The sequence below is a fragment of the Nocardia sp. NPDC060255 genome (genome assembly GCF_042727395.1).
GTDB lineage: Bacteria > Actinomycetota > Actinomycetes > Mycobacteriales > Mycobacteriaceae > Nocardia.
The window spans coordinates 1-114977 of sequence record NZ_JBHXAU010000022.1 but is presented as its reverse complement, the minus strand read 5'-3'; the positions used below and the strand labels follow the sequence as shown (position 1 = coordinate 114977).

At 67.0% G+C, this 114977-nt stretch carries 107 protein-coding genes, 1 tRNA gene, 1 other RNA gene and 1 pseudogene (1 of these 110 running past the window's edge); 66 read left to right on the top strand and 44 right to left on the bottom strand.

From position 1 onward, the window contains the following. Positions 1-73: the end of a hypothetical protein gene (locus ACFWF1_RS32550; protein WP_379322246.1), read on the top strand. It extends 86 nt beyond the left edge of the window; only the last 73 of its 159 coding nucleotides appear in the window; its start codon lies beyond the left edge, outside the window; it ends in the stop codon at positions 71-73. Between the two features lie 97 nt (positions 74-170). Here ACFWF1_RS32550 and ACFWF1_RS32545 read toward each other — a convergent pair whose 3' ends face one another. The 8 genes from ACFWF1_RS32545 to recQ form a co-directional block, all read right to left on the bottom strand. After that, complete coding sequence (locus ACFWF1_RS32545; protein ID WP_379285328.1) at positions 171-797, bottom strand: Fic family protein; 627 nt, start codon at positions 795-797, stop codon at positions 171-173. Positions 798-1232: 435 nt separating this feature from the next. Then, positions 1233-1604, bottom strand: a transfer-messenger RNA (tmRNA) gene (gene ssrA, locus ACFWF1_RS32540). Positions 1605-1683: 79 nt separating this feature from the next. Further along, a complete protein-coding gene (locus ACFWF1_RS32535; RefSeq protein WP_379285729.1) occupies positions 1684-2547 on the bottom strand; it encodes an EamA family transporter in 864 nt (287 codons plus the stop codon). Continuing rightward, entirely contained in the window at positions 2544-3017 is a 474-nt protein-coding gene (smpB, locus tag ACFWF1_RS32530) for an SsrA-binding protein SmpB (protein WP_379285330.1), read from the bottom strand. The genes ACFWF1_RS32535 and smpB overlap by 4 nt, the downstream gene beginning before the upstream one ends. Positions 3018-3082: 65 nt before the next feature. Beyond that, positions 3083-3319, bottom strand: coding sequence for a hypothetical protein (locus tag ACFWF1_RS32525; protein WP_379285331.1), 237 nt, complete (start codon positions 3317-3319; stop codon positions 3083-3085). Between the two features lie 68 nt (positions 3320-3387). After that, entirely contained in the window at positions 3388-4455 is a 1068-nt protein-coding gene (locus tag ACFWF1_RS32520; protein ID WP_379285333.1) for a metallophosphoesterase, read from the bottom strand. A 98-nt stretch (positions 4456-4553) separates the two neighbouring features. Further along, complete coding sequence (gene phoA, locus ACFWF1_RS32515) at positions 4554-6041, bottom strand: alkaline phosphatase (RefSeq protein WP_379285335.1); 1488 nt, start codon at positions 6039-6041, stop codon at positions 4554-4556. Between the two features lie 232 nt (positions 6042-6273). Continuing rightward, positions 6274-8160 (bottom strand): DNA helicase RecQ, encoded by a 1887-nt coding sequence (recQ, locus tag ACFWF1_RS32510; RefSeq protein WP_379322245.1) that lies wholly within the window; start codon positions 8158-8160, stop codon positions 6274-6276. A 253-nt stretch (positions 8161-8413) separates the two neighbouring features. Here recQ and ACFWF1_RS32505 point away from each other — a divergent pair, with 253 nt between their 5' ends. From ACFWF1_RS32505 to ACFWF1_RS32495, 3 genes are all read left to right on the top strand, one after another. Next, positions 8414-9346, top strand: a complete 933-nt coding sequence (locus tag ACFWF1_RS32505) for an SMP-30/gluconolactonase/LRE family protein (protein ID WP_379285339.1) — start codon at positions 8414-8416, stop codon at positions 9344-9346. A 64-nt stretch (positions 9347-9410) separates the two neighbouring features. Continuing rightward, positions 9411-9923, top strand: a complete 513-nt coding sequence (locus tag ACFWF1_RS32500; RefSeq protein ID WP_379285341.1) for a GNAT family N-acetyltransferase — start codon at positions 9411-9413, stop codon at positions 9921-9923. Beyond that, positions 9923-10546 carry a histidine phosphatase family protein gene (locus ACFWF1_RS32495; RefSeq protein WP_379285343.1) on the top strand — a complete coding sequence of 208 codons (624 nt, stop codon included), beginning with the start codon at positions 9923-9925 and terminating at the stop codon, positions 10544-10546. Before ACFWF1_RS32500 ends, ACFWF1_RS32495 begins: the two co-directional genes overlap by 1 nt. 136 nt (positions 10547-10682) lie before the next feature. Here the strand turns inward: ACFWF1_RS32495 and hisN are convergent, their stop codons facing one another. Further along, positions 10683-11468 carry a histidinol-phosphatase gene (hisN, locus tag ACFWF1_RS32490; protein WP_379285345.1) on the bottom strand — a complete coding sequence of 262 codons (786 nt, stop codon included), beginning with the start codon at positions 11466-11468 and terminating at the stop codon, positions 10683-10685. Between the two features lie 175 nt (positions 11469-11643). After that, the gene (locus ACFWF1_RS32485) at positions 11644-12234 is read right to left on the bottom strand and encodes an NADPH-dependent FMN reductase (RefSeq protein WP_379285347.1); all 591 of its coding nucleotides are present in this window, start codon (positions 12232-12234) and stop codon (positions 11644-11646) included. A gap of 141 nt (positions 12235-12375) precedes the next feature. Between ACFWF1_RS32485 and ACFWF1_RS32480 the strand changes: the two genes are divergently transcribed. The 6 genes from ACFWF1_RS32480 to ftsX all read left to right on the top strand — a co-directional run bounded on the left by ACFWF1_RS32480 (position 12376) and on the right by ftsX (position 17283). Then, complete coding sequence (locus ACFWF1_RS32480; RefSeq protein WP_379285349.1) at positions 12376-13224, top strand: helix-turn-helix domain-containing protein; 849 nt, start codon at positions 12376-12378, stop codon at positions 13222-13224. Positions 13225-13308: 84 nt separating this feature from the next. Next, positions 13309-14421 carry a peptide chain release factor 2 gene (gene prfB, locus ACFWF1_RS32475; RefSeq protein ID WP_379285351.1) on the top strand — a complete coding sequence of 371 codons (1113 nt, stop codon included), beginning with the start codon at positions 13309-13311 and terminating at the stop codon, positions 14419-14421. 116 nt (positions 14422-14537) lie between these two features. Next, complete coding sequence (locus tag ACFWF1_RS32470; RefSeq protein WP_379285353.1) at positions 14538-15383, top strand: mechanosensitive ion channel family protein; 846 nt, start codon at positions 14538-14540, stop codon at positions 15381-15383. Positions 15384-15396: 13 nt separating this feature from the next. Then, complete coding sequence (locus ACFWF1_RS32465; RefSeq protein ID WP_379285354.1) at positions 15397-15594, top strand: hypothetical protein; 198 nt, start codon at positions 15397-15399, stop codon at positions 15592-15594. Between the two features lie 94 nt (positions 15595-15688). Continuing rightward, on the top strand, positions 15689-16378 hold the full coding sequence (ftsE, locus tag ACFWF1_RS32460) for a cell division ATP-binding protein FtsE (protein WP_150402602.1): 690 nt from the start codon (positions 15689-15691) through the stop codon (positions 16376-16378). Beyond that, positions 16378-17283 (top strand): permease-like cell division protein FtsX, encoded by a 906-nt coding sequence (gene ftsX, locus ACFWF1_RS32455; protein ID WP_379285357.1) that lies wholly within the window; start codon positions 16378-16380, stop codon positions 17281-17283. Before ftsE ends, ftsX begins: the two co-directional genes overlap by 1 nt. A 172-nt stretch (positions 17284-17455) precedes the next feature. Here the strand turns inward: ftsX and ACFWF1_RS32450 are convergent, their stop codons facing one another. Further along, complete coding sequence (locus ACFWF1_RS32450; RefSeq protein ID WP_379285359.1) at positions 17456-17785, bottom strand: MerR family transcriptional regulator; 330 nt, start codon at positions 17783-17785, stop codon at positions 17456-17458. A gap of 59 nt (positions 17786-17844) precedes the next feature. Here ACFWF1_RS32450 and ACFWF1_RS32445 point away from each other — a divergent pair, with 59 nt between their 5' ends. Further along, complete coding sequence (locus ACFWF1_RS32445; protein ID WP_379285361.1) at positions 17845-18606, top strand: alpha/beta fold hydrolase; 762 nt, start codon at positions 17845-17847, stop codon at positions 18604-18606. A gap of 66 nt (positions 18607-18672) precedes the next feature. On the opposite strand, the gene ACFWF1_RS32440 is transcribed toward ACFWF1_RS32445, so the two are convergent. Beyond that, positions 18673-20166 carry a hypothetical protein gene (locus ACFWF1_RS32440; RefSeq protein ID WP_379285362.1) on the bottom strand — a complete coding sequence of 498 codons (1494 nt, stop codon included), beginning with the start codon at positions 20164-20166 and terminating at the stop codon, positions 18673-18675. A gap of 130 nt (positions 20167-20296) precedes the next feature. On the opposite strand from ACFWF1_RS32440, the gene ACFWF1_RS32435 reads away from it, so the two are divergent. Both ACFWF1_RS32435 and ACFWF1_RS32430 read left to right on the top strand, forming a co-directional pair. Next, the gene (locus ACFWF1_RS32435; protein ID WP_379285364.1) at positions 20297-21691 is read left to right on the top strand and encodes an acyl-CoA dehydrogenase family protein; all 1395 of its coding nucleotides are present in this window, start codon (positions 20297-20299) and stop codon (positions 21689-21691) included. A gap of 34 nt (positions 21692-21725) precedes the next feature. Next, entirely contained in the window at positions 21726-22955 is a 1230-nt protein-coding gene (locus ACFWF1_RS32430; RefSeq protein WP_379285365.1) for an acyl-CoA dehydrogenase family protein, read from the top strand. A 58-nt stretch (positions 22956-23013) separates the two neighbouring features. On the opposite strand, the gene ACFWF1_RS32425 is transcribed toward ACFWF1_RS32430, so the two are convergent. Genes ACFWF1_RS32425 through ACFWF1_RS32415 form a run of 3 tightly spaced genes read right to left on the bottom strand, consistent with a single transcriptional unit; the run spans position 23014 to position 24394 of the window. Further along, complete coding sequence (locus ACFWF1_RS32425; RefSeq protein WP_379285367.1) at positions 23014-23859, bottom strand: class I SAM-dependent methyltransferase; 846 nt, start codon at positions 23857-23859, stop codon at positions 23014-23016. Between the two features lie 17 nt (positions 23860-23876). Continuing rightward, positions 23877-24215, bottom strand: a complete 339-nt coding sequence (locus tag ACFWF1_RS32420) for a VOC family protein (RefSeq protein ID WP_379285369.1) — start codon at positions 24213-24215, stop codon at positions 23877-23879. 26 nt (positions 24216-24241) lie between these two features. Further along, complete coding sequence (locus tag ACFWF1_RS32415; RefSeq protein ID WP_379285371.1) at positions 24242-24394, bottom strand: CopG family transcriptional regulator; 153 nt, start codon at positions 24392-24394, stop codon at positions 24242-24244. A gap of 1155 nt (positions 24395-25549) precedes the next feature. Between ACFWF1_RS32415 and ACFWF1_RS32410 the strand changes: the two genes are divergently transcribed. The 6 genes from ACFWF1_RS32410 to ACFWF1_RS32385 all read left to right on the top strand — a co-directional run bounded on the left by ACFWF1_RS32410 (position 25550) and on the right by ACFWF1_RS32385 (position 33224). Then, positions 25550-26182, top strand: a complete 633-nt coding sequence (locus ACFWF1_RS32410; RefSeq protein WP_379285372.1) for a hypothetical protein — start codon at positions 25550-25552, stop codon at positions 26180-26182. Between the two features lie 110 nt (positions 26183-26292). Further along, positions 26293-26796 carry an ArsR/SmtB family transcription factor gene (locus tag ACFWF1_RS32405; protein WP_379285373.1) on the top strand — a complete coding sequence of 168 codons (504 nt, stop codon included), beginning with the start codon at positions 26293-26295 and terminating at the stop codon, positions 26794-26796. A gap of 358 nt (positions 26797-27154) precedes the next feature. After that, entirely contained in the window at positions 27155-28780 is a 1626-nt protein-coding gene (locus tag ACFWF1_RS32400; protein ID WP_379285375.1) for an acyl-CoA synthetase, read from the top strand. A 170-nt stretch (positions 28781-28950) separates the two neighbouring features. After that, entirely contained in the window at positions 28951-30609 is a 1659-nt protein-coding gene (locus ACFWF1_RS32395; protein ID WP_379285377.1) for an acyl-CoA synthetase, read from the top strand. Between the two features lie 163 nt (positions 30610-30772). Then, positions 30773-31336 carry a hypothetical protein gene (locus ACFWF1_RS32390; RefSeq protein WP_379285378.1) on the top strand — a complete coding sequence of 188 codons (564 nt, stop codon included), beginning with the start codon at positions 30773-30775 and terminating at the stop codon, positions 31334-31336. A gap of 403 nt (positions 31337-31739) precedes the next feature. Beyond that, entirely contained in the window at positions 31740-33224 is a 1485-nt protein-coding gene (locus tag ACFWF1_RS32385; protein WP_379285379.1) for a PepSY-associated TM helix domain-containing protein, read from the top strand. Positions 33225-33424: 200 nt separating this feature from the next. Here the strand turns inward: ACFWF1_RS32385 and ACFWF1_RS32380 are convergent, their stop codons facing one another. After that, positions 33425-33916: an FBP domain-containing protein gene (locus tag ACFWF1_RS32380; RefSeq protein ID WP_379285381.1), complete on the bottom strand. Its 492-nt coding sequence runs from the start codon at positions 33914-33916 to the stop codon at positions 33425-33427. Here ACFWF1_RS32380 and ACFWF1_RS32375 point away from each other — a divergent pair. Next, entirely contained in the window at positions 33876-34034 is a 159-nt protein-coding gene (locus tag ACFWF1_RS32375) for a hypothetical protein (RefSeq protein ID WP_379285763.1), read from the top strand. The two genes, ACFWF1_RS32380 and ACFWF1_RS32375, sit on opposite strands and share 41 nt — an antisense overlap. Before the next feature lie 96 nt (positions 34035-34130). Here ACFWF1_RS32375 and ACFWF1_RS32370 read toward each other — a convergent pair whose 3' ends face one another. The 3 genes from ACFWF1_RS32370 to galK all read right to left on the bottom strand — a co-directional run bounded on the left by ACFWF1_RS32370 (position 34131) and on the right by galK (position 37474). Next, positions 34131-34385, bottom strand: coding sequence for a hypothetical protein (locus ACFWF1_RS32370; RefSeq protein WP_379285382.1), 255 nt, complete (start codon positions 34383-34385; stop codon positions 34131-34133). Positions 34386-34394: 9 nt separating this feature from the next. After that, a complete protein-coding gene (locus ACFWF1_RS32365; RefSeq protein ID WP_379285730.1) occupies positions 34395-36119 on the bottom strand; it encodes a sodium:solute symporter family protein in 1725 nt (574 codons plus the stop codon). A gap of 221 nt (positions 36120-36340) precedes the next feature. After that, the gene (gene galK / locus ACFWF1_RS32360; RefSeq protein WP_379285383.1) at positions 36341-37474 is read right to left on the bottom strand and encodes a galactokinase; all 1134 of its coding nucleotides are present in this window, start codon (positions 37472-37474) and stop codon (positions 36341-36343) included. 483 nt (positions 37475-37957) lie between these two features. Between galK and ACFWF1_RS32355 the strand changes: the two genes are divergently transcribed. After that, positions 37958-39448: a diguanylate cyclase domain-containing protein gene (locus ACFWF1_RS32355; protein WP_379285384.1), complete on the top strand. Its 1491-nt coding sequence runs from the start codon at positions 37958-37960 to the stop codon at positions 39446-39448. Between the two features lie 4 nt (positions 39449-39452). Here ACFWF1_RS32355 and ACFWF1_RS32350 read toward each other — a convergent pair whose 3' ends face one another. After that, complete coding sequence (locus ACFWF1_RS32350) at positions 39453-40232, bottom strand: DUF6319 family protein (RefSeq protein ID WP_357380535.1); 780 nt, start codon at positions 40230-40232, stop codon at positions 39453-39455. Between the two features lie 150 nt (positions 40233-40382). Further along, complete coding sequence (locus tag ACFWF1_RS32345) at positions 40383-41012, bottom strand: TetR/AcrR family transcriptional regulator (RefSeq protein WP_379285386.1); 630 nt, start codon at positions 41010-41012, stop codon at positions 40383-40385. A gap of 239 nt (positions 41013-41251) precedes the next feature. Between ACFWF1_RS32345 and ACFWF1_RS32340 the strand changes: the two genes are divergently transcribed. The 5 genes from ACFWF1_RS32340 to ACFWF1_RS32320 all read left to right on the top strand — a co-directional run bounded on the left by ACFWF1_RS32340 (position 41252) and on the right by ACFWF1_RS32320 (position 47444). After that, the gene (locus tag ACFWF1_RS32340) at positions 41252-42619 is read left to right on the top strand and encodes a flavin-containing monooxygenase (RefSeq protein ID WP_379285388.1); all 1368 of its coding nucleotides are present in this window, start codon (positions 41252-41254) and stop codon (positions 42617-42619) included. Positions 42620-42623: 4 nt separating this feature from the next. Next, the gene (locus tag ACFWF1_RS32335; RefSeq protein WP_379285390.1) at positions 42624-43769 is read left to right on the top strand and encodes a serine hydrolase domain-containing protein; all 1146 of its coding nucleotides are present in this window, start codon (positions 42624-42626) and stop codon (positions 43767-43769) included. Next, the gene (locus ACFWF1_RS32330; protein WP_379285731.1) at positions 43769-44809 is read left to right on the top strand and encodes an NAD(P)-dependent alcohol dehydrogenase; all 1041 of its coding nucleotides are present in this window, start codon (positions 43769-43771) and stop codon (positions 44807-44809) included. Before ACFWF1_RS32335 ends, ACFWF1_RS32330 begins: the two co-directional genes overlap by 1 nt. A 17-nt stretch (positions 44810-44826) precedes the next feature. Beyond that, positions 44827-46476, top strand: a complete 1650-nt coding sequence (locus ACFWF1_RS32325; protein ID WP_379285392.1) for a class I adenylate-forming enzyme family protein — start codon at positions 44827-44829, stop codon at positions 46474-46476. 110 nt (positions 46477-46586) lie between these two features. Continuing rightward, a complete protein-coding gene (locus ACFWF1_RS32320) occupies positions 46587-47444 on the top strand; it encodes an alpha/beta fold hydrolase (protein ID WP_379285393.1) in 858 nt (285 codons plus the stop codon). A 10-nt stretch (positions 47445-47454) separates the two neighbouring features. Here the strand turns inward: ACFWF1_RS32320 and ACFWF1_RS32315 are convergent, their stop codons facing one another. Beyond that, positions 47455-47739, bottom strand: a complete 285-nt coding sequence (locus ACFWF1_RS32315; RefSeq protein ID WP_379285394.1) for a hypothetical protein — start codon at positions 47737-47739, stop codon at positions 47455-47457. 204 nt (positions 47740-47943) lie between these two features. Here ACFWF1_RS32315 and ACFWF1_RS32310 point away from each other — a divergent pair, with 204 nt between their 5' ends. After that, entirely contained in the window at positions 47944-48975 is a 1032-nt protein-coding gene (locus tag ACFWF1_RS32310; RefSeq protein ID WP_379285396.1) for a DoxX family protein, read from the top strand. A 9-nt stretch (positions 48976-48984) separates the two neighbouring features. Here ACFWF1_RS32310 and ACFWF1_RS32305 read toward each other — a convergent pair whose 3' ends face one another. Together ACFWF1_RS32305 and ACFWF1_RS32300 are read right to left on the bottom strand one after the other, a co-directional pair. Beyond that, on the bottom strand, positions 48985-49416 hold the full coding sequence (locus ACFWF1_RS32305; protein WP_379285398.1) for an STAS domain-containing protein: 432 nt from the start codon (positions 49414-49416) through the stop codon (positions 48985-48987). A gap of 90 nt (positions 49417-49506) precedes the next feature. Beyond that, positions 49507-50184, bottom strand: coding sequence for a hypothetical protein (locus tag ACFWF1_RS32300; protein ID WP_379285399.1), 678 nt, complete (start codon positions 50182-50184; stop codon positions 49507-49509). Positions 50185-50482: 298 nt separating this feature from the next. Here ACFWF1_RS32300 and ACFWF1_RS32295 point away from each other — a divergent pair, with 298 nt between their 5' ends. Genes ACFWF1_RS32295 through ACFWF1_RS32260 form a run of 8 tightly spaced genes read left to right on the top strand, consistent with a single transcriptional unit; the run spans position 50483 to position 61029 of the window. Then, positions 50483-51358 carry a TauD/TfdA dioxygenase family protein gene (locus ACFWF1_RS32295; RefSeq protein ID WP_379285400.1) on the top strand — a complete coding sequence of 292 codons (876 nt, stop codon included), beginning with the start codon at positions 50483-50485 and terminating at the stop codon, positions 51356-51358. Beyond that, complete coding sequence (locus ACFWF1_RS32290) at positions 51355-51894, top strand: FcoT family thioesterase (protein WP_379285401.1); 540 nt, start codon at positions 51355-51357, stop codon at positions 51892-51894. Before ACFWF1_RS32295 ends, ACFWF1_RS32290 begins: the two co-directional genes overlap by 4 nt. Next, complete coding sequence (locus ACFWF1_RS32285) at positions 51891-53429, top strand: long-chain-fatty-acid--CoA ligase (protein ID WP_379285403.1); 1539 nt, start codon at positions 51891-51893, stop codon at positions 53427-53429. The genes ACFWF1_RS32290 and ACFWF1_RS32285 overlap by 4 nt, the downstream gene beginning before the upstream one ends. A gap of 5 nt (positions 53430-53434) precedes the next feature. Beyond that, positions 53435-53671, top strand: a complete 237-nt coding sequence (locus tag ACFWF1_RS32280) for a phosphopantetheine-binding protein (protein WP_379285404.1) — start codon at positions 53435-53437, stop codon at positions 53669-53671. Positions 53672-53694: 23 nt separating this feature from the next. Continuing rightward, a complete protein-coding gene (locus tag ACFWF1_RS32275; RefSeq protein WP_379285406.1) occupies positions 53695-58158 on the top strand; it encodes an amino acid adenylation domain-containing protein in 4464 nt (1487 codons plus the stop codon). After that, the gene (locus ACFWF1_RS32270) at positions 58152-59201 is read left to right on the top strand and encodes an ABC transporter substrate-binding protein (protein WP_379285408.1); all 1050 of its coding nucleotides are present in this window, start codon (positions 58152-58154) and stop codon (positions 59199-59201) included. Before ACFWF1_RS32275 ends, ACFWF1_RS32270 begins: the two co-directional genes overlap by 7 nt. Beyond that, positions 59198-60244, top strand: a complete 1047-nt coding sequence (locus ACFWF1_RS32265) for a FecCD family ABC transporter permease (protein WP_379285410.1) — start codon at positions 59198-59200, stop codon at positions 60242-60244. Before ACFWF1_RS32270 ends, ACFWF1_RS32265 begins: the two co-directional genes overlap by 4 nt. Continuing rightward, positions 60241-61029: an ABC transporter ATP-binding protein gene (locus tag ACFWF1_RS32260; RefSeq protein ID WP_379285412.1), complete on the top strand. Its 789-nt coding sequence runs from the start codon at positions 60241-60243 to the stop codon at positions 61027-61029. The genes ACFWF1_RS32265 and ACFWF1_RS32260 overlap by 4 nt, the downstream gene beginning before the upstream one ends. Before the next feature lie 2 nt (positions 61030-61031). Here the strand turns inward: ACFWF1_RS32260 and ACFWF1_RS32255 are convergent, their stop codons facing one another. Further along, positions 61032-61814 carry an SDR family NAD(P)-dependent oxidoreductase gene (locus ACFWF1_RS32255; protein WP_379285413.1) on the bottom strand — a complete coding sequence of 261 codons (783 nt, stop codon included), beginning with the start codon at positions 61812-61814 and terminating at the stop codon, positions 61032-61034. An 87-nt stretch (positions 61815-61901) separates the two neighbouring features. Between ACFWF1_RS32255 and ACFWF1_RS32250 the strand changes: the two genes are divergently transcribed. Next, complete coding sequence (locus ACFWF1_RS32250) at positions 61902-62753, top strand: helix-turn-helix transcriptional regulator (protein WP_379285414.1); 852 nt, start codon at positions 61902-61904, stop codon at positions 62751-62753. A gap of 8 nt (positions 62754-62761) precedes the next feature. On the opposite strand, the gene sigC is transcribed toward ACFWF1_RS32250, so the two are convergent. Beyond that, positions 62762-63328 (bottom strand): RNA polymerase sigma factor SigC, encoded by a 567-nt coding sequence (gene sigC / locus ACFWF1_RS32245; RefSeq protein WP_379285416.1) that lies wholly within the window; start codon positions 63326-63328, stop codon positions 62762-62764. 142 nt (positions 63329-63470) lie between these two features. Between sigC and ACFWF1_RS32240 the strand changes: the two genes are divergently transcribed. Next, positions 63471-64214, top strand: coding sequence for a zf-HC2 domain-containing protein (locus ACFWF1_RS32240; RefSeq protein WP_379285417.1), 744 nt, complete (start codon positions 63471-63473; stop codon positions 64212-64214). Between the two features lie 10 nt (positions 64215-64224). Then, positions 64225-66486, top strand: a complete 2262-nt coding sequence (locus ACFWF1_RS32235; protein WP_379285418.1) for a heavy metal translocating P-type ATPase — start codon at positions 64225-64227, stop codon at positions 66484-66486. Positions 66487-66491: 5 nt separating this feature from the next. On the opposite strand, the gene ACFWF1_RS32230 is transcribed toward ACFWF1_RS32235, so the two are convergent. Together ACFWF1_RS32230 and ACFWF1_RS32225 are read right to left on the bottom strand one after the other, a co-directional pair. Continuing rightward, on the bottom strand, positions 66492-68465 hold the full coding sequence (locus ACFWF1_RS32230; RefSeq protein ID WP_379285419.1) for a cytochrome c oxidase assembly protein: 1974 nt from the start codon (positions 68463-68465) through the stop codon (positions 66492-66494). Positions 68466-68582: 117 nt separating this feature from the next. Beyond that, positions 68583-69413, bottom strand: a complete 831-nt coding sequence (locus tag ACFWF1_RS32225) for a mycofactocin-coupled SDR family oxidoreductase (RefSeq protein ID WP_379285421.1) — start codon at positions 69411-69413, stop codon at positions 68583-68585. Positions 69414-69643: 230 nt separating this feature from the next. Here ACFWF1_RS32225 and ACFWF1_RS32220 point away from each other — a divergent pair, with 230 nt between their 5' ends. Next, a complete protein-coding gene (locus tag ACFWF1_RS32220) occupies positions 69644-69880 on the top strand; it encodes a hypothetical protein (protein ID WP_379285423.1) in 237 nt (78 codons plus the stop codon). A 6-nt stretch (positions 69881-69886) separates the two neighbouring features. On the opposite strand, the gene ACFWF1_RS32215 is transcribed toward ACFWF1_RS32220, so the two are convergent. Then, on the bottom strand, positions 69887-71179 hold the full coding sequence (locus tag ACFWF1_RS32215; RefSeq protein ID WP_379285733.1) for a cytochrome P450: 1293 nt from the start codon (positions 71177-71179) through the stop codon (positions 69887-69889). 375 nt (positions 71180-71554) lie between these two features. On the opposite strand from ACFWF1_RS32215, the gene ctaD reads away from it, so the two are divergent. Then, complete coding sequence (gene ctaD / locus ACFWF1_RS32210; RefSeq protein WP_379285424.1) at positions 71555-73258, top strand: cytochrome c oxidase subunit I; 1704 nt, start codon at positions 71555-71557, stop codon at positions 73256-73258. 61 nt (positions 73259-73319) lie between these two features. Further along, complete coding sequence (locus tag ACFWF1_RS32205; RefSeq protein ID WP_379285426.1) at positions 73320-73967, top strand: class I SAM-dependent methyltransferase; 648 nt, start codon at positions 73320-73322, stop codon at positions 73965-73967. A gap of 64 nt (positions 73968-74031) precedes the next feature. On the opposite strand, the gene ACFWF1_RS32200 is transcribed toward ACFWF1_RS32205, so the two are convergent. Continuing rightward, on the bottom strand, positions 74032-74550 hold the full coding sequence (locus ACFWF1_RS32200) for an AAA family ATPase (protein WP_379285427.1): 519 nt from the start codon (positions 74548-74550) through the stop codon (positions 74032-74034). Positions 74551-74663: 113 nt separating this feature from the next. Beyond that, positions 74664-75209 carry a PadR family transcriptional regulator gene (locus tag ACFWF1_RS32195; RefSeq protein ID WP_379285428.1) on the bottom strand — a complete coding sequence of 182 codons (546 nt, stop codon included), beginning with the start codon at positions 75207-75209 and terminating at the stop codon, positions 74664-74666. Between the two features lie 45 nt (positions 75210-75254). Here ACFWF1_RS32195 and ACFWF1_RS32190 point away from each other — a divergent pair, with 45 nt between their 5' ends. Beyond that, the gene (locus ACFWF1_RS32190; RefSeq protein ID WP_379285430.1) at positions 75255-75827 is read left to right on the top strand and encodes a peptide deformylase; all 573 of its coding nucleotides are present in this window, start codon (positions 75255-75257) and stop codon (positions 75825-75827) included. Between the two features lie 228 nt (positions 75828-76055). Further along, positions 76056-76457: a hypothetical protein gene (locus tag ACFWF1_RS32185; protein ID WP_379285431.1), complete on the top strand. Its 402-nt coding sequence runs from the start codon at positions 76056-76058 to the stop codon at positions 76455-76457. Here the strand turns inward: ACFWF1_RS32185 and ACFWF1_RS32180 are convergent, their stop codons facing one another. Beyond that, positions 76458-77276, bottom strand: a complete 819-nt coding sequence (locus ACFWF1_RS32180) for an amidohydrolase family protein (protein ID WP_379285735.1) — start codon at positions 77274-77276, stop codon at positions 76458-76460. It abuts the gene before it with no gap. A 371-nt stretch (positions 77277-77647) separates the two neighbouring features. Between ACFWF1_RS32180 and ACFWF1_RS32175 the strand changes: the two genes are divergently transcribed. Further along, positions 77648-79174 (top strand): sensor histidine kinase, encoded by a 1527-nt coding sequence (locus ACFWF1_RS32175; protein WP_379285433.1) that lies wholly within the window; start codon positions 77648-77650, stop codon positions 79172-79174. A gap of 5 nt (positions 79175-79179) precedes the next feature. Here the strand turns inward: ACFWF1_RS32175 and ACFWF1_RS32170 are convergent, their stop codons facing one another. The 3 genes and pseudogenes from ACFWF1_RS32170 to ACFWF1_RS32160 form a co-directional block, all read right to left on the bottom strand. Then, positions 79180-79965: a PIG-L deacetylase family protein gene (locus tag ACFWF1_RS32170; RefSeq protein WP_379285434.1), complete on the bottom strand. Its 786-nt coding sequence runs from the start codon at positions 79963-79965 to the stop codon at positions 79180-79182. A 316-nt stretch (positions 79966-80281) separates the two neighbouring features. Beyond that, positions 80282-81606: pseudogene (locus ACFWF1_RS32165) on the bottom strand (cryptochrome/photolyase family protein). Positions 81607-81725: 119 nt separating this feature from the next. Beyond that, positions 81726-82337 (bottom strand): lipocalin family protein, encoded by a 612-nt coding sequence (locus ACFWF1_RS32160; protein WP_379285436.1) that lies wholly within the window; start codon positions 82335-82337, stop codon positions 81726-81728. 86 nt (positions 82338-82423) lie between these two features. Here ACFWF1_RS32160 and ACFWF1_RS32155 point away from each other — a divergent pair, with 86 nt between their 5' ends. The 5 genes from ACFWF1_RS32155 to ACFWF1_RS32135 all read left to right on the top strand — a co-directional run bounded on the left by ACFWF1_RS32155 (position 82424) and on the right by ACFWF1_RS32135 (position 87301). After that, positions 82424-82783, top strand: a complete 360-nt coding sequence (locus ACFWF1_RS32155; protein WP_379285437.1) for a hypothetical protein — start codon at positions 82424-82426, stop codon at positions 82781-82783. 90 nt (positions 82784-82873) lie between these two features. Further along, on the top strand, positions 82874-83719 hold the full coding sequence (locus tag ACFWF1_RS32150; protein WP_379285439.1) for a MerR family transcriptional regulator: 846 nt from the start codon (positions 82874-82876) through the stop codon (positions 83717-83719). Positions 83720-84021: 302 nt separating this feature from the next. Beyond that, complete coding sequence (locus tag ACFWF1_RS32145) at positions 84022-85329, top strand: NAD(P)/FAD-dependent oxidoreductase (protein WP_379285441.1); 1308 nt, start codon at positions 84022-84024, stop codon at positions 85327-85329. Then, a complete protein-coding gene (locus ACFWF1_RS32140; RefSeq protein ID WP_379285443.1) occupies positions 85326-86048 on the top strand; it encodes a DUF1365 domain-containing protein in 723 nt (240 codons plus the stop codon). Before ACFWF1_RS32145 ends, ACFWF1_RS32140 begins: the two co-directional genes overlap by 4 nt. Then, the gene (locus ACFWF1_RS32135; RefSeq protein WP_379285444.1) at positions 86045-87301 is read left to right on the top strand and encodes a class I SAM-dependent methyltransferase; all 1257 of its coding nucleotides are present in this window, start codon (positions 86045-86047) and stop codon (positions 87299-87301) included. The genes ACFWF1_RS32140 and ACFWF1_RS32135 overlap by 4 nt, the downstream gene beginning before the upstream one ends. A 9-nt stretch (positions 87302-87310) precedes the next feature. Here ACFWF1_RS32135 and ACFWF1_RS32130 read toward each other — a convergent pair whose 3' ends face one another. After that, positions 87311-88654 (bottom strand): TIGR01777 family oxidoreductase, encoded by a 1344-nt coding sequence (locus ACFWF1_RS32130; protein ID WP_379285446.1) that lies wholly within the window; start codon positions 88652-88654, stop codon positions 87311-87313. 86 nt (positions 88655-88740) lie between these two features. On the opposite strand from ACFWF1_RS32130, the gene ACFWF1_RS32125 reads away from it, so the two are divergent. Both ACFWF1_RS32125 and ACFWF1_RS32120 read left to right on the top strand, forming a co-directional pair. After that, entirely contained in the window at positions 88741-89718 is a 978-nt protein-coding gene (locus tag ACFWF1_RS32125) for an SDR family NAD(P)-dependent oxidoreductase (RefSeq protein ID WP_379285447.1), read from the top strand. An 87-nt stretch (positions 89719-89805) separates the two neighbouring features. Further along, entirely contained in the window at positions 89806-90612 is an 807-nt protein-coding gene (locus tag ACFWF1_RS32120) for a nuclear transport factor 2 family protein (RefSeq protein WP_379285448.1), read from the top strand. Positions 90613-90654: 42 nt separating this feature from the next. On the opposite strand, the gene ACFWF1_RS32115 is transcribed toward ACFWF1_RS32120, so the two are convergent. Beyond that, positions 90655-91542 (bottom strand): sterol desaturase family protein, encoded by an 888-nt coding sequence (locus ACFWF1_RS32115; protein ID WP_379285737.1) that lies wholly within the window; start codon positions 91540-91542, stop codon positions 90655-90657. A 148-nt stretch (positions 91543-91690) separates the two neighbouring features. Here ACFWF1_RS32115 and ACFWF1_RS32110 point away from each other — a divergent pair, with 148 nt between their 5' ends. The 3 genes from ACFWF1_RS32110 to ACFWF1_RS32100 all read left to right on the top strand — a co-directional run bounded on the left by ACFWF1_RS32110 (position 91691) and on the right by ACFWF1_RS32100 (position 94275). Then, complete coding sequence (locus ACFWF1_RS32110; RefSeq protein WP_379285449.1) at positions 91691-92923, top strand: sensor histidine kinase; 1233 nt, start codon at positions 91691-91693, stop codon at positions 92921-92923. After that, positions 92920-93591, top strand: coding sequence for a response regulator (locus ACFWF1_RS32105; protein ID WP_379285451.1), 672 nt, complete (start codon positions 92920-92922; stop codon positions 93589-93591). Before ACFWF1_RS32110 ends, ACFWF1_RS32105 begins: the two co-directional genes overlap by 4 nt. Before the next feature lie 120 nt (positions 93592-93711). Then, the gene (locus tag ACFWF1_RS32100; RefSeq protein WP_379285453.1) at positions 93712-94275 is read left to right on the top strand and encodes a hypothetical protein; all 564 of its coding nucleotides are present in this window, start codon (positions 93712-93714) and stop codon (positions 94273-94275) included. Positions 94276-94339: 64 nt separating this feature from the next. On the opposite strand, the gene ACFWF1_RS32095 is transcribed toward ACFWF1_RS32100, so the two are convergent. Continuing rightward, positions 94340-95143, bottom strand: coding sequence for a VOC family protein (locus ACFWF1_RS32095; RefSeq protein WP_379285455.1), 804 nt, complete (start codon positions 95141-95143; stop codon positions 94340-94342). Between the two features lie 203 nt (positions 95144-95346). Here ACFWF1_RS32095 and ACFWF1_RS32090 point away from each other — a divergent pair, with 203 nt between their 5' ends. Next, on the top strand, positions 95347-96609 hold the full coding sequence (locus tag ACFWF1_RS32090; protein ID WP_379285457.1) for an MFS transporter: 1263 nt from the start codon (positions 95347-95349) through the stop codon (positions 96607-96609). A gap of 2 nt (positions 96610-96611) precedes the next feature. Here the strand turns inward: ACFWF1_RS32090 and ACFWF1_RS32085 are convergent, their stop codons facing one another. Further along, positions 96612-97238 (bottom strand): NAD(P)-dependent oxidoreductase, encoded by a 627-nt coding sequence (locus ACFWF1_RS32085; RefSeq protein WP_379285459.1) that lies wholly within the window; start codon positions 97236-97238, stop codon positions 96612-96614. A gap of 97 nt (positions 97239-97335) precedes the next feature. On the opposite strand from ACFWF1_RS32085, the gene ACFWF1_RS32080 reads away from it, so the two are divergent. From ACFWF1_RS32080 to ACFWF1_RS32065, 4 genes are all read left to right on the top strand, one after another. After that, a complete protein-coding gene (locus tag ACFWF1_RS32080; protein ID WP_379285461.1) occupies positions 97336-98025 on the top strand; it encodes a TetR/AcrR family transcriptional regulator in 690 nt (229 codons plus the stop codon). Positions 98026-98138: 113 nt separating this feature from the next. Then, positions 98139-99272, top strand: a complete 1134-nt coding sequence (locus tag ACFWF1_RS32075) for a phosphotransferase family protein (protein ID WP_379285463.1) — start codon at positions 98139-98141, stop codon at positions 99270-99272. Positions 99273-99283: 11 nt separating this feature from the next. Continuing rightward, positions 99284-100399 carry a hypothetical protein gene (locus ACFWF1_RS32070; protein ID WP_379285465.1) on the top strand — a complete coding sequence of 372 codons (1116 nt, stop codon included), beginning with the start codon at positions 99284-99286 and terminating at the stop codon, positions 100397-100399. Between the two features lie 102 nt (positions 100400-100501). After that, complete coding sequence (locus ACFWF1_RS32065) at positions 100502-100942, top strand: GNAT family N-acetyltransferase (RefSeq protein WP_379285467.1); 441 nt, start codon at positions 100502-100504, stop codon at positions 100940-100942. Positions 100943-101034: 92 nt separating this feature from the next. On the opposite strand, the gene ACFWF1_RS32060 is transcribed toward ACFWF1_RS32065, so the two are convergent. Beyond that, a tRNA-Met gene (locus ACFWF1_RS32060) sits at positions 101035-101108 on the bottom strand. Positions 101109-101659: 551 nt separating this feature from the next. Between ACFWF1_RS32060 and ACFWF1_RS32055 the strand changes: the two genes are divergently transcribed. Next, positions 101660-102220, top strand: a complete 561-nt coding sequence (locus tag ACFWF1_RS32055; protein WP_379285469.1) for a transglycosylase family protein — start codon at positions 101660-101662, stop codon at positions 102218-102220. A gap of 237 nt (positions 102221-102457) precedes the next feature. Here ACFWF1_RS32055 and ACFWF1_RS32050 read toward each other — a convergent pair whose 3' ends face one another. Then, a complete protein-coding gene (locus tag ACFWF1_RS32050) occupies positions 102458-105454 on the bottom strand; it encodes a UPF0182 family protein (RefSeq protein ID WP_379285471.1) in 2997 nt (998 codons plus the stop codon). 225 nt (positions 105455-105679) lie between these two features. Here ACFWF1_RS32050 and ACFWF1_RS32045 point away from each other — a divergent pair, with 225 nt between their 5' ends. Then, positions 105680-106288 (top strand): PPA1309 family protein, encoded by a 609-nt coding sequence (locus ACFWF1_RS32045; protein WP_379285473.1) that lies wholly within the window; start codon positions 105680-105682, stop codon positions 106286-106288. 2 nt (positions 106289-106290) lie between these two features. Here the strand turns inward: ACFWF1_RS32045 and ACFWF1_RS32040 are convergent, their stop codons facing one another. Further along, a complete protein-coding gene (locus ACFWF1_RS32040) occupies positions 106291-107316 on the bottom strand; it encodes a PDZ domain-containing protein (RefSeq protein ID WP_379285474.1) in 1026 nt (341 codons plus the stop codon). 126 nt (positions 107317-107442) lie between these two features. Here ACFWF1_RS32040 and ACFWF1_RS32035 point away from each other — a divergent pair, with 126 nt between their 5' ends. The 4 genes from ACFWF1_RS32035 to ACFWF1_RS32020 all read left to right on the top strand — a co-directional run bounded on the left by ACFWF1_RS32035 (position 107443) and on the right by ACFWF1_RS32020 (position 111849). Continuing rightward, a complete protein-coding gene (locus ACFWF1_RS32035) occupies positions 107443-108873 on the top strand; it encodes a zinc-dependent metalloprotease (RefSeq protein WP_379285476.1) in 1431 nt (476 codons plus the stop codon). Positions 108874-108959: 86 nt separating this feature from the next. Then, complete coding sequence (locus ACFWF1_RS32030) at positions 108960-109865, top strand: hypothetical protein (RefSeq protein WP_379285478.1); 906 nt, start codon at positions 108960-108962, stop codon at positions 109863-109865. Between the two features lie 77 nt (positions 109866-109942). Next, positions 109943-111286 (top strand): ABC1 kinase family protein, encoded by a 1344-nt coding sequence (locus ACFWF1_RS32025; RefSeq protein WP_379285480.1) that lies wholly within the window; start codon positions 109943-109945, stop codon positions 111284-111286. 146 nt (positions 111287-111432) lie between these two features. After that, the gene (locus ACFWF1_RS32020; RefSeq protein WP_379285482.1) at positions 111433-111849 is read left to right on the top strand and encodes an SSI family serine proteinase inhibitor; all 417 of its coding nucleotides are present in this window, start codon (positions 111433-111435) and stop codon (positions 111847-111849) included. Here the strand turns inward: ACFWF1_RS32020 and ACFWF1_RS32015 are convergent. Together ACFWF1_RS32015 and ACFWF1_RS32010 are read right to left on the bottom strand one after the other, a co-directional pair. Continuing rightward, entirely contained in the window at positions 111786-113180 is a 1395-nt protein-coding gene (locus ACFWF1_RS32015) for a uracil-xanthine permease family protein (protein WP_379285484.1), read from the bottom strand. The genes ACFWF1_RS32020 and ACFWF1_RS32015 overlap by 64 nt on opposite strands. Further along, positions 113162-114265 carry an aryl-sulfate sulfotransferase gene (locus ACFWF1_RS32010; RefSeq protein WP_379285486.1) on the bottom strand — a complete coding sequence of 368 codons (1104 nt, stop codon included), beginning with the start codon at positions 114263-114265 and terminating at the stop codon, positions 113162-113164. Before ACFWF1_RS32010 ends, ACFWF1_RS32015 begins: the two co-directional genes overlap by 19 nt. A 142-nt stretch (positions 114266-114407) precedes the next feature. Here ACFWF1_RS32010 and ACFWF1_RS32005 point away from each other — a divergent pair. After that, positions 114408-114977, top strand: a 570-nt coding sequence (locus ACFWF1_RS32005) for a helix-turn-helix domain-containing protein (protein WP_379322244.1), incomplete at its 3' end; no start/stop codon positions are given.

Here is a 114977-nt window from a genome sequence, read left to right as displayed (position 1 = left end):
CCGTGGGTACGCCTTCGTGGAGGAAGACGGCAGCGTAGACCAGGACGTCGATGTGGTCACGCCGCTGTCGTGAACAGGTTGACGAATGTCGATGCCGGGGAGGCTGAGGTGACGACTAGGCGGAGGGGCGGGGAACGTAAATCGCATCAGCTGGCACACCAGCCCTGCGGTCATTCACTGAGCGAGCGGACCGGAATGAAGGCTGCGAGTTCACAAGGGTCCCGGTGCATGTCGTACTCGCGCAGCAGGGCAATATACCGAGGCTTATCGAGCTCCCAATCGTACTGTTCCAACACCTCACCGTCCTGAGCGGCGAAAAACACGAGGTCAGCGAGAAGGCGAGTCGTCCGGCCGTTACCGTCCGTGAATGGGTGAATCCTGACCGTCTCAGCGTGCGCCGCGATGCCAAGCTGGTGTGCGGTCCAATCGTTCGTATGCTGCCAACGGTAACGGATGGTTTCCAGCGAGCCGTGGAGCTCAACAGCGATCTGCTCTGGCGCAACACCAATGTTTAACTCACGCATGCGGAACTTCCCTGCCCAAGCCCAAATGTCGCCATAGAGCCGACCATGAAGGTCGCGCAGAAAATAGTCGCTCAACATCTCGTCCAAAGTCAGCGTTTCATCGAGCACTGCGGTCAGCAGGATCTCACTGGCTTGTACCTGTATGGCCTGCTCGAGGTCGTAAACAGCGGCCTTGATGACCGGCTCTCCGAGCAATTCCCGGATGTTTGGGAGCAGCGCATCTGCCTCGTCGGCGGAGACCGGTGTCTCGCCATAGCCCGACGTCAGGGACATCAGACCTGCGATCGCCGCTTCACCAAGAAGCTCTCGACCCGTGCTGACCGCGTGTAACCAGCGGGCACAACTCGGTTCTCAAGCTGCGCGGAGGCCTTGGTCGATCGGACAACGACCCGCTTGACGGCCTCTTTGGACACCACACGACGCTCCACGACTCACACCTCTTATCCATTTCGTGTTCTGCACTCTGATGCTACCGATCGAACGCCGACAGGAGGATCCTGCGGTATCAGTCTGACATCGAGTTAGCAGACCTGCGATCATTCCACCGCCAAGCCCACCAGCGACATCACATTCAGCTGCGCGAGCGACTCGATGAGAATCGACCCGAGATCCATCCAAGCCCGCAGGTCAAACGCCCATTCCACAGGCTAGATCCGCCTCGCCCGGAATCAGGAAAACCCGCAGGTCGTTGACCTGCGGGTTCTCATGCAGTGGAGCTGCCGGGAATCGAACCCGGGTCCTCTGCCGTGTTTCCAGGGCTTCTCCGTGTGCAGTTCGCTGTGTCTCTACTTGGATCTCTGGGTCTCGCGAACAAGCTCAGATGACGATCCCAGTCGCTGTTTGATGTTCCAATCTGGTCCGCGACCGGCCAGAACGGTAAGTCCCGCTAGCTGATGCCAGGACCCGGGTCGAGGGACGAACCCGGACTGACAGACTTGCTCTGCTACTTAGGCAGCGAGAGCGAAGTCGCGCTGATTGGAATCGGCGCTTAATTGGTTGCGATGACGCTTACGGTGGTCTCTCGCCTGCACCGACACGCTTCCCCTGAATCTACGTACAAAGTCGAAACCGTTCAGCCCCGTACGTCCCGGCACCTTGCCGGGCTGTTCATGTTAACACCGGCCACAGACCGGTTCTTCCCATTATTCGGCGGGTGTCCTCACGCCGCGGCGATGAGCCCGACGGCGACGAGGGCGAGCACCATGCCGACCTGCTGCTGCCTGCCGACGCGTTCGCCGAGCAGCACCATGGCGAGCAGGACGGTGGCGGCGGGGTAGAGCGAGCCGATCACGCTGACCAGGGAGAGCAGCGAGCCGTGGAACGCGTGCAGCAGCGCGATGTTGGCGATCACGTCGAGCACGCCGATGTAGCAGGCCAGGCGCAACGGCTCACCGCGCAACCGCTTGAACTGCCTGGCCGACAACGCGGTCACCCACACCACGCCCGTGGCGGCGGACCGCTGCGCGAGCAGTGGCCACAGCCCGGATGACGCGGCGGTCTGATGCAGGAAGACGAACATGAAGCCGAATGCGAGTCCGGATCCGACGGTCAGCAGGGCGACCTTCTTGGTGAACCGCAACTCGCGCCCGCCGGTGATCTCCTCGGTGACGGCGTCCGGCGATTCCCGGCTGACCAGCAGGACGGCGACCAACGCGAACGCGATACCGATGAAGGCGAGCAGCCCGGGTCGCTCCCCGATCACCAGCCCGACCAACACCGGAACACCCGCCACCAGCACTGCGGTCAGTGGCGAGACGACCGCCATGGGCCCGCTGGCGAGCGCGGCATAGAACCACCAGACCGCGACACCGCTGGCAACGCCCGCCGCCAGACCCCACCCGATCGATGCGGCATCGGGCGTCCCGTCGACGAACGGCAGAAGCAGCAGCACCAGCAGGACCGAGAACGGATACGAGTAGATGACGACCCGCAGCGCCGTCACCTTCCGGGCCGCGACACCGCCGTAGAAGTCGCTCACGCCGTAGCCGAGGGCGGCCAGCAGAGCGAGCAGGACCGCGGTCAGCGCATGCCTTTGATCTTCCGCCCTAGCTCACGAGTGACCTCGCGCTCGGCGTCCCGCTTCGCCAGATCCTGCCGCTTGTCGTAGTCCTGCTTGCCCTTGGCGAGCGCCAGTTCGACCTTGACCTTGCCGTCGGAGAAGTACATGGACAGCGGGACCAGCGTCTGGTTGCCCTCGCGGGACTTGCCGACCAGGCGGTCGATCTCCCGCTTGTGCAACAACAGCTTCCGGATCCGGCGCGGCGAATGGTTGGTCCAGGTGCCGTGGCTGAACTCCGGGATGTGCAGCCCACGCAGCCACACCTCGCCGTTGTCGACCGTCGCGAACGCGTCGACCAACGAGGCCTTGCCCTCACGCAGGCTCTTGACCTCGGTGCCGACCAGCGCGATCCCGGCCTCGTAGACGTCCAGGATCGTGTAGTTGTGCCGCGCCCGGCGGTTGGTCGCGATGACCTTGCGCCCCTGTTCCTTCATAATGATCAACCTTAAGTGACGCGGCAACGGGATTATTCCCAGGTTGTGGCGCGGCACCTGCGGTACTAGCCACCTGGACGCAGGGTGACCCAGAGGGTGAGCAGGGCGATGAAGGCGGCGACGAGCAATACCGTGGAGAATCGGGGTCTGCCGGGGCGTGGGGGCGGGCGATGCCGCAGCCACACACTCTCGACGGTCGGGTCGATCCCCCTGCGGGTGTTCGGCGGCGCGTCCGGAACATCGGTGCTTGGGGAATTGCCCGACGAGTCGCCCCCGTCGTCCGGGCCATCACCGTGAGCCATAGCGAGCACGGTAGCTCGCGTGGTCGGCGACACGCCGCAATTCCCGCGTGCCGCAACATAGTTGGTACTCAGGCGAGACGTCGGGCGAAGGCCTGGGTCGCGGCGGCGGTCGCCACGTCGACGGTGAACACGCGCAGGTCGACGGTGGTCGGGGTGAGATCCAACACCATGAAACCGAGCTCGTGATAGTTCTCGAACAGCGCGGGGTGACCGCCGCGCGGAGTGAGCGCTGGTTCGGCGGAAACGGTCTTGGCGGCGGCACCGGACACGATCTGGCGGGTGCCCTTGGATTCGACGGTCGGCTCCAATACCTGCAGCGAATGGTCGTGCCCGGACAGCAGGAACTGGCAGGCGCCCGCGACGTGGTCCTCGATGAGGTGCTTCACGTGGATGCCGTTGATCGGATCGATGGGCAGGTTCTCGTAGTGTCCCGCGTCGCCGTGCGGACCATTGTTGAGGTACGGCTGGTGGGTGCAGGCGATCTTCCAGGTGGCGGTGGATCCGGCGATGGCCCGGTCGAGCCAGGCGCGCTGCTCGTTCATGAACTGCCCGTCGACCGACCAGTACGGCGAAAGGATCGGCGGGATATAGGCGGCGAGCGGGTTGACGTCGAGGACGAAGAACTCGACAACGGGGTTCTGCTCCGGCACCCGGACCGAGTAGTACCGGCTCGGCATCCACCAGCGCGGCGAGTTCGCGTGATATTCGACCTCGTGGTTGCCGCGCGCCAGCCAGGCACCGTCACCGGGGAAGACGGAACTGGTGTCGTGGTTGCCGAGCACCATCAACCACGGGAAATCCAGTCCGGCATTGGGGTTTTCGAACTTGTCGGCGAATTGGCGGTCGGTGCCGCTGTTCGGGCCGAGTTCGTAGATGTTGTCGCCGAGGCCGAGCGCGAGGTCGACGGGTTCGCGGCGATGAAACTCGCGCATGGCGTTGGCGACCGCCCACTGGGTGCGCGTCCCGGTGCCCGCGTCGCCGGTCACCAGCACCCGAAGCTTGCGCCCGGTCGGGAAGGGGAACTTGGTGACACCGGCCGCGACCGGCACCGCCTGTGCGGGCGAGAGGCCGACCAGCGACGCGACGCCCGCCGCGCCGGCCAGGAAGCCCCGGCGACCAAAACTGTTGTCAGGCATGCGATGTCCTCCGCAGTCCGGTGCCCCGCCCGGCGACCATCTTCGCCCATCGGGCGAGCAATGGCGATGCCGGGCGGGGTCGGATCAACTGGGGAGGACTACTTCGCGGCGACCGGCTTCTTGTTCCGATCCAGGCCGAGCGCGTCGGACATGGTGAAGAACAGGTCGGTCTGGTCGGTCAGGCCGACCACGTTGGCGGCACGCGGGCCGTAGGCGCCGACGCGCAGCTGGGTGCCGGTGTGCTCCTGCGAACCGCCCGCTTCGGCGTTGCCGTAGGAGACGCCCATCTCGGCACCGTCCTTGGTGACGACCTTGCTGGTCAGCGAGAGCGACTTGGTCTCCAGCGGCACGATCTGGCTGCTGTGCGCGTGGTCGGCGGTGACGATCACCAGGGTGTTGCCGTCGTTCTTGGCGAATTCGAGCGCGGCCTGCACGGCCTCGTCGAGGTCGACGGTCTCACCTACCTGACCACACGGGTTGGCGTTGTGGTCCTGCTTGTCGATCGAGGCGCCCTCGATCTGCAGGAAGAAGCCATCCTTGCGCGGCTTGAGCAGGTCGATCGCCTTGCGCGTCATGGTCGCCAGGTCGGGCAGGGTGGCGGCACGCTCGGGGTTGGGCTTGCAGGTCTGTGCGGGCAGGGCAAGGCCGTTCTGCACGGCGTTCTCACCGGTCCAGCGGACCGGCATGTTGCCGGGGCTGAACAGGCCGAGCACCGGCGCGTCCTGGTCCACCTTGGTGACGCCGTCGAGGCCGGCCTTGTCGGTGACGATGTTGTAGCCGCGCGTCTTGGCCTGATCGCGCAGGGCCTGACCCTGCCACTGGCCGCCGGCCGCCTTCTGGTCGAAGCTCTTCGAGCCGCCGCCGAGGGTGACATCGGCGCGCGTGTTGAGCAGCTGCTCGCTGATGGAGCCGAGGCCGCCCTTCTCCAGCGCGTTGGCCGGGCACTTCAGGGCCGTCTCCTCCGGGCCGTAACACTTACGTTCGGTGACGTGCGCGGCGAGCACGGCCGGGGTGGCATCCTGGATCTCGGCGGTGGTCACGTTGCCGGTGGCCTTGCCGTTGGCCTTCGCGATCTCCAGCAGGTTGGTCTGCGGGGCACCCTTGAGGTCGACGCCGATGGCGCCGTTGTAAGTCTTGGTTCCAGTCGCCCACGCGCTGCCGCTGGCCGCGGAATCGGTGACGTAGTCCGGCTTTCCGGTGTTCTTGTCCAGCGCGTAGTGGGTGTACTGGCCGGTGAGCGGCAGCGCGTCGATGCCCTTGAAGTAGCCGCCCGCGCCCTCAGCGACGTTGCGCGCCACGGTGATTTCGGAATCGCCCATGCCGTCACCGATCAGCAGGATGACGTTCTTGGCCTGGTTGCCGTTGAGCGAGGCGCGCAGGGCGTCGGTCCGGTCGGCGGTGGTGCGGCGGGCACCACCGTTCTCGGTCACCGTGCCTTTGGCGTTGGGGCTGAGGAGATCGCCGTTGCCCTGCTTCGTGGAATCGGACGAACCGCAGGCGGCCAGGGTCCCGACGAGAACGGCGGCGCCCAGGATGGCGCCCGCGCGGAACCGGCGGGGCATGGAACGCGACGAGACAGGGGGCATGAAAGAAAACTCCATTGTTCGTAGATACGTCGGTTGGTGGGAGCCTTGCGATCGCTTCTGAACAAAAAGGGCATAGCGGGCAACCAGGCGGTTACCGGACGATTTCCCATTAGCATGTCCGCATGGGTCAGCCAGCCGTGCGACACGCGAACACTACTGCCGCACAGCAACTTTCACCCAAAATCCGGCGCCAAACCTACCTTCTGGCCATTTGACCAGAAGGTGCAGAATGTCACTCTCCGGCTAGGACCTCCAGCACCTGCTCGCCGTACTTGGCCAGCTTGTTCTCGCCGACGCCGGTGACCGTGCCGAGCTCGGCCAGGCTGGTCGGCTTACGCGCCGCGATCTCGCGCAGCGTGGCGTCATGGAAGACGACGTAGGCGGGGACGCCCTGTTCCTTGGAGGTCGCGGCCCGCCATTCGCGCAGCCGCTCGAACACGGGCAGATCCGCCGGTGCCATGTCGGCGGCCGGGGTCTTGCCCGCCTTGGCCGCGCGCGCCGGCTTGGTCGGCCGTTCGCGTTCGCGGCGCAGCAGCACCTGGCGTCCGTCGAACAGCACCTCGTTACTCGCGTCGGTGAGCGTCAGCACGCCGTAGTCGCCGTGCACCGCCAGCAGCCCGCCGGCGAGCAATTGCCGCACCACGCCGCGCCATTCGATATCGCGCAGATCGGTGCCGATGCCGAAGACCTTCAGCTCGTGATGATCGTGCTGGAGCACCTTGGGGTTCTTCTTGCCGAGCAGGATGTCGACGATGTGGCCGGCCCCGAAGCTCTGGCCGCGTTCGCGTTTGAGCCGCAGCACGGTGGACAGCAGCTTCTGCGCGGGGACGGTGCCGTCCCAGGATTCGGCCGGGGTAAGGCAGGTATCGCAGTTGCCGCACGGCTGCTGGTCGTGCTGACCGAAGTAGTTGAGCAACTGCACGCGGCGGCAGGTCACCGTCTCGCACAGCGCGAGCATGGCGTCCAGGTGCAGCTGCAGTTGCCTGCGATGGGCGGCGTCGCCCTCCGAGGAGTCGATCATCTTGCGTTGCTGCACAACGTCGTTGAGGCCGTACACCATCCACGCCGTGGAGGGTTGGCCGTCGCGGCCCGCCCGGCCGGTCTCCTGGTAGTAACCCTCCACCGACTTCGGCAGATCGAGATGCGCGACGAAGCGCACGTCCGGCTTGTCGATGCCCATGCCGAAGGCGATGGTCGCGACCACCACCAGACCGTCCTCGCGCAGGAACCTGGTCTGGTTCTCCGCGCGGGTGCGATTGTCCAGGCCCGCGTGATACGGCACCGCACTGACGCCGTTCTCGGTGAGGAACGCCGCGGTCTTCTCCACCGAGTTGCGGGACAGGCAGTAGACGATGCCCGCGTCACCCGCGTGCTCGGTGCGGATGAATTCCAGCAGCTGGCGATCGGGCTTGTTCTTCGGCTCGATCCGGTACTGGATATTCGGCCGGTCGAAGCTCGCGACGAAGCGGCGGGCCGCGCCGAGGTCGAGGCGCTGCACGATCTCGTCGCTGGTTTTCGCGGTCGCGGTCGCCGTCAGCGCGATGCGCGGCACCTCCGGCCAGCGCTCGTGCAGCATGGACAGCGCCAGATAGTCGGGCCGGAAGTCGTGGCCCCACTGCGAGACACAGTGCGCCTCATCGATCGCGAACAGCCCCACCTTGCCGCGATCGAACAATTGGGCCGTCGTTTCCAGCCGCAGCCGCTCCGGCGCCAGGTACAGCAGGTCCAACTCCCCCGCCACGAACTGCGCCTCCACGGCGCGACGCTCGTCCGGGAACTGGGTCGAATTCAGGAAGCCCGCACGTACGCCGAGCGCGCTGAGCGCGTCCACCTGGTTCTGCATCAGTGCGATCAGCGGCGAGATCACCACCCCGACGCCGGGCCGCACCAGCGCGGGCACCTGATAACACAGCGACTTGCCACCGCCGGTCGGCATGAGCACCAGCGCGTCACCACCCGCGACCACGTGCTCCACGATCTCGCGCTGATCGCCGCGGAAGCTGTCGTAGCCGAAGACTCGGCGTAGAACCTCTTGCGCCGCACCGGATTCGGTGCCCACACCGGGATCGGTGTCGGTCGCCGTGGTCGCGAATGCATCGGTGGGAGTCACCCGGCCCATCCTACGAGCGCGCGCTCGCGGCGCTACCGCTACGTCGCCCGAATTTCCCAGCTCGGGTCTCGAGTGGTCCACATGTGGACAAAACCAGCACAGGCCGGGCGACCCGAGGCACTGACCTGCGGCGCCCGCCGGTTGGCCGAAAATCACCGTCCTGCTCGTGTCTCGAGCTGCTGTTAGGTTGGCGCACATGGCAATAGGGATGGGGAGTGATCGAACTATGGCAAGCAGAAGGGGGAATGCTCGAATTCGGGCAGTGCTCCTCACCGCTGCGGTCGCGGCCGGGATCGTCGCCGCGGCACCGACCGCGACCGCGGATCCCTTGCCGCCCATGTGTGCGGACGGGTGGCAGGCGACGACCCTGGTCGAGGGGGTGGGCAATCTGGAGAACCTCGACGCCGACGGCAACGGCGGGTTCTATGTCACCGGCATCCTCGACGGCTTCCTTGCCCATGTGGACAGCGCCGGTCGATTCGAGAAGGTGTTGACGGGGCTCGATCATCCGGCGGGCGTGCGGGTGGCCGGCCCGTACATCTACTTCGTCACCGGGGACGGGATGACGGAAGCTCCTGGCACCCTGCAGCGGTACGAGGTGGCAACCGGCGCGGTGACGGTCCTGCTCACCGGCCTGAACGGTCCGAACGGCCTGCTGCTGCTACCCGACGGTGATCTGCTTTTCACGACCATCGGCACCACCGGCCCGCCGGCCGGAATCTCGCGCTACCGGCCATCCACCGGCGAGTACACGCGCACCTGGTCCGACGTGCCGCTGTCCAACGGCATCGCGTTGGCGCCCGACGGCAAGTCCATCTATGCCGACAACCTGACCATGCGGATCTTCCGCATCCCGCTGGACGCCCCCGACAAACAGGTGGTCGTCGCCGGCATCCCGAACCTGATCTCGCTACCGGACGACATGGAGGCGACCCGCACGGACACCCTGTACGTGGCCGACCACGCGTTCGGCTCGATCAACAAGGTGAACACCGCGACCGGCGCGTCCTGCGCGATCATCACCGGCCTGATCAAGCCCGGGCCGATGCGCAATCCACCGGACGGAACCACCTCGGTCCGCATCGCCCGCGACGGCGACAGCTGGGCTTTGTACATCACCGGGATGGACGGAACCCTGCGCCGACTACGACCACCGGCGGGCATCGACCTCACGCCGGCCACACCCACCCGGTAGAAACGAAGGAGCCCGCGCGCATTCCCAACGCGGATCGGGCGGAGTTCGTGGAAAGGAACCAAGCATGCCGGAAGCGGCTCCCATGATCGTGGCCACGCCCGACGATGCCGAGGACATCGCCAAGCTGCGCGATCGGCTCGCGCAGTGGATGGTCGACAACAGCATCAACCAGTGGACGCCCGGCGAGTACCCGGCCTCGGTCGTCGCCGAGGAAGCGGCGCGCGGCGAATGGTTCGTCTGGCGCGACGAGACCCGCTCGCTGATCGCCGTGGTCCGCGTGGTCTGGCGCGACCCGGAGTTCTGGGGAGCCGACGATGCCGAGGCGGGCTACATCCACGGATTGATGGTCGCCCCGGAATGGCGCGGACACGACCTCGGCGGGCGGATCATCCAGTTCTGCACCGACTACACCCTCGCCAACGGCATCACCCGGCAACGCCTCGATACCGCCGCCAACAATCCGGTACTCCGGAAGTACTACGTCGCACAGGGTTTCACCGAGCTCCGCGAGGCACCGCTACCGCCCCAGTTCCGCGGCACAACCACTGTCGTACTGATGGAGAAGATGCTGGCCTGATGACCGGAACGGCCACCCGGTACCTCTATCTCGCCCGGCACGGCGAGGCGACACCGGACGAGAGCACCCTGAGCGAGCGAGGTCGCAGTCAGGCCTGGCTGCTCGGTGAGCGGCTGCGGCACAGCCCGCTGGCACAGGTCCACCACGGTCCGCTGCCCAGGGTGACGGAGACGGCCCAGCTGATCGTCGACCGCTTGGCCGGGGTGCCCCTGCGTGCTGCGGCGTCCGCGGGCGACTACCTGCCCTACCTACCGAGGAAGGACGAACTACCCGCGGAGTCAGCGGACGCCCTGCTCGGCTTCCTCGCCCAGTTCCCCGCCGAGCAGCGCGACCACGGACCGCGGCTGGCGCAGCAGGCCGTCGAGCAGTTCACCGGCCCGGTCGAGGGCGACGCACCGCGCCACGAGTTGGTCGTCACGCACGCCTTCCTCATCGGCTGGCTGGTGCGGGCCGCGCTCGACGCGCCGAAGTGGCGCTGGATGGCGTTCAGTCCCGCCAACGCCGCGCTCACCGTAATCCGTTATGCGCCAGGCAGACCCGACTCCGTGCTGCTCTTCAACGACACCGGCCACCTGCCGCCGGACCTGCGCTGGACCGGCTTTCCGCCGGAACTCCACCTCTGAGCAGGCCGTGCCTCGACCGCACCGAATGTCCTCGACCGCAGTGAATGCGTGACTCGACAGGCACAGTCTCGGCGCGTTACAACCCGAGCCGCCTTCGACCTCGGCCGGACAACCTCCGCACCGACGCTCGCTCGACTCAGGGCTGCAAACGACTCAACGTCGCGTCATGCAACAGACCGTTCGTCGCCACCGCGTCGCCACCGTGTGGCCCCGGCTGCCCGGCCAGGGAGGTGAAGCGCCCGCCCGCCTCACGGACCAGGATGTCGAGCGCGGCCAGATCCCACAGGGACACTTCGGGTTCGGTCGCGATATCGAGCGCACCCTCCGCGAGCAGGCAATAGGTGAAGAAGTCGCCGTAGCCGCGAACCCGCCACACCTCGTCGGTGAGCGCGAGGAAGTTCTCCCGCAGCCCGCGCTCCCGCCAGCCGGACAGACTGGCGAAACCGAGACTCGCCGAGCTGAGCTCACCCACGGCGGACACCGAAATCGCCTTCGGCGCGCCGCCATCGAAGCTGGCCCAGGCACCGGAACCCGCCGCCGCCCACCAGCGCCGGGACAACGCAGGCGCACTCACCACGCCCACCACCGGCACACCGTTGTCCAGCAGCGAGATCAACGTCGCCCAGATCGGCACCCCGCGCACGAAGTTCTTCGTGCCGTCGATCGGATCGATCACCCACTGCCGCCCGGTGAACTCGGCGTCCCCGCCGAACTCCTCCCCCAGCACCGAATCGTCCGGGCGCTGCTCGGAAAGCATCTGCCGGATCGCCTTTTCCACCGCGAGATCGGCATCCGACACCGGCGTCAGGTCCGGCTTCGCGTCCACCTTCAAATCGAGCGCCCCGAACCGGGCCTTGGTAATGCCGTCGGCCGCATCGGCCAACCGCAGCGCGAGTTCGAGGTCAGAAGAGTCCACAGCCACGCCCGCACCCTATCCGGTCACCGCACTACCCGATCCGAGCGGCACGACTCCGCGCACACAGCTGTGAGCAGGCGGAAGCTCTGGATTGCCGGATCGCGATGCCATCGGCCGTGATGTCGGACTCCGGCGACACCGGGCGGTCGGGCCGCTCGACCGTCTTTCCAGCGCCCGCCCGTCAGCCCACCGCAGCAACCGTGCGCGCCGCCGCCAAAGCATCGGCCCACCACTGCAACTGATCGAGCATCGCCAACGCCGCCTCAGCGGGCTCCGCCGGTTCCCGAAGCCGGCCTTCAGCATCGAAGAGCAGGTAGTACCGCGGAAACGACACGTAGTTACGCACCGTGTGCGCATTGAGCTCGTTGAATATCTGTCGCAGATGCTCGATCGCGAGCAGCCCACCGCTCGCCCCGCTGTACCCGACGAAACCTATTGCCTTGGCATCCCATTGCGTGAAATGCCAGTCGATCGCAGCCTTCAACGCGGCCGGAATGCTGCGGTTGTAATCGGGCGTGACGATCACGAACGCATCCGCCGCCGCGAGCCGCTCGGTCAGATCGAGCATGCCGTCCGGCCGCTCAGGATTCGGCTCCAACGCCGGTGACACGGCGGGCAACGCCAACGGCAAATGCGCCTCCGCCAGATCGATGACATCCACCACGAACGCACCATGCCCTCTGGCGTGCTCGGTGAACCATTCGGCCACCACCGGCCCGAAGCGTCCCTCCCGGACGCTGCCGATGATCACCGCGAGTTTCAATGCCGCCATCTGACTTCCTCCCACAGATTCCACGACCGTGCTCGGCCGCAACTCCCAATCTGCTGGCCACCACCACACCTAGGAAGACCGCCGTAAGAGTGGTAGTGACAGGGACACCCTCCGGCCGCCGCCACTTGTTACGTTCGAAGGGTGAGCGACAACGAGCTGGGCCTGTTCCTACGCACCCGGCGCGAGGCGGTCACCCCCGCCCAGGTCGGCCTGGCCGCCGGAGCACGCCGCCGCACCCCCGGCCTGCGCCGCTCCGAACTCGCCACCCTGGCCGGCGTAAGCGTCGAATACATCACCCGGCTCGAGCAAGGCCGCGATCGCCGCCCCTCACCGCAGGTGCTTTCCGCGCTCGCCGACGCACTTCGTCTCAGCACGAGCGAACGAGTGCACCTGCACGTCCTCACCAAATCCGCCGACGCGGGCTTCAACTGCCTCGGCGGCGCCCAGCCGCCGCGCGAGGTGCGCCCTGCGGTCCGCGCCATCCTCGACCGTCTCGAACCCGCGCCCGCGGTGGTCGTGAACAGACTCACCGAGGTCCTCGCCCACACCGACGGCTACCACCGCCTGATGGCACCGTTCGGCCTGTTCGACACCACGCCGGCGAACCTGGCCCGCTTCGTCTTCACCGACGCCCGCGCCCGCACCGCCTACCCGGACTGGCACCACCTCGCCGACCAGACCGTCGCCACCCTCAAACACGGCCCCTTCCGCAAGGATTCGCACATCGCCACGCTCGCCGACGAACTCACCGTCACCGTCGGCCCGGAATTCACCGACCGCGTCGAGACCGTCCCCAGCCTCCCCGCCGCCACCGGCATCACCCGATTCGCCCACCCCGAGGCGGGTCAGCTGCGCCTGGCCTACGAAACGCTCGACCTCTCCGCCGACGCCGACCAGCGCCTGATCGTCCATCTCCCGGCCGACGAATCGACCGCCGCCGCCCTCGACCAGCTCGCGGGCCGCCGCCCCGGAGCCCTGCGCGCGGTCTAACTCCGCGCACAGGCAACCGAACGCAACCCATTCGAGCCGCACTGCTGATTTAGTAGCTGCGCCATACCAGTAGGCTTGACCATCGTGCATCCTGACGTTTCTGCTGATCTCGCCGAACTCGACGCCACGCTCAAGACGGTCGAATCGGTCCTCGACATCGAGGAGCTGCGCCGACGCATCGATGAGCTCGAGCACCAAGCCGCAGATCCCGATCTGTGGAACGACCAGGATCACGCTCAGCAGGTGACCAGCGAGCTCTCGCACGCGCAGGGCGAACTGCGCCGCGTCGAGGAATTGCGGCAGCGACTCGACGACCTGCCGGTGCTGTACGAATTGGCCGAAGGCGAAGAGGGTGAGTCGCAGGTGACCGCGCTCGCCGACGCCGACGCCGAACGCGCCGCACTGCACGGTGACGTGGAGGCCCTCGAGGTCCGCACCCTGCTCTCGGGTGAGTACGACAAGCGTGACGCGCTGGTCAACATCCGCTCCGGCGCCGGTGGCGTGGACGCCGCCGACTGGGCCGAGATGTTGATGCGCATGTACATCCGCTGGGCCGACCGGCACAAGTACTCCGTCGAGGTCTACGACACGTCTTACGCCGAAGAGGCGGGCATCAAGAGCGCCACCTTCGCGGTGAAGTCGCCCTACGCGTACGGCACACTGTCGGTGGAGATGGGCACGCACCGGCTGGTGCGGATCAGCCCGTTCGACAACCAGGGCCGCCGCCAGACCTCGTTCGCCGAGGTCGAGGTGCTGCCGGTGGTCGAGACCACCGATCACATCGAGATCCCCGAGGGCGATATCCGCGTCGACGTCTACCGCTCCTCCGGCCCCGGTGGCCAGAGCGTCAACACCACCGACTCGGCGGTGCGCCTGACGCACATCCCGACCGGCATCGTTGTCACCTGTCAGAACGAGAAGTCCCAGCTGCAGAACAAGATTTCGGCCATGCGCGTGCTGCAGGCCAAGCTGCTGGAACGCAAGCGGCAGGAAGAACGCGCCGAGATGGACGCACTCAAGACCAACGAGGGCGCGTCCTGGGGCAACCAGATGCGCTCCTACGTGCTGCACCCGTACCAGATGGTCAAGGACCTGCGGACGAACTACGAGGTCAACAACCCGTCGGCGGTGCTCGACGGCGATATCGACGGCTTTATCGAGTCGGGCATCCGCTGGCGCATGCGCGAGCCAAGCTAGTTCATTGCGGGTAGCGCAATCGCCGCCGGACGCGGCCGCTTGCGCGGAATGGTAGGACGAACGGCGGTAACCTGTCTGGCGTGCGTCCAGTTGGGAGTTCAGTCGAGGTGTTGACCATGTCACTCGCAACGACCTCGGAAACCACGAACTGGCTACGTTCCAACGGGCTCGAGATCGTGCTGTTGATCCTCGGCGCCATCCTGTTCAGCCGGTTCGCCACGTTCCTCCGGGATCGGATCACCCGCAAGATCGACGCCGAATTCCGCGGCGGCGACGCGCTGGTGCGCACCGAGGCGGCCAAACACCGGCACGCGCTGGCGCAGGTGGTCACCTGGGTGGTGCTGACCATCGCCTACGTGCTGATCGGCATGGAGGTGCTGCAGCGGCTCGGCTTCGCGGTCACCGGCCTGGTCGCCCCCGCCGCGGTGCTCGGCGCCGCGCTCGGTTTCGGGGCGCAGCGCATCGTGCAGGACATCCTGGCCGGGTTCTTCCTGATCACCGAACGGCAATACGGCTTTGGTGACGTAGTTCGCATCGCGGTGACTGGAGCCTCGGAGATGGCAGAGGGTACGGTCGAGGACGTCACGTTGCGGATCACCACACTGCGCAATTCCGACGGTGAAGTGATCACCGTGCCCAACGGCCAGATCGTGAAAGTGACGAATCTGTCGAAGGATTGGGCACGCGCCGCAATCGACGTTCCGGTGTCCGCGAGCGCGGACATCACCAGGGTCAACGAGATCCTGCACGAGGTCGGTACAAAGGCGTACGAAGATCCTCGACTCAAACCACTGCTACTCGACGAGCCCACGGTGATGGGTGTCGAGGACTTGACCGTTGACCAGATGAACATCCGAATGGTTGCCCGCACCTTGCCGGGCAAACAGTTCGAAGTCGGACGCGAACTGCGGGTGCGAGTAGCCGCGGCGTTGCGCCGGGAGGGAATCAGTGAGACCACGTAGAACCATCTCGCTCTTGAAGGAAGCGGTGCGCCCCACCGCGCTGCTGAAGGAATCGAGACCACGTCGCTCCACCGCGATCCTGATGGCCGCTTGGGTCGCCACGTTGGTGCTTTACCTGTTCGTCAAGCCCGATCAACCTTTCGCGTCCGGCTCCGAGCCGACCCTGAACACCGTTCCCGCAGCGGTGAATCCAGCGGTCGCACCGCGCTGAACCGGACAAACGCCACACTGAGCCCGGCGGACTCGCCGGGCATCGGTGATCGGCAACACGGCGGACACAGATTTGCTGGTTACACTGGCTCCCCGTGATCACGATGCGGAACGTCACCAAGTCGTACAAGACCTCGACGCGACCCGCGCTGGACAACATCACCGTCGATGTCGACAAGGGCGAGTTCGTCTTCATCATCGGACCGTCCGGCTCGGGCAAGTCCACGTTCATGCGGCTGCTGTTGAAAGAGGAGAGCCCCACCGCCGGGCAGATCCAGGTCGCCGACTTCCGAGTGGACAAGCTGCCCGGCCGCAAGGTGCCGAAGCTGCGCCAGCGGATGGGGTGCGTGTTTCAGGATTTCCGGTTGTTGCAGCAGAAGTCGGTGCACGACAACGTCGCGTTCGCGCTGGAGGTGATCGGCAAGCGACGCCAGTTCATCGACCGCACCGTCCCCGAGGTGCTCGACATGGTCGGTCTCGGCGGCAAATCCGATCGACTACCGTCCGAGCTTTCCGGTGGCGAACAGCAGCGGGTCGCGATCGCCCGCGCCTTCGTGAACCGGCCGCTGGTGCTGCTGGCCGACGAGCCGACCGGCAATCTGGATCCGGATACCAGCGGCGACATCATGATGCTGCTGGAGCGGATCAACCGGATCGGCACCACGGTGCTGATGGCCACCCATGACAACCACATCGTCGACGCCATGCGCAGGCGAGTGATCGAACTCGATCGCGGCCGCCTGGTGCGCGACGAGGCGACGGGTGTCTACGGGGTGGATCGCTGATGCGCGCGAGTTTCCTGTTCAGCGAGGTCTTCGCCGGTCTGCGGCGCAATGTCACGATGACGATCGCGATGATCCTGACCGTCGCGGTCTCGCTCACCATGCTCGGCGGCGGCCTGCTCGCGGTGCGGATCGCGGACAAGACCGAGCAGTACTTCCTGGATCGGCTGGAGGTGCGGCTGTATCTCACCGAGGACGTCTCCGCCAACGATCCGGACTGCTCGCGCGACCCGTGTAAGACGCTGATGGCGGACCTGAAGGCGACCAAGGACGTCGAATCGGTCCAGTACCTGAGCCGCGACGACGCCGTTCGCGAGGCCAAGGAGAAGACGTTCAAGGACCAGCCGGAGCTGGCCAAGTACGTCAGCGAGACACCGCTGCCCGCGTCGCTGCGGGTGAAGATGAAGAACGCGGAGCTGTATCCGCAGATCTACGAGAAGTTCTATCAGCGGCCAGGCGTCGGCATGGTGCGCAATGACAAGGACATCGTGGACCGCTTGGTCAGCTTGTTCGACGGGCTCCGCAATGCCGCATTCGGTCTAGCCGTGCTGCAAGCGTTGGCCGCGCTGCTGTTGATCGCGAATATGGTGCAGATCGCCGCGTTCACGCGGCGGACCGAGGTCGGCATCATGCGGTTGGTGGGTGCGACGCGTTGGTATACGCAGTTGCCGTTCCTGTTGGAGGCGGTGGTCGCCGCGCTGGCCGGTTCGCTCGTCGCGGTGGTCGGGCTGTTGCTCGCGCGACCGTTGGTGATCGATCGGGCGCTCGGAGATCTGTTCGCCAGCAAGGTTTTTCCGCGGATCACCGGCGACGATATCGCGATGGTCGCGTTGGTGATCGCGCCCGTCGGCATCGTGTTCGCCGCGTTGACCGCGTATGGCACGCTGCGGTACTACGTGCGCGAATAGCGTTGAGTCACTAGCGAGAGCCGGTCCAGAGTTTTGGGCCGGCTCTCGTTGGTTATCGGCCTGAGTGGACACTTCCTTGTCGCAGAGCGAGATTCAGGCGCGTGGCACCGAAGAATGTCCGCTCAGACCGATCAGCGCGCAGCAGGCATCGCCGCTTTGAGTGAGGCGCGCTTCAGAGCGAGCAGTTCCCGCTGCCGCTCGAGGGCGGCGATCTTGTGTCCAGATCGCTGTGGCGGCTCTCGACCACGTCGATGGACTCGTCACATGCCCGAATCCACTTGTTGACCTGGTCACTCGCGCACGGCAGCAAGCTGCGAATGTCCTCGGTCGACAGACCCGCGGCCAGCATGTCCCTGATGAGGTGTACCTGCCCCGGGGCGCTCTCGGCGTACGAGCGGTAGCCGAGCGAATCGCGCTGCGGCAGCAACAGCCCCTGTTCCTCGTAGTACCGGAGCAGGCGAGTGCTCACGGCGGTGCGACGTGCCAGTTCTCCGATCAGCATATGACCTCGCTCACTTTCGTTTTGCCTTCACACTCATGTGAATTTCTAACTTGGCTGACATGACAGCAATTCCCCTGCAGACCACCGTGACCGGCACCGGACCCGGCCTCGTCCTCGCACACGGCGCGAGCGGCACCATCGAGACCAACTTCGGCGCCCTGATCCCCGTACTGGCCGCGACGCATACAGTGGTCGCCCCCGACTATCCGGACGGCACTATCCCGCTCACCCTCGACGGTCTCGCCGACGCGCTCGTCGCGGCCGCGGTCGATTCCGGCGTCGAGACGTTCACCATCGTGGCGTTTTCCCTCGGCACCACGGTCGCCGTACGCGCCGCGGTGCGACATCCGGACCGGGTGCGCGGCTTGATCCTGGCCGCGGGTTTCGCCAAGGCCGACAACCGTGCGCGCCTCGCCGTCCGGGTCTGGCAGGACCTGCTCGACCGCGGCGATACCGCGACGTTCTCCAGGCTCGCCGTCTCGCAGGCCTTCAGTGCCGCCTTCGTCAACGGCTTGCCCGCCGATCAGGTCGATGAGCTCGTGCGAGCCGGCACGACAACCATTCCGGATGGCACGCGCCAGCAGGCGCGCCTGGTCGAAATCGTGGACACCACCGGCGATTTGGGGCACATCACCGTGCCGACGCTGGTCGTCAACGCCACCGAGGACCTCATGGTCGACCCGGCGAACTCCCGGTTCCTCGCCGAGGCCATTTCCGGCGCGGAGTACATCGAGATCGCGGCAGGCCACGTCCTGATGGCCGAACAGCCCGAGCAGTGGCGCGAGGCCGTCGAAGACTTCCTCACCCGGCACGACCGCTGACTCGATCGTCGAACGGGACATAGCTGAGTGGACCTACCGCTATGTCTCGTTCGGCGTCGTGGGTGGTCAGCCCAGGTGTTTAGCGTGTGGCCATAGCTCGGACCAGGGGGCGCGGAGATTTCGGCAGATGAACAGGGGTGCGCCCTGTTCGTCGTTGTCGATGCCGCGGGTGTTGTCGATGCGGCCCGCGGGTTCGACGTCGGTGAAGGCGCGCGCCAACTCGTCACGATCGATGCCCACCGTGAGCACCTCGGTGGCGGTGTCGCTCGGTGGCCCCCACCACCAGTAGGAGTTATGGCCGGAGTGGGGTTTCGGCAGGTTGTAAGGTGCGCCGAAACGTTCGATGGCACCGGCCTCGCCGTAGTTGCCGGTGAGGATGGCAACGTCGCTGCCGAGTCGCGCACGCACCTCCCCTATTCGGCGGGTGAACTCGGGCCAGCCGATCGTTTCGCCTGCGTCGTAGTTGATCGCAAGGACCGGTGAGCCCTTCAGCATCGAAATGGGCAGCACCGGCAGGAACAACACCGCCGAGGCGATCGCGTTCAGCGCGACCACGAAACTCACTGCCGCCCAATGAATTCGCCGCTGACCCAACCATTCGGCGAAGGGGACCGCGCCGGCCGCGAGCAGCATCGGATACATCCCGCCCAGGTAGTACGCCTTCCCGCCGGTCGCCACGAACAACACGAAGAGCAGACCGTAAGCGACTGCGAAGGCGCGATATCGGGTGTCCCGGGCCAGCCGCCACAAGCCGAACACCCACAATGGCACCAGCAGCGGTCCGATCAGCCCGAACTGCAAGAGCACGAACATGATCGGCGAATCCGACGTCCCGGAGGAACCGCCCGCGATCGCTCTGCTCATCTCCCACTGCGGCCACCCGTTGCGCGCCTGCCACACCAGGTAGGGCAGCCAGATCAACACTGCGAGGCCGATCGACATCGGAAAGAACTTGGTGGCGAACAGTTTTCGTGGGCCGAATACAAGCAGCGACACCAGCAACCCGAGCACCGGGAAGATCAGCAACAACTTGTTCTGCAATCCGAGACCGACCACCAGGCCGATCACCAGCCACCACCGCGGACCATTGAGCCACAACACATTACGGCGGAGAGGCCGCGCCGGCGGATCGACCTCGCCGGGTCCATCGATCTCCCGGATCAGTATCAGCACCACCAGCGCTACCACCGACCACGCGGCCAGATCGAACACCGCGGTGCTCAACAAGTGCCCGGTACCCATGACCACCGCCGCACTCGCCACCGTGGCGGCCGCCAGCGCCTGCGCACCTCGCCCGCCCCCGAACTCCCGGGCCATCAGCCCGGCGCACACCACCACCAGGGTGGCCGCGAGCACCGCGGGCAGCCGCAACAGCAGTAGCGAATCGGGATCGATCGCCGCCATCGCCTTGGCAATGAGCGGAGTTAGCGGCGGTTGATCCGGGTACCCCCACGACGGGTGGCGACCAGCCGCCAGAAAGTACAACTCGTCCCGGTGATATCCATAGCGTGGGGCACATGCGATCAGGACAACGGCGAACAGCGCCGCGACAATAGGCACCCGGCCAGCCTGGCATAGATATGGGGCGTATGCTGCACCTCGACGCGGTTCTTACTCTGGAGTAAGATAGTCTTACTCAGGAGTAAGATAGCCGGGGCCAAGACCTCACCCCACCCACCCGAGAAAACAGGTGATGATGAGCACTCGAGACAGCGCAACGAAGCGAAGTCCAGACACGTCCGCAGTCGGCCTCAGCCACCCCAAACGGGACTGGATGGGCGCGGCCATGCGGGTGATGACGACCATTACCGGGTCGGAGCTCGCCGAGAAGTACAACCTGCGCAAGCCGATCGAGCGAGTCACCTACGAAGGCACCAAGACCGGTTTCCGCACGCTCGGCGCCGCCACCCGTGCCTTCGCCAAGGTCACCGGCAACGGCGCGCCGAAGCGGCTCGCGCCCAACGAGGCGAAGACCAAGGACTTCTTCGACCTCACCCCGAGCGACGAGCAGCAGATGATCGTCGAGACGGTGCGGGAATTCTCCGAGGAGATCCTGCGCCCGGCCGCCTACGACGCCGATGCCGCCGCGAAGGCCCCGCGCGACCTGCTCGAGCGTGCCGCCCAGCTGGGCATCACGCTGATCAACGTCCCCGAGGAGCTGGAGGGCGCGGCGTCCGAGCGCGGTGCGGTCACCAATTCCCTTGTGGCCGAAGCGCTTGCGCACGGCGACATGGGCTTGGCGCTGCCGATCCTCGCGCCCAGCGGCGTCGCGGTCGCGCTGTCCCAGTGGGGCACCGACGCGCAGCAGAAGACCTACCTGCCCGCCTTCACCGGCGAGAACGTACCGCAGGCCTCCGTGGTGATCAGCGAGCCGCGCGCGCTGTTCGACCCATTCGCGTTGCAGACCAAGGCCGTTCGCTCGCCGAGCGGCTACCGGATCTCCGGCGTCAAGAGCCTGGTGCCCGCCGCCGCGGATGCCGAGCTGTTCCTGATCGCCGCCGAACTCGACGGTCGCCCTTCGCTTTTCATCGTTCCGTCGGACACCCCCGGCCTGGTGGTCGAGGCCGACCCGAGCATGGGCCTGCGCGCCGCCGGTCTGGGTCGCCTGCTGCTCGACAATGTCGCGGTCGGCACCGAAGCCATCCTCGGCGACGGTGACACCAAGCAGCGTGCCGAGGACTACGCCGACGCCGTCCGGCTGGCCCGCCTCGGCTGGGCCTCGCTCGCGGTCGGCACCGGACAGGCCGTGCTGGACTACGTGATTCCGTACGTGAACGAGCGCGAAGCGTTCGGCGAGCCGATTTCGCACCGGCAGGCGGTCGCCTTCATGGTCGCCAACATCGCGATCGAGCTCGACGGCCTGCGGCTGGTCACCCTGCGCGGCGCCTCCCGCGCGGAGCAGGGGCTGTCGTTCGCCCGCGAGGCCGCGCTGGCCCGAAAGCTGGCCACGGACAAGGGAATGCAGATCGGCCTGGACGGCGTGCAGCTGCTCGGCGGCCACGGCTTCACCAAGGAACACCCGGTCGAGCGCTGGTACCGCGACCTGCGGAGCATCGGCGTCGCCGAAGGTGTCGTGCTCATCTAACCGGCCCGTTCCTTACCCTTCCAGGAGACCTCCCATGATCAATCTCGAACTCCCCAAGAAGCTGCGGGCCAGCGCCAACCAGGCCCACCAGGTCGCGACCGAGATCTTCCGGCCGATCTCACGCAAGTACGACCTCGCCGAGCACGAGTACCCGGTCGAGCTGGACACCATGGCCGCCATGGTGGAAGGCCTCGCCGACTCCGGCACCCAGAAGATCGGCGGCGCGGCCGGCGGCCGCGAGGACGACAGCGAGTCGGACGGGCACGCCACCGAGCTGCTCGGAAACAGCAACGGCGGCAACATGTCCGCGCTGCTGAACGCCCTGGAAACTTCCTGGGGTGACGTCGGCCTGATGCTCTCGATCCCCTACCAGGGTCTGGGCAACGCGGCCATCGCGGCCGTCGCCACCGACGAGCAGCTGAAGCGTTTCGGCAAGGTGTGGGCCTCGATGGCGATCACCGAGCCGTCGTTCGGTTCCGACTCCGCCGCCGTCACCACCACCGCCGTACTCGACGGCGACGAGTGGGTGCTCAACGGCGAGAAGATCTTCGTGACCGCTGGCCAGCGGTCCACCCACATCGTGGTGTGGGCGTCGGTCGACAAGAGCCTCGGCCGCGCGGCGATCAAGTCGTTCGTCGTGCCGCGCGACGCTCCCGGTCTTTCGGTGGCCCGGCTCGAGCACAAGCTCGGCATCAAGGCCTCCGACACCGCCGTACTGCTGTTGCAGGACTGCCGGATTCCCAAGGACAACATCCTCGGTAGCCCGGAGGTCAACGTGGAGAAGGGCTTTGCCGGGGTCATGCAGACCTTCGACAACACCCGCCCCATGGTCGCCGCGATGGCGGTCGGCGTGGCCCGCGCCGCGCTCGAGGAACTGCGTGCCATCCTGACCGACGCCGGTGTCGAGATCTCCTACGACACCCCGCCGAACAACCAGCACGCCGCGGCCGCCGAATTCCTGCGCATGGAAGCCGATTACGAGTCCGCCTACCTGCTGTCGCTGCGCGCCGCCTGGATGGCCGACAACAAGAAGCCGAACTCGCTCGAGGCCTCCATGTCCAAGGCCAAGGCAGGCCGCACCGGCACCGACGTCTCCCTCAAGGCCGTCGAACTGGCCGGCGCCATCGGCTACTCCCAGCGCACCCTGCTGGAGAAGTGGGGCCGCGACTCCAAGATCCTCGACATCTTCGAAGGCACCCAGCAGATCCAGCAGCTCATCGTGGCTCGCCGGGTACTCGGCAAGACCAGTGCGGAGCTGAAGTAGTTAGTCGCACAACGTAAACCGGCGTCGGTCCATAGGGACCGGCGCCGGTTTCGTTGGGTCAGGTGGTGGCGACCAGGAAGTCTTCGCCGGTCGTGGGGCGGAGACCGTCGGTGCGGTCCGCGAAGTAGCGGTCGGCTAGTGCGGTTCCCGAAACATGTTGGGTGGCTTTGAAACCGGATTTTTGGGCTAGGTCCTGTATTTCCTGCGGGGTGTAGAAGCTGATGAACGGGGTTCCGGCGGCGCGGGCGCCCTTTTCGGAGGCCTGGAGTCCGGCGCGGTCGGGGTCGGCGAGTAATTCGGTGGGCAGGAGGAAGGTCATCGCGACGGTTGAACCGGGCGCCAGCTCGGATAGCTGTCGCAGGGTGGCTGCGGTGGTTTCCTTGGTGAGGTACATGCTGACGCCGGTGGAGGCGACGACCGCGGGGCGCGTTGGATCGAAACCGGCGGTTATCAGTTGCTCCCACCAGGATTCGTTTGCCTCGAAATCGACCGGGACGAGCCGCAACCAGTTGGGGACACCGAGGCCGAGCTCGGTCAGGCGTTGCTGTTTCCAGGCTTGGGTGTCAGGCTGGTCTATCTCGAAAATCGTTAGACGAGAGGCTATCTCGGGATTGCGCTGAGCGAAGGTATCCAAACCGGCGCCAAGCAAGACGTACTGATCGACACCATGTTCGACCCCTTCGGCGACCAGGTCTTCGACGAACCGGGCGCGGGACACCATCGATGCCCGGAATCCGCTGGTGCCAACGGGATCCATGTCCGGACGATCGCGCCAGTCCGCGTCGGGGGCGACGAGCCGCAGGCCGATCTCGTCCTCTAGTACATGTGGCGGCGGGTCGACCCGGACGTGCATCGCCCGCCACAGGGCAGTTCGTACTGCCGTATTGTCCGGCACCTCTGCCATGAGGATTCTCCTCCAGGTTACTTCTCGGCCTGCAAGGTCCAGAGACGTCCGTCCGGGTCACGGACGGTCATTTCCTTTGTCCCATAGTGAGTTTCCTCGAGCGGACTGACAACCTCGATGGACGAATCGGCCGCGATCGCCTCCGTATCAGTCGCTTTCAGCACGAGTTGCATCCCAGGCGTCTTGTTCTTAGGAACTTCGGCGATGAATAAGTAAGGGCCGTCGCCGTTTCGGAGCTGACCCGAGTCATGATCGGTCGCGAACTCCAATTCATAACCCAGCGCCTGGAAGAACTTCGCCGCCTTGCCCCAGTTGTGCGTCTCCAGGAACACAGCCTCAATGCCATTGGTAGTCATCAGGATTCCTTTTCGATCGAGTTCCGTCATTGCCCGTCGGCGTCATCGAGGTATGCGCGCAGCGCCGCGGCAACCAACGCCGACAGCGAGAGCCCCGACTCGATGGAGTGGTGTTTGACCTGCTTGATCAGCCCGACCGGCAGGTACACGTTGAACTGCTTGATCTCCTCATCGCCCACACTAGAATGCTAGCATCTTAGAAAGCTAACAGCTACGGCTCGCTTTCATCGACGAAGACACCGCGGCAGGACACCTCGAACTACCTGCACACAGGCGGGAGGACTTGGTAAGATCGGGTCATCACGAGAGTGATGCCGAGCGGTGGGACCGCTGCGTGTACAGCGGCCCCACCTGATGGGCTGGGTTTACCTAGCCTGCCAAACTCGGCGGACCAGGATGAGCGCCCCGGCGATTACGACAGCAGCTGTCACGATGATGCCGTAATCGACCGGGGCCTTGCTCTTTGCCCGGCGATGTTTCGCCATTCCCCACCACCTCCTCCCTGGGCGCGATGTTTGGACCGTGTCCATCGCCCCTCGGGAGGAAGTGGCACCACAATACCCGGGCCTACCAACAACTTTCGGCCCGATTCGCAAATCCGTGCGAACGCGTCCCGTTTCACATTTCGCGACCGACGCGGCACCATCTTGTCCGCAAACCTTTTGGCGGCGAACGGGTTACGGCTTTTGCGGCTCAGCGGCACGTTCCAGGACAGACATCCTCCACCGACAGGCCGGATTTAGTAGTCGTCTGGCAGGCAGGCGCCCGTTCGAGGTAAAGTCAATGCGTCACCTGTGGGTGACGCCGAGTGGTGGGACCGCCGCTGTGAACGACGGCCCCACCGGTGGGTATTTACCTATGCGCCCGCACTCGGCGGACCGCAACGAGCGCCCCGGCGATCACGGCAGCAACTGTGAAGACGATGCCGTAATCGACCGGGGCCTTGCTCTTTTTCCGGCGATGTTTCGCCATACCCACCACCTCCTCCCTGGGCGCGATGTCTGGACCGTGTCCATCGCCCCTCGGGAGGAAGTGGCACCACAATACCTGTGCCCACCAACAACTTTCGGACGCATTCGCAAACCAGTGCGAACACTTCTGTTTCACATTTCAAACCGTTTGCGGACACGACGCCGTCCAACCGCTTCAACACAGCCGGCTTCCGAGACACGAACTCCCCCAAGGCGTCCCTAGCGAGAAAGCGACACATCCAGGCGGATAGTGGACCCCGACGGGGAATCGCTGGCAACGTAACGGCCTGCGTTTCTTGATCAACCGATTCAGCGGACGATTTTCTTTCGAGCTGTACCAGAGACCTCGAGGAGCAACTGGATATGGAACGACTGAGCGTGACGCGTCGACTCGCCACCGTTTTTGCCGCCACGGCGGTGGTAGCGAGTGTTTTTGCGGGCACTGCGAGTGCCGCACCGGCGAGCGTTGATTGGGCCGGTGCGATGCAGCAGCTACGAGCCGCGGCCGCGGGGAATCCGGCGGCCGAGCAGGCGGTGGATCGACTGGCGGCTTCCGGGCAGGTGAGCAAGGCGGGGCAGGTGGCATTGCCCGCGCAGCCGTTCCAGATTCCGGCGCAGTCGGATATCGGGCGTGGTGACGGGCCAGGGGTGTACGGGTCGGGCATTGCACTCGGGCTCGACGGGTTCCGGTTCGGATTCTTCGGCGGGCCGGGCACGATCGCGCCGAATCAGGGTGGCGCCAAGCTGGAAGTGCTGTGGATCAATGTGTCCACGGGGCAGAGCGGGACCGAGGTGCTTTACGAGCACCAGGACGTTCCCGTGGACACCACGATCCGGACGCGGCCCCTCAATCCCGGCGGCGGCATGATCGTGGCCGCGGTGTACGGCAGCCTGTGGCACCGCTGGTCGGTTCCGGTGAGCGATGCGAATCCGGACGGATTCCAGTACCAGCTGGGCACGATCTCGGTTCCGTCGTTCGGCGCCGTCTACAACTGATCGATTCGACGCTTCGGGCCCCGCAGCATGCGCCGCGGGGCCCGAACTGTCACCGGAGCTCCTCGATTCACCTCTTGTCTGGAATTACGTAATTCCGTAGCTTCGGTGGCGTGAGTCTGGAAGAGCGGGTTGCAGAACTGGAACGGCGGCTCGATGATTTGACCGACGAGCACGCGAACGGAAACGTGGCGGCGAATACCGATGACCGCTGGGCGGCGGTCCGGCTACATGAAGAATTCATCGCGGACGACGAGCCGAACGGCGGCGTCCTCTTCGCCGGTTCGGTCCGGCTACCGACCGACGAGCACTACGGGTGGCAGGCGACGTTCACCACCGGCGACCTCATCGAGGACGACTGGGCCGAGACTGCGGAATGCCTTGCCGCGCTGGGCAATCCGGTACGGCTACGCCTCCTGCGGGAGATCATGGGTGGCCGGCGGACCGCAGCGGAACTCGTCGGACTGGAGGGCGTGGGCACGTCCGGGCAGGTCTATCACCATCTGCGGCAGCTAGCGGCCGTCGGCTGGCTGCACACCGCAGGCCGCGGGCGCTTCGAGGTGCCCGCGGCCCGATTGGTGCCACTACTCATCGCGTTGGCCAGCGCACGACGCTGACCGCAGGCTCAGCAGTTATCGCTACCGCAACTGCACGAGCCGCCGGACTGGCACCCGCACTGGCAGGACGGACCGCACGAGCAGTCCGCCGGTATCGCAGTCGATCGAACAAGCTTGAAGATCATCGTTGACTCAGCTCCATTCTCTCTTCGACTACCCCCTACCGGTATCGAACGCGCTCCGCGCGGCGCTGTCAAATAGCGGGCGGCGCGGTCGGCGCGAAACACCGATGCCCGGTAACTCGAGACGTAGCCGTGTGACACCCGACACGCCGCTGCTACGGTTATGACCTCAGTTACGCCGTTCGTATATCGCTAGGTCGAGTACCGACGCGAGTTTGCTGGTGGAGGTGTTCGACATGAAGGTGGCGCACGCGCTTGAGAACCTCAAGGCGCTCGGGGTGCTCCGGTCCCGCGGTGTTTCCGATCCGCGCAAGCCGCTGGAAACCCTTCGGACACTGAAGGAATCGCAGATCTTCGGCCCGCAGGCCACCCTGATCCGGCACAACGCACGCATCGCCCCTGACTCCCCCGGCCTGGCCGATGAGCGCGGCGAACTGACCTACGGCCAGATCGACAAGCAGTCGACCGCGATCGCGCGAGGTTTGCAGGCGGCCGGGATCACCGAGGGCACCGTCGTCGGCGTGCTGGCCCGCGACCACCGGGGTCTCATCCTGGCGATGGTCGCCGCGAGCAAGCTCGGCGTGCGGGTCGCGCTGATGAACACCGGGTTCGCCAAGCCGCAGTTCGCCGAGGTGTGCCAGCGCGAGAAGGTCAAGGCGATGCTGCACGACAGCGAGTTCCTCGGCCTGCTCGATGCGCTACCCGCCGACCTCCCGCGCTTCCTCACCTGGGTCGACGAAGGCACCGAATTGCCCGAGGGCGCACAGACTCTCGACGATCTGATCACCGGCAACTCCAGCGCCGAGCTGCCGAACCCGAGCAAGCCGGGCGGCTTCATCATCCTCACCAGCGGCACCACCGGCCTGCCCAAGGGCGCGACGCGGGTCAAGGTGTCGCCGCTGGCCACCGCGCAGTTCCTGGACCGGGTCCCGTTCCCGTTCAAGGGCGCCCAGGTGATCGTGTCGCCTATTTTCCACAGCACCGGGTTCGGCAGCTGGCTCGTCGGCATGGCCATGAGCAACAAGGTGGTGATGCGCAGGCGATTCGACGCCGAGGCAACGCTGCGGCTGATCGCCGAGCACAAGGCGGAACTGCTGGTCGCGGTGCCGACCATGCTGCACCGGATGACCGAACTGGATCCGGCGATCCGCGCCAAGTACGACATCTCCTCGCTGAAGGTCATCCTGCTCGCGGGCTCGGCGCTGTCGCCGGAGCTCACCGTCAAGGCCACCCAGGTGTTCGGGCCCGTCCTGTACAACCTGTACGGCTCGACCGAATGCTCGGTCGCCAGCATCGCCAATCCGGAGGAGCTCGCGCTGGCCCCCGGCACCGTCGGGCGCGCGCCGGTCACCTGCGAGGTGCGGCTCTACGACGACAACGACAAGCAGGTCAGCGCGATCAACACGACCGCGCGCATCTTCATTCGCAGCGGCACGCCGTTCGAGGGCTACACCGACGGCCGCCACAAGCAGATCATCGACGGCTACATGTCCAGCGGTGATGTCGGTCACTTCGACGAGCACGGCCTCCTGATGGTCGACGGCCGCGACGACGACATGATCGTCTCCGGCGGCGAGAACGTCTTCCCGCAGGAGGTGGAGAACCTGTTGCTGGGGCGCACGGACATCTTCGACGCGGCGGTGGTCGGCGTGGACGACGCCGAATTCGGAAAGCGGTTGCGCGCCTTCGTCGTTCCCGAGCCGGGCCACACGCCCGACGGCGAGGAGATCAAGGCCTACGTCAAGAACAACCTGGCCCGCTACAAGGTGCCGCGCGAGGTGGTCTTCCTCGATGATCTGCCGCGCAACCCGACCGGCAAGCTGCTGCGCCGGGTGCTGGTGGAGTACGAGGTCGCCCCCTGATCTCGGCGCGGCGACCCCAACTGGTTACCCATCGGTAGCTGCTGTTGAGATACGTGACACACCGGGTTACAGATGCTTGCTACTGTTAGCGATAGCACTGGATCCCGAAGCTGCGGTCCGCACCACCCATCGGCTCATACCGGGTGGGGCCGCCGGAAGGTTGTTGTCGAATGGTTGTCTCCTTCCCCGCGTTGAGTGGCACTGCCCGCAAGGCGGGCGATCTCGCCCTCGGCGTGAACGTCATGGTCAAGCGGCGGCTGTTCAATCCGCTCCGGCTCGATCACGCCCTGCGGTCCGCGTTCAACGTGGTCAAGTTCGGCCCGTTCGCCGGCGTCGCCATGCACGCCGCGCAGACCAGACCGGACGCGGGCGCCATCGTCGACGAGCGCGGCGAGCTGACCTTCGGCGAGCTGAACGAGCAGTCGAACGCGTTTGCCCGCGGCCTCGCGGCGCACGGCATCAAGCCGGGTGATGTGGTGGCGGTGCTGGCCCGCGACCACCGCGGCATGGTGCTGAGCCTGCTCGCGGCGGGCAAGCTCGGCGTGCGCGCGGTGCTGATGAACACCGGGTTCGCCAAGCCGCAGTTCGCCGATGTCGCCGCGCGCGAGAAGGTGAAGGCGGTACTGCACGACAGCGAGTTCGTCGACCTGATGAGCGCCATCCCCGCCGAGATTCCCCGGGTGCTCACCTGGGTCGACGCGAAGGACAACGTCGATCCGTCGATCGCCACCATCGAGTCGCTGTCCGCGGGACAGTCCACCGCCGCGCTGCCCGCCCCCGCGAAGGCCGGCGGCATGATCATCCTGACCAGCGGCACCACCGGAACACCCAAGGGCGCGCCGCGCGACAAGGTGAGCCCGTTCGCCTCGGCGCAGTTCGTCGACCGGGTGCCGCTGCCGCACAACGGCACCATGGTGATGGCGGCGCCGATCTTCCACGGCACCGGCCTTTCCCAGTTCACCATCGGCGTCGCCCTCGGCAACCGGGTCGTCTTCCAGCAGCGCCGCTTCGACCCGGAGCAGACGCTGGCGAACATCGTGAAGTACCGGGCCGATTCGCTGGTGGTGGTGCCGACCATGCTGCAGCGCATCCTCGACCTGGACGACGAGGTGCTGGCCAAGTACGACCCGAGCACCATCAAGGTGATCTTCGCGGCGGGCTCGGCCATCGCGCCCGACGTGGTCACCCGCACCCTCGACTACTTCGGCGACAGCCTCTACAACCTGTACGGCTCGACCGAATGCGCGGTCATGACGGTCGCCACCCCCGAGGACCTGCGCAAGGCGCCGACCACCGCGGGCAAGGCCCCGGTCGGGATCCGGATCGTGCTGCTGGACGAGAACCGCAAGCCGATCACCCGGCCCGAGGTCACCGGGACGATCTTCGTCGACAACGGTTTCGCGTTCAGCGGTTACACCGACGGTCGCACCAAGGAGATGGTGGACGGCATGATGAACAGCGGCGACGTCGGGCATTTCGATGCCGACGGCCTGCTGTACATCGACGGCCGCGACGACGACATGATCGTCTCCGGCGGCGAGAACGTCTTCCCGCTCGAGGTGGAGAACCTGATCGCCGGGCGCGAGGACATCTTCGAGGCCGCTGTGGTCGGCGTCGACGACCGCGAATTCGGCAAGCGGTTGCGGGCGTTCGTGGTTCCCGGACCGGACTCCCAGCGCGACCCGCAGGAGATCAAGGACTTCGTCAAGGCGAACCTGGCCCGCTACAAGGTGCCGCGCGAGGTGATCTTCCTCGACGAGCTCCCCCGCAACGCCACCGGCAAGCTGCTCCGCAAGCCACTCATCGAGATGGAGATCGAGGCGAGCTGACCGCACACGTCTCCTGATTTGCCGCAGGCGATTCCGGGTGCGGCACATCAGGGGCATGCGGCCGTGATGTGCGCGTGATCGGCGTGTGAGTTCGATCTTCTGCTGTTCTTCGGGCGTTCGTCACTGGGGAAGTTGCGCGCAATTCGTCGGTTACTATCAGCGCGTGAGTATCGATTTCGACCGGTCTGCCGCGGGGTATCGCGGCGCCGTCGCGCGGGTGCGCGGCGGTTCGGCCGGGGCGATCTCGGGGACCATTTCCGTTGCGGCACACGGTTGGGCGTCCGGCGGAATGGTGCCGGACGGGACGACGCTCGCCCTGCTGGCAGCCGCCGCCGCGATCATCGGCGCGCTGGTGGCCGGGCTCGCGCCGCTGCGGGACACCTCGGTCGGGCTGATCACCGCGCTCGTCGCCGGGCAGCTGCTCGGCCACCTGACCATGGGATTCAGTTCCGGGCACCTGCATCACGGCGATGCTCAGCTGACACCGGCGATGCTCAGCGCACACCTGTTCGCGGCCGTTGCCGCCGCCATCGTTATCCGCGGTGCGGAAGCCGCCTATCGAGCCGGGACCGCGGTGCTCTTCCCGGTCCTGCGGCCGCGCCGGTCCGCACCGGTTCGCGCCGACCCGGCGCCGCTGCGCACCAGCCATCGGGATCGCGTCATCCTGCGCCTGTTCGCCGCCGAATCGCGACGCACCCGCGGCCCACCGCTCGCCGTCGCCAGCTGACTTCGCCCTAGCGCTCCCCCCACGAAGCGCGTGTTCCGGTGTGCGCATTGCTCGTTCCCGCGAATATTCGGCAAGTCTTCGCATGCGCGAGTCGACTTATCGCCGAACGGCGAACTGAGAACGCCACCGCGGTTGTCCGCGCCGTCTCGTCGACACGACCATTCCGTCGAACTCGTTGCCACCCGTGGCATTGATGCACCGACGTCCGCGCAAAACCTTGCTGATCGGTGGCGTCATCACCGCACCCACTGGTACCGGGGCGCCGAACCATGTCGAGGCAATCCCCTCGACATGCCTTGTCGCCCAACGAATGCCGGAGGCCGCGCCGCACCTGAAGCACCAGTCCCGACCGCATATCGGGAACATCGCCCGCCCCACCGGGTTCCCGAACCGCAGAAACGAAATGACCGTGAGCACAACAGAAACCATCACCGCCGAAGCCGAACTACCGCCGCCCACACCCGAGTCGACCCCCGCACGCACCAAACCGACGGCCCGAAATGGGTTGTACGCGTTGGCCATGCGCCTGCATTTCTACGCGGGCATCTTCGTCGCACCGTTCATTCTCGTCGCCGCCGTCACCGGCGCCCTCTACGCGATCTCGCCCACCCTGGAGTCGATCGTCTCGCGTGACCTGCTGACGGTCGAGGCGGGCGGCGCACCGAAGCCGCTGGCCGAGCAGATCAACGCCGCCGTCGCGACCCAGCCGAACCTCACCCTGGCCGCGGTCGCGCCCGCACCGGGCGCCGAGGACACCACCCGCGTGCTCTTCACCGACCCGTCGCTCGGCGAATCCGAACGCCGCGCCGTTTTCGTCAACCCGTACACCGCCCAGCCGGTGGGCGACTCCGTCGTCTACGGCAGTTCCGGCGCGCTCCCCCTGCGCACCTGGATCGATCGCCTCCATCGCGACCTGCACCTGGGCGAGCCCGGCCGCCTCTACAGCGAGCTCGCCGCCTCCTGGTTGTGGGTCATCGCGCTGGCCGGTCTGGTCGTGTGGGTCCGTCGCGTGCGCACCCGGCGGAGCCGGAACTCGGCGGCTTGGCTCTTCGCGCCGGACCGCTCGCAGAACAGCCGCGGCCGCACGGTGAACTGGCACGGCAGCGTCGGTATGTGGGTGCTGCCGATCATCCTGCTGCTGTCCGCGACCGGCATGACCTGGTCGACGTACGCGGGCGAGAACATCACCGAACTGCGTCAGCAGTTGAGTTGGACCACACCGGCCGTCACCACGGCACTCCCGGGATCCGCCGCACCCGAACACAATTCGGGCGGCGAGCACCACGAAGGCCACGTGATGACACCCGCCACGGTCGACCCGATCTTCCGAATCGCCCAGGTGGACCGCGTCTTCGAGACGGCCCGCGCCAACGGCGTGACCCAGGGTGCGGAGATCGCCTTCCCGGCCAAATCCGATCAGGCCTTCACCGTGAAGGAACGCCGGATGCCGGGCACCTACACGGTCGATTCGGTCGCGATCGACGGCACCACCGGCGCGGTCACCGACCGGCTCGCCTACGCCGACTGGCCGCTGATGGCCAAGCTCACCAACTGGGGAATCCAATTCCACATGGGCTTGCTGTTCGGTCTGCTCAATCAGTTGCTGCTGCTCGCCGTCATGATCGGGCTGATCACCGTGCTGGTGCGCGGCTACCTGATGTGGTGGCGCAGGCGGCCGACCCGCCGGACGGGGCGGCCCGCACTGGGCCGGGCACCAAAACGGGGTGCGTTGCGCCGGACCTCGCCGTGGCTGGCGGTGCCGGTGCTGGCGGCGGCGTTGCTGGTCGGCTGGTTCGTCCCGCTGGTCGGGCTGAGCCTGCTCGCCTTCCTCGCCATCGACGTGCTGATCGGTCTCGCGGCAAGGACGCGTACCGCGAAGGCCGGATGATCGATGGTTCCTCTCCGGATGGGGCGGTCTGGCTGTGGCGGCCAGGCCGTCTCGACCGGAGAGGAACCTCGCGCACCCCGAGTGTGCTTGCGCTATCGCGGAACTCGGGGTGCGGGTTCGACGAGCCGAGTGTCAAGTGTCGGCGCATGGCATCTACCTCCATTTCGAATAGTGCGGATTGCGTCAGCTAGCGGCTGGATCTAGGTGTACAGCCTGGCAACGAACGCCTGCATATTGGCGAGCATCCGCTCGACCTTCTGCTCGGGATTCAAATTCTCCCGGTACCGATTGCCCAGTGCCGGAGTCTTTTTGCCCCGCGCGTAGAGCGAGCAGGCCAGGTCGGTGCACATGTAGGTGCCGACCGTATTGCCCTTGCGTCCGGACGGACCCGCCTTGGCCGCCGTCAGCAGGGATACGCCGGTGCCGGTGTGCGTGGTCAGGCAGATCGAGCACATCTGGGCTCGACCCGATCCGCCGGTTTCGTAGCGCAGCGCGACTCCGACCAGCTCGTCGTCGTCGTTCGGGATGACCAGATAGCACCGGCCGGGCAGCGACGGGTCGCTCCAGCCGAGAAAGTCGAGATCGTCCCAGGGGCGATCGTCGAGATCTTTTGGCACCGGCAGCTTTTTGGCCTCGGTCTTGGAACAGTTGATGAACGACGACCTGATGTCGCGCTCAGTCACTGGTTTCATGGCGGTTCACTCCATTCCTGATTCATTAGCCGAACAAACCGAACTGACGTTACGGGGCGCGACGGCCATCGAACAAACGCATTTCGCTCAGCAATACCTGCTGGTCAGCTACTTGTGAACAGAATCACCGACCGATCGGTCTGCACTGCGCACTGTGCAACGCACAACGAAAAGCCCCGCCCGGTGGACCGGGCGGGGCCTTTGCACACTCTCGCTACGGAGTGGTCGACGGCTTTTCGTCGATCTCCGCGGCGGGCGATTTCTCCGGCACGGCGATCGGACGCAGAATCACCCAGGCGATGAAGAGCAGGCCGACAACGGCCATCCCTATCCCCGCCCAGAGGTTGACGTTGATGTTGCCGGTCTTGGCTTGGTCGGCAGCGGTATTGCTGACCAGGCCGGTGATGATCAGGACGACGCCATAGCTGCCGAGCAGGGTGCCGACGATGGTGCGGATGTCGAAAAGCATTGCGGCTCCTTATCCGACGATGATGTTGAGGGCGATGACGAGGACCAGCGCGATGCCCGCGAGCAGCACCGGGCGCTGATACCAGGGCAGCGAGTCCTGGTCCGGATCGGTGCGGGCTTCCTTCGGGGTTTCCGAATAGACCAGGCCGACGAGTTCGGCCACCGGCTTCGGCGTGGTCACCTGGGTGACGAGCACGCTCACCACGATGTCCACCACGAACGCGACGCCCGCCGCCAAGAAGCTCGAACCCTGGCCGGACAGGTGGAACACCTTGGTCTGGTGCAGGATGAAAACCACCACGGCGGAACCGGTTCCGAAGACCAGGCCCATCCAGCCCGCCGTCGGCGTCATCCGTTTCCAGAACATGCCGAGGATGAACGTCGCGAACAGCGGTGCGTTGAAGAAACTGAACAGGGTCTGCAGATAGTCCATCATGTTGCTGAAACTCGACGCGATGAACGCGGTGAAGATCGCCACCACGGTCGCGCCGACGGTGGCCAGCCTGCCGATGGTCAGGTAGTACCCGTCCGGGCGGTCCTTGCGCACGTACTGCTGCCACAGGTCATAGCTGAAGACCGTGTTGAACGCCGAAATGTTGGCCGCCATGCCCGCCATGAACGCCGCGAGCAGACCGGCGATGCCGACGCCGAGCAGGCCGTTCGGCAGCACCTCCTTCATCAGATACAGCAACGCCTGGTTGTAAGTGGTGTCGCTGGTGAAGTCCGGATTCGCGACCTTGGCCGCCTTGTACTCGCTCATCTGCGGCACCAGCACCGCGCTGATCATGCCGGGAATCACCACGATCAGCGGAATGAACATCTTCGGATAGGCGCCGAGGATCGGGGTGCGCCGTGCCGCCGAGATGGAGTGCGTGGCCAGCGCGCGCTGCACCTCGACGAAGTTGGTGGTCCAGTAACCGAACGAGAGCACGAAGCCGAGCCCGAACACGATGCCGATCACCGAGAGGATGTTGTTGCTGAATCCGCTCAGCTCGTTACCCGGCCAGGATTCCAGTTGTGTCGCGCCGCCCGGCGACGCGGTCACCTTGTCCCGCAACCCGTCCCAGCCGCCGACCTTGTGCAGGCCGACCAGGGTGAGCGGCAGCAATGCGGCCACGATGACGAAGAACTGCAGCACCTCGTTGTAGATCGCGGCCGACAGCCCGCCGAGGGTGATGTAGGAGAGCACGATCACCGCCGCGATGACCACCGACAACCACAGCGGCCAGCCGAGCAGCACGTTCAGGATGCTGCCGAGCAGATACAGGTTGACGCCCGCGATCAGTACCTGGGCGATCGCGAAGCTGAGCGCGTTCACCAGGTGCGCGCCGGTGCCGAAGCGCCTGCGCATGAACTCGGGTACCGAACGCACCTTGGAGCCGTAGTAGAACGGCATCATCACCACGCCGAGGAACAGCATGGCCGGGATGGCGCCGATCCAGAAGTAGTGGAAGGTCGGGAAGCCGTACTGGGCGCCGTTGGCCGACATGCCCATGATCTCGACGGCGCCGAGGTTCGCGGAGATGAAGGCGAGACCGGTGACCCAGGCGGGCAGCGAACGCCCGGACAGGAAGAAGTCGATGCTGGACGAGACGCGCTGCCTGGCCAGCAGGCCGATGCCGAGCACGAACACGAAGTACAGGGCGACCAGGGCGAAGTCGACGGGAGCCGCGTCCAGCCGCAGGGTCGATGAAGCGTCTGAATAGGTCGAGGCCGACCGCCCTTCGGCGGCCAGTAGTGTCAGAACAGGTGAATCGGCAAGCGGCACAGCGTCCCTCCTGGCGTGAAACAGGCGTCGAGCGAGATCTTGCGGGTACGAGATCGTGCGTCTACGGGGTCTTACTGCATGGCGCGCGACTCACTCGTCGCCGGCCGAATGGGTGTCGGCCGACACCTACTCTGCGTGATTGTGCCTCACTCGCGGGCCACAATCGGGGACAAAACCTGGTCGTTCGCTTACTCGCTGCGATGCGCGCCGGCCGCCGGGCCGACGACGAAGGTGCGCGGCTCGGCAAAGCCCGCGTCGGCGAACCGATTCCGCACGGCGGCCACCACCGCGTCGGTGTCGACGCGATCGACGAGCGCGATGACGCTGCCGCCGAATCCGCCGCCGACCATCCGCGCGCCGTGCGCCCCGGCCGCGAGCGCCGCGTCGACGGCGGCGTCCAGCGCGGGGGTGGACACCTCGAAATCGTCACGCAGTGAGGCGTGTCCCTGGGTGAGGACCGGCCCGATCGTGCGCGGATCGGCACCACTGCGCAATTCTTTGGCAACTGTCAGCACTCGGGCGTTCTCGGTGACCACGTGTCGCGCTCGGCGGCGCAACACTTCGTCGGCGATCCGGTCGAGCGCGGCCACCGCATCGATGTCGCGCAGCGCGGGCACGCCGAGTTCTGCGGCGGCAGCCTCACATTGGGCGCGACGCTCGGCGTAACCGCCGTCGACGTGCTCGTGGGGCTGGCCGGTGTCGATCACCAACAGCTCCAGCCCGAATCGCGCGAGGTCGAACGGAATCTGTTCGTGTGCAACGGTATTCACATCCGCAGCGCGGCCGTTTTCGACGAAGCGCCGGATGTCGAGGAACAGCGCGTGCCCCGCCGTGCAGAGGATCGAGGCGGACTGATCCAGCAAACCGGTCGGCGCGCCGACATAGTCGTTCTCCGCCGCGCGGGCGAGCTCGATCAGCTCCCGCTCGGTGACGGTGGGCGCGAACAGATCTCGCAGCGCGATGGCCACCGCACAGGACAGCGCCGCCGAGGAGGACAGCCCCGCGCCGATCGGCACCGCACCGTCCAGCTCGAGGTCGACCCCGCCGATCGGGTGGCCGCGCCGCACGAACTCGGCGACCACACCGAGCGGATAACGTGACCACCCCGGCACTCGGGCACGCTCGGCCGCGAGCTCGGCCACCGCAACGAGAACCGGCTCGTCCGGCCGCTGCCGCGACACCACCCGCACCATCGCGTCCGTGCGCACCCGCGCCGCGCACTCGACCACGAGCGGCAGCGCGATGGGCAATACGAAGCCGTCGTTGTAGTCGGTGTGCTCACCGATGATGTTGACCCGCCCCGGCGCTACCCACGTCCGCACGTACCCTCCCGATCTGTCATGTCCACTTGCCTTGCCACACGTTACGAGACACCCCGCGGGAACAACGCTTTCCGCAGTCGAAGGTGCGCGATTCACGCCCTATTTCAAGATCACCCGAAGTAGCACCCGCGCTATTGCGTCGGTTTCGGCCTTTGTTGTGCCAAGTGCACGACATAGGCTCGTATTTCATGCCATGATCGAATCAGTTGTCCAGGTTCTGGTCGCCGACCGTGCTGCGCTCGGTGGGGACATTTGCTCGGACCGCAACACTCGGTAATCGTTCGCCGAGAGCATGCGCGGTGCCCGGGAAGCAGGCGAACGTCGAGGTCGTAGTGGAGGATTCACCCGTCTGCTACGCGGCTTGGTTCACAGGGATGGAGCGACCAAGGGGGGCTGATGACAGTCAGCGAAGACCAGCCGAAAGACCAGCGATATCGATTCCGAACATGGTGGTACGCACTGCTTCCGGGGGGAAGCGCGGCCGTGATCGCGATTCACGTGACGGCCAATTCCCAACTGTTGTCGCTGTTCACGATGGCCGCGGTGCTCGCGGGCACGCTGGCCATGATCGGCGTCGGCCTGTGGGCGTATCGGCCGACGCGCCCGCTGCCCTGGTATCTGCTGTCCGCCTCGGCCGTGCTGTCGGCCGCGGGTGCGGCGCTGCGCAATACGTCCGACCATGAGTTGCATCCGGTCGATGACATCTGCACGCTGCTCGCCTATGCGACGGTCGGCCTCGCCGCACTGATCTGGTTGCGGCCGCGCCAGGTCCGCTCGAACTACGACCTGCTGCTCGACTCCGGATTGATCGGGCTGGGCGCGCTGCTCGCCTCCTGGACGTTCCTGATCTCACCGATCCTGCGTGCCAACGGCACCACCATGAACACGATGGTCGCGGCTATCTACCCGGTGCTGGACGCATTGCTGTTGACGCTGGTCGCGCATTCGATGGCCACCTCGACCCGCGCGGAATCCTCGCTGCGGCTGCTGCACGTCGGATTGATCATCGTGCTGGTCGGCGATCTCGGCCACAGCCTGCAAAAGGCGGGCGCCGTGTCGATCGGCCGCCCGATGCTGATGGCGCCCCTGCTCGCGACCTACGCGATCGTCGGCGTCGCGGCGCTGCACCCGACCATGACCGGACTCGGTGCGCCACGGCGGATCCATCCACATCACTCGCGCCAGCGCGCCAGTTTCATCGCGGTCGTGTTGATCGTCGCGTCGCTGGTACCGGTGGTCGGCTCGTCGCTGGGCACGCTCGATCGGGTGGTGGTCTCGTCGCTGTTCGCGCTGCTGCTCATCGGGGTGCTGGTGCGCAGCGAACGCGCCATCGTGCGCAGTTCACGCAGCGAGCGACGAGCGCAGTATCAGGCCGACCACGACATGCTCAGCGGACTGTTGAACCGATCGGCCCTGCTCCGCACGCTGAACCTCAACAACGAGCGCTGGGCCGAGCGGCCGGTGTGCCTGCTGTTCATCGACCTGGACGGCTTCAAGATGGTCAACGACAGCTACGGGCACGCGGTCGGCGACGAGCTGATCGCGAACGCCGCCTCCCGAATTCGGCGGGTGGTGCTGCGCGATGACGTGGTCGCCCGGTACGGCGGCGACGAATTCGTGGTGCTGTCCCCGCTGGACCGGCAGGAGGCCGCGACACTGGCCGAACGGCTGCTCGGCGCGTTCGTCCGGCCGTTCGAGCTGAGTGCGGGCGAGATCCCGATCACCGCGAGCATCGGGATCGCCTGCGGCGGCCCGCGCAGCACCGAATCCACCGTCTACGACCTGATCCGGGACGCCGATTCGGCCATGTACCACGCGAAGGAATACTCGCTCGGCTACGCGTTCCACGACGACGCGCGGCACGCGCCCGATTCCGTGCGGCACATGGCGAACGACCCGGCGCGGCACACCGCGAACGAGTCCGGGCGGCGGATCTGGCGCGCGGGCACCAGATCCACCAGCACCGCGGTCTGAACTACTAGTCGACCAGCTCGTCGAGCAGCCGGCGGGCCGCCTCCAGCTCGGCCTGCAGCTGCTGCACCTTGGCCTCCTGGGCTTCCCTGGCCGCGTCGAGAATGCCCGCCACCACTTCGGCCACCTCGGGGTGCAGAATCTTGGCGGCCTGCGCCACGGCGGAGCTGGGCACCGCCAGACCACGCACGGCGCGCTTCTTGCCGCTGACCACGTCGACGGACCATTCGCCGTCGGCGGTGCCGGTCAGCGTGACGGTGACCTCGGGCGTCTTCGCCTTCGGTCGAGCAGGGGCCTTGGCCGCCTTGGCCGCGGTACCCGCGGGGCTCGGCTTGGCCGCGGGCTTGCTCGCGCCGCTGTCTTGTTCGTCCGATTCCGGGGTGCTCGCAACGGGTTTCGGGACGACCGGTGGCGGCGTGACAGAACTGGGTGTGGTCGGTGTCGCAGTGCTCGTCAAGGTCGACGGCTGGGTCACGGGTGATTCCTTCCTGGTTGTCGACTTCGGCTGGGCAGTGGAAACGGTCGCCGCCCCTCGTGGCGGCTTGGTCAACGTCACTTCTGTCGGAGAAAAGGACAGTACATCCTTCGATCCGGTGGGCCGGACCTGCAGGAAGTCTCCGTCGGCCGGATCGCCGAGGGAGATCACCTTTCCCGACCGACCTTCCGGCACGCCCACCGCGGCAGCGGTGAACCACACCATGGGCGGGCGGCCGCCGGCGATATCCGTGGCGATCCGCTGAATCTCGCTGTCCGACAATGGCTTGGGCTTGGTTTTAGGCGACGGCATGGTGACTCCGAGCAATATTCGTGGATGGCTGCGTGCACAGATGATGCCGCACCGCACCGACAGATTTACACTCCGCTTCGAAATCGAGTCCCAGAACACGATTCCCGCGCGGCCAGCGAATATCGAGCTACGCCCGGTGGCGCGCGTGAATCAGCCTTGTTCGACCGGTGCCCGCAGCGCGGGGAACCAGATATCGGTGAGCACCTCGGCGGCCCGTTCGGCGGAGACATTGATGGTGCCCTGCACCGCCCAGCGGGTGAAGAAGCGTTCGAGTTGGGCGACAAGCAGTTCCACCCGCAGCCGGGCCTCGTCGGCGCGTTCAGCGGGCCAGCGGGCGAGGTAGGAGGTCATCGCGTTGGGCAGGGCGATGATCCCGTTGCGGGCGATCTCGCGGAACTCCGGCTCCAACGCGGTGGCCTCGTCCCAGGCGGGCAGTAGGTCGCGGTATTCGTGGAACCACTCGATGGCCCGGGTCATCCAGGCGACGAACTCGGCTCGGGAGCCGGTGTCCAGCACCCGATCCAGGTCCTCGTAGAAGTGCAGTGCGCTGGGGGCGGTGCTCTGCTCGGCGATCGCGCGCAGCACCTCGAGCTTGCTGGTGAAGTGCAGATAGAAGGTGGCTCGACTACAGCCGACCGCGGCGGCGATGTCGTCGACCCGCACCGCCGCGTAACCGCGCGTGCTGAACAGCTCCTTGGCACCGGCCATCAGCCTGGTCCTGGTCTGCTGCTTCTGCTCGTCCCGCAGACTGCTGCCCGCGGGATTCGGGTTGGTACGCAACGGCTACCTCGTGTCGGTCGAAAGTTCTGCTGACGTGCGACTTTCGGTGAGCAAGTCTACTGGTGCCCGCGCTGCGCACCGCCTTCACTAGACAATACATCATTCACTAGACACGCTGTCTAGCGAGTGTTACGTTGTTGCCTACGTCACTCCGGAAGCCCAACGGCTACGGACGGTTTCGGCGCCGGGCGCGCCACCGCAGGCAGGTGACCGGCCCTCCCAGCACGAGGACAAGTGAATTGACCCAACCCACTCTGCCCAAGGTCTGCATCATCGGCGCAGGCCCCTCCGGGATCACCACCGCGAAACGGCTGCAGGACTTCGATATTCCGTTCGACCTGTTCGAAGCGTCCGACGAGGTCGGCGGCAACTGGTACTTCAAGAATCCCAACGGCATGTCGGCGTGCTACCAATCGCTGCACATCGACACCAGCAAGTTCCGGCTGGCCTTCGAGGACTATCCGGCGCCGGAAGGGTGGCCGGATTTCCCGCACCATTCGCAGCTGTTCCAGTACTTCAAGGATTACGTCGACCATTTCGGCTTCCGCGACAAGATCCTGTTCAACACCAAAGTCACTGCGGCCGAACGGCAGGCCGACGGTCGCTGGCTGATCACCGCCAGCGACGGCCGCACCCGGGATTACGACGTATTGATCGTCTGCAACGGTCACCACTGGGATCCGCGAACCCCCGACTATCCCGGCGAATTCGACGGCGTGCTGATCCACAGTCATGCCTACAACGACCCGTTCGACCCGGTCGATATGCGCGGCAAGAAGATCGTCGTGGTCGGCATGGGCAATTCCGGGCTGGACATCGCCTCGGAATTGTCACAGCGGTTCGTCGCGGAAAAGCTCACCGTTTCCGCCCGGCGCGGTGTCTGGGTGTTGCCGAAATACGTGCACGGCACGGTCGGCGACAAACAGAGTGTGCCCGCCTGGATTCCGCGCAAGCTCAGCATGAAACTCAAGCAGCGCTTCGTCCGCAAGTTCCGCGGCGACATGGAATTCTACGGGTTACCCAAGCCCGATCACCGGCCGTTCGAGGCACATCCGTCGGCCAGCGAGGAATTCCTGCACCGCGCGGGCTGCGGCGATATCGCGTTCAAACCGGCCATCACGGCGTTGGCGGGCCCGCGCGTTCGCTTCGCCGACGGCAGCACCGAGGAGGTGGACGTGATCGTCTGCGCCACCGGCTATCACATCAGCTTCCCGTTCTTCTCGGACCCGAACCTGGTGCCGGACGAGCAGAACCGGATCCCGCTGTTCCAGCAGATGATGAAGCCGGGCGTGGACAACCTGTTCTTCCTCGGCCTGGCGCAACCGCTGCCGACGCTGGTGAACTTCGCTGAGCAGCAGAGCAAGTTGGTCGCCGCCTACCTGACCGGCAAGTACCTGCCGCCGTCGGAGTCGGAGATGCACGAGGCGATCCGCGCGGCGGAGGAGCGCAGGAGCGGGCGCTACTACAACTCGCCGCGGCACACCATCCAGCTCGAGTTCGAGCCGTACGTGCGCGATATGAACAAGGAAATGGCAAGGGGGGCAAAGCGCGCCGCCGCGAACGGCTACGCGCTACCGGTGCCCGCCAGGGCGCTCGAGAACGCGTGAGACGATGACGATATCCGGCTTCTGTACCGACCAATTCGCTAGTGTACGAGACGAATTGGCGAATCAGCTCGCCTCGGGTGAGGAGCTCGGGGCGGCCATCTGTGTGACTGTCGACGGCGAACCCGTCGTCGACATCTGGGGCGGGTACCGCGATCTCGGCCGCACCGTGCCGTGGACCGAGGACACCCTGGTCAACGTCTTCTCGGTCAGCAAGACGATGACCGCGCTGTCCGCGCTGCTGCTGGTCGATCGTGGCGAGTTGGATGTCCGGCAGCGGGTCGCCCACTACTGGCCCGAGTTCGCGGCGAATGGCAAGGGCGACATCGAGATTCGGCACCTGCTCGGCCATACCTCCGGGGTCTCCGGCTGGGAGCGGCCGATCGAGCTGGCCGATATCTACGACACCGAAGCGGCCGGCGCCCGGCTCGCGGCCCAGCCGCCGTGGTGGGAGCCGGGCACCGCGTCGGGCTATCACGCGCTCAATTACGGGCATCTGGTCGGCGCGGTGATTCGCCGCATCACCGGCCGTGGCCTCGGCCAATTCTTCGCCGAGGAACTCGCCGGTCCGCTGGGCGCGGACTTCCATATCGGCACCGGCCCCGAACATCACCACCGGATCGCGCCGCTGGTGCCGCCGCCGATGCTGCAGTTCGACATGGCCTCGCTCGATCAGACGAGCATTCTGGTCAAGACGCTCACCAGTCCACTGCTCGATCTGCAGGAGGCCAACAGCGCCGCGTGGCGGCAGGCCGAGATCGGCGCGGTGAACGGCCACGGCAATGCCCGTTCGGTGGCCCGGATCCAGTCACTGGTCTCCGGTGGCGGGGTGCTGGACGGGCGAAGGATGTTGTCGGAGCGGACAATCGACCTGATCTTCGAACAACAGTCGGACGGCGCCGATTTGGCGCTGCTGGTGCCACTGCGCTTCGGCATCGGGTACGGACTCCCCCAGCCCCAGACCGCACCGCAGGTCCCCGGCGGCCGGGTCTGCTGGTGGGCCGGGCTCGGCGGCGCCATCGTCGTCAACGACCTGGATCATCGAATCACCTTCGCCTACACCATGAACAAGATGGCACCGGGGCTGATCGGGTCCCCGCGCGCCGACGCCTACCTGCGCTCGGTCTTCACGGCCGTCGGAGTCCGCGCATGATGCGAGCGCTGCAGCTGACCGAGCCCGGCGTGCTCGAACTGCGCAAGGTGCCGATTCCCGCGATCGGTCCCACCGATCTGCTGCTCCGAGTCGGCGCGGCCGGGATCTGCCATTCCGACCTGCACGTCCTGCACATTCCGTTCCGGATGCGCGCGGAGCCGCTGACTCTCGGCCACGAGGTCGCGGGCACCATCGAGGCGGTCGGCGCCGAGGTCGGCGGCCGCACCGCGGGCGAACGCGGCATCGTCTACCTGTGCTGGTCGTGCGGCGGGTGCCGGGAATGCGTGCGCGGCAACGAGAATGTCTGCCTGGCGGCGGGCCGCACCGCGATGCCGCCGTGTCCAGGGCTCGGCCCGGACGGCGGCATGGCCGAGTACATCCGTATTCCGGCAAGCTCTTTCGTGCCGATCGGTGACCTCGACTTCGGGCAGGCGGCCCCGCTCGCCGACGCGGCATTGTCCAGCTATCACGCGATTCGTGGTGCGCGCGAACACCTTCGGCCCGGCGCGGTCGCGGTGGTGATCGGCATCGGCGGGCTGGGGCATGTCGCGGTACAGATTCTCGCCGCCACCAGTGCGGCCCGGGTGATCGCCGTCGACATCGGCGCGGACAAACTCGACTTGGCGGCCCGCTGCGGCGCGGCCGAAGGCCTGCTCGCCGGTGCCGATACCGCGCGCGACATTCTGGACCGCACCGACGGTCGCGGGGCCGACGCGATCTTCGACTTCGTCGGTGTCGACCAGACCGCGGCGCTCGCCGTGGCATCGGTGGCGCCCAACGGCGCCTACCGGATGATCGGCCTCGGCGGCGGCGCGCCGGAGATCACGGCGAGCCCCGCGACCGGGCAGGGCTGGCCGTGGGGAGCCACGGTCCGAAAGTCGTACGGCGGCACCAAATCCGATTTGATCGAGTCCGTCGCCCTGGCCCACTCGGGCAAGCTCAGGGTCGAAGTCGAGCGTTACGACCTGGCCGCAGGCCGCGACGCGCTCGACCGGCTGGAACGCGGCCTGGTCACCGGCCGCGCGGTATTGGTTCCGTAGACAGGGAGTGGTGGTAGATGACAAAGCCTTTCGATCCGCAGGCGTTCGCCGCCGCGGCGGTGGCCCGGCTGACCGGTCCCGGTGGGCGCTTCGAGATGGTGGTCGAGGATGTGCTCGGCGCACCTGTGCCGGTAATGCGACACCGGGGGAAGTCGCTCGGTGATGTGCTGGCCGCGTCGATCACCTGGGGTGAGCGCGATTACCTTGTCACCGAGGAGCGGCGGCTGTCGTTCACCGAGCACGCGGCTGCGGTCGGTGCGCTGGCCAGGGCGCTGCGCGACCGGTACGGCATCGAAAAGGGCGACCGGATCGGCATTCTGGCTGCGAACACCGCGGAATGGGTGATGACGTTCTGGGCCGCGCAGTGCCTCGGCGCGATCGCGGTGGGCTACAACGCCTGGTGGACGCCGCGCGAGATCGCCTACGGTGTCGAGCACACCAAGCCCGCCGTGCTGGTCGTCGACGCGAAACGCGCGGCGCTATTGGCGGAGCTGGATATTCGCGTGCCCGTGCTCACCATGGAACACGATCTGCCCGCGCTGATCACCGAATTCGGCAGCGGCGCAATCCCATTGACCGAGGTCGACGAGGACGACCCGGCGGTCGTCCTGTACACCAGCGGCACCAGCGGACGTCCCAAGGGCGCGGTGCATTCGCAGCGAAACCTGCTGGCGGTCATCGGCTATCACCAGTTCAACGACGCCCTGGCCGCCGAGTTCGCCGGTGCCACCGAACCGCCGAGCGGCCGCAGGTTTCTGCTCACCTCCCCGCTGTTCCACATCGCCAGCCTGCACAACCTGGTGGTGCCGCGGCTGGTGACGGGCGACACCACGATGATCTACCAGGGCTCTTACGACGCGGATCGGGTGCTGCGTCTGATCGAACGCGAACACATCACCAACTGGGGCGCCATGCCCACCATGGCCACCCGGCTGCTGGAGCAGGACCTGTCCCGGTACGACCTGTCCTCGCTGGCCTCCTTCTCGCTGAACTCGGCACCATCCTCGGCGGCGCTGCAACATCAACTGCGCGAACAACTTCCGGTGGCCAAGACCGCGCTGGTGACCAGCTACGGGCTCACCGAGTGCAGCACCGCGGCCACCCTGGCCAGTCCCGCCGAGCTCGCCGCGTTCCCGGATACGGTGGGCCGCCCCGTCATCGGGGCCGCGGTGCAGATCCGCGACAGCGCGGGCAACGTCGTTCCGGACGGCACCGAGGGCGAGATCTGCGTGCGCAGCGTGTACGTGATGCTCGGCTACTGGGACGACGCGGCGGCGACCGCCGCCGCGATCACCGAGGACCGCTGGCTGCGCACCGGCGATATCGGCGTGCTGACCGACGGCAGGCTCCGATTGTCCGGTCGGCGTTCGGATCTCATTTTGCGCGGCGGCGAGAACGTCTACCCCACCGAGATCGAACAGTGCCTGGAGGAGCACCCCGCGGTCCGCGAATGCGCGGTCATCGGCGTACCGCACCCCGACCTCGGCCAACAGGTCGCTGCTGTGGTCGTCGTCGAAAGTACCTCGGCGACAACCGAAGAGGAGCTTCAGGCCTTCACCGCTGAACGAATCGCCTATTACAAGGTGCCCGCGCGCTGGCGCCTCACCACCACGGCGCTACCGCGCAACGCCACCGGCAAGGTCGTGCGCACCGGCATCGAGGTGTAACCGGACCCAGGGCCAGGAATCGTCGAAGTCCCAGCTCACTGCTTGACAACATCGTAAAATTGTCAAGGGATCGGGCGACGTGTTCGCCTGGCCGCTCGCGAGGAGTCAATGTGGACATTTTCGAGCATCAGGGCAGAGCTGTGGCCTTCGACCGCGCCGGCAGCGGCGCGCCGGTGGTGTTCCTGCACAACGCGGGCACTCAACGCCATATCTGGGACGACCAGGTGGCGACACTGCGGCGCGACCATCAGGTATTCGCCCTCGACCTGCCCGGTTACGGTCAATCCGACCAGCCGGCGGACGGCTACCGCCTCGCCGACTATGTGCGCATGCTCGACGCCTTCTTGGACACCCACCAGCTCACCGACGTGGCGCTGGTCGGCAACTGTCTCGGCAGCGCCACCTCGCTGAGCTACACGATGGGGCATCCGGACCGGGTCCGGGCTCTGGTGCTGATCAACCCGCTGACCTGGGACACCGTCAGCTCCGGCCAGTCCGCGCCGATGGCATGGGCGGACGCGCGGCTGCCGCTCGGACCGCTGGCCCGCAGGCTCGCGCTGCCCGGCCGCGCCGTCTCGCTGATCGTCGCCAACCAGCTCGGCACCCGCGGCAAGCGCCAGCGGCTGCAGCACTCGCCCCGCCTGCGCGCGCACTGGTCCGATCGCGGCCGCCTGCACGCCCTGCACGAGCTGGTCCAGGACTTCCCCAGCTACGCCGCCCTCGACCGGTTCGACCCGCCGCCGGACTTCCCGCCGATCTGCACGATCTGGGGCAAGCAGAACCGCATCCTCTCGGCCGAGGCCGGTGCCCGCCTCAATCGCGGACTGCACGTGCAGGCGGCCGTCGAGCTGCCGGACTGCGGCCACCTGCCCATGGTGGAGGACCCGGACAAGGTCACCGCGATCATCACCGATTTCCTGGCGACGACGAGCCGGGCCACCGTCCCGAAGGCCGTCGGCGGTTCCTGATCACCTCACCTCACAGCGGCGCCGCGGTCGGATACAGCGCCGGGAAGCTGTCGGAGCGCACACCGCAACCGGCGCACTCGAATTCGATGCCGATGGTGAGCAGCCAGTTGATCCTGGTGTGACACGTGTCGCACATGAAGTCGACGCCCTCGGCATGGCAGCAGGGCCGTTTGCGGATGAACCATTCGGCGCGATGTCGGCAGGGGACGGTATCGAAGCGAAAAGTGCAGCCAGGGGCGGCCGGTAGCGGGGCGACGATCGCCTCGAATGTCGTTGGGGCCGTGGTGGAGTTCATCGGCGGTACCTTCCGGCGGCGCAGCGCGGGCCATGTCGGGGGGATCTCCCTCGGATCCACACCCTGCTGATCGTTCGCCCAACATTTGCCGTTACCAGGTGTAGATTCGACGTCCGATACGCCCGTTACTCCCCGTCCACCGGGTTTGATGCGAGACCTTCCGGGAACCCGGTCGAATAGAGCCGTCGAGGAAAGGGATCCGTCATGTTGTTACGCCGACTTGCCCGCCCGCTGTTGGCCACTGTCTTTGTCGTGGAGGGTGTCGATACGTTGCGGCACCCGGAAACACGCGTCAAGGCGGCGACCGAGCTGGTGCAGCGGGGCCAGCGCCAGCTGCCCGAGGAGTACGCCGCGAAATTGCCGAGCGATCCGGGGACTGCCGTACGGATCAACGCGGGCGCGCAGGTAGCTGGCGGTGTGCTGCTGGCCCTCGGCAAGGCGCCACGCCTGGCCGCGCTGGTCTTGGCCGCGACCGTCATCCCGGCCACGGTCACCGAGCAGGACTTCTGGAACGAACCGGACCCGGCACAGAAGGCGAGCAAGCGCAACGCGTTCCTCAAGGATCTCGGGTTGCTCGGCGGGCTGATGATCGCCGCGGCCGACACCGAGGGCAAGCCGTCGCTGGGCTGGCGCGGCAAGCGGGCCGCCCGCGATGCCGCCGCTACGGTCACCGCAGCGCTGCCGTTCACCGGTTCTTCGGACGGCGCGACCGGTGAGCTGCTGAAGCGTCGCGCACACGAAGTCGCTTCGGCGGCAGGCAGTTTCGGTAGTGCCGCGGCCGCGAAGGGTTCCGAGCTCGCCGAGACCGTGCAGCAGCACAGCCCCGAATGGGCCGCTGCTGCAAAGGAACACGCGGCCCCGCTGGCCGACGTGGCCAAGGAGCGTGGCGCGGAACTCGCCGATGTGGCAAAGCATCGCGGCGCCGAATGGGCCGAACTCGCCAAGGAGCGCGGACCGAAGTGGGCCGAGCTCGCGCGTGAACGCGGCGCGGAACTGGCCGAATTGGCCAGGGAGCGTGGCGCGGAACTCGCCGATGTGGCAAAGCACCGTGGCGCCGAATGGGCCGAACTCGCCAAGGAGCGTGGCGCCGAGTTCGCGGAGGTCGCCAAGGAGCGCAGTGCCGAATTGGCCGACACCGCACGTGAGCGTGGTCCCGAACTCGCCGACACCGCCCGCAAGCGCGGCGGCCGGTTCGCCGATACCGCGCGGCATCGCGTCGAAAAAAGGCTGAACTGAGCCGAAAGACTAGGCCGTCTCTTCGTATCCGACGGCGGCGTCGGCCAGCGCGGCGTCCAGCGACCGCACCCGATGGAAGCTGGGCGCCAAGCCGGTCACCTCCAGCGCGCGATCGACACAGCGTGCATCGGTGATCAAAACCATTCGCCGCCTGCTCTTTTCGGCCTGCGCCTGGGCGTCGACGAGTACCCGGAGCCCGGCGGCGGCCAGGAAGGTGACCGGCGACAGGTCGAGCACGATCAGGACGGGCCCGGCACCGAACACCCGGCAGAGCTGATCACGGAAGCTCGGCGCGGTACGCAGATCGATTTCGCCGTCCACCAGCATCATGGCGATATTGCGGCGCGGACGGCACACCGAAAAACGAAGAATGTCAGTGACTTCCAGTGCCGACCGGTTCGGAGGTGGGGCAGCGAACCGCTCGTCGTCGTTGAGTGACATATGCCGACTCCTCGGCCTGCCCCGTCCGGGACAGACCTGTCTACCAAGTGAAGCATGGCAGGTCAGGTCTGTACAGCGACCGGATTTCGGTCAGCTCGCCGCTTGTTTGCCCAGTGCACCCGCGAACAGCAGGCCGCCGATCACCGCGGCGGGGACGCCGAGCGCGATGGTGCCGATGATCGCGCCGATCGGGGCCGCGGCGGCGCCGGTCACCAGGCAGCCGCCGAGGAAGCCGGGGACGGCGAGGACGCCGATCGTCGGGACGGCCGCCGCCGCGCCGACCAATGCGCCACCCGCGACGCAACCGATGCCCGCGCCGATCGCCGTGCCGATCAGGGTGCCGAGGGCGACGCCGAGGCCGGCCACCGTCGCGAAGTTCATCACGGCGGTGTTGAAGTCGGTGGATTGCGGGTCAATGGCGATGTCGCGCAGCTCGGCCGGGGCGGGGTGGGCGGCGGCCGGATCGATACTCGGTGTCAGGGTGGCGGTGTTGCCGTCGATCTTCGCTGTGATCGGCCACACTATGTTGTCGCGTTGATAGCTGAGCGGCATCGACACGAGCGCGCGGCCGGTACGGTCGTTGATCAGAAACTGTCCATCGGCGGCGGTCAGTGTGCCCGCGTCGGTGGTCAGCACCACGGACTTATCGACCATGCTTGCGGTGTAGTGCATTTCGGGTGCCGTCGGGTCGGCATGTGACGTGCCCGCCGAACCGACCAGCGCGGCAACCGTGCACGCCGCCACTGCCACGAATGTTGTTCTGCCCATGGGAATCCCTCATCTTCTCGCCTCGGCGTGTGCCGGGCGCGCGGTCTCAGGTGCGCTCGGGGCACCCTGCTGAGTACGAAAGTTGTTGCAGAGAAGCAATATTGGCGAGTCAGCCGAGACTGGTCGGGTCGCCGTGCGGAGCGGCACTCGGTGCCGCGGAAGGACGCTAGCCCTACGTCGGCGTGCCGTGCAACCGCCGTGCGCCAAGTGTCGTCCAGCTCACAGTGACCGCAACGGCACGGACAAATCACTCGAAATTGCCGGGAACTACAGGGCGTAGTGGGCCGACTAACTGGCTATGCAGCGAACAGCCATGCGGATCAGCCCGCAGGGAGATTTCGGTGTGGTGGTCGAGGACTTCGACCCTGCATCGCGCGATGACATCCATGCGGTCAAGCGCGCCGTGTACCGCGAACGGATCGCGGTGATCAAGGGCATCGAGCTCGATCCGCGCCAATTCGTGGCGCTGGCAAGCGGTTTCGGCGAACCGATCCGGTACTACGAGCCGATCTACCACCACCCGGACGTGCCCGAGGTATTCGTGTCGTCCAATGTCGACACCGGTGAGCAGCGGGTCGGTGTGCCCAAGACCGGGAAGTTCTGGCACTCGGACTACCAGTTCATGGCGCGCCCGTTCGACCTGACCTTCACCCATACCCAGGTGGTGCCGACGCACAGCCGGGGCACCTATTTCATCGACCTCGCCCGCGCCTACCAGCAGCTCAGCCCCGAGTTGCGGCAATCCGTGGCCGATACGGTGGCGACGCACAGTGTCCGCCGCTACTTCAAGATCCGGCCGAGCGATGTCTACCGGCCCATCTCGGAGGTACTCGCCGAGATCGACCGCAAGACGCCGCCGGTGACGCTGCCGACCGTCCACGCGCACCCGCACACCGGGGAGCCTGTGGTGTACGTCAGCGAGGGTCTCACCGAATCCATCACCGCGGCCGACGGGACCGATCGGCCCGATCTGCTGCACGAATTGCTTTCTGCCACAGGACAGCTCGATGACACCTTCGAGCACCCGGCGATCCGTCTGCAGACCTTCGAGCGGGGCGATCTGCTCATCTGGGACAACCGCAGCCTGGTGCACCGGGCGCTGCACAACTCCACCAGTGAGCCCGCGGTGTCGCACCGGGTCACCGTGTACGACGACGAGGGCATCCCGGCGTGACGGGCGAGGTGTTCCCGAACGATCCGCTGCTGCTGTCGGAGGTGCTGCGCTGCTACAAGCCGCATTGTCGTTATCTCCGCGCGCTGACGGTCGAGGCGCAGGGCGAACAGGCCAGCGCCACTGGCACATTCGAGATTCCCGAGTCCTGCTACATCGACGCGACCGGTCACCTCAATTCGGTCGAGGTGAACATCTGCTACAACCAGATGCTGTACCAGACCATCGCGGTGCTGGTTCGGCATCACGTCGGCCCGCTGTTCGGCGACTGGACCATGGACGACTACTGGCGACGCCAGCTACCCGACATCCTGATCACCCGGCTCGACAGCGAATACCGGCGGCCGATCGACCCGCGACGGTTCTACGGTGAGTTCGCGCTGGGTGGTAGTCAGGAACGCACGAGCTCGGTCGACGGTGCGCCGTTCACCTCGCTGGACACGTCGTTCCGCTGCTGGGACGACAACGGCGGGCTGTGCGCGGGCACCGTCCGTTTGGCCATCGTTTCCGCCGCGCGTCCGCTGGGGGCGGTCCGATGAGTGCGCCCACCGTCACCTCGATGCTGGCCGAGCATGCGCGGAATCGTCCGGACACCCTCGCCATCGCCTGCGCCGGAGTGGGGCTCGACTACGCGCGGCTGCGCGCCGACAGCATCCGGCTCGCCCGCGCGCTGCGTGCGGCCGGGATCGCCAAGGGCGGCCGGGTGGCCTACCTGGGCAAGGAGTCCGTCTACTACTACGGCCTGTTCTTCGCCTGCGCGCGGCTCGGCGCGGTGCTGGTGCCGATAAATTTCCGGCTCACCGCGCCGGAGGTCGAGCACATCATTCGCGATTCCGGTAGCGCGCTCGTGCTGGTCGACGCCGATACCGCCGACATCGCCCGGTCTGCCGCACCGGATGTGCGGTCGGTCGTGCTCGCTGGTGACGAGTTCGCCGGCTGGCTGGCCGGTGTCGCCGACCCGGATCCCGACGAGCACCCGTCGGGTCGCGACGACGCGGTGATCCAGCTCTACACCAGCGGGACCACCGGGTTACCCAAAGGTGTTGTGCTGGCGCAGCGCAGCTTCTTCGCCATCGCGGACGCCCTCGACGAGGCCGGGCTGGACTGGCTCGAGTTCCGCGACGGCGACCGCAATCTGATCGGCATTCCAGGCTTTCACGTCGGTGGAATCTGGTGGGCCATGCAGGGTTTCGCGGCCGGTATCACCAATGTGGCGATGCCACAGTTCGACAGCAGCACCGCGGTGGCCATCGTCGAGGAAGCCCGGATCACCACCATGTGCGTCGTCCCGTCGATGCTGCGACTGATCCTCGGCGAGCCGCGGGTGACGCCGGAGACGGTCGGCTCGGTGCGCAAGGTCGTCTATGGCGGATCACCCATTTCGGAGACGCTGCTACGCGAAGCCTTGGAACTCTTCGGTGCCGAATTCGCGCAGATCTATGGGCTGACCGAAACCGGGAACACCGCGATCTGCCTGCCGCCCAAGGAACATGTGCCGGGCAATCACCGGCTGGCCGCGGCAGGTCGACCGTATCCCGGTGTGTCCGTGCGGATCATCGACGCCGCCGGCACGCCGCGGCAGCCCGGCGAGGTGGGTGAGATCTGCCTGCACTCGCCTGCCGCGATGCTCGGCTACTGGAATCTGCCGGAAGCCACCGCGGAAACCCTGATCGACGGCTGGATCCACACCGGGGACGCCGGATACGTCGATGCCGACGGCTACCTCTACATCCGGGACCGGTTGAAGGACATGATCATCGTCGGCGGCGAGAACATCTATCCCGCCGAGATCGAGAACGCGCTCGCCCGGCATCCGGCCGTGGCGGATTCGGCGGTGATCGGCGTGCCGGATGACGCGCTCGGCGAATCGGTGCACGCGTTCGTCGCGTGCAGGCCCGGTGCGCAGGTGCGGGTGCGCGAGCTGATGACGTTCTGCCGGGAGCATCTGGCCTGGTTCAAGATTCCGGTGCGCTTCGAGTTCGTCGAACGCATTCCGCGCAATCCGAGCGGCAAGATCTTGCGCTGGCAGCTGCGCGACCGGTTCTGGGCGGACCGGGAAAGACAGGTCAACTGAGCGCGATGGAACCACTCACCTATGACACCGTGCGGGCGGATATCGCCGATGTGCTGTATCTGGAGCCGCACGAATTGGCCGACACCGATGACCTTTTCGACGCGGGACTGGACTCGGTGCGCTTGATCGGCTTGATCGAACGCTGGAAGTCGCGCGGCGCGGCACCGGCTTTCGTGGACCTGGCCGAGCATCCGACGCTGGCCGCCTGGTGGCCGTTGCTCGCGCCGCGGTCCGCGCCGTGAGCGAGCGCCGGCGAGGTGGCGTCGTGACCGCGGGGCGGCCGCTGACCTCCGCGCAGCTGGGCGTCTGGCTCGGTCAACAGCTCGATCCGGCCTCGGCCGTCTTCAATATCGCCGAGTACGTGGATATTTCCGGGCCGGTGGCGGTGGACGTGCTGGCGACCGCCATTCGCGCGGCGGTCGATGAGGCTGCGGCGTTGCATATTCGGTTCATCGAGGACGGACCGCAGCAGGTTGTGCAGGCGCCCGTCTGGGAAGTCCGCGTGGTGGATGTTTCGGGCGAACCGGATCCGCTGCGTGCCGCGCTTGATCTGATGGACCGGGACGTTTCGCAACCGGTCGACCTGACCGGCGACATCCTCTTCGCGCACATCGTGTTCCGGCTCGATGCCCGGCGGACGCTCTGGTACCACCGGGTGCATCACATCCTGCTCGACGGCTATGGGATGGCGCTGATCGCGCGACGTGTTGCCGAGCTGTACACGGCGACCGTGACCGGAACCGCGCTACCGCCTTACGCATTCGGGTCGTGGGACGCCGTGCTCGAGGCGGATGCCGCGTACGCCGAATCCGCGGACGTCGAGCGCGACCGCGAGTTCTGGCTCGACTACCTCCGCGACCGGCCCGCGCCGGTGACTTTGTCTGCGGCCGCACACTCGTCATCGGTTGTGGGGCAAACACTTCGGGAGTTCACCTCACTGGATCCCGAGACGGTCGCGCTGCTGCGTAGCGTCGCGGAAGCCGCGCGCGCCAACTGGACCGATGTGCTCACCGCCGCGATCGCCGCGTACGTGCACCGGATGACCGGAGCCGAAGAGGTGTGTCTCGCACTGCCGGTCATGCTTCGAACCGGCACTCCGGCGCTGCGTGTGCCGTGCATGACGCTCAACGGTGTCGCCCTGTGGACCGACTTCACGGACGATCCGACGCTGACGGAGCTCACCGGCCGGGTCGCGCGGCACCTGGTCCGCGGCAGGCGCCATCAGCGATACCGCAGCGAGCAGGTGCGCCGTGACCTGGGCTTGGTCGGCAGCGATCGCAGTATGTACGGGCCGTCGGTCAACATCATGCTGTTCGACTACGACCTGAGCTTCGGCGATTGCACCAGTGCGGTGCACAACGTCACCGCGGGCATGATCGATGACCTGGTCTTCAACCTCTACGACCGAATCGACGGCACCGGCCCCACGCTCTACCTCGACGGTCACCCTGGCGCGTATACGGCAGCCGAGTTGGCCACCCATCTGCAGCGCTTCACGACGTTCCTCCGCCGTATCCTGGAGCAGCCGGAGCAGCGGCTCGACGCAGCCGATCTGTTTCTTCCCGGCGAACGAGAGTGGTTGCGCACCAACAGCCGTGGCGTCGATCGGCCAAGGCCCGACAGCACTGTGCACGATCTGTTGGCCGCTCAGGTAGCCCGCACCTCGACGGCTACCGCGCTCGTTGCCACCGGCGCGCCGTGCGCTCTCACGTATGCCGAACTGGCCGCACGAACACGAGAATTGAGTGCCGCGCTGACAGCTGCGGGTACTCGCAGCGGTGACGCCGTAGCAGTATTGCTTCCGCGAACCAGCGACGCGATCGCCGCGCTGTTCGCTGTACTCGCCTGTGGTGCAACGTATGTGCCGCTGGATCCCGGACAGCCTGCGCCACGATTGGCGCTGCTCCTCGACGGTCTGATGGACGCCCCCGACGGGACAGAACTCGCCGCCGTCATCACCACGACCACGCTGGCCGTGCCGATACCCGACGCACTACGCGACCGTGTCCTTGATCTCGACGAATTACCCTTCACGCCAACGACACTGACTACGGGCGAAGCACCCACGGGCCGCGAAGTCCCGAACCCGAGGAGTGCGGTTCGATCCGCACTAGACATGGTGGCCCCAGCGAGCGCCACCGTGCCCCTTCGCACGCATCCCCCGATCCGACTGCATCCTGAGCATCCGGCGTGGATCGTGCACACCTCGGGCACCACCGGAACTCCCAAGGCCGTCGTCATTTCGCATCAATCGGTGGTGAATCTGTACCACCACCATCGCGAGCAGCTGATCGAGCCCGCGGTGGCCGCGCGGGGTGGGCGGCGGATGCGGGCGGCGCTGACCGCGTCAATGACATTCGATACCGCGTGGGAAGGGTTGCTCTGGCTGCTCGCGGGACACGAACTGCACTTCATCGATGACGACCTACGGCGCGATCCTGATCGCCTGGTCCGCTATATCCAAGACCAGCGCATCGACTTCCTCGATGTCACACCGACTTTCGCGCGCGAGCTACTGACCGCCGGACTCCTCACCGGGGCGCGTCGTCCGACGGTGATCGCGCTCGGCGGTGAGGCGGCCGATCCGGCGCTGTGGACCGCACTGCGGGCCGAGCCGGGTCTCTCGGTCTATAACCTGTACGGCCCAACGGAATGCACCGTCGACGCCACCTGGACCGGCATCGACGCGCATGCGCAGCCGTCCATCGGGGTTCCCGTCACCAACGGCCGCTGCCACGTAGTGGATCGAAGCTTGCGTCCGGTGCCGCCGGGAGTGGTCGGCGAACTGTATGTCGGCGGAATGCCGGTCGGTCAGCGGTATCTCGGCCGGTCGGCGGCGACCGCGGCGCGCTTCGTGGCCGACCCGTTCGATTCGAACGGTAGCCGCCTCTACCGCACCGGAGATCTGGTGCGGTGGCACAAGGACGGTCACCTCGAATACCTGGGCCGCGGCGACAGCCAGATGTCGTTGCGCGGCTACCGGATCGAGGTCGGCGAGGTAGAGGCGGCCCTTGCCACACATGCGCAGGTCGACGCGGCCGCGGTGCGCGTTCATGCCGAGGTGCTCGTCGCCTACGTGGTACCGACACCCGACGCGGGCGAACCCGAGACGCAGTCCCTGCGTGTGCACATGGCGGGACGGCTGCCCGACTACATGGTGCCCGCGGTGTTTGTCGTGCTGGATCGTCTGCCGCACACCACGAACGGAAAGCTGGACCGAGCGGCACTGCCCGCGCCACCGGACGCCGCGTGCACCGAGCGACCCCCGCGCACTCCCATCGAGCGCGCGCTGGCCCGGCTTTTCGCGGAGGCACTCGAGGTCGAGTCGGTCGGCATCGACGACGACTTCTTCGCGCGCGGTGGACATTCGCTACGCGCGGCGCGGGTGCTGAACGGCGTCAGGGCAGCCTTCGGGGTGCGATGGGATCTGCGCGCCATGTTCGACACACCCACCGTCGCCGGGCTCGCCGAACGCCTCGAATCCGGTCATGACAGCGACGAGTCGACCTGGACGGCAGCCGATCTCGAAGCGGACGCACAGCTCGACGGCACCATCCGCGCGACGGCCGAACCACCGGCGGAGCCACAGACGGTGCTGCTCACCGGTGCCACCGGATTTCTCGGCGCGTTCCTGCTGGCGGCCCTGCTCGAGCGTACCGAGCTGCACGTGTACTGCTTGGTGCGCGCTGACGACGATCCCGCAGCCCTGCGTCGCATCCAATCCGCCTTTGCCCGTTATGGTCTCGGCAGCACACCGACGGACGGCCGCACGCGCCGAGTCACCGCGATCGCGGGCGATCTCGCCCTGCCCCGGCTCGGCCTGTCACCCGCGCGCTACCAGGTGTTGGCCGACACCGTCGATGCCATCGTGCACAACGGCGCTCGAGTGCATCACTTCGAGCCGTACTCCCGGCTACGTCCCGCGAATGTCGAAGGCACCGAACGCATTCTGCGTCTCGCGACCACCGGCACGCCGAAGCCGGTGCACTTCGTGTCTTCCGTCGACACCGCCTTCGCCATCGACGGCAACCCGCCGATCCTCACCGAGGACCGGCGGGTGGCAGCGACCTCGTTGCCACACAACGGCTACGTGGCCAGCAAGTGGGTGGCGGAGGGCCTGGTGTACGCCGCAGCCGAGCGTGGCGTGCCGGTCACGGTGTACCGCCCCGGTCGCATCAGCGGTCACTCACGCACCGGAGCGTCCGGCCCCGATGACGCGTTCTGGAGCCTGATCCGCGCGATGGTCGTGCTCGAGGCCGTGCCGGACGCGATCTACGGGGCAGGCACCATCGACATGGTGCCGGTGGATTGGGTCGCTGCCACTATCGCGCACCTGGTCACGCACCGCCCGACGGCCCGGACCTTCCATCTGACCAGCCAATACGCGCTGACGTTCGCCACCATCGTCGATGCACTGCGTGATCGTGGCTACCCGATCGCGGCCATCCCGTCCTCGATCTGGCAGGCGCGGTTGACCGCCATGGCGGATCGAGCGTCGGCACAGGACGACCACTCGTTGACCATTGCCCGCGCGCACACCGCACACCTGGCAGCTCCTGGCGACGCCGTCAGCTACGGGCGCGGCAACCTCCCCGATTTATCTCTCCCCCAACCGGATTCCGCCACGGTACTCGCCGCCGGGATCGACTACCTGATCGAAACCCAATTCTTCCCTGCGCCGCCGGCCGTCCCGGTCCTGGCGCACCGATCGAAGAGGCTTCCATGTTGATCAAACGCGCGCTGCTACTGACGCTCGCGGCAAGCACCCTCGCCGTCACCGGCTGCACGACGTCGGTGACCGACGCGGCGGACAGCAAACCGTCCGCGGCGACCGAGGGTGTCACCAAATACCCGATATCCCTGGAGAATTGCGGCAAGACCTACACGTTCACTGAAGCACCGAAACGCGTCGTCGTGATGAACGGCGGCTCGGTCGGCGAGGTGTCCTCGCTCATCGCACTCGGCGTCGCCGACCGCGTGGTGGCCAACGCGCAGTCCTACGGCGCCTCCGACGTACCGGACCGCGCCGCCGCGATCGATGCCCTGCCGACCGGCAAGTTCACCCCGAACGCCCTGCAGGACATCCCCCGCGAGGCGATGCTGAATCAGCACCCCGACCTGGTGATCTCCACCGGCGGTGGCGGTTTCGCCGCCGACCAGGGTTTCGCGACCCGCGAGGAGCTGGCCGCGGCGGGCGCCAATACCTATGTGCCCCGGGCGAATTGCAGCGTCACCGGTGCCGTCACCGGCACACCGACGATCGAGGACAGCTACGCCCTGCTGCGCGATCTCGGCGCCATCTTCGACGTGCCCGGCCGAGCCGAGCGTGTCATCGCCGACTCGCAACGCGCCGTCGCCGAGGCCGCGGGCCGAGTCGCCGGGCAACCGAAGAGGAATGTGCTGCTGGTCTTCCCGGGTATGGGCATGGGCGACTCGTCGGACTTCTCCGCGATAGCGGCGGGCGGCATCTGGAACGACGTCATCGACAAGGCGGGCGGGGTGAACCCGTTCAACCGGGACGACGGCACCACCTTCGTCACGATCAGCAAGGAGCAGCTCGCGGTGACACCGATCGACGGGCTCATCGTGGTCAACTACCGCAGCCCCGACATCGACGCCGCCGCCAAGCGGATCCTCGAACAGTTCCCGCAGTGGAGCGCCACGAAGACCAATAACTATGCGGTGCTGTCGGATTCGATCTACCTGGGCCCGAGCAACGACGTGGCCGTGCGGCGCATCGCGAAACTGGTGCACCCCGAGCAGTTCCGATGACCCGCAGCGCCACCCGTCCACCGCTGGCCGCGACGCCGCTACCGGTCGCGCTCGCCGTAGCGGCGGCGGTCCTGCTCGCCGTGATGCTGCTGTCGGTCGCGGCAGGCTCGGTCACCGTGTCCGTTGCCGATACCGGCCGGGTGATCCTCGCCCATGTGTCCGGGAAGACACCGGATGTCGGCTTCACCGTCGACCAGATCGTCTGGAACTACCGGCTGCCCCGGGTGATCCTGGCCGCGCTGTGCGGCTGCGGTCTCGCCGTGGCGGGCGTGATTCTGCAAGCGCTGGTGAACAATCCGCTGGCCGACCCGTACGTGCTCGGGCTGTCGTCCGGCGCCTCGCTCGGCGCGGTGACCGTGATCGTCACCGCCGGTGGCGTACTCGGCGGCATCGGCGTGACCGCCGCCGCCTTCTGCGGCGCGATCGCGACCATCGCTGTGGTGTTCCTGCTCGGGCAACAACGCGGCACGTTGGTGCCGACCCGCTTGGTGCTGGCGGGGGTCGCGGTGGGCTACCTCCTCCTTGCTGCGACGAACTACCTGCAGTTGCGCGCCACCCCGAATGAGCTACGGACAGTGATGTTCTGGACGATGGGCAGCGTCGCCGGGGCGAGTTGGGATCGGCTCGGCACAGTCACCGTGGTGGTGCTGGTGACCGTCGCCGTAGTCCTCGCCTTCGGCCGTCGGCTCAATGTCCTCGGCACCGGCGATGAGCAGGCCACCGCGCTCGGCGTCGACGTGCGCGCGCTGCGGATCGTGCTACTGGTGCTCGCCTCGCTGCTGACCGGCGTGCTGATCGCGGTGGCGGGCGGAATCGGCTTCGTCGGCTTGATGATTCCGCACCTGGTCCGCCTCGCCTTCGGCCTCGACCATCGGCGGGTGCTACCGCTGTCCGCGCTCATTGGCGCCGCATATCTGGTTGCGGTGGACCTGCTTTCGCGCACCATCGACGCGCCGAACGAATTGCCGCTCGGCATCTTCACCGCCGCGTTCGGTGCGCCGTTCTTCCTCTGGTTGCTGCGCCGAAACGGTGGACTGGTATGACGTCCTCAGCCGAATTGTCTGTTGCCGGAGTAAGTGTCACGTTCGGCGACGCTCAGGTCCTCGACCAGGTGACCCTGCACGCACCGCCGGGCACGGTCGTCGGCATCGTCGGCCCGAACGGCAGCGGCAAGACCACCTTGCTGCGCACCATCTACCGGTCACTACAACCGATCGCAGGCATCGTCGCGATCGATGGTTCCGACATCGCCGGAATGTCGATCCGCGCCGCAGCCCGCGCAACCGCAGCCGTCCTCCAGAATGGTTCCGGCTCACCGGAACTCACGGTCGCCGAGGTGGTCGGGCTCGGCCGCAATCCGCACCACGGCCTGTTCAGCCGGGATACCGCGACCGACCACCAGGCCGTCGACGACGCCATGGCACGGACCGGCAGCACCGCATACGCCGACCGCACCCTCGGCTCCCTGTCCGGCGGCGAACGCCAGCGTGTCCTGCTCGCAAGGGCACTCGCGCAACAACCGCGCCTGCTCGTGCTCGACGAGCTCACCAACCACCTCGACGTCCGGGCCCGCTTCGAACTTCTCGACCTGATCCGCACGACCGGCATCACCACCCTCGCGGTGCTGCATGAGCTCGACCTCGCCGTGCGCTGCTGCGATCGACTGGTGGTCCTCGATCACGGCAGCGTCGTCGCGGCGGGCGCGGTACTCGAGGTGATGACGCCGGAACTACTCCGAAAGGTGTTCGGCGTGCACGCCACCGCGACGCGCCACAGCGACGGCATCATCCGATTGCATTACGCTGCAAACCCTTTGGCAGAGGCCTAACGTCACGCGCGCAGGCCGCCGTCGACGCGCAGGACGGTGCCGGTCACATAGGAAGAGCGGTCGCTGAGCAACCATGCTGCGGCCTGGGCGATTTCGTCCGGGTCGGCGACCCGGCCCAGCGGGGTGAGTGCGTTGAGCCGCTCGATGACGCCCGGCGAGTCCGCTTCCCAGTCCTGGATCATCTCGGTCAGCGTGCTGCCCGGTGCGATCGCATTGACGCGGATGCCCTCCGGACCGTAAGTGACAGCGGCAGATTCGGTGAGGCTGTTGACCGCGCGCTTCATCGCGCCGTAGGCGGGCAGCTCCGAGTTGCCCATCAGGCTGCCGACGCTGGAGGTGTTGACGATGGCGCCCGTGCCCGCGGTCGCCCGGATGGCGGCGACCTCGGCGATCATGGACAGCCACGGGCCCTTGAGATTCACGGCGTAGACATAGTCGAAATCGGCCTCCCGCACCTGATCCATCGGACCGGACGGCACCAGTGCCGCACCGTTGTTGAAGGCGACGTCGAGCCGGCCGTATCGGTCGACGGTGTGGTCGACGGCGGCGCGCACGCTATCCGGGTCGGCCAGGTCGCACACCACGTAGTCCGCGGTGCCGCCCGCCGCCCTGACCTCCTCGGTCACTGCCTGCAACTGCGCCTCCGTCCGGGCCGCGAGCATCACCCGGGCACCTTCCCTGGCGAACAGTCTGGCCGCGGCCGCGCCGATGCCGCGTCCGGCACCGGTGATGAAGGCGACCTTGTCGGCCAGTAGGCCCGCATGCGTAGTCAGTGTGTTGTCCATGGCTCCGAGCCTCGGCCCGAACACCGAGCCGAGCCAGGTACCGGCTGTACCTGGCTCGATTCCGCGAACGCCGAGCACACTGAAGGTGTGGACAGACGAGAACTGGCGGACTTCCTGCGCAGCAGGCGGGAGCGGATCACCCCGGCCGACGTGGGTCTGCCCGCCGGGCCCCGGCGCCGCACCCCGGGCCTGCGCCGCGAGGAGGCCGCGCAGCTGGCTTTCATCTCGACCGAGTACTACACGCGGCTGGAACAGGCCCGTGGCCCGCGCCCATCGCGCGAGGTGCTGAGCGGTTTGACTCGCGCACTGCGCCTTTCGGACGCCGAACGTGACCATCTGCACCATCTCGCCGGGGCACCGCCCGGCCCACCGGCCGGCCCGTCACGCGAGGTGCGGCAGAGCATCCTCGACCTGCTGCATCGGCTGCCGCAGGCCGCCGCGATCGTGACCTCGGCTACCTGGGAGGTGCTCGCCTGGAACGAGCTGGCGGCCGCGTTGATGGAGGACTTCTCCGCGCTGTCGCGACGCGACCGAAACCTGGTGCGGCGGACCTTCCTTGGGCCGCGCCTGCACGGGCGCCGGTTGTACGGGGTGTCGGACGCGGACACGTTCGCCCGCAGCGCGGCCCAGGATCTGCGCGCCGCCGCCGCGCGCTACCCGGACGATCCGGAGGTGAACGAGCTGGTGGCCGAGCTGCGCGCCGGAAGCCCGGAGTTCGCCCGTCTATGGGCATCCCACGATGTGTGTGCCGAGCCCGCCCTGTGCAAGACCTTCGAGCATCCGCTGGTCGGGCCGATCGCCGTCAACTGCGATGTCCTCGACATCACCGACCGGGACCAGCGAGTCGTGATCTACACCGCTACCCCGGGCTCGCCGACCGAGCAGGCCCTGCAGCTGCTGTCGGTCATCGGTACCCAGCGCATGGACGCCACGCCGTGAGCTCGGCGTCAGCCGTTGGCGCTGCGCCGTGTGCCGAATCTTGTTGCGGCGACTAGATCTTCGCGACCGCGAGCCACCCGCGAGCGGACCGTGCCCACCGGGCAGCCGCAGACCGCGGCGGCTTCGGCGTAGGACAGCCCGAGCACCTGGGTGAGCACCAGCGCCTCGCGTCGCTCCGGCGCGAGATCGTCCAGCAGCAGGTTGAGTTCGACGATCTCGGTCAGCCCGTCGCGCCGCGGCACCTGCCGGTCGGCGGCCGCGACCCAGTCGACGCCGTGCGCGATCTTCGGCCGGGCCACCGCCATCCGCACCTGATCGACCACGACCCGGCGCGCGATGGACAGCAGCCAGGTGCGCGCGCTGGCGCGGCCCTCGAAACGCTTGATGCTGCCGAGTGCCCGCAGGTAGGTCTCCTGGGTCAGGTCATCGGCCCGGCCGACCTCGGTCAGATGGGCGAGCAGCCGCCACACATCTTTCTGGGTGGCCCGGATGAAACCTTCCAGTGCCCGCCGGTCGCCACGCGCCGCCGCCAGGGCCAGGCGGGTCGTCTCGTCATCCTCGGCGGGCGTCGGCATGGTGTCGACAATAACCCGCGGCCACCACGCCGACGGACCGGCCCGGCCGAGGTAACGCAGGTCACCACGCTGGTTTCCGTGAGCGGCGCCACCAAAAACAACCGCCGGGAACTTCGGTGTCCGAATAGACGACAATCTGGACGTGGAGTGCAAAGTGTGCCGGACGGCGCTGTCGGCCCGGATCGACGGCGAGCGCGAAACCGTGCCCGCCGCCCGGGTGGACGAGCACCTCGAGCAGTGCGCCGAGTGCTGCTCCTGGTATGTCGCCGCGGTGGAGACCTCGAAGCGATTGTGCGGCGGCTCGGCGTACGCGCCGGACCTGACCGACGCGATCTTCGCCGCCGCCGAGTTGGAGCGGCCGCAGCCCGCGCCGCTGGCCAGGCTGCGCGCCGCCGTCCCAACCTCACGAATCGCGTTGACGCGGGTGTTGCTCGGTGTGCTCGGTCTTGTGCAGTGCGCGTTGGCCCTCGCCCAGCTGGCCGGGCTCGACTTCGGCATGAGTCACCACCACGGCGCCGAGATGACGCGCCACCTGCTCAACGAGAGCACCGCGTGGAGCCTGGCGATCGGTGTCGGGTTCATCTACTGCGCGCTGCGGCCGCACGCCGCCGCCGGAGTGCTGCCGGTGCTCGGTGTGCTGGTCGCCGCGTTGAGCGCGTTCGTGGTGTCCGACTTGTACTCCGGCGTGGTGCCGATCTCCCGGGTCCTCTCGCACGGACTGCTGGTCGTTGCCCTTGTGCTGGTCGTCGTCGTGCACCGAACGCGCCGCCCGGAAACCTCGCCGCCGACCCGCGACCGCGTCCCGACCGACCTGGTGCTGCCGCCCGGCGCGCAGTTCGGCAGGCGCACCCGCCACCTCCGCTCGACCCAAGATCCCGCCGCGTGAACGGAATGTCATGACCATCGAGCTCGACTCGATCACTCGCACCGAACCGAACCGCATCTCCCTCGCTGTCACCGGAATGAGCTGCGCCGCCTGTTCTACCCGGGTGGAACGCAAGCTCAACAAGATCGACGGGATTACCGCGTCGGTGAACTATGCGACCGGGATCGCGACGATCGACGCGGTCGGCGATGTCACCGCCGAGCAACTGTGCGCCGAGGTCGATGCCACCGGTTTCGGTGCGTCGCCGATCACGGACCGCTCCGAGCCGATCAGTTCGGCGCCCGAGGACGCGGCGGTGAACGACCTGTTGCGCAGGCTGGTTGTGGCGCTGATGGCGTTCTTCCCGCTGGCCGATCTGTCGGTGATGTTCGCGACCATCCCCAGTACTCGGATCACCGGGTGGCAGCTGATTCTCACCGTGCTCGCGCTGCCGGTGGTGGTCTGGTCGGCGGCGCCGTTCCACCGCAAGGCTTTTGCCAATGCCAAGGTCGGTGCGGCGAGCATGGACACGCTGGTCTCGGTGGGCGTAATCACCGCGACACTGTGGTCGTTGGACACGATGTTCTTGCACCCCAACCGTTCCGGGCCCGCGCCCGACGGCGTGTGGGCGGCGATCTGGGCCAGTGACGCGATCTACCTCGAAGTTGCCGCAGGCGTCACCGCATTCGTGTTGGCGGGACGGTATTTCGAGGCGAAGGCGAAGCGTTCGGCGGGCAGTGCATTGCGTGCGCTCGCCGCGCTCGGCGCGCGTGAGGTCACCGTGCTGACCCGCGACGATCGCGAAATGCGGGTTCCCATCGGTGAACTCGTGGAGGGGCAGCGCTTCGTCGTGCGGCCCGGCGAGACCATCGCCACGGACGGCCTGGTGGTGTCCGGCGAGTCGAGCGTCGACGCCAGTGCGATGACCGGTGAATCCATTCCGGTCGACGTGAACACGGGCATGGCGGTGATCGGCGGCACCACCGCGCTCACCGGGCGATTGATCGTGGAAGCCGCTGCGGTAGGGGCGGATACGAAGCTGTCCGGGATGATCCGGCTGGTCGAGCAGGCGCAGACCGGCAAGGCGCGGATGCAGCGGATCGCCGATCGGGTGTCGGCGGTGTTCGTTCCGTTCGTCTTCCTGGTGACGGCCGTGACGTTCGTGATCTGGCTGGCGACCGGCTCCGGTGCGGATCGCGCCGCGGCGGCCGCGCTGGCGGTACTGGTCGTGGCATGCCCGTGCGCGCTGGGCCTGGCGATTCCGACGGCGCTGATGGTGGCCTCGGGACGCGGTGCGCAGCTCGGCATTTTCATCAAGGGCCATCAGGCTTTGGAAGCCACCCGGGACGTGGACACCGTGGTGCTGGACAAGACCGGCACCGTCACCAACGGCGCGATGAGTGTGGTCGCGGTGATCGAGCACGAGTCGTTCAATACGGCGGAGGTGCTGCGCCTGGCCGGCGCGGTGGAGGCCGCGTCCGAACACGCGGTGGCGGCGGCGATCACTCGGCACGCGCGCGAAGCGATCGATGAACTGCCCTCGGTCGAATCCTTCGAGGCCCTACCGGGATTGGGCGCGCGTGGCATGGTGGACGGCCGTCGAGTGCTGGTCGGCCGGTCGCGACTGTTCGACGATCAGGGCATCGGCATCCCGCAAGACCTGAATCGTGCTGTCCGGCAGCAGGAACGGTCCGGACGCACCGTCGTGCTCGTCGCCGTCGATGGTGTTGTCGTCGCGGTGATCGCGGTGGCCGACACCGTCAAGGTGACCGCCGCGGCCGCGATCGCCCGGCTGCACCGGCTCGGGCTGCGCGTCATGATGTTCACCGGCGACAACGCCTACGCGGCACAGTCGGTGGCCGACGAGATCGGCATCGATGAGGTTGTCGCCGAACTACTTCCGGAGGGCAAGGTCGAACTGATCGCCCGGATGCAGGAGCAGGGACATCGCGTGGTGATGGTCGGCGACGGCATCAACGACGGCGCCGCGCTGGCCACCGCGGACCTCGGCATGGCGATCGGCGCGGGCACCGACGTCGCGATCGCCGCCGCCGACGTCATCCTGGTCCGCGAGGACCTCGGCGCGGTCGCCGACGCCATCGAACTGGCCCATGCCACCCTGCGCACCATCAAGGGAAACCTGGTGTGGGCCTTCGGCTACAACGTGATCGCCATCCCGATAGCCGCACTCGGCTTCCTGAACCCACTGATCGCCGGCGCGGCCATGGCCTTCTCATCATTCTTCGTAGTCTCGAACAGCCTGCGGCTGCGCCGAGTCCGCTTCAACCGGTAACGGATTCAGCGTCGCGTCTGGGCAAGCTGTTCCAGCATGGCGTTGTAGGCGGCTAGGTCGGAGTCTCCGTAGTCGTCGTCCTTGCGGTCGGTGCGGACTGCGGTGCGGCGGTCTTGGGCTACCCACTGGCTGAGTAGGGCGCCGACTACGAGCAGGATCGGGATTTCGCCGGAGACCCAGGCGATGCCGCCGCCGACGCGTTGGTCGGCGAGCAGGTCGATGTTCCACGGGAGCTGCAGGTTGGTGTAGAAGCGGGAACCGATGACGGTGTTCATCGACATCACCGCGACACCGAAGAAGGCGTGAAAAGGCATGACCGCGAAGAGGACTCCGAGCCTGCCGAGGTGCGGCAGGCGGCGCGGGCCCGGGTCGATGCCGATGATGCCCCAGTAGTACAGGTAGCCGACGATCAGGAAGTGCACGTTCATCAGCACGTGCCCCCAGTGGTATCGGATCAGGCTCTCGAACAGCGGCGTGAAATACAGTCCGTAGAGCGAGATCACGAACAACGACAGCGCCGTCGCCGGGTGCGCGATCACCGCGGTCGGTCGCGAATGCAGCAGGGCGAGCACCCATTCGCGCACGCCGTGCACCTGGCCGCGCTTGGCCGCGGGCACGGCGCGCAGCAGCAGGGTCACCGGCGCGCCGAGGACCAGCAGCACCGGCACGAACATGTTCAAGGCCATGTGCGTGATCATGTGCATGCTGAACATCGCGAAACCGTAGGTGCCGATGCCCGAGGACGTCGCGATCAGCAGCGCAACGCAGCCGCCGATCCACGAGGCGGTGCGCCACCGCGACCATTCGTCGCCGCGCCGCCACAACCGCAGCACGCCGAGCGTGTACAGCATGATCGCGGCCAGCGCGGCGGTGCCGAGCACGATGTCGAAGCGCCACACCGTGATCAGGCGCAGCAGGTTCGGCCGATCGAACAGGTCGAAGCCGAGGAACACCTCCTGCGCGGTGAACGATCGATCGGCGAAGGCCGGGGCAGGCTGGACCGCCATGGCCACCGTCGCGGCGATCGCTACCGCGGAAAGCGCTCCGCCGCAGGCGATCAGGAAGGCAGTGCGGGCGCCGGGAGCACGGTGTCGCAACACCGCGCGCATCGTCAGCCCGAGGTCGACGCCGACGGCGACCACCACCAGCGCCAGTCGCCCGTACCCGGTGGTCAAAATATCGGACCACGGCAGCAGGACCACCCAGAGCACCAGACCGCTGAGCGTGGCCGCCGCCAGACACAGCAGCGCGATCACCGCGCCACGGCGGATCGCGGTGTGCGCGTGTGATCCGTTGCGGCGCAGGTGGTCCGCGACGCACCACAGCAGTCCGGGCAGCACCGACACCGCGAGCTGGAAGATGATCATCGCGCCGGTGCCGTAGTCGTGATTCGGCCCCTCCCCCGCATTGCCGACCATCGTGGGCGGCAGCACGCCGATGGCGGCCACCATCAGCAACACCGCTGCCCCGTTCCAGGACAACACCATTCGGGCACCCAGCGTCACCACACCGGCCAGCACGGCGACCACGATCCAGGCCTTGGGCTTCTCACTGGCGTCGATCAGCGGGCCGAGCGCACCGATCCGGAAGAGACCGGAGACCGTCAGCCCACCGACGTTCGCCGCGGTCGCCGGGATCAGCGCCAGCGCGGACAGCAGCCACACCAGACCGGCTCGCTCGGCGAGCCGCAGCCCGGAGTATCCGTCGACGTCGAGGCGGCCGCGGCCGGTGACGGCGGTACAGCACACCGCATAGACCAGGGCGCCGAGCGCGGTCGCGCCGGCCAGCGCGGCGACGACACGCAGCAACACATAGCCGAGCACATCTGCGAAACCGGGATAAGCGGTGCCTGCGGCGCGGTAGGGCGCGTCACCCGCCTCCACCACCGAGCCGATGACGAGGGCGAGCAGAACGGCCGCCGCGACCAGCCAGACGAGGTGGACCGTCGAGCGTTTCACCTGCACGTTGCCGTCCACCATCCTCGAGAACGAAAGTTTGCCCGGAACCAGGCCTCGTTCAGCGGTCGGATCCGGCGCCGGGAAAGTTCCAGCGCCGCACCAACTGCGACGCAGGTCACATCTCGTCGGTGCCTGTGTTCAGACGGTGTTGGCGCTGAGCCCGCCGGAGATCGTCAAGGCCTCGCCGTTGAAGTGCCGCCCTCGCTCGGACGCCAGCATCACCACCGCGTCGGCGACCTCGGCGGGCGCGATCAGATCGGAGTTCGGCGGACCGGACGCGAACATCGCCATCACGTCCTCCTTGGTGGGATTCTCCTTGTCCGGCAGCATCATTCGATACATCGCCGGATTCTGGATCATGTCGGTGTCCACGCCGCCGGGCAGCACCGCGTTGACGGTGATGCCGTACTCCACCAGTTCCAGCGACAACGACTTGACCAGCCCGAGCACGCCCCATTTCGCCGCCGCGTAGTGCCCGGCGTTGCGCACGCCCATCCTGGCCACGATGGAGGAGGTGGCCACGATGCGGCCCCACCGGCGTTCGATCATGTGCGGCACCACCGCGCGGAAGCTGTGGAAGACGCCGTTGAGGTTGATGTCGATCATGTCGTGCCACAACTCGTCGTCCATTTCGGCGATCAAGGAGTTCGAGGCGATGCCCGCGTTGGCGACCAGGATGTCGATGTGACCGAAGTCATCGATCGCGCGCTGGGCGACCGCGGTCATCTCCGTTCGGCTTCGCACATCGGCTTTGAGCGCCACGCAGCGGCGTCCGGTTTCCTCGACCAGCTTGGCCGTTTCGGCCAGATCCGACTCCGAGCTCATCGGATACGGCACGCTCGCGACCTGTTCAGCGATATCGCACACCACGATGTCCGCGCCGGCCACCGCCAGCGCCACCGCGTGCGCACGCCCCTGACCTCGGGCGCCGCCGGTGATCAGCGCTACTTTGCCGTCCAGCTGCCCCATGTCAGCCCCTCACCAGATCGGTATCAGTTCGGCCGAACTCATCGTTTCACGCCGGCATGTCGTGTAGCTGCTGTTTACGTTCGTATTGTCCAGAACTACACACGAAACGTTCCAGGTCGGCGCAGCGACGAAGTGTATGCGGTGTGCGTCGCAGCATCAGGCAGTACTCGCCGGCGGCACATCGCACAGGCGCGCGGCCCAGCGCGCCCACAATGGTCCCAGGGGGCCAGATGACCGATTGTGAGTACTTCGCCGTGGATCTCGACCAGCTCGTTCGACCTTTCGACAGCACACCGACGACCGACTACGACGCGACCGTGGCCCGCTCGCTCGACAGCCCGCGGCTGCGCCGGCTCGTGCACACCGCGGTCGGTCTCTCGCACGACTCCATCGACCTGCTGTCCACCATGAGCGACCGCCTGCGCGCCGTCGAAGGCATGCTCATCCAGGACCCGCTCGAGATCTGAGCGGGCTCAGGCGGTGCGACTGGCCGCCGGTAGCCCCGGCGCGGCCGGTATCCGTTGATAGCCACGGAGATTGACCAGCCCGCGCCGCTCGGGGAAGCCGGTGAGCCGCAGCTCGGGGAAGCGATCGTAGAGCGCGGACAGGGCGACGGCGCCCTCCATCCTGGCCAGGCTGGCGCCGAGGCAGGCGTGCACGCCGCTGCTGAACGACAGGTGCTCGCGCGCGTTGGCCCTGGTGATATCGAAGGCGCCGGGGTCGGCGAAGACGGCGGGATCACGGTTGGCGGCACCGAGCAGCAGCGTGACCGAGTCACCGCGGGGGATCGTCCGATCAGCTATTTCTATGTCGCACAATGCAGTTCGAGAGGTCATCTGGACCGGGCTGTCGAATCGCAGGATCTCCTCGATCGCGTCGGGCCACCGGTCCGGCTCGGCCCGCAGCAGGGCGAGTTGGTCCGGATGCTCGTGCAGCACCACCATGCCGTTGCCCAGCAGATTCACCGTGGTTTCGAAACCGGCCCCGGCCAGCAGTGTCACCGTTGCCTTGAGTTCCGGCATGGTCAGACTGCCGTTGACGGCCAGTTGGCTGAGGATATCGTCGCCGGGATCGACCCGCAGCCGGGCGATGTGTCCCTCGATGAATTCCTCGCTCGCGCGTAGGGCCGCGATGGCGTCGCGGAACGCGCGCCACGAGATGCCGACATCGAGCAGGGGCGCGCCCGCGTGCCCGAGCTCGAGCATGTAGTCCTGGTCTTCCCTTGGCACACCGAGGATTTCGCAGATGATCGCCACCGGAAGCAGGGTGGCGAAGTCCGCGATCAGGTCGGCGTCGCGGCGCGCCGCCAGCCCGGCGAGCAGCTCATCGGTCACCTCGACAATGCGATCATGCAGGCGACCGACCGCGCGCGGGGTGAATTCCTGCGCGACGAGCTTGCGATATCTCGTGTGCTGCGGCGGGTCGACCATCAGCATCGACGGCGGTTCGACCGGGTTGGCCAGCTTCAGGTCGGTCGCCCGCACCAGCCTGCGCATCGATCGGGGCAGCTTCAGCGCTTCCGGTGAGCTGGCACCGAAATTTTTGTCGCGCAGCACCTTTCGACACACCTCATGGTCGGCGGTGACCCAGGTGACCCCGGTGCGAACCAGTCGGCCTTGCTCGCGAATGCGGTCGCCGAACAGGTAGGGGTTCTCGGCCAGGGAGTTCGTCAGGATCTCCGACAACGGATCACCGTCGCGGGCGCGCTTGTCGAAGTACATGCGCGGCAGGCCATGCAGTGTTGCCCAACGCACCCAGGTTTTCATTTCGGCCCCCGCCTGTCGTTTGTTGGACCTCACGGTACGCACCTGAGTGCAGCGGCGCATCAACCCGCGGTCGCAGATAGCCCTGATATCCAGGGCGTATCACTCCTGACGGACCACACAGCGGCTCCTCTCCGCAGAAGCCCAGTTGGAGAAGCCTATTCGCGCCGCCACGGCAAACCTTTGGCAAAGTCGATCTAGGGGTGGCGTGAGACAGCGGTCACATGGTTTGGTTGATGCAGGCCGGTCGCGCCGGCCTCGAGTTGCCCGGCGGTTCGGAAGGTGGCGACGGCTGTGAGTGTGACGCAGACCGAACAACTTCAGGCGGTTCGACCCTATCCGCGACGGCGGGGGCCGAAGGGTTCCTACCTCTGGAAGATGATCACGACCACCGATCCGAAGGTGCTCGGGATCATGTATCTGGTCACGGCGATGTCGTTCTTCTTCATCGGCGGGTTGATGGCCCTGCTGATGCGTGGCGAACTGGCCCGGCCCGGGTTGCAGTTCCTGTCGACAGAGCAGTTCAATCAGCTGTTCACCATGCACGGCACCATCATGCTGCTGTTCTACGCGACACCGATCGTGTTCGGTTTCGCCAATGCCGTGCTGCCCTTGCAGATCGGGGCGCCGGACGTGGCGTTCCCGCGCCTCAACGCGTTCAGCTATTGGCTGTACCTGTTCGGTGCCACCATCGCGACGGCCGGTTTCATCACGCCCGGCGGCGCCGCGGACTTCGGCTGGACCGGTTACACACCGCTGAGCACCTTCGAGCACTCCCCCGGCGCCGGCGCCGACATGTGGATCATGGGCCTGATCCTGTCCGGCCTCGGCACCATCCTCGGCGGCGTCAACATGATCACCACGATCATCTGCCTGCGCGCCCCCGGCATGATCATGTTCCGGATGCCGATCTTCACCTGGAACATCCTGATCACCAGCATCCTTGTGCTGCTTGCCTTTCCGATCCTCACCGCGGCGTTGTTCGCGTTGGCGATCGACCGGCACCTGGGCGCGCACATCTACGACACGGCCAATGGCGGTGTGCTGCTCTGGCAGCATCTGTTCTGGTTCTTCGGGCATCCCGAGGTGTACATCGTGGCGTTGCCGTTCTTCGGCATCGTGACCGAGATCTTCCCGGTGTTCTCACGGAAGCCGCTGTTCGGTTACAGCGCACTGGTGTACGCGACGATCTCGATCGGCGCGCTCTCGGTGGCGGTGTGGGCGCATCACATGTATGCGACGGGATCTGTGCTGCTGCCGTTCTTTTCGCTGATGACGTTCCTGATCGCGGTGCCGACGGGAGTGAAGTTCTTCAACTGGATCTTCACCATGTGGCGCGGGCAGTTGACGTTCGAGACGCCGATGCTGTTCTCCCTCGGCTTCCTGACGACCTTCCTGTTCGGTGGGCTGTCCGGGGTGATCCTGGCCAGCCCGCCGCTGGACTTCCACGTCACCGACTCGTATTTCGTTGTGGCGCACTTCCATTACGTGTTGTTCGGGACGATCGTGTTCGCGACATTCGCGGGTATCTACTTCTGGTTCCCGAAGATGACCGGGCGGATGATGGACGAACGGCTGGGTAAGTGGCACTTCTGGACCACGTTCATCGGCTTCCACACCACATTCCTGGTGCAGCATTGGGTCGGTGCCGAGGGGATGCCGCGGCGGTACGCCGACTACCTGCCCAGCGACGGCTTCACCACGCTGAACACGATTTCCACCATCGGTGCGTTCATCCTCGGCGCCTCGATGCTGCCGTTCATTTGGAATGTCTTCAAGAGCTTCCGGTACGGCGAGGTCGTCACGGTGGACGATCCGTGGGGTTACGGCAACTCCCTGGAATGGGCCACCACCTGCCCGCCGCCACGGCACAACTTCTACGAACTGCCGCGAATTCGATCCGAGCGTCCCGCGTTCGAGCTGCACTATCCGCACATGGTCGAGCGGATGCGGACCGAGGCGCACGCGGGCTGGGGATCCGCGCATCGGTCGGCCATGCTGGTGGAGGACCGCGCGCTAGCACAGGAGAAGACCGGGCCCTCGCTGGAGAAATCCGCGGAGACCGAGCCCACCGACGAATAATTGTTGCCAAAGCAGCAAAGAAGTTTGCCGTTGTAGCCGCACGCCGGGGATCGTGGTGTCCATGACCGAGACACACACCCACAACGCTGACGGCAACACGGTGGAGTTCTGGGAGAACTTCTACCAGGAGCGGGAACAAGTCTGGTCCGGCTCGCCCAACTTCCTGCTGGTCCGCGAAATCTCCTCGGCCCCGGCGGGTTCCGCACTCGACCTGGGCTGCGCCGAGGGTGCCGACGCGATCTGGTTGGCCGAGCGCGGCTGGCGAGTCACCGCCGTCGACGTCTCGGAGACCGCACTCACCCGCGCCCGAGCCCGCGCCGCCGAGCAGGGCATCACCGACATCGACTGGCAACGCCACGACCTCGCGCACACCTTCCCCACCGGCCACTTCGACCTCGTCACCGCCCAATACCTGCACTCCCCCGTCGCCCAAATCGACGAACGCGAACAAATCCTCCGCCGCGCCGCCGAAGCCGTCGCCCCCGGCGGTCAACTCCTGATCGTCGGCCACGCCGAATGGCCCTCCTGGGTGACCGTCCCACCCCACGACGTCCACTTCCCCACCACCGCCGAGGTCCTTACCGGCCTGCGCCTCGACCCCACCGAATGGACTGTCGAAACGGACGGCCTGGCCGAACGCGAACAACCCGGCCCCGAGGGCCAGCCCGGCGTCCGCAAGGACAACGTACTCCGCATCCGCCGTCACTGAACTCGAATCCAGCTACCCCCCAGCCGAACTCGCCACCGTCGAGGCACTCGACCCGGCCGCGCGATCACACCGAACACTCGATTCGCGCGGCCAGGTCGGCAAGGTGAACCGGTTGTGTCGTGTCGACCCGAACGATGGGCGCAAGCCCTAGCGGTACAGCCTGCCCGGCCCACGTGTCCCAATCCTCGGCGAGACGCTGCTCGTCGCAGTACACCGCCGCCCGCCGCCGACTCGCATAACGAGCCCTCGCCACCTCGGCGGGAACATCACACCAGACCTCCACAACCCGGTCGGCCCTTGCCTTCTCGATGCCGGCTCTGGCGAACCCCAAGTCCCGCGGCCTGAACCACCAAGAGTCGACAACAACAGTCCCCGAACTCGCCCGAGCCAACGCCCACACCGCATCCATCGCAATGCCACCCAACGCAGGAATCACGCCATCGTGATCGACGCAGCCCGCCAGCGCCTCCTTGACCACATCCTTCGACAAGAACGTGGCACCTAACGCCGCAGCCAACGGTCGCCCCAAGGTCGACTTCCCCGACCCCGGCAACCCATTGACCAACACCAGAAACTCAGCCACCCACCCATCATGCTGGACCACCCGAGCATCCTCGGATCAAGCTGATATCGGACAAACGATCAGCGGGAATTGGTGCCGGTATCGCGCGAGAGAGCTCCAGCACCAGTTCCCTCTCAGCGCGCGAATTCGAGTTTGTCGATATTGGCGAGAACCTTTTCGTGCCAGTCGATCTCGGATTGGATGCGCATTCTCGCGTGGTCGACAATCAGGTCATCGACCACGCTCTGGTCCGGCCAGCGGCGGTCGAGCTGGTGTTCGATGCGCGAGCTTCGTGCTCGGAGTGCGGCAATGCGGTCTTCGAGGTATCCGCGCAGTAGTTCCCGGTCGAGGTCCGCGCTGACCGCCAACGCGAGATCGACTACGTCCGGGCGGATTTCGACGTCGGCGAAGGCCTCGTCGCGGAGCACGCGGAGTTCGCGGCGGCCCTCGTCGGTGATTTCGTACACGGTGCGGGCCGGTAGGCCCCCCAGCTGCTCTGTTCGCAGGGGGCGAATCAGGTTCTCGTCCTCCATGCGATGCAAGGCACCGTACAGCGACCCGGGTTTGACGCGGGACCACAGTTCGGCGCGATCCAAGCGGGCGTCGCGGCGCAGCTGATGGCCATGCATCGGGCCCCTTTTGGCCAGGGCGGCAAGCACGAACAACCGGGTCTCGTTCACGCTTCTAGTCTGTCACGACTACTCGTATTTGAGTACTCTGTCTGTATGACTGTTCGACCAATTCTGATCGCGGGCGCCCCCCGGTTGACCATCCCGGCAACGCCCGTGGCCACCTTCGACGACGAACTCGCGGCCTTCGTCGACGATCTCTACGAAACCAACACCGCCGCAAACGGGGCAGGCCTTGCCGCGAATCAAATCGGTGATGCCCGATCGGTGTTCATCTATGACCTCGTGGACAACGGAGTTCGGCACCGCGGTTGCGTCGTCAACCCGATCCTCGAGACCTCCGAGATCCCGGAAACCATGCCCGACCCCGAGGACGATCTCGAGGGCTGCCTGTCGGTGCCGGGCGAGTGGTATCCCACCGGGCGCGGGCACTGGTCGAGGGTCACCGGCGTGGACGTGACGGGACGGCCGGTCGCGGTCGAAGCCACCGGCTACCTGGCGCGCTGCCTCCAGCACGAGGCCGACCATCTCGCGGGCCGCCTCTACCTCGAGCGTTTGATCGGGCGGAATCAGCGGGCGGCACGCCGAATGATCAAGGCTCGCAGCTGGACTCGGCCTGGTCGGACGTGGCTTCCAGAATTGGGCCGGCGTCCTGCGGACGGAGAGTGATCAGCTGTAGGTGGTGGCGAGGATGAAGCCGTGGGGTCCGTGGCGATAGTCCGGTGGGATGATGAGGCATGGCAGCAATCCGATGTTGGCGGGCACCGAGTAGGTGCGCGAGATGACGCTGGTCGGTGAGACTCTGGCGTTGACCGGGATTGTGCAGGGAGGCGGGCGGACGCTGCGGCGCGTGTTGACCTGGCGGCGTTCCCTGCCGCTGCTCGAGAAGGGGGCTCGATGACACGGATTCCATTAGCGGCGCTGCTGGTGTTGGGTGCTTTCGGGATGGTGGCGGCAGGTCCTTCGGCCGTTGCCTTTCCGATAATCGTTGTAGCGGAACAGGTTCGGCCGGAGGGGCGGTTCGCCATCGAGGTTCATACGACTGTTTTGCAGACCGGCGTCACCTACAACGTCGAAGGGGTGGGGTGGGCGCACGACGCGACCGTGCACATCTATGTGGCGGGCTGGACTCGGCTACCGACCACGCGGAGTTGGGGGCAGGCCGATACCGATGCGCACGGGAACTTTCACTTCAGCCGGTTCGAGCCTTATATAGCCGGTGAGGAGGGACGGCTCGAGTTGTCCGTGGTGGATCCGGATACCGGTCACCGCAGCAAGACTCCGATCCAGCATCCCTGATCACACGGCGTCCAGGCCGAAGACGCGGCGGGCGTTGCCGGAGAGGAACAGCTCGCGAACTTCGTTGTCCAGCTCCAGATCATCGAGTCCGGCGAGGGCGTGGTCCGGCATGATCATCGGGAAGTTGGTGCCGAACAGGACCTTTTCGCGGCCGTGCTTTTTCAGATAGGCCACCAGTTCGGGTGGGTACCTGCGCACGGTGTAGGCCGAGGTGTCGATGTAGACATTCGGGTATTTCGTTGCGACCGCGATCATTTCGGTGGTCCACGGGTAGCCGATGTGGCCGCCGACGATGGTCAGTTCGGGAAATTCCAGAGCGACGTCGTCGAGGTAGGGAATCGGCCGCCCGGTCTCCGAGCTGCGCAGCGGGCCGGTGTGGCCGACCTGGGTGCAGAAGGGAATGCCCAGTTCGACGCACTCGGCGTAGAGCGGATAGTAGCGGCGATCGTTCGGCGGCAGACCCCACAACCACGGCACGATGCGCAGCGCCTTCATCCCCAATTCGGTTACCGCACGGCGCAACTCATGAACCGCGGCGACCGGCTTACGCAGATCCACCGAGGCGACGCCGACCAGCCTGCCGTCGGATTCCGCGACGAACGAGGCGACCTCGTCATTGGAGATCAACACCCCTTCCGGCCCGTACCAGGCACTGATCAGCGCGAGATCCACGCCGCCCGCATCCATCGCGGCCAGCGTGGCGGCCACCGGCGGCTGCTCGGTCGGCAGCGGTGCACCCCACCGCCGCAGCGAATCGAACATGTCGTGCTCGACCATCCGCACCGTCGGATGCTGCGCCCACACATCGATGATCGCCATCGCCACTCCCACCACTCCCGGATCGGCCAACGCCGCTCACGGTATCCAGCCCCCGAGCGCTACCCGGCAAGATTCAGCGAATTCACGCGCACGATCGAACCCACCAAAATTCCTGGGGTGACCGGCCCACCGAATGGGTACTAGGTCTTTACGCCGCATCGCCACAGATCGGCAGGAGCCAACCGACCCGGGTGTCCGTAGCGCAACGGCGCGGTGCGGGCGCCCCTGGTGGCTCCTCACAGCAGATACCCAGGTCGCTCGCAGCTCGGACAGCGGTAGTGACGCGATTATGTGGTCATGATCGGCACACCTCTCGCGCGCATCGGGATCGGCGTTGGTCAGCTGTCGCGGGCAGCACAGCCGAGCCGGGCATGAACGCGCGCGCACAGTTGTCGCGGCGGGTGGCGTCGGTGCCGCTGCGGATCGGGCTGGTGATCGCGTTGCTGCTGCTGACGGCGGTGGCGCTGATCGCCTCGGGGGCGGCGGTGACGTCGGCGTTGAGCCAGTCGTTGACGCAACGCACCGACGAGCAGCTCTACGACGCTTCCCGTAGCTGGGCCCAGCCACGGCCGATGAAGCAGGTGCGGACGAATGACGGCTCCGTGCAATGGGTTCCGGCCGATTCCCCCGGCCCGTCACCACAGCCCCGATCGGTGGCCGAGCAGCCGCGCCGGTTCTTCGAGCTGCACAGGAGCGCGGGCGGTCAGGTGTTCTTCGAGGTGCCCGGCGGCGGAAACGCCTCGGGCGTACCGGATCTCAGCGGACCGGTCGGCGACAGTCCGACGACGGTCGACTCCGCCGACGACTCGTCGGTGCACTGGCGGGTGCTGACCACGTCGAACCAATTCGGTTCGACCACCATCGGATTGCCGCTGACCGACAATCAGGAGACGGTCTCCCGGTTGATCTTCTTCGAGCTCGCCACCGGCATCATCGCCTTGGTCGCGCTGGGCGTGGTCGGCTACCTGGTGATCCAGCGCAGCCTGCGACCGTTGCGCGAGGTGGAGGACACCGCGGCGGCCATCGCGGGCGGCGACCTGCACCGCAGGGTCCCGGTGCGCGGCGTGGACACCGAGGTCGATCATCTGGCCCGCTCGTTGAACGAGATGCTCGCCCAGATCCAATACGGTGTCGCGGCAACCGAAGCCTCGGAGGAGGCGGCCCGCCGGTCCGAGGCCAAGATGCGCCGATTCGTGGCCGACGCCAGCCATGAGTTGCGGACGCCGCTCACCACCATCCGCGGTTTCGCCGAGCTGTATCGGCAGGGCGCGAGCACCGACGCCACGATGGTGGTCGGGCGCATCGAATCCGAGGCCGAGCGGATGGGTTTGCTCGTCGAGGATCTGCTGCTGCTGGCGCGGTTGGACGAAAAGCGGCCGCTGGAGCGCAAACCGGTGGATCTGCTCGCGTTGGCCGGCGACGCCGTGCACAACGCCCAAGCGATGGCCGCACGCCAGCAGCCGACACCCCCTTCCCCCGAACGACGCATCGGCGTCGTGGTGGACACCGGCGAGGGCACGATGGACGTGATCGGCGACGGGCCGCGACTGCGCCAGGTACTCGCCAATCTGCTCGGCAACGCCCTCGTCCATACCCCGCCCGAGGCCGCTGTCATGGTGCGGCTCACGCCTTCTCGCGACGAGGTCCGCATCGACGTGATCGACTCGGGGCCGGGATTGTCGCCCGATGCCGCCGCCCGCGTCTTCGAGCGGTTCTACCGCACGGACACCTCCCGGACCAGGGCGAGCGGCGGCAGCGGGCTCGGTCTCTCGATCGTGCACGCGCTGGTCGCGGCGCACGGCGGCCGGGTTACGGTGCACAGCGAACCCGGTGAGGGGGCCATCTTTACGGTCACGCTGCCGCGCTGTCAGGCTGTCGACGTGCCGGCGAGTCGCTGAAAGTGTCAGGCGGGCTTGAAGATGTCGTCGAGCGGGTTGCCCGCCGGCCGGGCGCCCTCTTCGATGTACCACTCCCAGTGCATCACCCGGCCGAGGATCGGCGTCGGCAGCCGCAGCAAGACTTTGGCGATCGCGGCGAAGGAGCCCGATCCCTCGATGATCGAACGATGCGCGGCGACAGCGGCTTTGCGCTGGGCCGCGTAGTTGCTCACGTCGATGCGATGGGTGATCTCGGCACCGGAACTGTAGAGCGATCCCAGGACGGAAGGGCCGAGCCTGCCCCGCAGGAATCGGAGGAAACGCACTATGCGAGCGAGGTTTTCGCGAGGCATGGTCGCGTCGAGCACCCGTGGCACCCCGGCCAACTCGGCGGCTCGGGCGCCGACCTGGTGCACCCGCACGTGGTCGCGGTGCCCATAGCCACCGTTACGGTCGTAGCTCAGCAGGATCTCGGCGTTCTCCTCGCGAAGGATCGCCGCGAGCCGCTCGGCGGCCTCGTCCACCTCGGCGCGCAGGAAGCGGACGCGATCCGGCGGATCCGCGAACAGCACGGCACCGTGACCGCTGTCGGCATAGCCGAGATGCACCACCCTGGCAACGCCGAGCACGGCCGCACTCGCCGCTAATTCGTTCAGCCGCAAAGCTTTTCGCCCATCGAGCGCGGCCATGTGCCCGTCGGTGGCCACAACGATCACCGTCCGGTGCCCGGCCGCCGCGACGGCGGCCAAGGTGCCTCCGGTCAGCAAAGTTTCGTCATCCGGATGCGCATGAAAAGCGACGACGGTTGCCATCGAACCAGTCTGGCACCCGCACCGTCGGATCGACCACGCGCACCAATTAGCCTGCCGCGTACGAATTTGCCAGCTGATTCGTGCGCCGCGAACCACTACCTGCGCGGGACGGCCGCGGCGGTCAACCGCGCAGGATCAGCAGGAACAGCGCTTTCTGCAGTGTGTCGAATATGCGACCGACGGTGATCACGATGTCGACGGTGCCCATCATCACGGCCCCTCTCCTGGAGCAAGGCAAAGCCTCGATGCATCGATTCAAGACCTGGCAGCCGGGATTAGGAAGGGCATTGCGGCATCTGGGGGCAATATCGGTGCGCTACATGCCGACGCATTCGATGATCGGCGCGGGGTAGACGGCGGGATCGACGTTTTCGCGCCATGGTGTGTGCACCGCCGCACCGGAAATGTGCGCCAGCTCGGGCAGCCATCGACGCACGTAGTCGCCGTCCGGGTCGTAGCGTTTGGCTTGCCGCAGCGGGTTGAGCACCCGATTCGGCCTGGTATCGGTGCCGGTGCCGGCCACCACTGCCAGTTGAGTTGATTGTTCGCCAGATCCGCGTCGACCAGCCAGTGCAGGAAGTGTTCGGCGCCGATCCGCCAATCCACCCGCAGCGATTTGGCCAGGAAGCTGGCGGCGATCAGCCTGGCGCGCCCCGGCATCCAGCCCTCGGCCCGCAATTGCCGCATGGCCGCGTCGATGACCGGGTATCCGGTGCGGCCGTCCTTCCAGGCTGCGACGGCTTGCGGATCGTCGCGCCAAGTGATCGATCGAGGCCGGTAGTCCGACCAGGCAGCGTCCGGGCGGGCGGCGAGCAGCTGGTGATGGAAGTCGCGCCAGGCCAGCTGGCGGGCGAAGGCGTTACCGCCGGGCGTCGACATGTCGACCCGGCGCACCAGGTCCACCGGTGACACGCAACCGAAGTGCAGATAGGGGGACAGGTGCGAGGTGGCGTCGGCGGCGAGGTCGTCGTTGTGCTCTTCGTATCCCTCGATGGGTCCGGAAAGCCAGTCGCGCAGCAACTTTCGCCCGGTCGTCTCGCCGCCGACCGCGAGCTGGGGCGAGGTCGGGCCGGGGCACAGTTCTTCGGCTTCCGGCAGTGGATCGCTTGCGACCGGCGGCATGGTGAGTTCGCGCGGCTTCCCGAACGACTTGCGCTGATGCGTCTCGGCCCAGCGCCGGAAGTACGGGGTGAAGACGGCGAAATGGTCCCGCCCGGTGGACGGGACGAGTTCCGCGGGATCGGCGGCGGTGATCGTAGAGGCATGCGTGTGCAGCAGGCATCCGCGCTGCTCCAACCGTTCCCGCAGTGCCTGTTCGCGTTTGCGGGAGTACCTGCTCACGTCGGCGGCGATATGGACGCTGTCGGCATGCACTTGCGCCGCAACCTGTTCCACCTCCGCGACGACATCGCCGCGCCGCACCACCAGACGACCGCCGATCGCCCGTAGCTCAGCGTCCAACTCGCTCAGTGCGGCGGCGAGGAAGCGCGCGCGATTCGGCGCGGCGAAACGGCCGGCCGCGATGGCGTCGTCGACGACGAAAAGCGGTACCACCGCGGCACCTTCGCGATGTGCGGCGGTGAGTACCGGGTTGTCGTGCACCCGCAGGTCACGGGTGAACAGGGCGATGGAGACGGTCATCTACTCCTCTTCGCGGGGTGAAGGGACCTCCGGCGCTCGTGAGGGTGGCGCCACGGTGGCGTGGGCGGCTCAATGCCCGACACCTGTGACGCGACCCTCACGGGCGCCGGGCGGTGAGATCAGAGTGTGCAGAGCGGAACGATGTCGGCAAGACCGCCGGTGGCCGGCGAGGTCAGGTACAGGCACGGATCCTGGCCTGCCGCAACGATTCCCGCGCGTACCTGCTGCCATGCCGCCGCATCCAGCATCGGTGCGCGAGCGAGTACGAAGCCGGAGATGCGGCCGGGATCGGTGACGACCGCCCACGAATAGTCCGGGCCGAGGGCCGTGACGATGTAGTTGGTCGGCCCGTCGATCCGCTCCTGCGTGGGCACGCCGGGAAAGCTGACGTGCAGTTGCGCACCCGTCACCCGGTCGTTGACCGTTGCCGTGCCAGTGATTTCGTTGTTCATATTCGACCAGGTGGTGCAGGTATTGCGCACCGAGATGTTGCCCTGCGGGTCGAGCGCGTAGTTCGCCTGGGTATCGCGAGCGCAGACGAGGTTGAAGTACTGCGGGACCGCCGCGAGTTGGTTCCAGGTACCGAGATACCGGGTCAGGTCGAGCGTTTGCACCGGTGCCGGCGCGGCGACGGGGGCTGCTTGCGCGCTACCCGTCGCGGAGAATGCGACGGCCAGTCCGGCCGTGGCAATCAGCAGGCGAACGGGATAGCGCTTCGTTCGAGATGTCACGCGAACTCCTCGGGAATCGACGACACTGGCCATGTTAGCTCATAACGATGCATGATTGATTCAATACACTCATCAAGGAGGAACTCGTGACCTTTGCCTGGCTGCCCCGGATCGCCGGCGCGCTGACGGCGGGATACGGCGTCGCGGTCGCGGCCCGGCCCGCGGTGATGCTCGGACCGTGCGGCTGGTCCGCCGACGACCCGGCCCTGCGCGCGGTAGCCAGGATGACCGCGCTCCGTGATGTCGCGTCCGGGCTTGCCCTGGTGGCGGCGCCGACACCGAACGCGCTCCGGCTGGCGATCGCCGCGCGGGTACTGGCCGATCTGTCCGATGCCACAATCCTGGGGATCGCGTTGCGCGGACGACCACAGCGCGGCAAGGCGGTCGCGGTCGCGGCGGGTTGGGGTCTGCTGTGTGGCGCGACCGCGGCCACGGTGCGGAGCTGATCGCCACGCCACGGGCCTCGGACGCCGCCCGCGACGCGCGGCCGCCCGGGCATGGCGAATCGGGCGAACCGGAACAGGCAGAATAGGACGATGTCCGCCGGTTCCGCTCCCGCTTCCGACGCGGCCGGCTATACGGTCCGCGCGGTTGCCGAGCGCCTCGGTATCCCCACCGCGACGCTGCGAAGCTGGAATCGTCGCTACAACATCGGGCCGCCACAGCATCGACCCGGCAAGCACCGGCTCTACACCGAAGCGGATATCGCGCTGCTCGGACAGATGCTCACCCTCATTCAGGACGGTGCGAGCCCGGCGGGCGCGGCCGCCACGCTGCGCGGACCGGTGCCGCGATTGGGCGACCGATTCCCGTTGCTCGCCGCCGCATTCACGCTCGAGACCCGCGCGGTGTCCAACTATCTGGAGGCGCACTTCCGCGCGTTCGGTGTCGTGGACACCTGGGATCGGTTGTGCCGCCCCGCCTTCGCCGACATCGTCGCGCGGCAGGGCGCGGGCGAGGGGTGCATCGATGTGGAGCACCTGCTGTCCTGGTGCATCACCTCGGTGCTGCATCGCACCAATCCGCCGCCGGATGTGCCCGCGCCGAAGCCGGTCGTGCTGGCCTGCACCGGCGGTGAGACACACGCACTCCCGCTCGAGGTGCTGCGGGCCGGACTCGCCGAGCGCGACGTCAGCGCGTACATGCTCGGCGCGGATGTGCCGACCGACGCGCTGACCGACAGCCTCGCGCGACACGAGCAGTCCGCGTCGGTGCTGCTGTGGTCGCAGCAGGAAGCGACCGCATTGACCTCGGCGGTGCGCGCCTGCCTCGATGCGGGCTCGCGGGTGTTCGTCGGCGGGCCCGGGTGGGATTCGGTGATCCTGCCCGAGGCGGCGGAACGTGTCGCGAGCCTGATCGACGCCATCGATTACCTGAGCTGATCCGCTCGGGGCTGACCGGCCGAGTCCGGGAGCGACCCCGTTTTCGCGCGCCGGATCCGATTTCGCACGCGCACGAGCAATCCGGCGACGGCAGCTAGGCGAAGTCCTTTCCGAGATCGATCGCCCCCAACGACGACCGCGTCTGCCGCGAGCGGCCTCTGCTTTTGCCGTCGCGACCAAACGATGCATAATCGAGGCACCAGAGTCGGCGGCGCGGTTCAGCGGGACAGCGACGGCGACCCGCGCACCCGACTGCGGTGGCAATCGATCGGCCACCCAAAATCGGCGACGAGGAGGAACACATGGTCCAGCACACCGAGCCGCGCCGGATCGCCGTCGTCGGCAGCGGGGTGGCCGGATTGACCGCGGCCTGGGTGTTGTCTCGGTCCGCCGAGGTGACCCTCTACGAAGCCGACCAACGACTCGGCGGTCATGCCGACACCCACCGGGTCACCAGCCGCGACGGCGCGGCGATCGGCGTGGACACCGGGTTCATCGTGCACAACGACCGCACCTACCCGACGCTGCTGCGGTTGTTCGGCGAGCTGGGCATCGCGACCCAGGAATCGGACATGAGCATGTCGGTGCGCTGTGATGGCTGCGGCCTCGAATACGCGGGCGCCCGCGGTGCGGGCGGACTGTTCGCTACGCCACGATCGCTGGCTCGTGGCCGCTACCTGCGCCTGCTCGCCGAGGTGCCGCGGTTCCATCGCCTGGCTCGCGCCGAATTGGCCCGCGAGGCCGAAACCGGCCGCACCGTAGCGGAATTCGTTTTCGCGAACGGTTTCTCCGAATACTTCGTCACTCACTTCCTCACGCCGCTCGTCGCGGCGGTCTGGTCCTGCGATCCGGGCACCGCGCTGCAGTATCCGGCGCGCTATCTGTTCACCTTCCTCGACCATCACGGCATGCTGACGGTGTTCGGCTCCCCCACCTGGCGCACCGTCGCCGGCGGCTCCGCCACCTACGTCCGCGCCGTCGCCGAGCGGCTCGACACCGTGCTGGTCGGCACCCCGGTGCGGGCCGTGCATCGGCTCGCCGACGGCGTCGCGGTGCGCGACGACGCGGACGAGATCAGGATGTTCGACGCGGCGGTCATCGCCACCCATCCAGATCAGGCGCTGCGGCTACTCGCCGAGCCGACCGGCGCGGAGGCCGAAATCCTTTCCGCCATGCCGTATTCGGTGAATCACACGATGCTGCACACCGACGCGTCGGTGCTGCCGCGAGCCCCGCGCGCACGGGCCTCCTGGAATTACCGGCTGCCGTCCTGCGCGGCACAGCCGGACCGGGTGCTGGTCAGCTACGACCTGACCCGCCTGCAGCGACTCGATGACGAGCCGCGATTCCTGGTCACCCTCGGCGACGGCGACCGGGTCGATCCGGAGCTGATCATCGATCGAATGGTCTACCAGCATCCGCGCTACACCCCGAGTTCGGTGGCGGCGCAGCGCAGGCTCGGCGAGATCGGTTGTGCCCGAATTGCTTTCGCGGGCGCATATCACGGCTGGGGCTTCCACGAGGACGGCGCGCTGTCGGGGCTGCGCGCCGCCGAGCGGCTCGGTGCGCGATGGACAGCCAAACCTGTTGCGGCCGTGCGCACCTCATGAAGGCGCAGATCGTCCGCACCCGGATCCACCATGTGCGCCGCGCCCCGCTGCATCACGAGTTCAGCTACCGCAGCTACAGCTGGCTGGTCGACCTCGACGACATGCCGAGGCTGCCACGCTGGCTGCGCCCGTTCGCCGGGTTCCGCGCCGCAGACCATCTCGGCGACCCGCAGCGCACCCTGCGCGAGAACGTCGACGGCTACCTCGCCGAGCACGGCATCGACCTGCGCGGCGGTCGCGTCCTGATGCTCGCCAACGCGCGAGTGCTCGGTTACGTGTTCAACCCGCTGACCCTGTTCTGGTGCCGCGACAGCACCGGCGACCTGGTCTGCGTCATCGCGGAGGTGCACAACACCTACGGCGAACGGCACTGCTACCTGGTCCGCCCCGACGACCATGGCGTCGCGACCACGGAGAAACGCTTCTATGTCTCCCCGTTCAACGAGGTACGCGGTGAATACCGGATGCGGCTGCCCGAGCCCACCGACCGCCTGCGGGTATCCATCACCCTGACCGAGCACCAGCCGATTTTCGCCGCCTCGATGACCGGCCGTTGCCATTCGGCCACCGTCCGTACCATCCTGCGCGCGACAGTGGCGGTACCCCTTGCCCCACTTGTGGTCTCGGCGCTCATTCGCAGGCACGGCGTGATTCTCTGGGCGCGCGGCCTACCTCTCGTTCCCCGACCGGCCAAGCACTTCGAGGAGTATTCGCGGTGAGTATTCAAACGCACGTCACGGCACGACCCTCGACGCACTGGCCCGACGTCGAGCGGGTGCCGACCGGTACTCGCGCCGCGATTGCCGCAGCAGTGGCGCACCGGCTGTTCCGGCGGGCCGTGCGCACGCTGCCGATCCGGGTGGAATATCCAAACGGGACGGTGCTCGGCCGTGGTGATGTGGACGCGCCGCGACTGATCCTGCACCGCCCGGACGACTTCGCCGCCCGGCTCGGCGTGGGCGGGCTGATCGGCTTCGGCGAGTCCTATATGGCCGGTGACTGGTCGGCGCCGGATCCGGCCGCGACGCTCGCGGTGTTCGCCGCGAACATCGACACGCTCGTTCCAGCGCCGCTGCGGGCGCTGCGCCGCCTCTATGTCTCGAGACACCCGGCCGCCGAACGCAACAGCGAATCGAACAGCCGAAGCAATATCGTCAGGCATTACGACCTGTCGAACAATCTGTTCGAGCTGTTCCTGGACGAGACGCTGACCTATTCCAGCGCGTTGTTCCCGGCCACCGCGCCGCCGCCGCGCTGGGCCGACCTCGCCGCCGCCCAGCAGGCCAAGATCGATCGGATACTCGACCGCGCCGGCGTCGGGCCGGGCACTCGCCTGCTCGAAATCGGCACCGGCTGGGGAGAATTGGCGTTGCGCGCGGCCGCCCGTGGCGCCACCGTGCGTTCGGTGACGCTGTCCACGGAGCAGCGCGCGCTGGCCCTGAATCGCATTGCCGCCGCAGGACTTTCCGAACACGTCACCATCGATCTGCTCGACTATCGCCAGGTGAGCGGCGAATTCGACGCGGTGGTCTCGGTGGAGATGATCGAGGCGGTCGGCTACGAATACCTGGAGACGTTCTTCGAGACCATCGACCGGGTGCTGGCGCCGGGTGGCCGAGCGGTGATCCAGGCGATCACCATGCCGCACCACCGCATGCTGGCCACCCGCTACACCTACACCTGGGTGCAGAAGTACATCTTCCCCGGCGGTTTTCTGCCGTCCACCCGGCTACTCGCCGATGTGGCCGGACGCCGCACCGAACTCGTTGTCCGCGAACAACTGTCGATGGGCGAGCATTACGCGCACACCCTGCGACTATGGCAGCAGCGGTTCAATGCCCGCGCCGACCGCGTCGCGGAACTGGGCTTCGATCCGATCTTCCGGCGGATGTGGCGGTTGTATCTGGCGCACGCCGAGGCCGGATTCCGATGCGGCTACCTCGATGTGCACCAGATCCTGCTCACCCGCTGAGCGCGCCGCTCAGCGGGGGGCGCGACCGAGCAGATGTCGCAGCGCCGAGGTGAGATCCGGTGTACGGAACCGATGCCCGGCCTTGTCCAGCACGGCGGGCACGACCCGTTGACTCGCGGCGGCGAGTTCCCGCGCACCCTGCTCGCCGAGCAGCAGTGCCGGGCCGAACTCGGGCACCGGAACCAGCGCGGGCCTGCGCAGCACACCGGCCAGGGTGTGGGTGTATTCGCTGTTGCGAACGGGTTGCGGCGCAACGGCGTTCACCGGTCCGGACACGGCACTGTCCCACAGTGCGCGATAGTAGATGTCCACCAGATCGTCGATGCCGATCCAGGACAGCCACTGCTCGCCGTCACCGATCCGGCCGCCGAGTCCGGTCGCGAACAGCGGCCGCAGCAGTCGCAGGGTGCCGCCGCGCGGCGATTGCACGATGCCGGTGCGCACCTTGACCACTCGAACCCCGGGGGCGGCGTCGGCGGCCGCCTCCCACGCGTCGACCACGTCGGCGAGGAAACCGTCACCGCGCGAGGCGTCTTCGGGCAGCCGCTCGTCGCCGCGATCGTAGCCGTAGTAGCCGACGGCGGACGCGCTGACGAAGGTCGGCACTCCCGCGCGACCGGCCAGCGCGGCGAGCCGCTCGGTCGGTCCGATTCGGCTGTCGAGCACGGCCTGCTTGTGATCGTCGGTGAACCGGCCTGCGATCGACGCACCCGCGAGATGCACCACCGCGTCGACGCCGTCGAGCAGGTCGGGCGCGGGATCGTCCGGGTTCCATTGCCGTTCACCGGTTTTCGGCGCATGCCGGACCAGGCGGTGCACGGTGTGGCCGCCGGTGGTCAGGAACGCGGTGAGCGCCGAGCCGACCAGTCCGGACGCGCCGGTTACCGCAATAGTCTTGGCCGCGAAGCCCGCTCGCGCCGCGTCCGCGTGCGCGGCCAGGTCGTCCGCCAGTTGCCGATAGCGGTAGTCGAACATCGGGCGCAGCACGAACGCGGGCACCGGCGACTCGACCCGATCCAGCACCCTGGTGTGGGTCTCGTCGACCACCTCGAAATCGTGCGTGTGCCGCCAGCGCAGCAGCAGGCCCGTCGGCAGCGAGCCGAGTCCGTCGACGGCGATCCGATCGACGAATCGCTGCGGCGGGTCGTAGCGGGTGGGATCGTGCCTGGCCACCCAGCGCAGCCCGCCGGGCAGGCCGAGCACGGCGGTGCCGTCGGCCAGCGAATCGGCCTCGGCGAGCACCGAGGCCGGCTGCCATGGCGGCGCGAGCCGCGCGAACGCGCCTGGCCGGGCGTACCAGTCGAAGACCTCGGACCGGGGTGCCGCGACGACGCTCGAACACTCGATGCCCATGCCTCGACTCTAGCGAGAAGTCCGGCCAATGCAACGTTCATGCATCGTTATTGCCGGACTATGCGAGTGCACCGGAGAATTACGCCATGACCGATGCGTCCGGAGCACCCACCTTCTTCGACACCCTGCTCGACCGGACGATCGCGCCGGGTTACAGCCGCCTCGGCTTTCGATTCCGCCGCCGCGGCTGGCCTGCGGACGACCCGCACCCGGATGCCATGCGCGGCCGCACGGCGCTGGTGACGGGGTCGAATTCCGGTATCGGCAAGGCGATCGCTGCCGGACTGGCCGGGCTCGGCGGCTCGGTGATACTCGCCGTGCGCGACCGCGAACGTGGTGAACAGGCGGGTGCGGAGATCCGCGCGGCCGATCCTTCCGCCGAGGTGTCCGTGGCGGTGTGCGACCTGTCCGATCCTGGTTCGGTGGCGGCCTGCGCGGACGAGCTCAACGAGCGACTACCTCGGCTGGACGTGCTGATCCACAACGCGGGTCTGCTGCCACCACGGCGCATCGAAACGGCCGACGGGCACGAGTTGACGCTGGCCACGCACGTGCTCGGCCCGCTGCTGCTCACCGACCGGCTGGTGCCGCTGCTCGACGCGGCCGACGGGTCCCGGGTAATCCTGATGTCCTCCGGCGGTATGTACGCGCAGCGGCTCGCCGTCGACGACCCCGAATACCGGCACGGTCGATATTCCGGCACCACCGCGTACGCCCGCACCAAACGCATGCAGGTTGCGTTTACCCCGCCGCTGGCCGAACGCTATGCACCCCAGGGTATTTCGGTACACAGCATGCATCCCGGCTGGGCGGACACGCCGGGCGTCAGCACGTCGCTGCCCGGCTTCCACCGACTCATGCGGCCGCTGCTGCGCACACCCGAGGAGGGTGCCGACACCGCGATCTGGCTCGCCGCGACCTCGGCCACGCTGCCGTCCGGCCGGTTCTGGCACGACCGCCGGCTACGTCCCGAGCACTACTTGCGCCGCACGCGCTACACCGCCGACGAGGCCTGGCGGCTGTGGCTGTTCTGCCGGGAAGCCGCAGGTCTCGCCGTCGGATAGGCGACTCGAGCGGCACCGGACACCCTGGCCCAATTGGAACTTGTTCTACCATGGGGTCGAGTCATCGTCGACATCGGAGGATTTGTCATGCCGCTGGAACCCTCGGCCGCGGAGCTGCTGGCGGCCGTCCAGGCGTCACCACGCGCGGTCGCCGCGCACGACAAGTCCGCGTGGGTCGGCTTATTCACCGCCGACGCCGAAGTGAACGACCCGGTCGGCTCGCGTCCGCACCTCGGCCGCGCCGCCATCGAAAGCTTCTACGACACCTTCATCGGCCCGAACGACATCGCCTTCCGGGTCGAGCGCGACATCGTGCAGCCGCCGACGGTGGTGCGCGACCTGACCATCGAGACCACCATGTCGACCGGCGCCAGGGTCTCGGTGCCGATGCACCTGCGCTACCAGCTCGCCGAGGAGGACGGCGACTGGAAGATCGCGCAGCTGGCCGCGCACTGGGAACTCGGCCCGATGATCGTGCAGCTCTTGCGGACCGGGCCGAGCGGGCTCGGCGCCGCGCTGCGACTCGGCCCGCAGCTGATCAACAATCTGGGCGTGGAGGGCGCGCTCGGCATGATGCGGGCGCTCGGCGGGATCGGGCGGACGGGCAGGCGCGTGACGTCCCGGCTGTTCGCCGCGGCGGGCAGCACGGACATCGTCCGCGTCCGCGGGCTGCTCGGGCACTACGCCGTTGTCGAATTGCCCGCGGGCACACCGATTTCGGTGGAGGAGTTCACCAACCGGGCGCGGAACATGCGGTGGGGCAAGCTGATCGCGGCCGGTCGCACCGTGACGGCGTCGGTGCGTCTCGGTGATACCCGCGGCGTCGCGTTCGTCGAATTCGCCGCGGGCTCGCCGAGCATCGCCAGCCTGCGCTTCTTCCTCGACGGCGTGTGAGAACGACTGCTGGATAAGCGAATCCGGGCGGTGCAGTCTCGCTCAGGTGAGTTGGACCGACTTGGCCTGCGGCACCGGTTCCGGCGCGACCTGCGCGTGCTCGGTCCAGCCGGGCGGACCGAAAACGTAGCCGAGGCGGCCGCGCCAGGTGGTGGCGCCGCGCACGTCGCGGACGAGTCCGGCGAGCTCGTGGTAGTTGACCTTCAACGGGTTGTCGGTGCCGATGTTCTTGGTGAGGCCGTAGCGGATGGGCTCGGATTCGGCGGCGAAGCTGCCGAACAGGCGGTCCCAGATGATGAGGATGCCGCCGTAGTTCCGGTCGATATAGGGCTGGTTCGAGCCGTGGTGGATGCGGTGGTGCGCCGGGGTGTTGAACAGGAACTCGATCGGGCGACCCAGCGTGCCGACGCGCTGGGTGTGGATCGGGAACTGGTAGAGCAGGCCGATGCTCTGCAACAGGAAGATCATCCACACCGGGAAACCGAGCAAAGCCGCTGGCACCCAAGCCATTCCGCGCAGGATGTTGGCCACCGGATGCACCCACGGCAGCCGGATCGCGGTGGACAGGTTGAAGTGCTCACTGGAGTGGTGCACGCTGTGCGACGTCCAGAGCAGGCGGACCCGGTGGTCGGCGCGATGTGCCCAGTAGTAGCAGAAATCGGTGACCACCAGGCCGAGCACCCACACCCACCACGACGTCGCGGACAGGTGCAACGGGGTGATCGCGGCGGCCGCAACCACGGCGGAGAACGGAATCAGATACTGCGTCAGCGGTTTGCTGAGCCGCCCCAAGGTGAAGGTCGCCACGTTGGACACCGTGTCGCGCCCGGACCCGCCGTTCTTCGGGCGATCGGGATCCCGGCGGTACGCGATCCACTCCACCACCATGAACAACGCGAATGCGGGGAGGGCATAGGTCAACAGCTCCACTCGGTCCACCGGATCTCCTTGATCGTCCGTCGTCGAATCTCGACGCTACGGGCGATGGCCTGCGCAAACATCGCGCCGCCGAGGGATTCGGCGTCCCCCGCGCGGGGGACGCGACGACGCCGTGCGCAGGGCAGAGTTAGCGGGCCGGGTGGCCGAGCTGGCTAGGATCGCCCGCGACGGCTCCGACGACCAGGAGGGTGGTGGCGAACTGTTGGACGTGAGCAGGTCGCTGGCCCGGCAGTCGCTGGTGGTCGCGGCGGTCGCGGCGCTGATCGACGCCGTCGGGCTCGGACTGTGTGGCGTATTCGCCGTCGCGCCGTGGCAGACCGGTGCGGTGATGGCGGGCATCGTTGTCAGTGATCTGGCCTTGGCCGCGCCGCCACGTACCGCGGGCGTGGTCGCGGTGGCCCAGGTCGTGGTCCGGCTGGCGGCCGCCTGGTTGCTGCATCGGCACGGTTTCGACGGGCAGTTCGCCGGGGTCGGGCTATTGGTTGCCGGGTATCGCACCGGAGCCTGGCTTTCCGGACCGAAGTCGGTGTCGACCATGCTCCTGCTGTGCGGCGGCGTCGTCACCGCCCATCTGTTGTCGCGCGGTCATGCCGGGCATGACTGGCGGCTGATGCTCACGTCGACGGTGGCCGCGGGCTGTGTGCCGTGGCTGGTCGGCCGGTACACGGCGGCCCGCGGCGCGTACATCGCCGATCTGGAGCAGCGGGAGCGGTTGCGGCGACAGGAGCATCAGGTCGCGGTGGAGCGAGCGGTGACCGAGGAGCGGGCGGCGATCGCGCGGGACCTGCACGATGTGATCTCGCATCACGTGAGCGCCATCGGGATCCATGCGGGCGCGGCACGAATGGCCATGGCGGACAACACGAATGCTGCGGCGACCCGTTCGCTGTCGGCGGTCGAGTCGAGTAGCAGAGCCGCGATGGTGGATCTGCGGCGCCAGCTCGATCTGCTGCACGGCCGCGACGACGCGGGACAGCGACAGCCCGGGCTGGTCGATATCGACGGACTGATCGAACATGTGCGGGCCGCCGGATTGACCGTCGAAGTCGCCGTGCGTGGTTCGGTGGCCGAGTTGCCGGAGTCGTTGGATGTCACGGTGTATCGGATCGTGCAGGAGATGCTGACCAACGCGTTGCGGCACGGTGACGGCGCGCATGCGCGGCTCGCGGTGGTGTATCAGCCGAATCGCGTGGTGATCCGGGCTACCAATCCGATTCCCTCCGTACCGAATTCCAGCGATACCGCCGTGCCCCGAGGCCTCGGCGGGATCCGTCGTCGCACCGAGCTTTTCGACGGCGAACTCGACTACGGGCCTGATTCATCCGGAACCTCTTGGCACACCACGGTTTCCGTCCCGATCGGCGGATCATGAACCGGCCGATCCGGGTGCTGATCGCGGACGATCACAGCATGTTCCGCTCCGGACTGCGCGCGGTCGTCGACAGCCAAGCCGATTTCGACTGCGTCGCCGAGGTCAGCGACGGTCGCGCGGCTATCGCCGAAACCGCGAGGCTGCGACCGGATGTCGCGATTCTCGACGTGCGCATGCCGAAACTGGACGGGCTGGCCGCCACCGAGGCGATCGTCGCGGCGGGCGGCACGCACGTGCTGGTGCTCACCACCTACGACAGCGACGCCAATCTCTATCGCGCGCTGCGGGCCGGAGCGAGCGGGTTTCTGTTGAAGAGCCTGCCGCCGGAGGAACTCGTCGCCGCCATCCGCATCGCCGCCCGTGGGGACGCGCTGATCGATCCGTCGATGACGCGCCGACTGGCCGTCCGGTTCGCGACCACCCTCGCCCCGCCGCACACGCCGCCGGAGGTCGAACATCTCACCGCGCGCGAGCTGGAGGTGTTGCTGCTGCTCGCCGATGCCCGCAGCAATGCCGAGATCGCCGCATTGCTCGGCGTAGGTGAGGAAACGGTCAAGACCCACGTCTCCCGCGTGCTCGCCAAACTCGGTGTGCGCGATCGCATCCACGCGGTCGTCTATGCCCACGAGCACGGTCTGGTCGCTCGCAACCCGCCGGGATATCGCTGATCAACAGGCCGGTGACCAGCGGGGATGCGACACGGCGCGCCACCGGAGGTCTTCGCAAATCCGACTAATGGGACGTACGGTGAATCGGACTGTCTGGTCTTCTTCGAGGGATGGAGCGCTATGCGTAGGGATCGCCCCCGAGCCGTTGTCCTGGTCCTCGCATGTTCGGCGTTGATTCTTACCGGAGTCGGCGTCGCGGCCGCCCACGACGGCAGCGGCCAGGCACCCGGTGCTCGTTCGGTCGAGCAGCAAGCCCTGATCCACCAGGCGCGGCAGCGGGCCGCCAGTGCTCGCGACCGTGCCGAATCCGCCGGCCGCGCCGCCACTCCGAGCGCGAAAACCGGCGGTAAGGCGAAGACCAGCGTCGGCCCGCGCGACACCATCCACACCGGGATCGACAGCGCGACGAAGGCTGCCGAGGCCGCCTCATCGGCTGCCACTGCCGCCCAAGCCGCCGCCGACGCGGCCCACGCCGCCTTGACCGCCGTCCTCGCCACCGAGGACGCCACCGCCAGCTTCCTCGGCGCATTCGAAGCCGATCGAGCCGCTCGGGCCGCTGACGAGGCCGCCGCCGCTCCGGAGAACGTCGAACTGGCCAATGCCGCAGCGGCAGCGGAGAACAGGGCTGTCAAGGTGACCACTCGACGGGCCGATGTGGCGGTTCCCCCGATCAAAAAGCGATAGTTCGAACAGACGAAGGGCCAGCGCCGAAACGCTGACCCTTCCTTATATCTATCTTCCGTACCGGTTACGCGCCTGCCGGCGGCTCACTCACTGTCGTGGGATCGACGACGCCGAACGCCTCGCCCTGCGGGCCCTGCAGCACACCCATCCGGCCGAACGGGCTGTCGTGCACGCCCATCAGGACCGTCGCGCCGAGTTCGGTCGCCTTGGTGACGGCCGCATCGGTGTTGTCCACCTGGAACCAGGTCAGCCAGAACGACGGGGAGTCGCCGGGTGTCTTGCTCGCGTCGTTGATGCCGCCGACCGGGTCGCTGCCCTCGGTCAGGCCGAAGGTGGAATAGACGAAATCCTGACCGTCGCCGATTTCGGTGTAGTGCCAACCGAATACGGCCGCGTAGAACTCCTGCGCCTGCTTGTACTGGTCGGTGTGCAGCTCGTTCCAGCAGAATGCGCCGTCCTCGTTGTAGACGCCTGCGCCCTTGTGCGCCTTGGCCTCCCACACGCCGAAGACCGCGCCGACCGGGTCGGCGGCGACGAACATCCGGCCGACATCGAGCACGTCGAACGGCGGCATCATTACCGAACCGCCTGCCGCCGTGACCTTTTCGGCGATCTCATCGGCACTGTCGGCGGCGAAGTAGGTGGTCCACACCGACGGCATCGCCATACCGTCCGGCTTGAGCCCGATCCCCGCGGCGGGCCTGCCGTGGCGTAGCGCCATCAGATAGCCGCCCGCGTCCGGCGGGCTATCCAGGACTTCCCAGCCGAACAGGTCTCCGTAGAACTCGCGGGCCCGCGTGGTGTCGTCGACCTGAGTGTCGACCCAGCACGGTGTCCCCTGTGGCCAGCTTCCGTCATGAGTGGGCATATCCGTGGCCTCCTGACCTCGGTGTACTGATGTGCGGCCGGACGCGGCCGGCACGCGGCAAGTCAACCACCGGGCTACTGCCGGGCAGGGCGGAATCGGCGTTCCGGATGGGCACGTTCCGGCAACGGACGGGCAAGCGACACGAACCGGACACACCACGCTGATTTGTTGCCGGAAGGGGGCTTGATCAGGAGTATGGCGGGATGATCACAACATCCGACGTCGGGCGGGAACCGCTACGGCTGGACGAGCTTCCGGTTCGTCCCATTCATCGCAAGCTGGTGGCGCTCGTCGGTGCCGGACTGTTCTTCGATCTGTATGAGCTGTTCCTCGCCGGGACGATCACCGGGGTGCTGAAGCAGGAGATGCACCTGTCCACGTTTCAGCTCAGCGGGATCCTGGCGTCGGCGTTCGCCGGGCAGTTCCTCGGCGCGCTGGTGATCGGGCGGTTGTCGGATGTGTTCGGCCGGCGGCGGATGTTCATGATCAACATCGCGTTGTACTCCGGGTTCACGCTGCTCGGCGCGTTCAGTCCGAACATCATGTTCCTGATGGCGACGCGATTCCTGGCCGGGCTCGGGATCGGCGCCGAGATGACCGTGTCGGACACCTATCTGTCGGAAGTGGTTCCACCGCAGGTGCGCGGGCGGATGATCGCGATGGCGTACACGATCGGGTTCTGTGCGGTGCCGACCGTCGGGTTCCTCGCCAAATGGCTGGTTCCGTTGCAGCCCTTCGGTGTCGACGGCTGGCGCTGGTTGTTCGTGATCGGCGGGCTCGGCGCCGCGGTGGTGGTCGTCGCCCGGCGGGACATGCCGGAGTCGCCGCATTGGCTTGCGCGGCAGCAGAACAAGACGCAGGGCCTGCCGTTCAGCGCGATCGTCCGGCCGCCGTACCGCGGCAAGACGACGCTGTTCTCCGCCGTGATGATCCTGCAGGTGTTCGGCTACTACGGATTCGGCACCCTGGCGGTACTCGTGTTGGACCGCAAGGGATTCGAGGTGGTCACCTCGTTGAGCTACTTGGCCATCACTTATCTCGGCTACCCGCTGGGGTCGCTGCTGGCGATCCCGTTGATGGAGCGGATAGAACGCAAGTATCTCGTGATGGGGACCGCGACACTGATGGCGCTGTTCGGCCTGACCTTCGGCTTCGCCACCAGCGTGCCGCTCATCCTGTTGTCGGGCGGGTTGTTCACCATCGCCAGCAATGTCTTCTCCGACGCCATCCACGCATACCTGCCGGAGTCGTTCCCGACCGCGGTGCGCGGCACCGCATCCGGCGCGACCTATTCACTGTCGAAGGTGAGCACCGCGCTGCTGCCGTTCCTGTTGCTGCCGCTGCTCGACCGGGCGAACGGGCCGGGGCTGGTGTTCTCGGTGATCACCGTCGCGTTGCTCGTGATGGTCGCGCTCGTCGGGGTGTGGGGTCCGATCACCGGCAGACGTGCCTTGGATGAAGTGTGAGCCTAGTGAGCGAGGGTGGGCGCGGCGTGCGACCAGCGGTACTCAGCTAGTTCACCGACGATGAAACGGGCCAGGTCGGCTACCGGCACTTTCCAACCGCCGCTTGGAGTTTCGCCGTCCACGACGCGGTAGGTCGCAGTCGGCGGGTCGTCGGTCAGCCGGGTGGGGCGGACGAAGGTCCAGTCCACGGCGGACTCGCTGATGATCGATTCCATCAGGCGCATGTCGCCGTAGAGCTCGTTCATCAGGGTTCGTGCCAGCAGGCGGTACCACAGTGCGTGATTCGGGTCGTCTCGGCGAACGCCACTGGAGGTGATGGCGATCAGGCGGGGCACTCCGGCGGATCGCATCGCCGAGACCATGGCGCGGGCGGCGTCGGAATAGAGGCCGTCGGCATGCCGGCCCGCGGGGCCGATCGCGCTCACCACCGCGTCGTGACCCGCGACGGCCGCGCGCACGCTGTCCGGGTCGCGGACGTCGGCACGGGCCACGGTGAGCCGTTGCCGGTCGGCCGCTGACAGCTTTGCCGGGTCGCGGACCGCCGCGGTGACATCGTGGCCGGCGGTCAGCGCCTCGGTCACGATTACTCGACCCGCTCGTCCGGCGGCTCCGAAAACGATCACCTTCATAGCAACTCCTAGTCTCTCGATCAGTGATCGTAACGATCACTGATCGTTCCGAACGATGCTCGCTCCGACCACTGTTTGTCAAGCTAGGATTCGACACATGCCCGCCAGCCCCCGCCCCAATCCCCGCACCAGCCCCGCGAAAGCGCCACTGAGCCTCGACGCGATCGTGGCCGCGTCCCTCGACCTCGTCGACGAGCTGGGCTGCGCCGCGGTGAGCATGCGTCGAGTGGCGCAGGTGCTCGATACCGGCTCGGCGTCCCTGTATGTCTATGTGCACGACCGGCGTGAGCTGATGCTGCTGACGCACGACCTCGCCGTGGCCGCTGTCGAGCTGCCGACCGATGGCGAGTGGCGCAGTCGGCTGGAGTTACTCATCGAGCGGACCGTCGCCGCACTCGCCGGCCACCGCGACCTCGCCGCCGTCGGATTCACCGAGGCACCCACGGGCCCGCACATCCTGCGGCTCATCGAGGAGATGCTGCGGCTGCTCCGTCTCGGCGGCATCCAGGACGCCGCCTGCGCCTGGGCCGTCGACCTGCTCGGCCAATACATCGCCTCCGCAGCGTTGGAGGCGGCAGCGCGGAGTGGCACCGATGAACCCGCCGAGTCGGTGGACGACACGGCAACTCGACTCAGCGCCGGCTACCAGGCACTGCCCGCCGCGGACTTCCCCACGATCCGGGAACTGGCCCCCTTGCTCACCGGCGGCGGCAGTGCCAGGGCGGCGTGGAAGCTGCGCGTCATCATCGACGGGTTGCTCGCACAGGACACGCCTGCGCGGCAGTGACGTCAAGGCGAATTCCGGCCAGTGGGAGCGTTTCGCCAGTCGCGAATCGGCAGAATTAGAACCCGTTACCGTGGGCATCGTGCTGGCGCATCCCACGTCGAAGGGGCCCGATGATGAGCGACGACAATCCCGATCCGACCGCACGCCGACAGCTGACGGTGAGCGCGCGCGACGCCGGAAGTATCGCCGTGGCACTGTCCCGATGGCTGACCACCAAAATCGCCGCCGATCGGCCGCCGGAGATTTCGGCGCTGTCGAGTCCGGAAGGTTCCGGAATGTCCAGTGCGACAGTGTTTTTCGACGCGACATGGACCATCGCCGGTCAGCCCGTCCGCGCCTCCTTCGTCGCCAGGATGACCCCGGAGCCCGACTCTTTCCCGGTCTTCGAGACCTACGACCTGGCACGGCAATTCGACATCATGGCCGGAGTCGCCGCCGCCACCGATGTGCCGATACCCGAGCTGTGCTGGCTGGAACGCGACGAAACACACCTCGGCACAACATTTTTCGTGATGAAGCGGATAGCAGGCCGGATACCCGCGGACAATCCGCCGTATGTGTTCACCGGGTGGCTGTTCGATGCCACACCCGAGCAGCGGGCCGAGCTCGCCACCAACACCATCGAGGTGATCTCGAAGATCCACGCGATTCCCGAACCGGCCCTGCGATTTCCGATGCTGGCCGGTCACGGACCGGCGCTGCGCCGGCACGTCGACTCCGCTTACGCGCTGTACCGATGGGGGCTGGTCGCTGACGGATTCCGAATCCCGATCGTGGAGCGCGCCTTCGAGTGGCTGGAGGCGCACTGGCCCGCCGACCCGGGGCCTGACGTATTGCTGTGGGGCGATTCGCGGCCGGGCAACATCCTCTACCGCGGCTTCGAACCGGTCGGGATCCTGGATTGGGAGCTTGCCGCGCTCGGCCCGCGCGAAGTCGACCTCGCGTGGCTCATCTTCATGCACCGCTTTTTCCAGGATATCGCCACCCGCTTCCACCAGCCGGGGTTGCCCGACTTTCTACGCCGGGCCGATGTCGTCACGAAATACGAAGAGCTGACCGGACATCCGGTGCGCAACCTGGATTTCCACCTGGTCTACGCCGCGCTGCGGCATGCCATCGGGATGGCCAGGATCAAGCGCCGGATGATCCATTTCGGCGAGGACACCGACACCCCCGACCGCGACGACTACGTCATGCATCGAGCCGGGCTCACCGCGCTGCTCGACGGAACCTACGTATGGGATTGAGAGGAAAGCACATGACCCGCACCCTTGGTGTCGCTCCCGCGCCGCTGGACGAGTACCCCATTCACCAGACCCCGCTGTCGCTCACCCGAGTCGCCACCAGCGACCGGAACTTCTACGACCGCAGCTACTTCAACGCCCACGACCGCGACGGCGGCACCTTCCTCATCACCGGGCTCGGCGTTTACCCGAACCTCGGCGTGATCGACGCCTATCTCACCGTGCGGCACGGTGAGACGCAGCGCAGCGTGCGGTTCTCCGACGCGCTGGCCGAACGCAGTCTGGAGCAGCAGGTCGGCGGATACCGCATCGAGGTACGGGAACCGCTGCAACAGATCCGGGTGATCTGCGAACACGACGATCTCGGTTGCGACATCGTCTGGAACGGCTCGTTCCCCGCCGTGCGCGAACAGCCCCACCTGATTCTCTCCGGAGCCAGGCCGATCATCGAGGCGACCCGGTTCGCTCAGGTCGGCACCTGGGAAGGCACCCTGCACGTCGACGGCACCGACTTCACTGTCGACCCCGACGTCTGGGTGGGCACGCGGGATCGGTCGTGGGGCATCCGCCCCGTCGGCGAGCCCGATCCCGCGGGCCGAGAGGCAGAGTCGACCGAGGGCTACTGGTGGCTGTATGTGCCGTTGCGTTTCGACGACTTCGCCATCGTGGTGATCGTGCAGGAGCAGCCCGACGGTTATCGCACGCTCAACGACGCGGTGCGGATCTGGCCGGATGGCCGCGTCGAGCAACTCGGGTGGCCGCGCGTCGACCTCCAGTATCGGTCCGGAACACGGCATGTCGACGCCGCCCGGTTGACCCTCAGCACACCTGACGGCAAAACCCTGGAGGTGGAGATACAGACCGGCGCGCACGTGGCCCTGCATGTCGGTTGTGGCTACGGCGGCGACCCCGAATGGCTGCACGGTCGGTGGATGGGTCGCAACTGGGCCAAATCCAGCTCCTACGACCTGACCGATCCGGCGATCATCGCCCGCGTCCCGTACGGCGTAGTCGAATACGTCGCGCACGCCCGCTGCGGCGACGCCGAGGGCTGGGGACTGTTCGATCACGCGAGCCTCGGTCGGCACGACCCCACCGGCTTCACCGACTGGACGTCGGTCGCCCCCTGACCGTCGCCCGCGATACCAGGACCCGCGCGGCGTAGTGGCCTGGCGGAGTTGCGGCGAAGTGGACCTCGGCTGCGGCGCCGCGGCGGCACTAGCGTCGCTGGAATGACCGAGATTCGCGAAATCAGCGCCGATCAGACGAAGTTGGCTGCGGCGGCGCTGCTCGAGCTGCGGCCGCGCTGGGGCAGCGTCGACGCTGTGGTCGACTTCGTCGACACCGACCTGCGGCCGCGCGGGTACCGGCTCGCCGGAGTGTTCACCGAGACCGGCGACGCGGCGGTCTCGGTGCTCGGATTCCGCGAAGCATGGCACAGCGCGTGGGGACACCATCTGTACGTGGACGACCTGATCACCACCGCCGCCGCACGCGGTCACGGCCATGCCGACCTGCTCATGACCTGGGTGAAACAGGAAGCGCTGCGGCTGAACTGCGAAGCCGTCCACCTCGACTCCGGCGTCGGCCCCGACCGCGCACCCGCCCACCGCCTGTACCTGCGCCACTACCTGGCGATCACCGCCCACCACTTCGAACTCAGCTTCGACTGATGACTTCGGCGCCGGACCCGACCTGACTCGTCGACCCGCTCAGAAAAATGACGAACGGCCCGGAACTGTGTGTTCCGGGCCGTTCGTCGTTGTAGCGGGGACAGGATTTGAACCTGCGACCTCTGGGTTATGAGCCCAGCGAGCTACCGAGCTGCTCCACCCCGCGTCGGTAAACACAACATTACACACGGGTTCACGCTGATGCCAAATCGCCTGGTTGGAGGCGCATTTGCTGCTCTTGAAGGTAGGTCGCGACGCGGGCTCCGAGTGCCAGGAATCGAGGACGGAGAGCGGGGTCACATATGGCCGGAGGCGACGGTCCGTGGCGGCGGGCTGCGATTCGATGATGCGGATGGGCCTATCACCGGTTGCGGCAACTGGTTAAACGTGACCTGAGTCACAATATCGTAGTGATCTCGAACACATAACGTTGCTATAACAGACCGTCCAGAATGCGTGTCGGCAGCATTTGCGACCTGCATAAAGGGTCATATTCGGGTTATTCGCATCATGGAATGCGAGTGTTATCAAGACGTGATCTGCCGAGATTTCTTCGTTACCGTGCGTTCACGGCCCGGATCATCCGTGAAGGGCTCGAACTCGAACCGTTCGAATACCGGCGACCCTGTCCCACGGTTCGAGGATCCCCGACAACCTGGGGGCAGGGACCGGCGGCTCTTTCGCCGAGTTGGTAGGCGCAGGGAGGGAAATGCACTTATGACTGAGAACCGGAAGTTCAACGCCCGCGCCCTCGGCTTTGCCGCCGTTACCGGCGCACTTGTTGCCGTCCCGTTCGCACTCTCCTCCGCGACCGCATCGGCCGCGCCTGCCCACAACTGGGACGGCGTCGCACAGTGCGAGAGCGGCGGCAACTGGGGCATCGCCACCGGCAACGGCTTCTACGGCGGCCTGCAGTTCTCGCAGAGCACCTGGGCCGCCAACGGTGGCCACGGCTCCGCCAACAACGCCAGCAAGGACGAGCAGATCCGGGTGGCGGAGAACGTGCTCGCCACCCAGGGCCAAGGCGCCTGGCCGGTGTGCGGCCAGTACCTGCGTCCCGGCACGTCCGAGCCGGAGCCCCAGGCGGTCCAGGAGCCGGAGCAGGCCCCCGAGCCCGCCGCACCCGCCCTCCCCGCCGTCCCCGGCAGCCCCAAGGCCTTGGTCGAGCAGGCCAAGTCCGTCGGCAGCGACCTGGCCAAGCAGCATGGCCTCGACGCCCAGTTCCAGCAGATCCTGGAGCAGAACGGCTCGCTGATCGAGTCGATCGCGGGCCGCTGAGTATCGGTCGATACCGAATCGGCGCTGTTATCCCATCGATGGGATAGCAGCGCCGATCCGTTTGTTCGACGAGCAAACTCGAATAGTTATTCATGAGTTTGCTACCAAGGTTCTGGGAACCAACCTCGGTACTACTACCACGTCGGAAACCACATTCGGAACCGAAACAGTATTTACCGTAACGAAATACGCCGCCATCAATGATGGCGGCGTATTTTCGTTCCGTTACCGACGTTGCTAGCGCCCTGCGTCCTGGTACGCCTTGACCGCCGCGTCCAGTTCGTCGAGTGCTCGACCGAAGTCCTGGAAGTTGCCCGTGCGCATAGCATTACGCACCGCGTCGATCTTCTGGTTCAGCGCGGCGGCCGCAGCGTCCTTCGCCGCGGACGAACCGGTCGGCGGCGCGGTGCCCGCCGGCGGCGGGGTGCCGGTGTTCGGCGGCGGCGTGCTCTGATCCACCGGCGGCGGCACGGAACCCGGACGCGGCCGGGTACCCGAGTCACCGCCGAATGGTGTTGCCAGCGCACCACTTCCGGGTAGCACCTGGTTCAGTGCCTCGGCCAAGGTGGAGGCGTAGCCCACCTTCACGCTGCCCGCGTCGTCCCGGTAACTCACCAGGACGCGCAGCAGCTGCGGGAAGGTCGCGGTGTTAGCTCCGGTATTACGTTCGTTGTAGAACGGCTCAACATAGAGGATGCCGCCGTCGGCGATCGGCAAGGTCAGCAGGTTGCCGTATTTGATCTTGTTCGAGTTGGACAGCAGCGTCTTCTCCCGCGAGACCTCCGGCGCCGTCGTCATCCGGTTCTGCGTCTGCTGTGGGCCGAGCGTCTGGGTATCGGTCGGCAAGCGCAGAATCGTGAACTTGCCGTAATCGTCCGGATCCGATCGCACCGAGATATAGGCCGACAGGAACTGACGGTTGTAGCCGACCATCGCGCTGGTCAGATTGAAGACCGGCTTGTTCCCGCCCTTCGGGTCGCCGAGCAGCACGTAGTAGGGCGGCTGGTTGGCCGGTGCCCCGCCGTCGATCGTCGGGTCGGCGGCCACCGACCAGAAGGCGTTGTTGGTGAAGAACTCTCGCGGATCGTCGACGTGGTACTTGGTCAGCATCTCGCGTTGCACCTTGAACAGGTCTTCCGGATAACGGAAGTGCGCGCGCAACTCCGGGGTGATCGCGCTCTCCGGCTCCACCGCGCCGGGGAACACGCCCCGCCAGGCCTTCAGCACCGGATCCTTCGAGTCCACCTCGTACAGCTTCACCGTGCCGTCGTAGGCGTCCACGGTGGCCTTGACCGAGTTACGGATGTAGCTGACCTGCTTACGCGGCAGCAGCCTGCCGGTCTTCTTGTCGATGCTGTCCTCGACACCGTCCAGCGACGTCTTCTGCGCGTACGGGTAGTCGTCCAGTGTCGTGTACGCGTCGACGATCCACTGGATCCGTCCGTTGACGACCGCCGGGTAGGCGTTGCCGTCGGTGGTCAGCCAGGGTGCCACCTTCTGCACCCGATCCCGGGGATCGCGGTTGAAGATGATCTTGGAGTCGTTGCCGATGGCCGAGGAGAACAGGATGTTGCGCTCGGCGTACTTGGCGGCGAAGGCGAGCCGGTTGAACCAGTTGCCGATCGGCACGCCGCCCTTGCCGTCATAGGTGAATTGCTGGGTGTCGGAATCGTATTCGCGGGGCCGCTGGGCGTCCTTCGCGCCGACGATCGCGTAGTCCGGGCTGGCCTGCGAGATCACCTCGCCGTAGTAGATGCGCGGCTGGTCGACCTTGATCTTCTGCTTGTCCGTCGCCGTGAACAGGTCGCTGACCATGAAGATCGGGTAGCCGCTGTCGCTGCTGCCGCCGGTCGCGTTCGGGTCGTCGGTCTGCGGCTTGTTCACCCGGTTCGCGGGCGCGGCGACGAAACCGTTGCCGTGCGTATAGACGGTGTGCTGGTTGATCCAGTCCTTCTGGTTACCGCTCAACGCCGCGGGCGACAGCTCGCGGGCCGCCACGATGTAATCCTGCACATCGCCGTCGAGGTTGTAGCGGTCGATGTCCAGCGACTCAGGGAAGCCGTAGAAGTTCTTCAGCTGACGCAGCTGAGTGAAGGTGGGCGACAAGATGTTCGGATCGAGCAGCCGAGCGTTGCCGATGGTCTGGGCGTCGACCGGAACCTGCAGCGGACTCTTGTTGCTCTCGCCCTTGTAGTCCTGATAGGTGATCTTGTCGTCGGTGATCCCGAACGCCTGCCTGGTCGCGGCGATATTGCGCTGGATGTATTCGCTTTCCTTGTCCGCCGCGTTCGGGCGCACCGAGAACTGCTCGACCACCAGCGGCCACACCGCGCCGACCAGGATCGAGGACAGTACGAGCAGCGCGGCCGCCATGGCGGGCACCCGCAGATCGCGCAGCACGATGCCAGCGAAGAAGGCGAGCGCGCAGATCACCGCGATGGACAACAAGATCAGCTTGGCAGGCAGCACCGCATTGATATCGGTGAAGGAACCACCGGTGAAGGTGGGCTCCTTACGGCTGCTCATCAACAGCTCATAGCGGTCGAACCAGTACGCGATCGCCTTGAGCAGCACGAAAAGCCCCGCGAGCACGGCCAACTGGATGCGCGCGGCACGGGTCAGCGTGCCCTCGCGACCGCTCAGCCGCAGACCGCCGAACACGTAATGCGTCACCAGGCTGGCGAAGAACGCGATGACCACCGCGACGAACAGCCAGTTCAGAATCATCCGATAGAACGGCAGCTCGAAGGCGTAGAAGCTGACGTCGAGATGGAACTGCGGGTCCTGCTGGCCGAACGAACTGCTGTTCAGGAACAGATTGACGGTGACCCAATTCGATTGCGCCACCAGGCCGGAGAGCAGGCCGAGCAGCACCGGGATGCCGACGCCGAACAGCCGCAACCTGCTCATCACGGTGGTGCGATACCGCGCGATCGGATCGTTCGGACCGGCCACCGGCACGAACACCGGCCGGGATCGATAGGCCAGCAGCAACGCCAGCCAGACGACCAGACCGACGAAAAGCGCGACGGCGAGGAACAACAGGATCCGCGTCCGCAACACGGTGAGATACACGTTGCGGAAACCGACCTCGCCGAACCACAACCAATTGGTATAGGTGTCGGTCAGTCGTGGACCGAGCAGCAGCAACGCCGCGAGGGCAATGGCCGCCAGCAGCAGTACGCGGCTGCGTCGGGAAAGCGAAGGTAATCCGGTGGGGGGCCGCATGCCCACGGTGCCACTCTCCAAGGTCCGGCGGCACTCGCGCCGATACGTCCGGCCGAGATGCCGCAGTCCGATGTTGCGGGTGGTCCTTTCGGACCGTTCGGCCCCACTCTACGGAATCGGACACCGATCACACGCTCTGCCTATTGTTCGACGCCCGGCGAACTCTCGCCTGGCGGTGAATTGGGCGCGAAGCTCGGGTTTGTGGATTGGCCGCCGGGTCGATTTGATTGGATGTTCCCCGTGACCCCCGCAGATCTGCACGCCGAACTCGTCCTCGCCCGCTCCGTCCGCGAGGTCGCCGAATTCGTCGACGCCGAAGGGTGGGGCAGACCGCCGCAGATGTTCGCGCTGGTGCCCACCGCCGACCTGGTCGCGGCCCAGCCCGAGCTGCTCGACGAAGTCGACGAGGCGGCCGAGCTCACTCCCGTTGCCCAGGAACTGTTTCCGGACGACATCACCGGCGGCTCGGTGGCGCTGGACGAGTTCCTCGCGACCACCAGCTGGCCGCCCGCCGTCCAGGGCTGCGTGCTGGTGCAGGAGATCGTGGTGCTGCCGCCGGACGCCGAATCCACCCTGGACGAGGCGCTGGTGCCGCTGCTGGCCGATCACGAGGCGGCCGACGCCGCCGCGCGCGCCGCGGCCGAGGCCCATCCGGACCGGCGCGAGGCCCGGCTGTTCGCCGCGGTGCTGCGCGAGGGCGCGTCGCTGTGCCTGCTGCAGCTGCGGCCCGAGGACGACGCCGACGACTTCGGCGATCTGGACCTGCGCACCTACCCGAACCTGGCGCCCAACCTGATCGACGCGCTGCACGCCACGCTGGAGTGGTCCGGGCTGGACTGACCTCAGCCGCAGCCGACGGTTTCTTTGCCCGCGTTGATGTCGTTGAGCGATTGCACGGCGCCGGTGAGGGTTTCGACCCTTACCAGGCGCAGGCCGTCCGGGGTGCGCTGCTTGGCCTCGTTGCAGTTCGCGGCGGGCACCATGAAGGTCTCCGCGCCCGCGTCGCGCGCGGCCATCATCTTGTATTGGATGCCGCCGATCGGTCCGACCTTGCCGTCCTGATCGATGGTTCCGGTCCCCGCGACGAACTTGCTGCCGTCCAGCTCGCCGGGGGTGAGCTTGTCGATCAGCGCGAGGCTGAACATCAGACCGGCCGACGGGCCGCCGATGTCGGCGAGGTTGAAGTCCACCTGCAGCGGCGGGCGCGCGCCCTCGCCCGGTGTCACGCCGAGGTAGCCCTTGTTCTTGTCGTCCGGTCGCGCGCCGAGGGTGACCTCAACGGTCTGCTCGGCGCTGTCGCGGCGAATCTGCACGGTCAGCTTGGCACCCGGCGGCTGCGCCGACACGGCCGTGACCACGTCCTTCGGCGCGGCGATCGGCGCGCCGTTGATGCTGATGATCTCGTCGCCCTGGTGCAGCACGTCCTTGGCCGGGCCGTCGTCGGCCACCTTGCGCAGCAGCACCACGGTCGGCATGTTCAGGTAGTGCAGCGCCGCGACCTCGGCATTGCCCTCGGAATCCTTGAAGTCCTGCTGGTTGGACTTGTCGATCTCGTCCCGCGACACCCCGGGCGGATACACCTCCGAGCGCGGCACCAGGCCGTGCTTGCCGCTCACCCAGAAGCCGAACGCCTCGAAGATGCTCAACCCGTCGCGCACCGACACGGTCGTCATATTGAGGTGGCCGGTGGTCGGGTCCACCTCGGTGCCCCGGACGTCCACCACCTCTTTGCCATCGACCTTGCCGAGCGTGTTGAAGGTGGGGCCGGGGCCGAGTGCGACGAACGGCACAGTGAGCACGGTGCCGAGCGCGCCGAGCACGAGCACCGGGATCAGAGCGGCCACCAGGGTGAGGATCCGACGATTCACCTGGACCACAGTAGTGATGGCCGCCGCCGAAGGACGGTAGAGGCGGGCATTCGGCGTTCCCGCGCGTCCCCGGTTTCGCGCCGCGCGAACATCAACTGCCTGCACTGGACGCGTAACGTGAAGCATATGAGTGACGTCCCCTTCGGATTTTCGAACCGCGACGACGACGACCGCAAGCGCGGTGACGAGCCGGGCGGTCCCGAGTCGAACAACCCGTTCGGAGTGGGTGGGCCGGGCGGCGGTTTCGATCCGTCACAGCTCGGGCAGATGTTGACCTCGCTCGGCCAGATGCTCAGTGGCATGGGGCAACCGGGTTCGGCGCAGTCCGGCCCGGTGAACTACGACGTCGCCAAGCGACTGGCCCGCCAGCAGCTCGGCGCGAGCGTGACCCCGGTGTCGGCGAGCACCGCGAGTGCCGTCGCCGACGCCGCGCACCTCGCCGAGCTGTGGCTCGACGGCGCGACCACCCTGCCCGCCGGCGCGAGCAAGACCGTCGCGTGGACCGCCAACGACTGGATCGAAGAGACGCTGACCACCTGGCAGCGGCTGTGCGACCCGGTGGCCCAGCAGATATCGGGCATGTGGACCGCGTCGCTGCCGGAGGAGGCCAAGGAGTTCGCGGCGCCGATGGTCGGCATGCTCGGTCAGATGGGCGGCCTCGCGTTCGGCTCGCAGCTGGGTCAGGCGCTGGGCCAGCTCGCCAAGGAGGTGCTGACCTCCACCGACATCGGCCTGCCGCTCGGCCCGACCGGCACCGCCGCCCTGCTGCCCGCCGCCATCGCTGAATTCAGCGCGGGCCTGGAGCAGCCGGAGAGCGAGATCATGGTGTTCCTCGCGGCCAGGGAAGCGGCGCATCAGCGACTGTTCGGGCACGTGCCGTGGCTGCGCCAGCAGGTACTCGCCGCGGTCGAGGACTACGCACGCGGCATCAGGATGGACTTCTCCGCGCTGGAGGAGGCCGCCCAGGGCATCGACCCGACGGCGCTGACCGATCCGGGCAAGCTCGAGGAGATCCTGTCGCAGGGCGCGTTCGAGCCGCAGACCACGCCGGAGCAGAAGCAGGCGCTGGAACGACTGGAGACCCTGCTCGCGCTGATCGAGGGCTGGGTGGAGGTCGTGGTCACCGATGCCGTCGGCGACCGGCTGCCCGGCGCGGGCGCGCTGGCCGAGACGCTGCGCAGGCGGCGCGCCACCGGCGGTCCGGCCGAGCAGACGTTCGCGACCCTGGTCGGTCTGGAGCTGCGGCCGCGCAAGCTGCGCGAGGCCGCGGCGCTGTGGCGCAGGCTCACCAGCGATGCGGGCATGGAGAAGCGTGACGGCGTCTGGGCGCACCCGGACCTGCTGCCCGACTCCAACGACCTGGACTCCCCCGCCGGATTCATCGACTCGGTGATCGGCGGCGGTACCACCGCGTTCGACGATCCGCTGACGCAGCTCGCGGAGACCGAGGCGCGGGAGAAGGCCGAGCGGGATAAGTCCGACGAGGCCGCCCAGCGGCGCGCGGACGGCGGCGAGTCCGGCCCTGACCTGGGCAAGGACAGCGGCACGTCCGCCTGATTGCCCTGTTGGTAGTGCCGAATCCCTGTGGATAACCGCGGGATTCGGCACCGGTCGGCCGACCCGGGCTGCGCATACTGCCGGGCATGACATCACTGTGTCGTGGTCCGATGCTGCCCCCGCAGCTCACCGTGCTGGTGCGCCCGTCCGGCACCGTGCAGCTCGGCTGGCATCCCGAGACCGCGCTGTTGCTCGACGCCGCGGGGCTCGACGCCGACACGGTGCTCGCCTTCCTACGCCTGCTGGACGGGACCCAGACTCGACCCCAAATCGTCTGGCGGGCAGGCGAATGCGGCATCGAACCGGATCTCGCGATGGCGCTGCTGGACGTGCTCGACGAGGCCGGGCTGCTCGAACATCCCGAGGATCGCGGCGGGCGGATCCGGTCGGTGCGGGTGCACGGGCTCGGGCCGATATCGGACGCGATCGTCGCGGGACTGCGCAAACTCGGTGTGCGGCCGAGCCGTTCGCGCGACTACCGCCCGCACGCGGCGCCGGTGTCCAACTGGCGGGCCGACCTGGTGGTGCTGGCCGACACGATCATCGCCGACCCACGGCTCATCGACGACCTGGTGCAACATCGGATCGCCCACCTGCCGGTGCGGATCCGCGACGGCCGCGGCGTGATCGGCCCGCTCGTGCTGCCCGGCGCGACCAGTTGCCTGCGCTGTGCCGATCTGCTGCGCGCCGACAACGACGCGGACTGGCCGCATCTGGCCGCGCAGTTGCTCGACCGGGTCGGGCACGCGTCCCCGGCCAAGATCGCGGCCACCGCCGCCCTCGCGGTCAGCGAAGTGGAGGACATCCTGGCGCTGTCGACCCGCCGGAAGCTGGCCACGTTGGATGCGACTCTCGAATTAGACCTGGCCGCCCGGCTGCTCGATCGGCGGCAGTGGCCGCGCCACGCGGACTGCGATTGCCGGCGAATTCCCGCTGGGCTCACCGCATGTCGGGCCAGCCCTCGGCCGCCGACCCGATCGGCGATCAAGTGATCGGGGTCACTCCCGTCGGCGGCGCCGATTCAAGATTGCCATGGCTAAGTTGCGGTTCCTTCCGCCATGATGGGTACGTGTCTGAGATTGTGCGCCGTCGCTCGTCCCGTAACGCCAAGTTGGCCAAGATTCCGCTCGGCATCGCCGGGCGGGCGGCCGTGGGGTTCGGGAAGAAGCTGGCGGGCGGCGACCGGTCCGAGATCAACGCGCAACTGAACCAGAAGGCCGCTGAGCAGCTGTTCACCGTGCTCGGCGAGCTCAAGGGCGGCGCGATGAAGTTCGGGCAGGCGCTCAGCGTGATGGAGGCCGCGGTCCCCGAGGAGTTCGGTGAGCACTACCGCGAGGCACTCACCAAGCTGCAGGCCGCCGCGCCGCCGATGCCCGCCGAGACCGTGCACCGGGTGCTCGACCAGCAGCTCGGCACCCAGTGGCGGCAACGGTTCCAGGAGTTCGACGACAACCCGGCCGCCTCGGCCAGCATCGGCCAGGTGCACAAGGCGGTGTGGTCGGACGGGCGCACCGTCGCGGTCAAGGTGCAGTACCCCGGCGCCGACGAGGCGTTGCGCGCGGACCTCAAGACGCTGAACCGGATGACCGGGCTGCTCGCGTCGGTCATTCCCGGCGCGGATGTGAAGCCGATCCTGGCCGAGATCACCGAGCGCACCGAGGAAGAACTCGACTACCGCAACGAGGCGGCCAACCAGCGCGCCTTCGCCAAGGGGTTCGACGGGCACCAGGAGATCGTGGTGCCCAAGGTGGTGGCCAGCGCGCCGAAGGTGATCGTCACCGAATGGCTGGACGGCACCGCGGTCTCCTCGATCATCAAGGCGGGCGCGGAGGATCCGGCGGGCACCCGCGAGCTGCGCAACCGGGTCGCGGGCCTGATGGGCCGCTTCCACTTCTCCTCCCCCGAGACCGTCGGCCTGCTGCACGCCGACCCGCACCCCGGCAACTTCATGATGCTCGCCGACGGCAAGCTCGCCGTCATCGACTTCGGCGCCTGCGCACCGATGCCGAACGGCTTTCCCGTCGTGCTCGGCCGGATGCTCGCGCTGGCCGTCGAGGAGCGCTTCGAGGAACTCACCACGCTCATGTACGACAACGGCTGGGTCATCCCGGGCCGCACCGTCACGCACAAAGAGATCGCCGACTACCTGCGCCCGTTCACTGATCCGATCAAGTCCGACTCGTTCCACTTCACCCGCAAGTGGATGCAGCGGGTCGCGGGCAAGGCCTCCGACATCTCCAGCCAGGAGATGAAAACCGCACGCGCCCTGCAACTCCCGGCCGAATACGTGATGATCTTCCGCGTCCTCGGCGGCTCCGTCGGCATCCTCGCCCAGCTCGACGCGGAACTGCCGTTCATGGAACTGGTCCGCACCTGGATGCCCGGCTTCCGCGAGGAGCGCACGGCCAGCTGAGCCGACGATGTAGCGCGGCCGGCGCAGGCGTAAGCTGCCCGGTCGGCGGGACCCTGCCGGGGCGACGCTGATTGCGGGGAACGGGGCGGTTGGTCGATTAGCCTCGTCTCAGGTCGGCTCGACTCCGTCTACGAAGGGTGATGGCCATGTCGTGCACCGGTCGGATAATCGGTGTTTCGATCAGTGCGGCGGTAGTACTCGGGTCATCGATGGCGCCGGTCGGGGCCGCGACCGACGAGGATGCGCAATCGGTGGTGTCGCTCTCGGTGGGGCCGGGCGTATCGGTCAATGTTGTCGACAAACGTGTCGTCAGCTTGACGTGCGCGCCGAAGATCGGCGGCACCCATCCGAAGGCCAAGGAAGCCTGTAAGAACCTGACGGCCGCCGACGGAAACATCAGGGCGCTCGCGGATTTCACGGTGCCGCCGCTGTGTTCGGACGATTTCGATCCCGTCGTCGCCACCATCGACGGGGTCTGGCGCGGGCGGCCGGTCTCCGATCATGGGTTCTTCTCCAATACGTGCGTATTGCGCGCCACCACCGTGTCGGTATTCGACTTCTGACTGCGTTTCACCAAAGGTGAACGGCCGTTGCCGGTTTCGGCGCGGCGCAGGCGGACGGCGAACACCAGGTGCACGAGTACGCCGACGAGAGCGGTCATCGTCACTCCGCTGCCGAGCAGCAGGCGTAGATCCGTGGGGAAGCCGCGGAAGAGGCCGGGGATCAGAATCGGAAGCAGGCCCGCGGTCAAAGCCGCTGTGGCAGTGAGGAGTACCGAGTCCGAGGTCAGGTCGACGTCGCGGAACATGCCGAGACCGGCGGTGATGATCATGGCGAAGGTGATGGCCGCCGTGCCGCCGACGACCGGGCCGGGGAGCGAGTTGACGAGGCGGCCGATCGGGGCGAGGAATGCGGCGACGACGAGCAACGCGCCGGTGATGGCGGTGATGTAGCGGCTGCGGATGTTCGTGAGGCGGATCAGGCCGATGTTTTCGCCGCTGGTGACCATGGTCGGGCCACCGAAGAGGCCGGACAGCAGCGAGGTGACGGCGTCGCCGCGAATGGTGCGGCCGACGGTCAGCGGCGGGTCGATCCGCTTGTCGACGATCTTCGCGTTGAGGACGGTTTGGCCGGTAGCCTCGGCCATCGAGCCGATGCTGAACACCAGCAGCGGAACAGCGGCAAGCAGGTCGAAATGCGGTGTGCCGAAAAGGAATAGGTCGGGAGCCTGCGCCAGCGCCGAGCCGGATTGCAGCTGGAACTGCCCCAGGCTCGCCGCGACAGCACTGCCGACCGCCATGCCGAGCAGCACGGACAACCGGCGCCACCCCGGGGGAAGGAGCCGGTAGGCGAGCACCGTCGCGCCGATGGTGATGGCGGCCAGCACCACCGAACGCACCGGCGACCGATCGTCGGGCGTGGTGATCAGATTGCCCGCCACCTTCACCAGATTGATGCCGATGACCACGATCATGCTGGCGATCACCACGGCGGGCAGCCGGGTGACCAGCCGCCGGGCCAGCGGGACGAGCACGATCCCCGCCAGCGCGGTGATGAGCACCGCACCGCTCGCGGTCGCCGGATTCGATTCCTGCGCGATCTGAATGAACAGCACCACCGCCGCGCCGCCGGGCAGCATGACGAACGGCAGGCCCGCGCCGAGCCCGAACCGCCCGCTGGACTGCAGAATCGTGCCGATGCCACTGAAAAGCAAAGTGGCGCAGAGCAATGCGCGCGACTGCCCATCATCGAGATGCAGGCTGCGGCTGATCAGCAACACCGAGGCGATCGGCGTCGCGACCATCACGACCAGATGCTGCACCGCTGCCGCGAGCGCCCGGCCGGGCGGCGGCACCTCATCGACCGGGTGCGCGGTCACCGCGTCGGCAGCCACGGAATGTCCTGGTAGCGGTAGGCGCGGAAGATGGCGTTCGAGATGCCCGGAAAGACCTGCGCGGTATCGGCATCCGGGTAGGCCGTGAACGATGGCACCACGTACTCCCAGCAAATCTGTTGCGCCGGAGTCACTTCGAAGATGCGGCCGAACGCCGCCTCGGTGATGAGAGTGTTGCCGTTAGGCAGCCGCTGCGCGCCACCCATGAACGGCGTGAAGAACGCCTCACGCGGCGAATCCTGGTAGCTCCAGGCGATTTCGCCGGTGGCGCCGTCGATTTCGAGGATCCGGCTGTAGGTCACCGATTCGCCGGTGCGGAAGGTGCCGTTGTCGAACAGCAGGATATTGCCGTCGCCGACCGGCGTGGCATGGTGCTGCTGGGCGACGGTGGCACGATCGGCGAGTGTCGAGGCGGTGCCGGTGCGTCGATCGATGGTGATCACCGCGGACACGCTGCGCAGGCTCGCCACGATGGTGTCGTCGTCGAGCGGATGCACGCTGTTGATCAGCGGCCAGTGCTCACGCCAGTAATGCGGTTGCAGTGCAAAGTCTTTCGGATCGAGCTGCTCGGCCGCGCGCCATTCCCAGAGCAGGCTGCCGTCCGGCGCGACCTCCCTGATGACGTCCGACCAGACGATGCCATCGGCCTCGGTACCGGGCACCCCGCCCTCGATGCGCGCGGCGGCCGCTCCGGTCAGTGGCTCGACCCCGGTGTAGAGGATGCGGCCGTCGTCGTAATGGTGCGCGTCGTGATGCTGGAAATCGTCGCGATGCTCCGACAGCAGCGTCCCGTCCTTGTCGTAGCGGCCCATCGATCCGCCGCTGTACTTGCGCCACATCGCGAACAATGCGGGCCGCGCCAGCGTCGCGCCGTTGTAGGCCAGCGAACCGTCGGCGAGCAGCCGCGCATGCCTGCCCGGCCGGTACGGCAGCTGCCAGCGATGCACCACCTCGCCCGCGAGATCGACCAACTCGACCAGTCCGCGCCCGGCCAACGGCGCGTACAGCGTGTAACCGGGCGACGCCGAGGCCGCATCGATACCGATCAGCCCGGTGCCCCGGCGCTTGAGGGTGTTCTGCTCCACCAATCCTCCTGAATATTCAGTGTCACTGAATATTCAGTACGCTAGATGCCGCTGGAAGCATTGCGATCACCGTGATGTAAACACGAGGATTCAGTACCCCGCTGCTGACAATGTGCGAAGCAACGAGAGAGGTTTTGAGTAAGTGCAGCAGAACGGAAGCGACGACCAGGCGCGCTGGCCCGGGCTAGGCAACGTCGTGCACGACCGCAGGCGTGCGGCACGACTGACGCTGGCTCAGCTGGCTGCGAAGACCGAATTGTCGCAGTCGTTCCTGAGCCAACTGGAGAACGGGCGAACGAACACGAGTCTGCGCTCGCTGCAACGCATCGCCGACGCGCTGAGCACCACGGCGACGGAACTACTTGCGGCGGCCGACAGCACACCGGGCTCGGTGATCGTCCGGGCCGGCGAGGGCATGCTCGAGCAGGCCGACCGGAACAATGACGGTTCGGTGCGCTCGCTGGTCCACGGACCGCGGGACCTGCGCGCACTCGAATTCACCGGTGGCACCGACCGGGGCGGGCGCGAATTCACGCATCAGAACGATGAATTGATCTACGTGGTCTCCGGGACCATCACGGTCGCCGCCAACGGCGAAGAGGTGACGCTGTCCACCGGAGACTCCTACTACTGCCCGTCGGGGGGGGGGCCCCCCGGGGGGGGGGCCCCCCCCCCCACCACAAACAAAAAAGAACCCCGAGCCCCCCGGCGG

Coding starts and splice junctions, on each gene's coding strand:
- phoA (WP_379285335.1), bottom strand. CDS start 6,041: ATGCCCCCTGTCTCGTCGCGTTCCATGCCCCGCCGGTTCCGCGCGGGC.
- ACFWF1_RS32315 (WP_379285394.1), bottom strand. CDS start 47,739: ATGAACTCCACCACGGCCCCAACGACATTCGAGGCGATCGTCGCCCCG.
- ACFWF1_RS32310 (WP_379285396.1), top strand. CDS start 47,944: ATGTTGTTACGCCGACTTGCCCGCCCGCTGTTGGCCACTGTCTTTGTC.
- smpB (WP_379285330.1), bottom strand. CDS start 3,017: ATGAAGGAACAGGGGCGCAAGGTCATCGCGACCAACCGCCGGGCGCGG.
- ACFWF1_RS32485 (WP_379285347.1), bottom strand. CDS start 12,234: ATGGCGGCATTGAAACTCGCGGTGATCATCGGCAGCGTCCGGGAGGGA.
- ACFWF1_RS32520 (WP_379285333.1), bottom strand. CDS start 4,455: ATGCCTGACAACAGTTTTGGTCGCCGGGGCTTCCTGGCCGGCGCGGCG.
- ACFWF1_RS32175 (WP_379285433.1), top strand. CDS start 77,648: ATGAACGCGCGCGCACAGTTGTCGCGGCGGGTGGCGTCGGTGCCGCTG.
- ACFWF1_RS32030 (WP_379285478.1), top strand. CDS start 108,960: ATGACATCACTGTGTCGTGGTCCGATGCTGCCCCCGCAGCTCACCGTG.
- ACFWF1_RS32375 (WP_379285763.1), top strand. CDS start 33,876: ATGAACGACGACCTGATGTCGCGCTCAGTCACTGGTTTCATGGCGGTT.
- ACFWF1_RS32185 (WP_379285431.1), top strand. CDS start 76,056: ATGACACGGATTCCATTAGCGGCGCTGCTGGTGTTGGGTGCTTTCGGG.
- ACFWF1_RS32330 (WP_379285731.1), top strand. CDS start 43,769: ATGCGAGCGCTGCAGCTGACCGAGCCCGGCGTGCTCGAACTGCGCAAG.
- ACFWF1_RS32525 (WP_379285331.1), bottom strand. CDS start 3,319: ATGGCTCACGGTGATGGCCCGGACGACGGGGGCGACTCGTCGGGCAAT.
- ACFWF1_RS32380 (WP_379285381.1), bottom strand. CDS start 33,916: ATGAAACCAGTGACTGAGCGCGACATCAGGTCGTCGTTCATCAACTGT.
- ACFWF1_RS32470 (WP_379285353.1), top strand. CDS start 14,538: ATGTCACTCGCAACGACCTCGGAAACCACGAACTGGCTACGTTCCAAC.
- ACFWF1_RS32430 (WP_379285365.1), top strand. CDS start 21,726: ATGATCAATCTCGAACTCCCCAAGAAGCTGCGGGCCAGCGCCAACCAG.
- ACFWF1_RS32285 (WP_379285403.1), top strand. CDS start 51,891: ATGAGTGCGCCCACCGTCACCTCGATGCTGGCCGAGCATGCGCGGAAT.
- ACFWF1_RS32370 (WP_379285382.1), bottom strand. CDS start 34,385: ATGCTTTTCGACATCCGCACCATCGTCGGCACCCTGCTCGGCAGCTAT.
- ACFWF1_RS32070 (WP_379285465.1), top strand. CDS start 99,284: ATGACCCGCACCCTTGGTGTCGCTCCCGCGCCGCTGGACGAGTACCCC.
- ACFWF1_RS32260 (WP_379285412.1), top strand. CDS start 60,241: ATGACGTCCTCAGCCGAATTGTCTGTTGCCGGAGTAAGTGTCACGTTC.
- ACFWF1_RS32020 (WP_379285482.1), top strand. CDS start 111,433: ATGTCGTGCACCGGTCGGATAATCGGTGTTTCGATCAGTGCGGCGGTA.
- ACFWF1_RS32300 (WP_379285399.1), bottom strand. CDS start 50,184: ATGGGCAGAACAACATTCGTGGCAGTGGCGGCGTGCACGGTTGCCGCG.
- ACFWF1_RS32080 (WP_379285461.1), top strand. CDS start 97,336: ATGCCCGCCAGCCCCCGCCCCAATCCCCGCACCAGCCCCGCGAAAGCG.
- ACFWF1_RS32545 (WP_379285328.1), bottom strand. CDS start 797: ATGTCCCTGACGTCGGGCTATGGCGAGACACCGGTCTCCGCCGACGAG.
- ACFWF1_RS32205 (WP_379285426.1), top strand. CDS start 73,320: ATGACCGAGACACACACCCACAACGCTGACGGCAACACGGTGGAGTTC.
- ACFWF1_RS32350 (WP_357380535.1), bottom strand. CDS start 40,232: ATGCCGTCGCCTAAAACCAAGCCCAAGCCATTGTCGGACAGCGAGATT.
- ACFWF1_RS32420 (WP_379285369.1), bottom strand. CDS start 24,215: ATGACTACCAATGGCATTGAGGCTGTGTTCCTGGAGACGCACAACTGG.
- ftsX (WP_379285357.1), top strand. CDS start 16,378: ATGCGCGCGAGTTTCCTGTTCAGCGAGGTCTTCGCCGGTCTGCGGCGC.
- ctaD (WP_379285424.1), top strand. CDS start 71,555: ATGATCACGACCACCGATCCGAAGGTGCTCGGGATCATGTATCTGGTC.
- ACFWF1_RS32120 (WP_379285448.1), top strand. CDS start 89,806: ATGCCGCTGGAACCCTCGGCCGCGGAGCTGCTGGCGGCCGTCCAGGCG.
- ACFWF1_RS32450 (WP_379285359.1), bottom strand. CDS start 17,785: ATGCTGATCGGAGAACTGGCACGTCGCACCGCCGTGAGCACTCGCCTG.
- ACFWF1_RS32100 (WP_379285453.1), top strand. CDS start 93,712: ATGCGTAGGGATCGCCCCCGAGCCGTTGTCCTGGTCCTCGCATGTTCG.
- ACFWF1_RS32215 (WP_379285733.1), bottom strand. CDS start 71,179: ATGAAAACCTGGGTGCGTTGGGCAACACTGCATGGCCTGCCGCGCATG.
- ACFWF1_RS32065 (WP_379285467.1), top strand. CDS start 100,502: ATGACCGAGATTCGCGAAATCAGCGCCGATCAGACGAAGTTGGCTGCG.
- ACFWF1_RS32395 (WP_379285377.1), top strand. CDS start 28,951: ATGGTTGTCTCCTTCCCCGCGTTGAGTGGCACTGCCCGCAAGGCGGGC.
- ACFWF1_RS32495 (WP_379285343.1), top strand. CDS start 9,923: ATGACCGGAACGGCCACCCGGTACCTCTATCTCGCCCGGCACGGCGAG.
- ACFWF1_RS32145 (WP_379285441.1), top strand. CDS start 84,022: ATGGTCCAGCACACCGAGCCGCGCCGGATCGCCGTCGTCGGCAGCGGG.
- ACFWF1_RS32425 (WP_379285367.1), bottom strand. CDS start 23,859: ATGGCAGAGGTGCCGGACAATACGGCAGTACGAACTGCCCTGTGGCGG.
- ACFWF1_RS32255 (WP_379285413.1), bottom strand. CDS start 61,814: ATGGACAACACACTGACTACGCATGCGGGCCTACTGGCCGACAAGGTC.
- ACFWF1_RS32095 (WP_379285455.1), bottom strand. CDS start 95,143: ATGCCCACTCATGACGGAAGCTGGCCACAGGGGACACCGTGCTGGGTC.
- ACFWF1_RS32335 (WP_379285390.1), top strand. CDS start 42,624: ATGACGATATCCGGCTTCTGTACCGACCAATTCGCTAGTGTACGAGAC.
- ACFWF1_RS32085 (WP_379285459.1), bottom strand. CDS start 97,238: ATGAAGGTGATCGTTTTCGGAGCCGCCGGACGAGCGGGTCGAGTAATC.
- ACFWF1_RS32265 (WP_379285410.1), top strand. CDS start 59,198: ATGACCCGCAGCGCCACCCGTCCACCGCTGGCCGCGACGCCGCTACCG.
- recQ (WP_379322245.1), bottom strand. CDS start 8,160: ATGGGCCGGGTGACTCCCACCGATGCATTCGCGACCACGGCGACCGAC.
- ACFWF1_RS32270 (WP_379285408.1), top strand. CDS start 58,152: ATGTTGATCAAACGCGCGCTGCTACTGACGCTCGCGGCAAGCACCCTC.
- ACFWF1_RS32385 (WP_379285379.1), top strand. CDS start 31,740: ATGACCGTGAGCACAACAGAAACCATCACCGCCGAAGCCGAACTACCG.
- ACFWF1_RS32295 (WP_379285400.1), top strand. CDS start 50,483: ATGCAGCGAACAGCCATGCGGATCAGCCCGCAGGGAGATTTCGGTGTG.
- ACFWF1_RS32410 (WP_379285372.1), top strand. CDS start 25,550: ATGGAACGACTGAGCGTGACGCGTCGACTCGCCACCGTTTTTGCCGCC.
- ACFWF1_RS32075 (WP_379285463.1), top strand. CDS start 98,139: ATGAGCGACGACAATCCCGATCCGACCGCACGCCGACAGCTGACGGTG.
- ACFWF1_RS32180 (WP_379285735.1), bottom strand. CDS start 77,276: ATGGCGATCATCGATGTGTGGGCGCAGCATCCGACGGTGCGGATGGTC.
- ACFWF1_RS32225 (WP_379285421.1), bottom strand. CDS start 69,413: ATGGGGCAGCTGGACGGCAAAGTAGCGCTGATCACCGGCGGCGCCCGA.
- ACFWF1_RS32130 (WP_379285446.1), bottom strand. CDS start 88,654: ATGGGCATCGAGTGTTCGAGCGTCGTCGCGGCACCCCGGTCCGAGGTC.
- ACFWF1_RS32500 (WP_379285341.1), top strand. CDS start 9,411: ATGCCGGAAGCGGCTCCCATGATCGTGGCCACGCCCGACGATGCCGAG.
- ACFWF1_RS32170 (WP_379285434.1), bottom strand. CDS start 79,965: ATGGCAACCGTCGTCGCTTTTCATGCGCATCCGGATGACGAAACTTTG.
- ACFWF1_RS32035 (WP_379285476.1), top strand. CDS start 107,443: ATGAGTGACGTCCCCTTCGGATTTTCGAACCGCGACGACGACGACCGC.
- ACFWF1_RS32090 (WP_379285457.1), top strand. CDS start 95,347: ATGATCACAACATCCGACGTCGGGCGGGAACCGCTACGGCTGGACGAG.
- ACFWF1_RS32220 (WP_379285423.1), top strand. CDS start 69,644: ATGACCGATTGTGAGTACTTCGCCGTGGATCTCGACCAGCTCGTTCGA.
- ACFWF1_RS32325 (WP_379285392.1), top strand. CDS start 44,827: ATGACAAAGCCTTTCGATCCGCAGGCGTTCGCCGCCGCGGCGGTGGCC.
- ACFWF1_RS32045 (WP_379285473.1), top strand. CDS start 105,680: ATGTTCCCCGTGACCCCCGCAGATCTGCACGCCGAACTCGTCCTCGCC.
- ACFWF1_RS32400 (WP_379285375.1), top strand. CDS start 27,155: ATGAAGGTGGCGCACGCGCTTGAGAACCTCAAGGCGCTCGGGGTGCTC.
- sigC (WP_379285416.1), bottom strand. CDS start 63,328: ATGCCGACGCCCGCCGAGGATGACGAGACGACCCGCCTGGCCCTGGCG.
- ACFWF1_RS32280 (WP_379285404.1), top strand. CDS start 53,435: ATGGAACCACTCACCTATGACACCGTGCGGGCGGATATCGCCGATGTG.
- ACFWF1_RS32235 (WP_379285418.1), top strand. CDS start 64,225: ATGACCATCGAGCTCGACTCGATCACTCGCACCGAACCGAACCGCATC.
- ACFWF1_RS32125 (WP_379285447.1), top strand. CDS start 88,741: ATGACCGATGCGTCCGGAGCACCCACCTTCTTCGACACCCTGCTCGAC.
- ACFWF1_RS32055 (WP_379285469.1), top strand. CDS start 101,660: ATGACTGAGAACCGGAAGTTCAACGCCCGCGCCCTCGGCTTTGCCGCC.
- ACFWF1_RS32150 (WP_379285439.1), top strand. CDS start 82,874: ATGTCCGCCGGTTCCGCTCCCGCTTCCGACGCGGCCGGCTATACGGTC.
- ACFWF1_RS32140 (WP_379285443.1), top strand. CDS start 85,326: ATGAAGGCGCAGATCGTCCGCACCCGGATCCACCATGTGCGCCGCGCC.
- ACFWF1_RS32445 (WP_379285361.1), top strand. CDS start 17,845: ATGACAGCAATTCCCCTGCAGACCACCGTGACCGGCACCGGACCCGGC.
- ACFWF1_RS32305 (WP_379285398.1), bottom strand. CDS start 49,416: ATGTCACTCAACGACGACGAGCGGTTCGCTGCCCCACCTCCGAACCGG.
- ACFWF1_RS32190 (WP_379285430.1), top strand. CDS start 75,255: ATGACTGTTCGACCAATTCTGATCGCGGGCGCCCCCCGGTTGACCATC.
- ACFWF1_RS32230 (WP_379285419.1), bottom strand. CDS start 68,465: ATGGTGGACGGCAACGTGCAGGTGAAACGCTCGACGGTCCACCTCGTC.
- ACFWF1_RS32105 (WP_379285451.1), top strand. CDS start 92,920: ATGAACCGGCCGATCCGGGTGCTGATCGCGGACGATCACAGCATGTTC.